This window comes from Ruminiclostridium herbifermentans (assembly GCF_005473905.2).
GTDB classification, from domain to species: Bacteria; Bacillota; Clostridia; order Acetivibrionales; family DSM-1351; genus Ruminiclostridium; species Ruminiclostridium herbifermentans.
Genome location: NZ_CP061336.1, coordinates 3,734,012 through 3,849,354, shown reverse-complemented (window position 1 = coordinate 3,849,354; position 115,343 = coordinate 3,734,012). Strand labels below are relative to the sequence as shown.

Genomic DNA, 115,343 nt, shown 5'->3' with positions numbered 1-115,343 from the left:
GCTTTCTATAATCGCCCTGAAACACTTGAAGATATCATCAACCATCATGTGATGAAAATCCTTGATCAGTTTGGCATAGAAACCTATATTTCAAAAAGATGGAATGGATAACTTATAAAAGAAAAAATAAAACATATTGACAATAACAAAAAATAGGTGTAAAGTAAGTAATAACAAAATAATTTTTGAAAAGTGAATATAGATAAAATCTATGAATGGGAAAAGTATTTAAGATGTTTTTATTACAGCGAGTTGACGATTGGTGAAAGGTTCAACATAATACTCTTAAAGAAATGGGCTCAGGAGATTTAGAACGAATTAATAGTAGTTTGTTACGTGTTTCTCACGTTATAGGGATAGAATATTATAATGTATTCGAAATTTGTAGTTTTTGAGTGGTATAGCGAACTGTTTCGTCTCGAATTGGCGAAGCAGTTTTTTTGTTTATCAGCGCTGAAAGACAATTTCCGTAAATTTCATATTGGAAATATAACTTAAAATAATATAAATATTACTAATTTAGTCAGCTTAATTTCTTATGTATTTTTGCTTTGACTTTAAAGATTAAAGGGTCAAAACTGAAGTGTAGAAGTTGAGGATGATAATTATATGGAGTATTTATTATTTGTAATGAATTTCTGAAAAAAGGATTCTGATATCAACACATTTAGTAAAAATTTAATACAAAGGTATTAGCATTTATAAAATCAATGGAGGGTGATTAAATTGAAAATACTTCTTATAGATAATTATGATTCTTTTACATTTAATGTTTATCAATATTTATTAGAACTTGGAAATGATGTTTATTGTGTAAGAAATGATGCTATATCACTGGAGAAAATACAAGAATTAAGCCCAGATGCAATATTCCTATCTCCAGGTCCAGGAACTCCAAGTGAAGCAGGTATATGCATAGATGTTATAAAAAGGTTCGCAGGGGATATATCAATTTTTGGAATTTGTTTGGGGCATCAGGCAATAGGTGAAGCATTTGGTGGAAAGATAATTCATGCCAATAGTTTATTTCACGGCAAAATGTCTAGGATTACTACTTTTGATAAAGGAATCATGAGCGAGTTTAAAGAAGGGTTTATAGCTACTAGGTATCATTCCTTAGTGGTGGATAGAGATACGTTACCAGAATGTTTTGACATAACCTGTGAGACTGAAGATGGTCAGATAATGGGAATTAAACATAAAAAATATAATATAGAGGGTGTACAATTTCATCCAGAATCCGTAATGACTGAGAAGGGCAAAGATATGCTCAAGACATATTTAGATAGAACAAGAAAGTATATACGAAATTTTGAAAATCTAAATGTTGGTGAGAATTTTTGCATAGAGAAAAAAGAAAAAGCCATTCAAGCTACTGCCTTTAAAGAGGTAATCCAATCTGCAGTAAAGTTAAAAACAGATCAAAATGCCTTTGAAATATTAAAAAAAATACAGTTTAGTTTTGGAGAAAAAAACAGTTGTATTTTAGATTCAGTTGATGGTCCTGTAGAAGACTGCGGAAGTAGTTACATCGGTGTATTTCCTAAATTTGAAATTATTATTAAAGATAAAAAAATGTTAATTGATTCAAAAAATGATGAGATTAAGAATCTGTTTATTAATAATTTTAGTGATATGTATGATTCGGCTAATAATGTTTTTTGCCTTGGGGATAAAAAGTTTTCAGATATATATCCTATTATAAAAAGTATGTTCAAAACAGTTAGAAAACATGATTTTAATTTAAATATTAGTCAAGGATTAATCGGATACTTTTCTTACGATTATTTTCGGTATATAGAGAAAGTTGAAAAGAAAAATATTGATGTTCTAAACTTGCCAGATGTACACTTGTGCTACTTTTCAACTATAATACATGTGCTGAAAGATTCCTCAGATTTAATAATTGTAAGTAATTATTTAGATGACGAGTGCTATGCTAATGAACAGAAATTATTAGATGTATTACCAAGCGAAATTATTTATCCTGATGAAATTCCCAGTGGAGATATTTTGAGTATAACTTCCAATATGAAAAAGGAAGATTTTATTGCAAAAGTTGAAAAAGCCAAAAAATATATCTATGAAGGAGATATATTCCAGGTACAAATTGGGAGAAGACTTTGTATTAATAAAAAAATAGAACCATTAAGACTCTACAAGAAACTTAGAGAGATGAATCCTTCTCCTTATATGTTCTATTGGAATGCTGGTGAATATCAAATAATAAGCAATAGTCCTGAACTACAGCTTAGGGTTGAAGACTTGAATGTCAAAATAAGACCAATAGCAGGCACTTCTAAGGGTAAGGGAGTAAATGAAGAAGAAAAGGAAAAACTGTTGAACGAGCTGGTAAATGATGCAAAAGAGCAGGCGGAACATATAATGTTGGTAGATCTGGCTAGAAATGATATTGGAAGAGTGGCTACGGCAGGGACAGTTAAAGTAAGCAAGTTGATGAGAGCAGAGGAATTCTCTCATGTATTCCACTTGATAAGCAATGTTGAAGGTAATATTTCAAAAGATTCAAATACAATGGAGTTATTTGAAAGTACTTTTCCAGCCGGAACATTATCTGGTGCACCGAAAGTACGTGCTTTAGAAATAATCGAAGAGTTAGAGGATGAACAAAGGGGACCATATGGGGGTGCATTTGGCATATTTGATTTCAATGGAAATGCTATTACTTCAATAATAATTAGATCAGTTTTGAGAAAGGGAGATAATTTATATTTACAAGCATCTGCAGGAATTGTAGCAGATTCTATTCCGGAATCTGAATGGAATGAAATAGAGCATAAAACTGCAGCAATTAAAGAAGCATTAGAGAAACTAGATGTTTAACAATTTACGAAAGGGTGGATAGATTATGCATATTATTAATGAAGAAAATCAAAAATTCTTGAATAGTTACAAAAAGGTAGTTAAAAAGTTTTTTGATGGAGAATTAGTTGATAATGAATTGGAAAACTATCAGAATCAGAAACTTAATGAAATTCTAGAATATGTGTACAATAATTCAAAATACTACAAGAATGCTTTAGAAGCCTATAAGAATAAATTCGGTAGTTATACGTTACAAACAATGAAGGAACTCCCATTTACAACAAAAGAAACTTTAAGGGATGCAGATATTGATATATTATCACAGCCAATACATAAAAATGCTTATTACTATGAAACAACAGGTACAACAGGGAAAGCTACACCTTGTCCAAGAAGTATGATAGATGTTATGTCTAGTAATATTACAATATCTCTTATGTACAAGCAGGTTTTCGAAAGTGTTTTTGGCGATGAAAAACCTGTAGTAGGAGTTTATGGACCAACAGAAATTCATTCATTTGGAGATACTTTGGGTAATGTATGCCATAATCTTGATCTATGCGCTGTTAAAGCATGGCCTTATTCACCTATAATAGGCTTTGAAAAGGCACTGGAACTGATAAAAAAATTAAACATTCAGGTAATTATGTGTACTCCTGGATTATCCATGACATTGTTAAAGGCTGCTAAGGTGCATGGATATGATATCAAAAAGGATTTTAATATCAAAATGTTTATGTTGACAGGAGAAATGTGTACTGAACCTATGATTAATAATATAGAAAAGTTATGGGGGGCTAAGGTATTCAATTTCTTATATGGTTCTCAAGAAGCATTGGTAATGGCTACATGCAATAAAAATGGGAAAATGAATATTTTCCCTCATAACTACATATATGAAGTAATTAATTATGAGACTGAAGAAGTAATAGGTCAGGAGGGTGAAGGAGAATTAGTAGTTACGATGCTTAATCCTGGTGGGAAGCCACTAATAAGATATAGAACTGGAGATATTGTTAAAATCGGCATCAATCCCAATGGACCAATACCTTCCCCAGAAATAGAAATATTGGGCAGAGTTAAGGACAGGATTTTGCTTGGTGGAGTTGAGTACAAAGCATCTGATATTGAAAAGGCAATAATGACTAATATAGCCAACTGTTTAGGCTACCAGATGATTATTGATAATCCTGATGGATTAGATCATGTTGAAATAAAAATAGAAATGCTTGAAAGAGAATATGAAAACTCTGGTATATTACAAGAGATTGAGAAAAGATTCAATGAGTATTTCAATATTAAGAATACAGTTTCATTTTCAGATGAATTGAATCCCGTTATATACACAGGTTCATTGGTCAGTTGGAAAGCAGCAAGGATAATAGATAAAAGGACAAAAAAGGCTGCTTATGATGATCTAGAAAGAATGTCAGCAAAGGATATAATCAGTAAAGAAGTTATTAAAACAAAATAAACTTCCGGGGGTGGCATATGGAATTGATTATGTCTCCATTTATAGAGCAATTTGAAAAGTTCAAATTTGAATTAAGACATAAAAGTAGTTTAAAGATAGTAACTCTTGGGCCAGTTGGGACAAGCAGTAATTGTGCAGCATTATTCCTAGTTGATGAATTATCTAAAGTTAACAGTGCTTGTAATTATAGTATTGATCTGAAGGATAATTTTAATGAAGTTTATGAACAACTGAGGTGTAATAAAACAGATTATGCACTAGTTCCGGCAGCTTATGAAAGAATTACGGATTTTTTCTGGTGCAAGGACTTTTCAAATGTTTTAAGTTTTATTTATGAAACACCCAAATATGGAATTATATCAAAAAATGATTATGTTTTTTCAAAGTCAATAGATGTAAAAATAGCTAGTTGTCCAGCGGTTGAGAAAATTGTAAATTTTATAGGCAAGGATATACAGGAAAACTATAATCTCGAGTTGGTAAGAACATTTTCTACTGCTCAAGCTGCTGAATTTGTAGCCAATGGAATAACAGATATAGGTGTGACCAACGAATCTTCTTATGAAATTTATAAGGGTAAAGGAATAAAGTTCATCACTCCCAGATATAGTGCAAAAATTCTATGGGTTATATTTAAAAATAATAAACTTGATTAATATTGAGGTGCTATATGTATTTATTTAATGATTTTCAAAATGAGATAAAAGAATCGATAGATGACTTTATTCTGAATGTCATAGAAAAGCAGAACAGTAATGATATAAATAAAAAAACATTTTTATATGAAGTTTTGGAACAGCTTGGAAGCCTTGGATATAAAGGACTTATGGTGTCAGAAGAGTTTGGCGGTGTTGGATTGGATGCGGTTTCCGCCTTGCTGATAATAAGCAGAATTGCATATTCAGATCCGTCATTGGCGCATGTACTTGAAACGATTAATTTCGGATTCTGCTATCCCATATATTTGCTTGGCACTCAAGAACAAAAGGAATTGTTCTTAAGTAATACTTTAAGAGAAAATTATATAGGTACACTTGCAGTCAATGAACCGGAAAAAGAAATAAAAACTATTGCACATAAAGATGGTGATTATTATATATTAAATGGAATAAAAAACATGATAACATGTGCAGGTACTGCCCAATATGCCCTTGTTAATGCTCTAGTTGACAATAATAATACATTCTTCATTGTAGATTTAAAGAATACCGATGGCATCGTAATAGGTAAGACAGAAGAAACTATGGGATTAGAGTCTATGGCTGTTTCAGAAATTTATCTAGAGGATGCTAAAGTACATAAAGATAATATCCTATTGGGTATTGGTAAAGGTCTTGAAGTAATTTTGAAAAGTATGGAGTTGATGAGAATCTGTAACAGTGCCGTTGCATTAGGGATTGCTCAAAGAGCCTTCAATGAAGCTGTTGAATATAGTAAAGTCAGAATTATTAATGGGCAGCCTTTATTTGAAATGCAATCGGTAAAATATGATTTAGCAGAAATAAAAGCAAATTTAGAGATGATGGAAACATTGGTATATTACACTGGAAACATATACAGCGAAAATGTTGAGGGTAAGATACTGCATTCTTCAATATCAAAACTAATTGTTACTGAAAAAGCAAAAGAGATATGCGATAAATGCCTGCAATATTTTGGTGGATATGGGTATGTAAAAGGAGTGAAAGTTGAAAAGCTTTATAGGGATATAAGAATAATGACTATTTTAGGTGGTGTTTCAGAGGTAATGAAGTGGTCTATCTCAAGATTTATATAGATAGGAGTGAACTTATATGATTAGGGAAGTTTCAGATGAGAAAATTGTTAAAGAAGGTTTTTATCAAGCGTTTTATAAGGAAGAAAATTTTGAAATATTACTGTCAAAAATAAATAAAGGTGTACTGTTGGATGCACATAAACATGAACATGAGCAATTTGGATTTTGTTTTTGGGGTAAATTCAACTTCATAGTAGAAAACACATCATATGATATAGAGAAGAACACATCCTATCTAATTGATAAGAATTTAGAACATAGTGCCAACTCAGATGAAGATTTTTTCGCATTAGATTTTAAGTACATTGATAAGGATAAAGTAAAGATATCTCCATTAAGCAGTATTATTTCTGGAAAAAAAATAAAGATAAACGATGTAACTCTAGGCAAACATAAGTTGTTCAGGGTTATGAGCCAAGAAGAAGCTGCGTCTATAACAATAGATAAGTCATCAAATTTTGATTTTTTTCTTGTAACAGAAAAACAAATTGCTATATGGAATGCAGGAAAGGAAATAAATCTTTACCCAATGAAAATTTATAAACTTGAAGGCTGTACCAATGAAGATTTTGATTTGAGGATAAATAATCCAGATGAAGAGATGCTAATAATACAAATAAGCAGGAGGGAGACTTAATTATGACTTTCAGTGGTGGAGAACTACTGGTGCAGGCAATTAAAGAGCAAGGAATAGATGTTGCATTTGGACTAGTTGGAAATCAAATATCACCAATATTAGTTCATATGAAAAAATATGGTTTGAAATTTATCGGTGTACGACACGAACAGGCCGCTGTACATATGGCTGACGGATGGGCACAGATCAAAAGACAGTGCGGGATAGCTATGGTTTCTGGCGGACCAGGATTTAGTAACTCGATAAACGGTATAGTTAAAGCATATATGGCTGAAACACCGATTCTGATTATAGTAGGTAGCGTTGTTACTGAGCAAAAAGATAAAGGTGCACTTCAGGACATGGATCAGTTATCAATGGTCAGACAATACTGTAAATGGTGTGCAACGGTGCATGATACAAAAAGAATAAAAGAGTATATAGCAAGAGGAATTGAGGTTGCATACAAAGGTAGGCGTGGCCCTGTGGTACTTGAAATACCAATAAGCATACTAAGAAGAGAGATTGAGTCGCCGGAAAGCATTCAGTGTATTAGAAATTATGAAAATTACTTAGTAAATTATGTTCCGAGTGAAGCATTTGCTGAAGTTGTAGATGTTTTAGCAAATGCAGACAAACCTATTGTTTTGGTTGGGGACGAGGCATACTATTCTAAAGCCGAGGTTTTATTGAATGAATTTGTCGAGATTGCAAAAATACCTGTTTTTACAATAAATAAAGCTAGAGGATTGATATCAGATGACAAAAGCTATTGTTATGGTTTAGGCCGTGTTCTTGAAGCAGGACCGCAAATTTATGCACTTTCACAAGCTGATACGATACTTTGTATTGGTGTCAATAAGGATTATCAGATGTCAAGCTTTGATAAACCAGTGTTTAATGAAAACCAAACATTCATTTTTATCACAGAAAGTAATGATAAGTATACCTATATTAATTGCAAAAAGTTCTTAGAGATAGTGGGAAGTATTAATGTATGTTTAAAGGGGTTAATAGATGCTTATAAAGAAAAAAATATAGCTATGAACAAAAGTCAGTGGGTTAAAGTATTAGACGAAAATACAGAGAAGTTCTGGACAGAACTGTATAAAGAGAATTATAGTGAGACAAGCTTGATTAATCCTATGAAACTAATACAAGGTATACAGGCAGAAATAGAGAAAGATACTATAATAGTATTAGATGGATCTAATGCTATGTTCTGGGGTAGTCTACTCTTTAAAGCAACGGAAATAGGACAGATAATAATAGCACCTGATGGTACACATGGGTCTATGGGATGCGGACTTCCTTTAGCATTAGGTGCAAAAGTAGCAGCACCTGAAAAGAGAGTACTTTTATATACAGGCGATGGTTCAATAGGATTTAATATGATGGAAATAGATACTTCGATTAAATATGAAATACCAATAACTATTGTAATACATAATGATGCTGCATGGGGATTGTGCAAAACAACTCAAGAAGTTTTGTATAATGATGTATATGCTGCTGATATTGGGATGGTATATTATGACAAGGTGACGGAAGCTTTAGGTGGACATGGATTTTTGCTGGAAAAACAAGAAGATATGCTGGAAATACTTAATAAGGCTATGAAGCTAGAGAAGACTGTATGTATAAATGCTATGGTCGATAAGAACTCTTATAGTCCGGGACTTAAATGGTTTAATGAAGTATTGAGGTCTATGAAATAAAATATAGTTGAGGGTTGGGTTAAAATGAATATTGTGGTATGTGTAAAAGCAGTGGTTAATAATAGGCAAATGAGTTCTCAAAGCCTATATAAGTTACCAGGTATATTTATTAATCCTTACGATATTAAGGCAGTTCATACAGCACTTAATTTAAAGGAAAAGCATGGTGGCAGAGTTACTGTGATCTCAATGGCACCATTGGCAGCTAAGAATGTATTAAAAAAGGCAAAATATCTGGGAGTTGATGAGGTAATACTGCTTAGTGACAATGCTTTTGCTGGTTCAGATACTTATGCTACAGCTAAAATAATATCTCATGCTTTAAACAAAAACTTGATATATGATTTAATAATTTGCGGAGAAAAAACTTTAGATGGTGAGACTGGCCAGGTAGGAGGTTCTATTGCTGCAAGTCTCAATCTTCCATATATTCCATATGTTAAAATGATTAAGGATATAAGTAGTAAAAATATAACAGTTATCAAAAAATCAGATTATGGAGATGTTGTACTGGAGGCTCAACTTCCAGTGGTTATTACTGTTAAAAAAGATATTTGTGAACCTAAGTACATATCATTGAGGGAATTGGTAAAATATAAGGACTATGAACCCAAAGTATGGAATAATAAGGATTTAAGTCTTGAAATAGATAGCATAGGGTTATATGGTTCTCCAACACAAGTTGTGGCTACATATAAACCAGTTTATTCATCTAAATGCCAATTCATTACTGAAAGAGAAATCATAGAAATACTTAAATAGGCAAATTAACATAATTTATGTCAGAGAGGTTAAGTATGAGTTTAAATAATTATAAGGATGTTTTTGTATTTATAGAATACCATAATGGCGTGATAAATGAAGATACATATAGGCTTCTAAGTGTTGGAAAAGAATTGGCAATAGCGTCTAAAGAACGACTATGTGCAGTTGTTATACACAATAACCTTAAAGATGAGGATGCACACAGTTTAATTAAATATGGTAGTGACATCGTATATGTTCTTGAGAATAACTTGAGTTTGTTTCAAGAAGATCTACTTGTAGATATGTTAACGGATTTCTGCAAGGATTATAGGCCTAATGTTTTTTTATTTACCGGAAGTTTATTGGGAAAATCAATTGCACCTCAGATTTCTTATAATTTGAAGACTGGCCTTACAGCCGATTGTACGGATTTAAAAATGGATAGTAACGATGTAAAAATACTAATTCAAAAGAGACCTGCTTTCGAAGGAAACCTATATGCAGAAATTAAATGTCAGAATACAAGACCTCAGATGGCAACTGTTAAAAGGGGCATAGCAAAAGAACAAAAAAGGGATGAAAAAAGAATTGGCGATATTATCAGGTTAAGAAGAGAAGGAACTGATAAGTCTTTACTAAGGATTATTGATGTTTTGAATACAGAAAACCTAAATTGTAATTCTATAGAAAAATCAAGTATAGTTATAGGTATTGGAAGAGGTGTAAAAGAGAAGAAGGTATATCTTATTATAAAGGAACTTGCAAAACTGCTAAATGCTGAAATAGGATTTACGAGGCCTGCATCGGAAAACGATTGGGCTGATAAAAACAATTTAATCGGACAAACTGGGATAAGCCTGAACTGTAATGTATATTTGGCTTTCGGAATATCTGGAGCGCTTCAGCATGTTTCTGGGATACTGAATTGCAACACTATAATAGCAGTTAATAATGATAAAAATGCGGGAATATTTAATTATGCAACTTATGGTATTGTTGGAGATAATGAAAGTGTTGCTAAGAATTTAATAAGCATTATAAAAAAACTAACTAATAGATATGGGCATTTCTGCTGTTGACAAACGGGCAATATCATCAATAACGACAATAATCTCAACAAGATTTATGGGTATATAGAATAAAATGATGACACTGAGATTGTGAGGAAGAATGGAAAGGAAATTATGCTTTTGTAAATGGTACCATAAATGGCTTGATAACATACATGAGCTTCGAGACTTTTAGTATATAATACTAATTGGCTTTAAGCTTTATTTTTTATTCTTGTAGAAAAGCTTAGAACGTAAAATATTTGTTAGGATTAAGACTATAGAATTGTTTTCAAGCTAGTTTTGTTTTTATATCATTACTATCATGATAGGGTGTAAATATTATTTAAAGTTATAATGTAATTAAAAATAGGTGTTGCATTTGATTTTTAATGGGCATTTATGAACATTGAAAAATTTAATGGACACACAGAAATAAATAATGAAATTCTTAAATATGAGCAGATACGAATTGAAATAATTATTAGAATTTAGCCACAGGTGCAATAATTTTCGCTTTTGTATTGTATATTATTGTATTGATAATATATAAATTGGAAAACAAGATAAATAGGGGGATATGATAATATGCAGAATACAAATCATCATGGTTAAGATGACAGATTACAAGTACGATTTACACAATTCGTGGTATAAAATACATAATTGTTATGTAGATTGATAAAATAAGTTATAATACATAAATAAGCAATATTATACATATAAACATAAATAATGTACGTTAGTATAATAAAATTGTTGCTTACACTAAAGAAAATATGGTGTATCTAGATTATGATTATTTTATCAAACTATGAACTAGACCCAATTTCAGCTCAACTCTTTTATGTCAGAGGAAAAGAATATGTATCTTGTCCAAGCTGCGGATACGGACTCAGAGTAGTTGGTAGTCGTAAGAGAAAATACATTAACAAAGATGGAGATAAAATTACTTTAGTTATTAGAAGACTCAAGTGCAGTAACTGTAAAAGAATACATCACGAATTACCTGATATTTTAATACCGTATAAGCGCTATGAAAGTTGTAATATAGAAAATGTTCTTACAGATTTGAAGAACAGTACAGTTGCAGCAGAAGAATCAACTTTCTATCGTTGGAAGAAATGGTATGAATATTTATCTATTAGAATACTAAATTATTTTGTGTCAATTTTATCAAGATTAGGAAAGAAATATATTATATTTGTTAACATAAATCTAATGACATATCTTAAGAAATATCCCAAGTGGTTATCTAGAATTGTTACTCAATTAGTAAATTTTAATCTTTGGTGACATACCCGTACTGCATTTTCATTATACTGGATAGGTTGTAGACTTAAGTAAAAATAACATTTTAGGAGTATACAGTATGAATGATATTAAAAAAGTAAGGACAAATAAGAAAATAGAAGCAATTATCATAAACAAGGATAGCCTAGGAGTGGAAAAGCTTTCTAATATTTTAGAAAAATATGAAGAATTAGAGGTCGCGGGTATAATTAATCCTATTAAACAATGTGAACCATGCCATGCTTTTAGAAGAGTGTCAATATCATATGGAAAGAACTTTGTTATATTAGACCCATCAGACATTTTTTATTTAGCAGCTAAAGATAGAAAAGTATCTGTTGTTACAAAAACAGAGAGATATCTGAGCAGCTATTCTTTAAATTACTGGGAGGGAAAGCTTAAGAATTTGTTTTTCTTTAGATGTCATAACAGCTATTTGGTTAACATGGAAAAAATAAAGGAGGTAATGCCATTCTTCGACAATACATGCTTTATTACTTTCGAAGGATTAACGGATAAGGTGTCTGTAAGTAGAAGCCGCATCAAGGAGTTTCGTAAATTTTTAGGAATATAATTGGTTCTTCATATTAATATACATAAAAGCATAATAAAGTACTTTTATTATGCTTAATATGAATGAATTTTGAATTATATGAATTTTATACCTTTATAATTGAATAGTAACCATAAAATACTGAAAAAGGAAATGAAAAAGTATTCTATGAAATATTTTATCGTTATAATTTAGCTATAATAAATCAGCCACATTCATGGTAGGAAATCGTAGTAACATACGATATTTTGACCTATGAAATAAGTTCTTAAATATATAAGATAAGCACATGTTTTGTTGTTAATCGCTGCTGTGTCACGTTAACAATAAACTTGGAATATACAGTGAAGATTATCATAGCTTATTAATAAAAATAAGTGAACGGGCGAAGCTATGCAATTAGCAGAAATGATATTTAGGGGATGTGGAATATGTATTGGTATGTACTTTTTGTCCATACAGGCCGAGAATTTAGAGTAGAGCAGTTGATTAAAAAGCGGTTAGATTCTGAAAAGTTTAGGCCATTTGTACCATTACATGAGAAGATAATTAAAATATCAGGAATTGTTAAAAAAGAAGTATCTCCGTTATTCCCTAGCTATGTTTTTATTGAATCTGAAGTACCAAGCCAAGAATTTATAGAAAAAGTAAGTCCATTAATACATAATTCACTTGATATAGTTCATTTATTGAAATATTCAGATTCAGAGATTGCTATTAGGGAAGCTGAAAGGAAAAAATTATTAAGTCTATATAATGATAATTATTGTATTGAATCATCAAAGGCTATTATAGAAGGGGATAAAATATATATAACCGACGGACCTCTTATAGGACAGGAGAGTATAATAAAAAGGGTGGATAGGCATAAAAGGCGAGCCTGGATTGAGATAGATTTGATGGGTGATACAAAGTTAATAAATGTTGCTATTGAAATTGTTAAGAAAAGCAGTCAAGAGATTTCGTTGGCATATAAGTAACTAAAATTCATATATCAAAAATTAAACGGTTTATTTTTCAGTGGGCTATCCTATGTGAGTAATGCTGAAATGAAGTCACAGTCCAGACATGCTCCAATTTTCCGTATGTATGCCTATGGACTAGCTTTTAACTATTTTTACTGTGCAAAACTTTAAAAAGCTGATTGAAAAATATTTACTATAATAATATAGAGGGGATAATGAAATGAAAAATCTAGACTGCTTATTAATAGGGTATACAGGTAATAATCTAGAGTTAGAAAAAAGTAGAATACTTGCAGTATCCCAAAAACCACTAAATATTGAGAACCCATTTAATCTTGCAATAGCATATTTAGGAACACTTCTTGATAAGCTAAACATTTCATTTCAATATATTGTTTCATTCGAAGATGATCAAAAAGAACTTATTAAAAAAATGCAATCACATAAATTTAAAGCAATAGCTATTTCAACGACATTTTGCATAAATATAGATTGTGTTCGAAATATGGTGAAAATCATACGTAATATTGATTCAAATGTGAAAATTATAATAGGTGGTTATTTTATTGCTGCACGTATAAAACAATTAGATGAACTAGAGAGAAAAATTCTATTCAAAAAGATTGGTGCAGATATCTATATAAACAGCTTTTATGGCGAGAGCACACTTGGTGAAATTATTCTAGCATTAAAATCGGGTGGTGACTTAAATAAAATAGATAATATTTACTATAAAGATAAAAATAAATATCATACAAAAGAAGCAATATCCGATGAATATAATATCAAAAACTATAATATAAACTGGAGTTTGTTTGAGGATAAATTGGGTACTTATGTCCCCATAAGAACAAGTGTATCATGCCCGTTTAGTTGTAATTTCTGTATTTACTCTCAAAATACTGGTAAACATCGACAACTCGATATACTTCAAGTTGAGGATGAACTTAAGCAGCTAAAAAGAATAGGAAAGACAAAAATTATTAATTTTACTGACTCCACATTTAATGTTCCAATGAATCGGTATAAAGAACTGCTAAGGATGTTGATAAGGAATAAATTTGAATTTAAATGGCATTCTTTTGCTCGATGCCAGTATTTAGATGAAGAAGCAGTATCACTTATGAAGGAAAGTGGTTGTCAGGCAGTTCATTTAGGATTTGAGTCTGGAAATCAAGAAATGCTAAATGTTATGAATAAATCTGCCAAGATCCAAGATTATATTAGAGGACATAGTCTTCTTAAAAAATACAATATAATGACAACAGGTCTCTTTTTTATTGGATTTCCTGGAGAAACACTATCTACAGTTAAAGATACTGTTAACTTTATTAATAACATACGTCCTGACTATTATTTTATACAACCTTGGATATACGATCATTCAACATCTATTGCAAATCAAGCTGAAAAATATGAACTAAAGGGTTCAATGTATAATTGGTCTCATAAAACTATGAATTCAGAATTAGCTATAAAGCTTGCTGCTCAACTGCCAAAAATAATTAAATCATCTACTATGCGCAATATGGATACTACCTATTTCTATCAATTGCTAAATGCTGGATTTACTGCTAATGAGCTAAAGGAGATAGAAGAAAAACTAAACGAAATAAAATATAAAGATATAATTGTTGACGAAGATATATTGAATTACTTTAAGTAATCAAATTTTGGAGGTGAATTAAATACGGATAATCAAAGAATTGTATTAATATCTATTATGCAAAAGAACTATTTTAATCTTGGAGTTTCTCAACTAGCAGGTTATCTGCGTCGTCAAGGTATACAAACCGACTTGCTTTTTTTCGATAGCGACCAAAGCGATGATTATATATTTTCACATGCTTTTCATGAATACACTCATTATGGCTTCTCAATAAATCAAGAAAATTTAATTCAGGCAATGCGCATTGCGGAGAGGATTAAATATCATGACAAAGCTGCAAAAATAATCTTTGGAGGACCATTTGCTTCTATATATTTTGAAGAGATTGCTGAGAATTGCTCATTTGTTGATTATATAATACTAGGTGATGGTGAGATTCCCATGGAATATCTTTTGTCAGGTAAGCCATTAAGCGGGTATCCTTATATATACACACCAGGAAATACATCGGCTAGTCATAAGCTGTATAGAAATAATAAAATTGACTGGGAATTCGCTGAAGATTACTATTATTCAAAAAATGGTGATGGTAATATACACTGTATGCTTACAAAGAATAATATTTGCACGGGACACTGTACGTTTTGTACCGAGAGAAGATCTAGTCATATTGAATACAGAGAAATTGATAAAATTGTTTCTGAGATTGTCAGGCTTAATGACTTATATAATACTTCATATTTCTTCTTTGTTGACGATGACCTTTTTGACCCAGGTGATCAGTTTGCAAAACAGAGAATATACGAGTTATGTGAAAAAATCATTGAGTTAAAGAGAAATCTTCACTTTTATTGTTATGCTAAAGCCACGACTTTCAAAGATACCGAAAGCGATAATGCACTTCTTGATATTATGTATAAGGCAGGATTTGATACTGTATTCTTAGGAGTAGAAGCAGCCAATGAACAAGATTTAACTCTGTATAACAAGACAAACTGTGTTAATGATAATTATCTCTCCATGAAGTTGCTGAATGATCATTTTATATATCCGACTATTGGATTTATATGCTTTAATCCATTTTCAACATTAAATACTATAAAAGAAAATTTCCAATTTCTTATTAAATCGAAAGTACATGAACTCAGGCATTATATAAAAGCATTTCTGGAAATATATAAAGGCAGTTCATTATATAACTTGGCAAAAAAACAAAATGCACTTGGAGAAGATTACAATTATTTGAATTTAGACAAATATAAATACATATCAGAAGATTCAGAAAGGCTAACATCCATTGTAAACTTCCTAAATGAAAAGTTTACTAGTAATGAAATGTTTAACACATTCGATGATGGCTGGGCTCAGTTTTCGGTGTATTATTATGGTGTACTCCGATATAATAAAAGCTTAATAGGCTTTAGAGAAGAATATGACATTTTAGAGCAGCAGTATTTTGATATCATATATTGGTATTTTGGTAAACTGTACATCGATAATGATATTGAGTTTTGTAGAAATAATTATGATTTATTTATAAAGAATTTAAACGAAAATATTAAAAAGATGCATAGACTGAAATCTCGAATCGCAAAAAAAGATATTAAAGATAGAATATCGAACGCAAATGTCTAAAGTCTTCGACTTATAGATTAGACCTAGAATATAGAAAATGATATGTAAAATGAAATTATACTGTTGCCACGTGATATGAGGGCAGAGATATCCTTTTCTTCCACTCTAAGGTATGATATAATCCAATTTGGAGATTATATGCAGATAATAATTGGAGTTGGACTAATTATTTGCGTTGAACTAATTATGGTAAGATATTGATTAATAAATATTATATAATTAACTATACTGTCTAGCATAATGGACAATGGAGGAAAGCATTATGAATGAAAAAACTAGATGCCCTTGGGTAGGAGATACAAACATTTACATAGATTATCACGACAATGAATGGGGACGACCAGTACATGATGATTGCAAGTTGTTTGAAATGCTTACTTTAGAAAGTATGCAGGCAGGTCTTTCTTGGTCAACCGTACTAAAAAAAAGAGAGGCGTTTAGGGAGGCTTTTGATGGGTTTGATCCTAAAAAAGTAGCTCTTTACGACGAAGCAAAGATTCAGGAACTATTAGCGAACGAAAAGATAATTAGAAATCGCTTGAAAATTAACGCGGCTGTAAATAATGCTAAAGCTTTTCTGTTAATTCAGGAGAAATATGGGAGTTTTGATAAAATGATATGGGGGTATGTAGATAATACTCCAATTATAAGGCATCCAGAAAATATGGGGGACTTGCCGTCGTCTACTCCGCTCTCTGATAAGATAAGTAAGGATTTAAAAAAAATGGGTTTCAAATTCCTTGGCACAACCACTGTTTATGCGTTTATGCAAGCTACAGGGATGGTTAATGACCACACTACATCTTGTTTTGTTTATGAGGAGATGATGAAGGGTAATCATATCAAAGAATAATTAATTGTTAATTTGTCAGTATAGATTAGAGTACATCAACCTCTAAATATAAATGTAGTAATAAAAAATCATTAATAACTTTATCAAATAAAGGGGAATTATTTATATGCCTAATGTAGTGGAGTTTACACCTTTCAAACTTCAAAATGGAGTATCTGTTTCAGATTTTCTACTTGCATCAGATAAGCTTCAAACTGAATTTATAGCTAAGCAAAAAGGATATATCTCTCGAAAGCTAATTTTTGACGGGGAGAAGTGGGCCGATTTAGTTATTTGGGAGACAATGGATGATGCAAAAAATGCTGCAGCAGCATGGGAAAAAAATGCTGCCGCTGATGAGTATATGACTTTTATAGACGAGAAAAGCTGTACGCTTACACATTTTACTGTTGAAAAGAGTTACTAGTTTGCCAAGTAAATAACCAAGGTGTGCTACTTGTGTGAGATAGCACTTGTAGAGTTGTAAACACAACGAATATAATCTTTAATCTTCAAAAGTTAAGAAAATAATTACTAAATTAAAGAAGCGAGAAAATCGGTTCTTTTTTAGTTATGTCTTTTTATGCGTTTAAGTAATATTGGAATGCATTTTAGGAAGCCAATCGATAAATTCAATTATACATAATGAACTGAAAAATTGTTTGATTATACGTCGGTTAAGCGACTTATGAATTAATATGGTGTGAACAATCAGAACCATGTTGATGCTATTGCATAAAAGATTCTATGTTGTTTGTTAAAGATATACTTAATATACAAATTGATGTTGATACAGATAAGTTATAAGCAATGCTGATGTTATGGGTTTATATAATCTACAATAAATATAAAACATAAATGAGAGGAGCGATTGTTATTAAGGAAATAAGAGATAAAGTCATTAAATTAATTTCTGTTGATATTGGTATTGAAAATGCTAATCAACTTTTGAATTCATACGATAATTTTACTCAGCTCGGAATGAATTCACTTGCTTATATTAAGTTAGCAGTACTTATAGAGAATGAATTTGATATTGAGTTTGAAGACGAAGTTCTTGAGGATAATTATTTTTCATCATTCAGTGAACTTTGTACTTATATAGAAAAAAGAATGCATAAGTCTTCAACACTATCACAAAGTAATAATTAGATATAATATGTTTGTCACTGTGCTTCTGTTTGCAGAAATGATGGTAGGTACTATTTGAAGGAATTATGATTAATCAGATGCAGCAAATGTTTTAAAGGAGGTGTGACTATGCGAACTTCAGAAGATAAAAATTACTGGCTAGATCAAATCGGAAATAATCATATAATTACTACGATTGATTCTTTCTTAGAAGGAAACAAATTGAATAGTAGATTAAAGGAATATACTTTTACTATTAAAAATACTGATGTTGCGTATAAGAAAATGAAAGACTTGTGTGGCAATTCATATAAGAATGAGTTTGCTTATTTAGTGAGTGTATTAACGCTTCTTTTATATTCTTTTACAGGTGATGAATGCGTCACTATTGGTTGTCCTATCCCAGATATAAAGCTTGGATGTGATGCAATTAATGATATCCTAGTACTTAAATATAATCAGCTATATGAGTCGTCTTTTGAAGATACTTTAATAACTACAAAGAGATTGCTTAAGGAAGCTTTAGAGCATGCTAATGCTGCAATTGCAGATATATTTCAAATAACAGAATCATACAATCCGGTATTTGACATTTATGCTTCACTAAATAATTTACAAGGAAGCAATCATTTCAAAGGCTATTATAGTATTGGATTCTATTTTAACGACACAAACTCACATTTAGAATGTAAAATCACTTACCAAGAAAGTTTATATAAAGATAAAGCAATCATGGATATAGCGAAGCACTTTATTTATTTTTTTGAATATGTAGCAAAAAATCAAAGAATAAGTGCAAGTGAAATAGAATTCATTGATTGCCTACCCATCCAAAAAAATGAGAGAAATATTAATTTTATTAAAAATGAGTCTATTAACTCCTTATTTTCTAAAATATGCATTAATTATCCTGCTAAAAAAGCTTTGGTTTATCGTGACACATACATAACATATGATGAGTTAAACAATAAGTCAGAACTAGTAGCTAAATGGTTATTAAAAAAAGATGTTAAAAATGGTGATGTTATCGGTATTATCTGCAAGTCTCCATTAAATATTGCCATTGCTGTGATTGCAATACTTAAAGTAGGAGCAGTACACTTAATAATAGATTCTCAATTGCCTCTAAATAGAGTTGAGAAAATGAGTTCAGATTGCGACGTTGTATTTTCGCTAACTGACGAAGAAGCCTATGAACAAAATATGAAAGCATACAATATTATTGAAACACAAAGGGAAAATGATGACACTGCTCTTCTGCCTAACTTGCCTCATAATAATTGTTGTGATGATGTTTACGTTGTATATACTTCTGGAACAACAGGGACTCCTAAGGGAATTCGTATAAAATGTAAAAGCTTGATTAATTTCATTATATGGAGAAACAGAGAATACTCAATAAATAGTGAAGATTCTATTCTGCAGATGCTTTCCCCTTCTTCTTTCGATGGATATTTGATTAGCTTTTACTCTGCTTTACTATCTGGAGCGACATTGGTGTGCTTAGACAAGAACGAAAGGGCGGATTTTGATAAACTAAATAAAATACTAATAAAGAATGACGTTACTAATATGAGTACAAATCCTACCTTCATAATGAATATTATTGCATGTGGGTATACAAAATTATTTAGTGGATTCAAATCGATAATAATGGGGGGAGGGCATATTGATTCATTAATCGTGACTACCTTAAATAAGCTATATCCGGATATAAAACTATACAACGAATATGGCCCAAGTGAGTGCTGTATGGCGGTAACAAGCCACAGAGTAATGGGTAAGGATGATAGGAACATTATTGGTAGAGCTATAGACAATACTTTCATATTTGTAATTAATAAAAGAGAAAAACATTTACCTCCAGGTTTTATCGGAGAAATATGTATTGGAGGAATATGTTTAGCAGATGGGTATATCAAAGACAGTGAATTAAGTGCTCAAAAATTCGTATATCATCAAAAGCTGGATGAAATGATTTATAAAACTGGCGACTTTGGATATCTTACTGAAAGTGGAGAACTTGTATTTATAAATAGGAAAGATAGACTTGTTAAAATTAATGGTTATCGTATTGATTTATCTGAAATAGAAAATGCCTTAACTATGATGAAACAGATTAAAAAGGCTATTGTAATAGCTGCATCCAACGCACAATTACATGCATATATAATGTTAGACCAAAATGAAACAGAAATGAATCTAGACACAATATATGAACACTTAATGAATCTACTCCCTGCCTACATGATTCCAAGTAAGGTTTTTCAATTTAATGATATATATCTTACTTCTTCGGGAAAACCTGATATTAATAAGATAAAGAAAAGGTCAGTAGAAGTTACTCGACGGATTAATGACAAAGAGATAACTGAATCACAAAAGTATATCATTAGCACTATTATATCTATTTGGAAAGATACTTTAGGTTTAGATAATATCAAGTCTTCAGATAATTTTTTTGAAATTGGTGGTAATTCTCTAAAAGCAATAAAAGCTATAGCTGAATTAGAAAATAGAGGGGTTAGTGTTCCAGATCCAGATGCTATATTTAAATATCAAACTGCCTATGATCTATCTATTTATATAGCTTCACTGAAATAAATCGTGTAATGACTACCATTAAATTTAGTATATAAAGCATCTTAACCCTATATTTATATAGACGTTCATGTGATTTCATTTTGTATTATTTAAGAGTTAATCAGCAAAAGATGTGCTCTATTTGTGGATGAGTATGGAGCAAAATAAAATGCATTATAATACTTGGGATACAGCTTATAAAAGTTTTTAATAACTTGATAATTAAATTGGTAATCATATTCAAATTAAGCATTCATAACCACGTATGATAGAGTGTCTAAAAAGAAAAACGCTGTAATCTTAGGATTTATAAAAAAGTAAGGGAGTTAGGATAGATGTCGAAGGTAATTGAGGGATTAATGCCATTTAATAAGTTTTTCTATAAATCTTGCTTATACAATTCTTTTTTTTCAATATTGGAGTATTATAAAATTAATTTGCTTCATATTTTAGGCTATACTGATGGTTATTACCACTTATCTGAAAAAAATCAATTAGAATTTAACTATATAGATGCTTTGGAATCTTCAAACGAAAAAGAGATGCTTATAAATCTTGCAGTTAAGGCTGGATTGGAAGTAAGGATTTATGATAAGCAACCAGATTTAACATTTATAAATAAGGAAATAGCACTCACACACCCTGTTATTGCTATAATCGATTGTTATTATATGCCATATCGTAATGATACATATAAAAAGAAGCATGTTCTTCACCCTTTTCTGATAAAGGGTTATGATGAACAAGAAAAAGTATATTATGTTATAGACCAGATTAATGATGAATCCTTAACATATTCGGATTTTAAAATTAGTTATGATGATCTTAAATTTGGACTCAAGTCATATGATACATGTGAAGCAGAAGATTTCTTTTACTGTCTATCTTCATATAGTTTCAATAATAATAGTAATGTAGACCTACTCGCGCTTAAAAAATATGCAATTGATATAAAGAAGACTTATCATCAAAAGATTTATCAAGGACTTTGTGAATTTAATACCTATATAGAAGTTTTCAATGTTAAAAGCTTAGTGGATAATATAGATAATGTAATTCTACAATTAAACGATATAGCGAATTTTAAGCTTGTAGAAAAGCACAAATTAGCATTGTTATTTGAACCTCCATATAAAGAACTAAACGAATTAAATGACAAAACTCTGAAGTGTTGGAAAACTTTTAGAAGAGACTTATATATGTTTTATTGTTCAAATAAGAAGAATACTTCTGTATTATATGATAATCTAAAAAACTTATTGTGTGATATATATGTACAAGAAAAGGAATATTATGATTTATTTCTGCAAATTTAATATTTTATTAAAATCTAGTGACCCGATTCTCGGGTCATTTATTATAAGGAGGCGTGCAGCTTGATAAACTACTCTATTGCAACGCAGTGGGACACAGATGCGATGCTTGATATTGTGTGCCTATTCAATGAAAAGCATAAGTTACATGATGTTTATGGAGCACTACCCCATTCCATAATCGGGCATGGAAGATCTCCTTACGCGGTTCCCAATATTAATATACAGGACGCGAAGAATCATATTACTGCTCTGAAGGAGAAAGGAGTACGGTTCAACTATTTGTTTAATGGTGCATTTGATAGTAAAAGGCTACAAGAACATGATTTTTTAAAAGAAACGCTTGCATACATTAAATACGTGATAGAAGACTTGGAAGTTTGCTATGTAACTATTGCAGTACCTGAGTTGGTAGAAATAGTTAATTCTTATTATCCGCATGTAGATGTAAAAATTTCTACAATTTATAATGTAATGACAGTAAATGATTTAAGAAAACTAGAGGGTCTAAAATTCAATAGAGTAGCATTAGGCAACGATGCGCCCCGCAATCCTAGACATTTACAAGAGATGTTAGAGTACTGCAAAGGGCGAAACATTGATTTAGAATTAATGCTTACAGAAACTTGTTTGTATCAGTGTAAAACTAGATATGTTCATTATCAAAGTCAAACTAAAGATGTATTGCCTAACTCAATTGATTGGTATATGAATAATTGTATTCTTAAAAGAATTTTACATCCTGAGGAATTTCTTAAGGCCTGCTGGGTTCGCCCAGAGGATATAAACTATTACTGCAAACTTGGTATATCTAATTTCAAGATATCTGGAAGAAGTAAAAACCCTCAATGGACGAAGAAGTGCCTTTTATCTTATATTAGTGGGAATTATGATGGTAACATTATGGAGATTCTTGGAACGACACCTCCTAATTTTGAGAATAACTGTGAACATCTTTTTTCAATTGATAACAAGTCATTGCAATACTTTTTTGATCACCATCCTATGAATTGTTACGATAAAAGCTGTCAAGAATGTGGCTATTGTGAAGAAATGGCAATTAAGTTGTTCGAGACAGGTAAGTTTACATTAAATAAAATTTGCGGAGAGTATCAGGTTATCGGAGGACATTTAATTTGTGAACCGGGTCCATACACAAAAAAACTAATGAAATCGGTAGAATTACAAGAAGGGCTATAAGTATAAAAAACATAATGTTTTTTTTTTACATATACACAAATATTAAGAAAGGAATGCATTGATGCAGTTAAATTTAAATGCATCATACAAGTAAATCTATGAATTCTAAATTGTATAAAAAGGTATTCCCATTTACACATCACTTTTATCCGTTACACAAGTATACAAAAAGCGATGGTAATTATGTTAAGGAATTTTTTAATGCTCTATCTAGTAAGAAATCAGTGAAAACAGAAAACTTACTTTATATTCATATTCCTTTTTGTTTGCATCATTGCTTATTTTGTCCATTTCATGCAACAACAAATAGGAACTCAGAAGATATGAGAAAATATACAGAAGCCATTGTTAGAGAAATGGATATGTTCTCAAGATTTGAATATATAAAGGACATGACTATTAATGCAATATATTTTGGTGGAGGGTCGCCTTCACTAATGCCAATTGATGAGATTAAAAAAATTATTGATTCTATAAAAAAGTGCTTTAGAATTACTAGCGATTGTGAATGGTCCTTTGAGGGAGAACCTATTACATTAGCTAATGAAGAATTGATGCATTTCTTGAAAGAGCAAAATATAAGCCGTATAAGCTATGGTATTCAGACATTTAATCAAGAATTGAGAGATAAATTAGAAATTGTAGCCCCTCTAGATGATGTGCAGAAATGCTTGGAATTGGCTAAGAAGTATAAATTTGATGATATAAACGTTGATATGCTCTACTACTTACCTGGTCAAACGATAGAAGATTTAAAAACTGATATGGAGAACATTAATAGGCTAGGATTTACAAGTATTGACTATTACTATTTATCTTACTTTGGGTTCCCAGAAAGAGTATTTAAGGGAATGGAAGATGGAAGTTTTCCAAAAAGACCAAGTGAATATGACCGGTATTGCATGCATGAATATGTCACGAATTCAATGATAGAATTGGGCTATAACAAAGTGACAGAAAATATTTTTTCAAAACAAAATGAGCCTTCTGAATTTTACAGGCTATGTTGGGGTGGAGGGTATGGAGAGTATAGTGCAGAGACCATTGCCATTGGTTGTTCCGGTCGAGGCTATATCAACGGTTATAGTTATGCAAATACAACTAATCCTTATAAATTCATTGATGAGGTTATGAATAATGAAATCCCAATATTCAAGGTTTCTGACAGATTGGATGAAGAGGAGAACAGAGGAATTGTATTCTTTCCAAGGTTTCTTAAAATCTCAAAAAGCAAGATTATTGGAACAAGATATTTTGACTTCTTTAAAAAATTAATTGATGATGGGTTAATGGTTGAATCAGATGGTTATTATTGCCTGACAACAAAAGGAACATTTTATAGCCCAAGTATTACAATTGACCTTTTTGAGAGTAAGCAAGTGGAGATATCTGATATATGGTTGAAAGAATATGAGTCGAACTATGACAATAAAACTTGCAGGTAATGTACAATACAACAAAATTAATACGTATAGAACTGGGATGTATGTGAAATATACTGACCGTAGGTAGTAGGTATTCCAATTATTAGCATTATCAAAAGTTATAGAGTTATTTATGCGTATCAAAAAAGATTATTTAGGGGAGGTTTTGATTTGCTAGATCTAGGAAGAAAAAACGTCTTGATCATACATAAAAGTCCAAACATGAAAGACATTACAGACTTAATTGAATATGGTGTTAATGTAATAGTTCTTGGTAGAGAGATGGCAGATAACGATAACTTGTTGGGTATTAAAGTTGATCCTCATAATCATGCTGAGTTAATTTCTACAGTAGATAAGCTTAAGAAGTCTATTTCTATTGACGCTGTAATACCAATTTGGGAGGCCACTGTAATAGAATCTGCAATTGTTTCAGATTATTTAAAATTAAAAGGAAATTCTAAAGACGCAGTGATTAAAGCTAGAAACAAATTTCTTTTGGCTTCTTGTCTGGATTCAAATAATATTTCAACTGCTAAAAGTTATTTAATCAGATGCATTGAAGAGGCAGAAGCGGTACTTGATTCTGAACTAAGCTATCCATGTATCATGAAATTACCGTATTCTGCCAATAGCCAGTCGGTTGTTTTGATAAATAACCATTCAGAACTTGTACGGGCATTTTACCAAACAATCAAAATGCATAGAAGTACTGATAATCCTTATATAATGTCATTTAAATCTGATAAAGATTATAAAAATGCTGTACTTTTACAGGAGTTTATAGAAGGAGTTGAGTTAAATATAGATTTAGCATACTCCAATAATCACTTTGAACTACTAGGAGTTTTTGAAAAGGCACCTATGAAAGGACCATACTTTGCTGAATATAGAAGTACATATCCAATAAACTTATCACAGGAACAATTAACCGAATGTATTGGTATTGCGGAAGCGGCTGTCAAATCTTTAGGAGCAAGTATAGGCTGTGCTCATGTAGAAGTAAAGTATGGAAAAAGAGGACCTACAATAATAGAACTTAGTTTAAGACCAGGTGGGGCATATACTATGCATGCAATTGAACTCATAAGTGGTATAAAGGTAATTTCAGTACTTACTCGATTGTTACTTGACGGCACATTATATATCAATGATAACTATTGTAAAAGTGCATGCTTATATGGAGGAATTGTCTTGGAGAAGTCAGGAGTTATTTCTCAAATATCAAATATAGATATTTTTAAAAATATACCTCAAATTGTTGATTACAATATTTTATTTAAGAACGGAGACAATGTGCAAGCATTACCTGAGGGTTCAAAGATTCATTTAGCACATTATATTATGTCTGGGAATGATATTCATGAGCTTCTTGAACGAGATGCCGAAATTCGTTCTGCGATTAAATATACAATCCAATAGCTACAATTAATTTATTGGGGAGGGATTTTATGATTTTAGCAGATGCTCATTGTGACACAATAACTTATGCTATGGACAAAAGAGAAAGTCTTTTTAACTGCTCTGGACATCTTAACTTAAAAAAGTTGGAGTCAGCCTTTGACGGATGTATGCAATTCATGGCAGTGTGGATTCAGAAGTCTGAAGGTGCGCCTATGAAAAAGCTTGCTATTGATGCGCTGAATTACTTTTATGAGCAGAAAAATTTATATGCGAGTGCTATGCGCTTAATACTAAATAAAAAGGACGCCGAGGTTGGACTGACAAAGCAGGTTGGGATTTTGCTTTCTCTCGAAGGAGGGGAACTTCTAGAAGGGGAACTTGAAAATATTAGCATGTATTACGAAATGGGTGTCCGATCCATATGCCTGACTTGGAACGGGCATAATGAGTTGGGCGACGGTGTTATGGTAAACAATGCTTGTGGACTGACGGAATTTGGGAAGGAGGCTATCCGTGAGATGAATTCTTTGGGGATGATAGTGGATGTGTCCCATGCATCAAAACACACATTTTGGGATGCGGTTGAATTCAGTACTTTTCCAGTGATTGCTAGCCATTCAAACGCCTTTGCCGTCTGTCCTCACATACGTAATTTAGATGACGCACAACTACGGGCAATCGGGGAAAAGAGAGGTTTTGCGGGAATAAATATGTATTCTGACTTTATCGCTGAAGATGGAGCGTCGGAATACTGGATTCTCAAACATATTGAACATATGCTACGGGTAGCGGGGGAGGACTGTGTAGGTCTTGGCTGTGATTTTGACGGCATTGAAAGAACACCAGAGGGGTATAACTCTGTTTCCAATCTTCCTAAGCTTTATAATAGGTTGGAGAATACGTATGGGGTAAAGTTAGCAGATAAAATTTTTTATAAGAATTTGATTAGGGTTGTAAGAACATGCCTGAAATGAGTTAAACATTGAAAGTAATAAATGCAATGTTGTTAAATAGTCCGGGATGTTTAAGGATTTATACTATTTGTTGTTAGAGCAGATGAGTTATAACTTTTGAGGAGGTAGTAAAGTAGTGATAAAAGAAGCAATCAAACGTGTAACAGCGCACGAAAACCTAACAGAAGAAATGGCTGAAGCTGTAATGCACGAGATATTAAGTGGAGAAGCTACGCAATGCTTGAGTGCATCGTTTCTAACAGCTATGGCCACCAAGGGAGAAACCATTGAGGAGATTACTTGGTCAGCACTTGGCATGCGTAAGCACTGCATTCGCTTACTGCAAGAAAATGAAATTGAAACAGATGTATTAGAAATAGCGGGTACTGGTGGAGATAATTCGCAGTCATTCAATATATCATCAACAGTTGCAATTGTCGTTTCCGCTGCAGGCATTCCAGTTGCTAAACCTGGAAGTCGTGCAAACTCAAGTAGAAGTGGAACGGCGGATGTCTTTGAGGCGTTAGGTGTGAACATTGACATGCCGCCTGAGAGAAGTCTAGCATTACTACAATCTATTGGGCTATGCTTTTTGCTTGCACAGAAATATGCTCCTGCAATGAAATATGTTGCGCCTGTACGTAAGGAAATAGGTATTCGTACAATTTTTAATATTCTCGGTCCACTCGTTAGCCCTGCAGGCGCGAAGAAAGTACTGCTGGGTGTGTATGATGGAGGGTTGGTAGAGCCTATTGCGAAGGTTCTTGCAAATTTGGGTGTACAAAATGTGCTCGTTGTTTATGGGCAAGATGGATTAGACGAAGTCTCTATCGGCGCACCAACTAGTGTCTGCGAAGTACGTTCGGGTTTGCTTAAAACGTATGAAATTACACCCGAACAATTTGGCCTGCGCCGCGCAAGCAAACAAGAAATTCTTGGAGGCACACCAGCAGAAAATGCTGAAATAACCCGTGCCATCCTTGCTGGTGAACAGGGAGCTAGACGAGATATAGTACTACTTAACTCTGCTGCCGCTATATATGTGGCTCGGCCAAATTTAACTCTATCACAGTGTATGGAGGTTGCTAGGAATGCTATAGACAGTGGCAAAGCCGCCCAACAACTCGACCGTTTTATCAAGTTATCAAGAATGGTGTAATGAATAAAAGGAGTTTGCATGGATATTTTAAATGAAATTGCTCAAAGCGTTTATGCACGTATAGAGTATGCTAAGGAAAAAATGTCATTAAAAGAAATTCGTGAGCAGGCTCTTATGCTTTCTAAAGGTGATTTTGAATTTGAGAGAGCCCTGTCAGAGCCAGGTATTTCTTTTATTTGTGAAGTGAAGAAGGCGTCTCCATCGAAAGGAGTAATCTCGCACCGCTTTCCTTATATTACCATAGCACAGGAGTACGAATGTGCAGGTGCAGCAGCCATTTCTGTAATAACTGAACCTCATTTCTTCCTTGGTAGTGATACATATTTACAGGAAATTTCGAAAGCTGTGAACATTCCTATCTTACGCAAAGATATTACGCTTGATGTGTACCAAATTTACGAGGCAAAGCTTATAGGTGCATCAGCAGTACTACTTATTTGTTCATTGCTAGATGAAAAGGAACTAATTCATTTTATTAATGTTACTCATACTCTTGGTCTTAGTGCTCTTATTGAGGTACATACTGAAGACGAAGTATTAAAAGCAGTCAAAGCTGGAGCGCGTATTATTGGCGTCAATAATAGAAATTTAAAAGATTTTTCTGTTGATATTTCTACTAGTATAAGATTAAGGAAACTAGTACCACCAGATATATTGTTTGTGGCTGAGAGTGGTATACGCACAAAAAATGATGTATGTTGCCTGAAGGCTGTAGGTGTAGATGCGGTGCTAGTGGGTGAAAAGCTTATGCTTGCAAAAGATAAAACTAAATGTTTAAGCGAATTGCGAGGGTGAAGAGTATGTCAAAAATTAAAATTTGTGGCTTATTTCGCATGGAAGATGTATCCTATGTCAATGAGGCCATGCCAGATTATGTGGGTTTTATCTTTGCAAAGAGCCGTCGCCAAATTTCACCTGACATGGCTATGCAGTTAAGTAAACAATTAGATAAGTGCATTGTACCCATTGGTGTGTTTGCAAACGCAGAATTAAATTATGTAGCAGACTTACTTCAAACAGGTGTAATCCGCATTGCACAGTTGCATGGCTGCGAAGATGAAGAATACATTCATAAACTAAGATTACGTTGTAGAGCACCGATTATAAAGGCAGTTAATGTTATGAATGCATGCGATATTGAGCGAGTTCAAGAAAGTGCTGCAGATTATTTGCTGCTGGATAGTGGTGGCGGGACCGGTCGAATATTTGATTGGACACTTATTGGACAGATTAGAAAGCCATTCTTTCTTGCAGGAGGTGTTAAAATGAGCAACATTGAACGTGCTCTTGCATTTCATCCATATGGCATAGATATCTGCAGTGGTGTGGAAACGAATGGGCTAAAGGATAGAGAAAAAATAATTACGTTGGTAAGAAAAGTGAGGTGTTTAGGATGAAAGCAGGAAGATTTGGCGCCTATGGTGGTCAATATATACCTGAGACACTGATGAATGAACTTATCGCACTTGAAGAAGCGTACAATTGGTACAAAAACAACTCCGACTTTAAAACAGAGTTAAATGAGCTTTTAATAAATTATGCTGGAAGACCATCACTTCTCTATTATGCAAAAAGAATAACACAAGCATTGGGTGGTGCGAAGATTTATCTCAAACGTGAAGATCTAAATCATACTGGCTCACACAAGATCAATAATGTGCTTGGACAAGTACTGCTTGCCAAAAAGATGGGTAAAACACGTGTCATAGCGGAAACAGGTGCAGGTCAACACGGTGTTGCCACTGCTACAGTTGCTGCATTGATGGGTATGGAATGTGAAATATTCATGGGGAAAGAAGATACTGAACGTCAGGCTTTGAATGTATTCCGCATGGAGTTACTCGGTGCTAAAGTGCATGCGGTAACAAGTGGCACTATGACTCTTAAGGATGCAGTAAGTGAGACGATGCGTGAATGGGCTAGCCGCGTAAATGACACGCATTATGTATTAGGTTCGGCGGTAGGTCCTCATCCATTTCCGACAATTGTGCGCGACTTTCAAAGTGTTATTAGTAGAGAGGCTCGTGAACAAATTTTGGAACAAGAAGGCAAATTGCCAAAGGCAGTTATTGCATGTGTGGGAGGTGGCAGCAATGCAATTGGTATGTTTCATTACTTTATTGACGACGAGTCAGTCCAGTTAATCGGATGTGAGGCCTCCGGACAGGGATTGAATACAGGGAAACATGCTGCAGCATTATCTAAGGGTGAAGTTGGTATTTTTCATGGCATGAAGTCATATTTTTGTCAAGATAACGATCAGATTGCTCAAGCATATTCTATCTCCGCTGGGTTAGACTATCCTGGAGTTGGACCAGAGCATGCATATCTTTATGATATTGGACGTGCAGAGTATGTTGCAGTTACTGACGATGAGGCAATTGATGCATGTGAGTTTTTGGCTAGAACAGAGGGTATTATTTGTGCAATTGAGAGTGCTCATGCTGTAGCATATGCATGCAAGCTAGCTGGAACGCTGTCCACAAATGATAGCATTATAGTCTGTCTATCTGGTAGAGGAGATAAAGATGTTGCTACTATTGCAAAGTTCAGAGGAGTGAAAATATGAGTAGAATTAATAATGCGTTCGTAAAAGATAAAGCGTTTATCGGATTTGTTACTGGAGGTGATCCATCTATCAGAAAGAGTGAGGACTTTATCATGCGCATGATTGAGGCTGGAGCTGATTTGATTGAAATAGGCATCCCGTTTTCTGACCCAATTGCAGAAGGATTAGTTATCCAGAGGGCAAATACACGTGCCCTCGCTGCTGGCACTACAATGGATAAACTTTTTGCTTTAGTCATGCGCTTGCGACGTAAAACAGATGTACCGCTTGTATTTTTAACATATATTAATCCTGTTTTCAGATATGGCTATGACGCATTCTTTAATGAATGTCAGCGAACTGGCATAGATGGTGTTATAATTCCTGATTTGCCATTTGAGGAGCAAGCTGAGGTATGTGAGGTTGCTTATAAACATGGAGTTGATATTATTTCTCTCATAGCTCCAACAAGCGAAGAACGTATTGATTCCATTGCAAAAAGTGCTAGAGGATTTATTTATATTGTCTCATCTATGGGTGTTACTGGCGTACGTGAAAAGATTACTACTGACTTGGCTGCAATGGTCAAGCGAATCAAGCGTGTAAAGAATATTCCCACCGCTGTTGGCTTTGGCATCAGTACACCTACACAGGCAGAAGAAATTGCTCAATTAGCGGATGGAGTCATTGTTGGAAGCGCAATCGTAAAGTTGATTGAATTATATGGAGAAAATGCTGATGACAAAATTTTTGAATATGTTAAAGAGATGAAGGAAGCCATCAAAGGAGTTACATCGTGATAAGTCATAATAATTGGTATGATGATACAGTTGTGCAAATTACTGATATATGTTAATATTTTCAATAGATTGCACAATGGTCACCATGTTGCTTTCTGAATCAAAAGATATCTCGTGATTTTGTTGAATACTTCTTAATATTTAGTAAGAGATATAAAAAATTATACGGTAGGATATGAATAATGACACTTTCAAAAAGAACTTATAAAGTCATCGATTTACTGAGGTTGATTGCTCAAGCATCGCCTATTTGTATGATGCTGAATATAATTCTATCTATTATACACACTATTATGTCAACAGCGATAATGGCCTTGGCTACTGCAAATTTTGTGGACACTGCTACTGTAATTTTAAAGGGTGAGCGTCCGCATGATGATATTTATATACCGCTATTTCTGTTGTTGCTAGTACTGGGCGTAAACACCACCATTGGTGCAGTTGTCCAGTTAGTGGGTTCACGCATCAATCTAAATCTTCAACGCAAATTGAAACCTGTGATGGTTCGAATTCATGCGGCGCTAGAGTTCAAGCACATCGAAAATGCTGAGAGTTGGGAACTGATTTCACGCGTCTCCCGCGACCCAATCAAGTCCATAATGGATGGATTTGGTGCACTGATCCAGTTTATGCAGATAATGATCAGTGTTGTTTCGATTTTGATTTTAATTGTTGCGCATGTATGGTGGGCTGCGATTACTATCATTGCATTTTCAACCCCCATGTTTATACTTTCAACGTGGGCAGGCAAAAAGAATTATCAAGCAGGACGGGAGGCTGAGAAGTTTAATCGTCGTACTGAATACTTAAACGAGGTGTTGACTGGACGTGATGCTGTGGACGAGCGTACCTTATTTGGATATGGAAATAATGTCAGTAAACGCTGGCAGGAACAATATGAAGCTGGACGCATACTCCAGTTGAAGGTAATGGCAAAGACGTTTATAATTTTAAAATGCTCAAGTTTGCTCCTTGCCTTGATTGCCCTACTGATAGCTTTGACGTTAATTAGTCCCGTTGTGTCAGGTGAATTAAGTGCAGGTATGTACATGGGTATCGTAAGTGTGGTATTTAGTTTAATTAACCAGTTGGGTTGGCAAATGTCTTGGGCGCTTGAACATATATCAAAAGCTGGTGAATATATGAGAGATTTGAGTGCGTTCATTATGTTGAACGACGATGAGGGCGCGTTAAGTGAACCTGACATCGAGCCAATTTCATTAAATATGTTGGAATTTCGTAATGTTCGCTTTCGGTATCCAAGTAGCGAACGCTATATATTGGATGGGTTATCCTTTAGCCTTCAAGCTGGGCGACACTATGCTTTTGTGGGTAAAAATGGGGCTGGCAAAACTACCATTACAAAACTTATTACTGGTCTTTACAAAGATTATGAGGGTGAGATATTAATAAACGGAAAAGAATTAAGACAGTACCCGGCAAGTACGCTGAAGGCAATGTTTTCAGTTGTATATCAGGATTTTGCCAAATACTACATATCTCTTAGGGACAATATCGCGATAGGTAACTTGGCAGATATGACAGCACCGTGCCTAACCGATGTAATTAAATTTGCAGGATTAGATGAAACTATTGCCGAACTGAAAGACGGAATTGATACCCCGTTGGGGAAAATATTAGAGGGTGGACAGGATATATCGGGTGGTCAGTGGCAGCGTATTGCGATTGCACGCTCGTTGAACAGTCGTGCTCCTGTCAAAATGCTGGACGAGCCCACTTCTGCCCTTGACCCAATTAGTGAGAGTCAAATATATAGTGAGTTTGAGAAGTTAATGGAGGGTAAGACAACAGTACTTATCAGCCACCGTCTCGGCTCCACAAAGTTAGCAGACGAGATATTAGTCATAGACGACGGAAAAGTTATTGAACGGGGGACTCATGATGAACTAATGGGGCAAAATGGACAATATGCTAATATGTTTGAGGCACAGCGGGGGTGGTATCAATGAATATAGAGGAAAAGAAATACTCATATGTAAAAACTATACTTCGCGGAATGCCTTTGCAATTTAAGTCAGCACCTTGGAACTTTTTAATTGATAATCTTCTATCAGTTACTAATGGTATATTGCTTACATTAATAGTCGTTGCAACACAAAATCTGTTTGATGCGATAACAAATGCAGCATCCGGACAAGCAGGTTTTGGAGATTGTTTGATTCCATTGCTTGTATTGGCAGGATTAACTTTTGGACAGCAAATTGTTGACGGTATATATAATTTTCACGGCGTAGGTGTCCTTTGGACGAAATCAACAGGAAGACTTATGAACTTACTTCACCGTAAACTTCAGCGCATTGATCCCTCAAAATTTGAAGATACAATCTTTTTAGACGACCTCAACAAAGCTATGGAGGGTGCTAAAGCAACAACTATGTTTTGCATGACTATAGTTATTGGAGTTTGTTATTACAGTGTTTTCTTTGCATCTGTAGGCATGTATTTGTTTTGGCTGGAGCCTATGCTAATGTTTACACTTTTAATGGCTTTTGTTCCTGCATTAATTTCGCAAATAGTTCGAGCAAAAGTGTTTACAAAGCTGGAGGAGCAGAGTGCGCCGTTGCGCAGAAAATATGAATACTATCAGAAGACCTTGTGTGACAGAGAATATTTCAAAGAAACACGAATACTTGGAGCATTTAAGTTTTTTCATAATCTGTTTATTGATACTCTGCTTCTTTTGACATGCAAAATATGGCAGGCTGAGAGAAAAACCGCTTTGTTACAACTTTTGTTGAATGCTACATCTTTTGCGGGTATGGCAGTCGCTTCATATATCTTGTTTACCGCGACTATGGCAGGGAAGATTACAGTGGGAGCATTCGCAGCAGTGTTCAGTGCACTAGGTATGATATTCTACTATATGCAGGAAATTATAAATACACACCTCGGCAGCATGAGCAGGGATATTGGAAAAGTCGCAAACTTTATCCATATGCTTGATATGCCTGAATATATAGGTTCGGATGGGAACCCCGACTTTTCTAAAGGTATTGTATTAGAAAATGTCAGTTTTACCTATCCCGGCAAGGATACGCCTGCTGTTAAGAACGTATCTTTAGCGATAGCAGATAGAGAAACTATTGCCATTGTCGGTGAAAATGGAGCGGGAAAGAGTACATTAGTACGCCTGATGACTGGTATATACCGCCCGTCAGAAGGCAAGGTGTTGATTGGCGGAATGGACACTGCCAAGATAGCTCCAAAGTCGGTGTATAAAAGTATATCGGGAGTTTTCCAAAAGTACCAGAGGTATAAAATGACCCTTTGTGAAAATGTAGCCATCAGCGACACTGAGGTAGAAGAGGAGACAGAGGTTTATGCCACAAAGATTGAAGATATACTACGCGAAGTCAATGCGGAATTATCATGTGTCAAGTTGGATACTATGCTTTCCCCAGAGTTTGATGGTATTGACCTATCAGGCGGACAATGGCAACAGGTGGCAATTGCTCGTGGACTGTATCGGACGAACGAGTTTATTATACTGGATGAACCTACTGCCGCAATTGACCCAATTGAGGAAACAAAGGTCTACACACAGTTTCAGAGTTTGACTGAGGGAAAATGTGCTGTTGTGGTGACGCACCGACTCGGCTCAGCTAAACTTGCACACCGTATTGTCGTGATGAATGACGGGAAGATAGTAGATATGGGGACGCATGAGGAGTTGATAGCTCGTCCAGGTAAGTACGCCGATATGTGGAAAGCGCAAGCGCAGTGGTACGAAAGGTAGCGCTGTAATAAATAATATCTAAAAGGCTAGGAGTTTCCACTAAGTATGCGCTTTTATTTACATATTTTAATAGAAAGGAACTAATAATGAAATTATTATTGTTAAGGCCTTATTATGGGATTAATATTAACAGTGATTTTCATGGTGATCTTGGCATAGCCGAAATATCACCGAGCATTCAGCCTGATTTGTCTTTGGTATATGCTGCATCCATAGCGAAAGAAAATAACTCAGTAAAGCTAGATGTTATTGATGCAAATACAGAAAAGTTACTTCCAGCTGATGTTATGAGGAGAATAAATAAAGAATATGATTACATTCTTTTAAAAGCTGCTGCTCCAACAATAAAGCCGGATATAGAATTTGCAAGATACATAAAAAGATGTTTTCCTTCGGCGAAAGTAATAATATCTGGGCATGTTGCGAAAATTCTTAAAGAATGGATAAAAAGAAATACACAAATAGATGATGTTTCTGAAATACCGACTGAGAACTATGTTTACAAATTAATTAACAATTCTATTGACAATATTAAACTTAATGAATTTCCAACCCTTGATTATAAACTTTTTCCTTATAGAAATTTCGTTGATTCAGATGGTAGATGTAGAGCTACCATATATATGAGCAGAGGTTGTAATATGACATGTACTTATTGCCCATATAAAGCATTTTATGGAGATAGCCTTGAATTCAGGGGAACCGAAAATACTATTAATGATATTAAGCATATCTTAGAATTAGGTATATCTAATATTCAATTTAGAGATCAACATTTCACTTCGAATAGGAAAAGCGTTATAGACCTATGTCATAATATACAAAAACAGAATCTAAAGTTTAATTGGACATGTGAAACGAGACTAGAAACATTAGATATTGATTTAATTGACTTAATGACCGATTGTGGACTAAATATGATTTGCTTTGGTGTTGAATCTGCTTCTGATGAAACATTACGTCGTTATAACAGAATAAAATGTGATAATAATAAAATGGTTGAATTAATTAAGTATCTTAAAAAGAAACATGTGAAAACATTAGCATTTTATATAATTGGATTTCCAAATGATACTTGGGAGTCAATTAAAGCAACTTATGATTTATCTATTTATTTAAGAAGTGATTATGCAAGGTTTTCGATTTATGTTCCTCCTTTGTGCAATTATTCAAATGAAATTAATCCTGATTTATTTATACCATTTGAAAATGTCTTATCAGTTAATCCATCTAAGTATTTAAGTCGTGAACAATTAAAATTTCTTCAAGAACAATTAACTCTAATGTATTATGCAGATATAGAAGGACTTAATAGCTCCTATGAATATCACTACATAAATCAAAAAGCCTTTAATAGATATGCCAAAAAATTAAGAGATCGAGTTGAAAATAATTCATTAATTGAGTTATATATGCTTCTGTAAATAATGTGTCAAACATTCAATTCTACATATTTTTACTGAGAATAGATTACATTTCGCTAAGTAAATTATATTATTGTTAATCAATAAATCAAAGAATTCAATTATATTTCTTATAAAAACATTAGACGTGGGGGAAATGGTATGGGCTATGATATAAGAGATTTCTTAGTTGATTTTACGTCTGAGGAAGAAATAATTAATAATCTAAGAAAAAAGCTTTGTGAATACTTTAATTGTCAACATTCAATATTAGTAACTAATGGAACATCAGCTATAGAAATTGTTTTAAAATCATTACAGTTACCACGAGGCGCGGGCGTTATTGTTCCTGATATTTCATTCATAGCGACTGCAACTTCTGTTGCTAATTGTGGTTTATTACCGGTATACTGCGATATTGATACAAATCACTTTGGAATGTCAATTAATTCACTAAAGCAAATATATAATGATCAAATTAAAGCTGTAATTTTAGTTCACTTTGGAGGATTTGTAAACAGAGATATTTTTGAAATTAAGGAATTCTGTAAAGAGAAGGGTATTTTTTTGATTGAGGATTGTGCACAAGCTTTTGGATGCACTATTGATAACAAAAGAGTTGGAACTATAGGTGATGCTGGCACTTTTAGTTTTCAGTCATCGAAAATTGTTAATTCTGGTGAAGGTGGACTAATAGTTACAAATTCTGCCGACTTAGCAGGAATGTGTGAGGCAATTTCTAATTGGGGAATAAGCTTTAATAGATCAAAAAGAAACGTTAATATTCCTAGTAGTAACTATAGGATGAGTTCAATTCAATGTTATTTCATTATGAAACAAATGAATATAATAAGTGAAATTATGGAAGAAAGGTTAAGTAAATATCATAAAATGTCAAAAGACTTTCAGAGTCACGGAATTAATGTTGTAGTGCCAAAAGAAGAAAAAGATATATTTGAGTATCCTTTCTTTTTGCCTATTGAAAGTACAAATAAAATTAATACAATTGAACCTAGAATGGAAACTCCTATGAGAAAATCTAGCATTGTTAAGTCAATTTTAAAAACATTCTATCCAGATCTATTTTGTAAGTATAAAGAATTAAATGCAAAACAGAGATATATATCATTTAATAGTGACTTGGTTATTAATAAAATTGATTTTATCAATATTTCCAATGTTAACGAAGATGATATAAGCTGTGTGATTAAACAATATATAGGTTAGAATTCTCAATAATCATAACTTATAATTACTGATTTAAAAGGAGAAATACTAATAAGATGTACAATTTGTCATATGATATGCACTGCTTAGAAATAGATATCACATATTTGTGCACACTTAATTGTTATAATTGTGATAGGATGCTTTCAATTGCTCCTGGCTCAAAGAATGAGAACATGAGAATTGAGCAAATTGAAAAGCTTGTAGAGCAATCTGTGGATTACAATTATATATGGAAACGTATTAGAATAATGGGTGGAGAACCTACAATACATCCTCAATTTAGGAATATTTTAAAAATTTTAATAAATTACAAAAATAATTATAATAAAAATTTGAGACTTGAAGTTGCAACAAATGGGTATGGCAAATTAACTAATAATGAAATTGTTTGGATTAAAAATAACTTTCCGCAAATTCATATCGAAAATACTAATAAAAAAGATAATTATCAGAAAGATTTTACATTAGTAAATATGGCACCTTGTGACAATTACAAGGGAAATAGAAAATGTACTTTAGGGAATTGTTTAGATAAAAAGCTGAACTGTGGCTTAGGGTTAAACTATTCAGGTTTTTATTGTTGTGCAGTCGGAGGTGCTATTGATAGAATATTTGGATACAATATAGGAATAAAAAGCATTGCAAATATAACAGTTGAAAGAATACAGCAGATGCATTTATTACTTTGTCCTAAATGTGGACACTGCTTACCTGTTAAATTTAGCGGCACCGAAATTAAGAATGTTCTTTCGCCGACTTGGGAAAAAGCTCTCAAAAGTTATAAAGAAAGAAGTACCTATCTTGATTTTTTTTAACGTGGCTTTTAAATTTAGAAGGTTTTACTTTAATGGAATGTGCTTTATTATATATTCATGTATCAGTAGCTATCCTTAAAAACTTAATGCATATAAGATGTCTTATGCAAAAATTCTTATTACCCATCGATTGGAGAAACTAAAATGAACGATAAACAGTTAAGAATTTTTACTACAGTACCAGTTACAGGGCGCTTAGATGTAACATATTTACATGAAGTTATATTAAATCATACTGATTGCTGGAATTGGATTAATAATTATTACATTCAACTAAAAGCAAAGAAAGATATTTCTCCTGAGAGTTACTTTGATGTTGACTTTAATTTTGCACATAGGTGGGATGTTCCAATTATTGAACAGGTATATTTTGAACCTGAAAAAAATCAAAATATACCTAATTTAATAATTAGATATTTAGATAATGGTTTCTATGTTATGCCTCATCTGGATGATTATTATATACCGTGCAAATCAGTATATAATAATGAACATTTCGTTCATGTAAACTTTATTTATGGATATAATTTGATAACTAATCAATTTTACTCATTAGGGTTTGATGATAAACAAACATTTAGAACTATAAACATAGACTTTGTATCTATAAATAATGGTTTTATTAATAGTGATCATAAATGTATGCATTTTTTCCGTCCGAATAATGAGGTAAGGTATTTCTTTAATATTGAAGATTTTGAGAATCAAATTATTGACTTTGTGAATTCTGAAATTACAATTGAACCTGAACGTACATTGTTTACAAATAGCAACTACCTTTATGGATTTAATGCTCAAAATCAATTAATTGAGTATATAAGAACAATTCCAAATAGGAAAATACATGTTGTAGGAATGGGAAAACATTTGCACTTGTTATGGGAACATAAAAAATTAATGGGTATAAAAATGCAATATTTATTTGATAACAATTACCTACATACATCCAAGTTTGTTGAAGAATATGGAGAATTAGAGCGGATTACTTATAAATTAAGGAATGCTCTATATAAAATTTTAATAAAGCAGGACTTTAGTAGGCTAGATTATATAATATCAAGCTTACATGAAGTCTTTAACAAAGAACATACTCTTCTATGTAGTCTGATTAATGAACTTTAAATCATTGTAAAAACTTGAAAGTTAAAAGCTAATGGCATTTAAATAAAATTCATATCATGTGGAGGGGTTCAACTCCAGCGATAATAGAACAGGCAGATAATTTATATTTCACACAAAATTTTTAAGTTATTTATTATGGAGCCAGAATACAATGTCAAAAATGAATGATTTAGAACAAGTATTAAAAATGTACATTAAAAAAGACACGCTTTCAACAAGAATAAATTTTCACGATAAATATAGCGTTAATAAATATGGGTGGGGAAACTGGGTATTTGACCAATACGAGTTTTGTGATAACGCTACTATTTTAGAGTTGGCTTGTGGCACAGCAAGAATATGGCTTGGTAGAGAAGATAGGTTGCCCAAAAACTACAAAATAATTCTTTCTGATCTTTCTTCATTAATGGTTGAGCAAGCAGAAGCATTATTTAGTGATAATCCAAATTTTTCATTTAAGCAAATTGATATACAGGATATACCTTACGAGAATGATTGCTTTGATATAGTCATTGCAAATCATATGCTATATCATGTACCTAATAAGGAAAAAGCCTTATCGGAAGTGTTTAGGGTTTTAAAACCGGGAGGGTGTTTTTATGCAACAACACTTGGAAGAAACACTCTAAAGGAACTGCAAGATATATACCGCAAACTTGAAGATAAAGCTTGCTTTTCATTTTCAGAAAATATATCATTTACTCTTGAAAATGGAGCAGACTTATTAAGTAAAATCTTCTCTAAAGTCGAACAACGACAGTACATAGACTCACTTGATGTAACTGACATTGATGACTTAATGGCCTATATAAATTCATATAATGAGATACCTGACTCTGTAAATGATGAATTATATTCACTTGTTAAAAATAGTTTTTCTTCAAATGGTATCTTTCATATTAGTAAAGAACAAGGAATATTTATTTGTAAGAAATAGCCGGGGGAAATACATATCGAGGTGAAAACTATCTCTACAAAGGAGCTGTTATAAAGAATCCTCGTAAGAAAGTTAAAAAGATAGAAAGTTAATTTGACTGAATTATTGGACACTTTGAAAATTTTTTAAATACGAGAGGGCAGGTGTGAAAATGGCAAGTCATTTTTCACATAATCTATTTTCATGTTGTTGTCCGCACCCCCGTGTGTGAAGTTTTTATGTAAATAGCTTTCTATGATATTAAAATTAAAGGTATGGAGGCCGAAAGATTGGATCTCATACCTTGCTTACAATATAAACAAAAATTATTTGCTCAATCTATGTTGATAATAACCAATACTCTTTCCAATAACACAAATATTCCTTACCATACGAAATATATCAATGGAAAATAGAAATCCAAGTTGCCATGCAGAGTTGTTTCTGCTTATTGTGAAGTAATCCTTAAATTATAAGTACTTCTAATGTAATAAACAAGGTATATGCTAGCAGAGAACTATTGCTTTCCTTATTTTGAGTAAAAAAACAGATTTTAAATAGGCAATATATGTGGTAGACTTTATGCATATAAATTTGAAATGATCGGAGGAAATAGAGATGGACTTTTTACAATTGGCCGAGAATCGTTATTCGGTAAGGAACTTTGCAGATAAAGAGATTGAACAGGAAAAGATTGATGCGATATTGCGAGCAGGTCAGGTGGCTCCTACTGCTTGCAATTTTCAACCACAGAAAATACTAGTAATTAAGAGTAAGGAGGCTTTGGAGAAATTTAGAAGATGTACAGTTTGTCATTTCAATGCTCCTCTTGCTATACTCACATGCTATGATAAGTCACTTTGCTGGTCAAGAGAATATGACGGAAAAACAAGCGGAGATATCGATGCTGCAATTATCACAACTCATATGATGCTTGAAGCAGCGAATCTAGGAATCGGTTCAACATGGGTTATGCACTTTATTCCGGAGGCTATTCGTGAAGAGTTTAAATTGCCGGATAATTTTGAACCGGTCAGTATTCTTGTTATGGGATATCCAGCAGAGGGTGCAAGCCCAAATCCGAGCCATTTCAATATTAAACCATTGTCTGATACGGTTTTTTATAATGAATATTGATAGATAGAGAATATTTATATTTTTTGATATTCGAACCATATTTAGTATTTAAACGGACGCAGACATCAATAATAATCACTCAATCTACATTGAAACGGTGGTTCTTTTATCCATAAAAACTAATAAGTTAGAAATTTTGCTTCGAATTGGAGACTAAGCTCCAAAATACTAAAAAATAAAAGGAAGGGAACGTATGATTTCATCACAATATAAGATAATATTACCCAGCAATTATGATATGAATATCATTAAAAATAGAGTCAAGGACAATGGATATAAAACAGATGGATTTTATGGTCTAAAGTTTAAATTTTATTTAATAACAGAAAAGGGAGTAAATAATAATATTCAAAACAGTTATTCTCCATTATATTTTTGGAATGATTATGAAGGATTAAATAAATTTTTATTTGAAGGATTTTATGACAATATTTTAGATTCATTTGGATGGCAGAGTGTAAATATCGGAGTTCCGTTAGTTGATGAGACGACGGAAAAAGTGAAAGATACAAGCTTCGTATTTGAAGTTGTAGGAGAGATAGAGCCAAAAGAGAGTTTGAAAAATTTTAAAAATAATATAAAAGACAAAATTCCGAAAATTGATACAGAGTATATAATTACTTATAATCCAGAGAAGTGGAGATATCATGTTTATTATTTTTTGAATGACTTAGAAAAAGTAAAAAAAGAAAAAGGTGTGATATACACCATTCTTCATATATCACACTAAAAACAATGTTATAGATATTAAGATAAGCGGAAGAACTTATATTGAGGACGATATAACTACGAAATGCTAATTGAAGAGGATACATTCAAAGCTATAATAAATGCTATTTTGATTTCTAAAATGGAGCAGATATGTTTCAAGTAATTTGATAATAAGAACTGATTTTATAAATGAGATGTTTGTTTTTCATCTTCAAGAATAAAAGAAGTTCTTTTTTTATGTCATGAATTAAGAAATGGAAGAATGAGAACAGTGTGAATGTGGAGTTATTACATGAGAGTGAGGTAAGTTAGGAACATATCAAAAAATAGTTATATGTTATATATGAAATATTTTGATATAATTGTATAAAAATGTAAAATATGGTTGAAAATTTAATTATATCATGGTAATATAAAAAACAAAAAATGTAATATATGAATTAATAAACAATATGAAGAAAATAGAACATTTATGGTGAAAGAATGGACTATATGGATTATAAAATTAAGCATTATAAAAGACCCAAACAAGAGTTAGTAAAACAGATTGTAGATACTGCAAAGTGCTTAACTACAGAATGGTTTACACCAGATGTTCTTGATGAAATAAAAAGAGACTTATTATTTCATGATGTAATATGTATAGATGTAAGAGGCGAGGTTTTATCATTTCTTATTTTTACAAGTTGGGAAGGAGCCATTCAGATTACATTAATGGGAACCAAACTAGATTATCGTGGAAAAGGTCTGGGGTCTAAACTTATAGAGTATTTATTTGTATATGTAAAAAAGTTGGGCTTTAACAGAGTATCACTGCTTACAGTAGACTAATGCTGATGAGATTATATGGTTGACCAATACAGTTTTGGAAAGCGCAAATGCGTGGAAAAGTGGCGGTTGGGCTTATATTGCAGACTGTTCCAAGATGGTACCGATTGGTACGGGAGAGATCGGGGAACTTGTTAATATGACAAAAGCATTTGTTGATGCTGGATGCAAAGCATTTGCATTTATTGAAGGCGATTCTGTTTTGTTAAAGATTCAAACAAAAAAGAATACTGAACTCTCAAAGACAGGTGTTTTAGAAGGGCATTTTGCTAAGCTTGAAGAAGCATTAGAATGGTTGCAAAAGGAAGTCAATATTTGATTTTCATAAAGACGAAGAATGAGTTGTATTAGGTTTTATAATTTATAATCAAACTAATTATAATGGTACTATATGAAGATATATAGTACTATTCTTTTGTGATAAAATGTGAATATCTGAACTTATGTCAATACTGTGTTACATCAAAAATATAACATTAACTTGGTAAGCTTATTAGTAGCTTGCAGACTCTAAGATAGAATTATGAACGGAAATATTGAGACCTTAGAAAGAAAGAACACCAGATTAAAATTCGAGGATATCATATAGAATTCATTTAAAGAAGTGTTCAGAACACATACTATTAAAGAAATGGCAGGATACAGAGGGATAGGGTTCATTAGTCAGGCAAAGAGTGAGAAAAGATATCAACAAAAGGGCATGTAAGCCAAAATCTTGCTTACATGCCCCAAAAATTATATGTAAATCAAATTCTCTTTGATTAGAAACTTCAATCTTATTTACTTAAAGAAAAATGATGATTTCAAATAACTGGCTAGCAAGAACTTCTCCTTGCTTTTTGAACTAAATTTCGCTAGCATTGTCTCAAACATTTTTTCTAAATTCATTTTCGATAATTTTATAACGGATTCTTTGCTCTATCAAATACCATCATTTTGTTTCCATTGGTCAGAAGAGGGGGGTATACCCGTCGTTGGGTTATAGTAATCCTCATAATCAAAAATATGAGGATCATAGCCGTCAAAGTGGTAATAAATTACAAGAGGTATTCCTTTTTCCTTTCCCCAAAAAACTCCATTATAACCATAATCCGGGTTACCGTATAAATCATATCTTGGTACTATCAATTTAATATGATATGTACCCGGACCACCTTCTTTTATAGATGCCTGTATTTGACTAGATTCAAATTTCCATGGAACAGATGATGTAAAGTCTACATAAAAGTAGTTTGTCTGATATTGTAACCAATATGCATTATAGGTTCCAGGGATAACACCACTTATATTTATGTCATAAAATTCCTCTATTTTGGTCTGCGTGATATTAATATCAATAGAAACATTGTACATATTCGATGACAAAGTTATTTTTGCTTTTCTATCTGTAAATCCATTGTTTTTCGCTATTTTGATAACAACTGACTGTTCATTAGGTGACCCTGAGCCCGATGTTTTTGAAAAGGTTACAAATGAATTGTCGCTTTTTATCTTCCAAGATTCGGTGGACCTAAATTTTAGTGTGACACTCTGTTCCCGGAAATCATATGTTGTCTTAATCGTATTAGTAAGCTTAAGCACGCTATCGATTCCTTTTTGTGTAATTGATATGGTCTGAGTTTCATTAGTCTTCGTATTGTAAACTATAAATAATCCGGTACGTGAGGTGGTGCTTGTATTTTTATCCATCGTAAACCAGAGTGTGGAAGAACCAGTTCCAGTTTTACTTCCGCCATAACCCTGTCCCTCAAATCGTAACCAACCACTTACTGATGTTACCGCCAACCAAGGATCGTTAGTATAAATATAAAAATACCCACTTGTTTGATCCCAATTAAATGTTAAACTCGATGAAGATAATCTTATGCTGGACTCAGCACTACTTACAGATGTGAAAAGCATACATAAAATGAAAACCACTATAAGACTGGAAAAGATTTTTTTCACTGTAAACCCTCCTTTGAATTATTTAGTTATTGAAAAAGTCATATTACAACAAATTATACCATATTATACATGAATATACAAGTATTTAAAGTTCTGATTGGAGATGAATGGATTTAAGCAGGACTATTAATTTTATGGCCATGTATGGTTTTTTCAGAGGCAAAAGATGAATTCTGTATCATTATTTTTTAAATTGACTATTTATATCTCTTATTCCTTCTTTCCAAATGGATGTGTTGTAAGCGCCTAATGTTGAGGCATTTCAGTCTAAGATATAATTAAAATTTAAAAAGGAATCATAAAAATCAAGCTAGTAGGCAGCTAGTACTGACGCAACCAAACATAACATAATGCATATAAATTTGTTATATGTAGTTGGTTGAAATATATGCAACCGAAAGTTACAATATTCATATAAATTGAATTTATGGAGGATGGTTTATGAGTATTGTAATGGTTCGAAACTTAGTCAAAGAATATCCTTCTTTTCGATTAAACAGTGTTACCTTTACCTTAGATAGAGGAAAGATTACAGGCTTTATTGGAAGAAACAGTGCAGGTAAAACTACGACAATAAAATCTATGCTGAACCTTGTCCATCCGGACAGTGGCGAGATTTTCTTTTTTAATAAGTCTCTGAATGAACATGAAGCGGAAATCAAGAAGCAAATAGGATACTCTACAGGAACGGTAAACTGGTATCCAAGAAAGAAAATCCGAGATATTGTTGAAGTCACAAAAGACTTTTATGACACTTGGGATGAGACAGCATATCACAAGTATCTGAGAATGTTTAAGCTGGATGAAAATAAGACTCCACTGGAGTTGTCAGAAGGTATGAAGGTGAAATGCAACTTGTTGTTGGCGCTTTCTCATAGAGCCGAGATATTGATTTTGGATGAGCCTACTAGTGGACTGGATCCGTTTTCAAGAGATGAACTTTTAGAACTATTTGGAGAGCTGAAGAAAAACGGTGTTGCAATTTTCTTCTCTACCCATATTATTTCCGATATAGAAAAATGCGCTGATGATATTATATATATATCAGAGGGAAATATTGTTGCTGCAACATCAAAAGAGGATTTTGTGACACGATTTTCAATGTCAGGGGAAAATCTTGAGCAGACATTTTTAAGACTGGAAAGGGGTGCGGTAAATGAGTAATATATTAAGAAAAGAAATGAGGCTCAGTGCATCTGTGCTTTCCTATTTTTTTATTGCCTTTGGTTTTATGTTTTTTATTCCTGGTTATCCAATACTCTGTGGGGTGTTTTTTGTTACCCTTGGCATATTCCAAAGCTTTCAAAATGCACGAGAAGCGAATGATATTATTTTTTCAGCTTTACTTCCCATAGCAAAAAAGGATGTTGTAAAAGGCAAGTTTCTATTCTCATGCTTTATTGAATTATGCAGCTTTGCCGTGATGGCTGCTATAGTCATACTGCGAATGACAATATTTTCGGAATCAACCGTATACAGAAGCAATGCTTTGATGAATGCAAACCCATTTGCTCTTGGTATGGCTCTTCTGATTTTTGGTCTATTTAATTTTATCTTTATCGGTGGATTTTTTAAGACTGCATATAAATTTGGAAAGTCTTTTTTGATGTATATTTTAGTAACCTTCCTGGCCATTGGAATTGGAGAGGCACTGCATCATTTTCCCGGACTTGAAATGCTAAATGCATTTGGTTTTAAGAATCTGATACTACAGCTTGGATTATTGGGTATAGGAGCGCTGTGCTATGTTCTTATAACATGGCTTTCGTACAAGCGTGCCTGTGAGCATTTTGAATTAATTGATTTGTAAAGGAGTTCTGTATATGCTGAAAGATAATTTAGTTATGCTTCGCAATATGCACGGTTATTCTCAGGAAGAAATTGCGGAGAAGATTGGTATCTCCCGGCAGGCTTATGCTAAATGGGAAAGAGGAGTTACCATTCCGGATATTGAAAAATGCAGCCACCTTGCGCAGATGTATGGTATTACCATTGACAGCTTAATTAAGACCGAAACGGCAGACGGTATCGGTATGATTCCTCCTGCGCCGAAGGGAAAAAACATCTGGGGCTCTGTTACAATTAACGAGCGAGGACAGATTGTCATTCCGAAAGCAACAAGGGCTAGGTTTGGACTTACTGGTGGACAGCGTCTGATTGTACTAAGTGACGAGGAGGGGATTGCTCTTGTACCCTCAGATATATTTGAGGCCAAAATGAAGGCTATTATGGAGGCTGCAACTATGAAGAACGATGGGATATAACGTCTCCAGCTATATTTTGTAACAAATATATGGCTATTGTTTCTTGTGAAAAAATACCTGAAATAGTACAATAAGTATAATAATGTGTTAATACTTTTGCCCTGTTGGTACAAGAAAATGTCTGATTTAAATGAATTACTCCTTTGCGCTTTTTACCTAATTATACAAAATTATAAAATGTTGGAATTAGAACCATCAAAAAGACTTTATTGTACTCTAAACCTAAAAGCTTCGAAGATTTATTTAAAACTATTATCAAATGTAAATATTTTTGTATATACTGTAATTTTGAATAGTAGATTAAATAGTGATTTACTTTTAATAAAAGGTAAAGAATTGGCTATGACTATATAATTTGAGGAGTGATTGTAAATGAAACATGTACTTTTTTTTAAGAGAACATTTGCTATCCTGTTATCGTTCGTGCTTCTGCTTATTTTTAGTGCATGTTCACAAAATGAGCGTGTTTCTAGTGAATTTGCAAGTTCAGCAGTGTCCTCAGACAAATCGGCTTCTTCATCTGCCGGAATTCCGCTAACTACGCAATCAGGTACATCATCGACTACAACGAAAGTTGACGTTATAGCAGATACTAGTGAAACGTCGTCTGATACCATGCTGTCAAGTACATCACCGCTTAGCACATATTTGTCGGTGTTACAAAACAAGGCCGAGTTTTTCAGTACTGATGCCAAAAAAAATTTGAATATAAATCAACTAAACCAAGCTGTTAGCAGTGATAGCAGTGTTTCTGCAAAAGCGACAAAGCTTGCAATCGTTGATCTGGAAGACGACGGAACGCCAGAAGTTATCCTTTGGCTGGAGGTGAATGACAACGATTATTATGGGTTTGAAGTTTTACGTTATCAGGATGGAGTGGTATATGGCTACACTTTGTCGTATAGAACTTTTATGGACTTAAAAGCTGATGGAACATTTTCTTTTTCCAGCGGCGCTTCAGATTATGGATTCGGCAGGGTGAAATTCACAGAAAAAGCTTACTCGGTCGATAAGATAAGTTATTGTGAATCTAATTATGATTCCAGCAATAATCAGAGTATTTCATATTTTGTAGATCACAAGAGTGCTACGGAAGAGGAGTTTATGTCGGCTATTAATAAGCAAAGCGAGAAGATAGGGGCTGAATGGTATGATTTTACAGATGACAATATAAATACTTTGTTTTTTGATTCTAAATAAGCTACATGAGTTTGTCTCGAATCAAGCCCAAAATTAGGATAAAACTTTTGATTAATCATAAGTATAGTGCTTGTCATAAAAAGCAAAGACAGATTCTGGTATATCACCAGAATCTGTTTTTGCTTACAGTGTAGGTTTAGAGGGTATTATACCAATTGGTCGCATAGGAGGCTCTGGTATTTAAGCCGCTAGTACCATCAGCTGATCTTTCATAATGGTCATGAAATACTTTTGCTAAAGTGCCTGCATCAAGAGTTGATGCTTTAAAGCTGGTAAAAGTCATTCTATAACCCGTATGATCCATACTTCCACCTGCTGTTGGTGCAAAAAAGTCGCCTCTCGATGTGCAACACCAAATCAAGCAGTCCAATTCTGCATCCATGAGTTTCTTGGGATCACTGTTTGTTAGAGCATTAACTGTTGCCGCAGTTGCAGCAGTTAACACATCTGTTGCAACTGCCCTATTAAGAAAAGTTGTGGCGGGTGTCCACTGAACTAAACCATAACCATAACTTGTATTGTTTGATACCTGCCAAATTCCAGGGTTAATACCGCTTTCACGCTGCATATTTCCAAGGACACCACAAGCAGATTGTTTTGTGAAACCTTGGCCTATTAGATAGTTATAAACGTATATGGCATTTGCATTCATTTGTGCTGTACTTAGTGTGGAAGTACCAGTACAAACTGAAGCGTATACAGTGCCAGAAGAAGGCGGTGTACTAGGATAAGAACTATAACCGAAAAGGTACTGCCAGGTGGTCATACCAACAATGCAATCGGGCTGAATATCCATTTTTTGCTGAAAAGTTTTCGTGGTGTTGGTTGAGTTGCTTCCGAAAATGCCGTCTATGGTAATAGTTTCGAACTTACTTAACAGATACTGCGCTGCTCTGGCTGCGTAGCTGCTGCTTCCATTAAGAACCGTGACAACAAGTGCCGTAAGTGTGTTTTGCCCTGCTATGCCATCTGGCGAAAGATTTCTACTGCTTTGGAAGTTGATTAGAGCGGTTCGAGTGCCTGAACCAAAACTTCCGTCTATTGTGAGAGAATACCCATGGAAAGTCAGCAAGCATTGTAAAGCACTCACGTTTTTCCCTGAACTTCCTACCTGTAAAACAGGCCAAGCTGGAACTGATGCCATAATTATTACCTTCTTTCATAATGTATTAAAGAACTCCTAAAATTCCGCGCGTCGTCTCAGAAGCATCTTCCGTAAGATAAAGAGAAAAAATCTATTTACCTATATAATGAGAAAATAGGTACTTTTTAACAACTACAAATTATTATTCAGTCTCAGATGGTGGCTATTTGTCGGATGAATATTATTTTTTATCTTATTCAGAATCGCTAGAGGCGACTCAAGTTTATACTATTGAAATAGAAAAAGAAGAATTGCTTACAAACAAATATGCAGGAATAGTGATTGCTAAGTGCGCAGACAGCGATAAGGTTATCACTTGCACTGATGGCTGAGTAAAGCGTATTAGCCATGATACAATGGATGTATGTGAAAGCTGGGACACTGTTGCATAATACTTTTTCGAATCCTTGGCTGACTCATAATTAGTCTGTTAATCTATTTAATAAGAATAATCCGTGGTAAAGTTAATCTGCTATTTTTATGCTATGATAGTTATGGAGAAGTAAATTAACTATTTAGTAAAAAGAATCTCCCAGTTGCTCTACATAAGTAAAGAAACTATGCGATATTACTTTTTAGAGCGTTATTAATTTTAAGCTATGCTGAAAAATAAGCTATAATAAAACTCAGGAAAGGGGATACGGTATGAGCGTATTTGATATAATTGATAGAATACAAGAACTATCACCTTGTGCTGCCGTTAGATATAGAATAAAAAGAATGCTCAAGCAAGAGATAGGCTTGGAGTTATTTAACGAATTCTATAATAGCAAATGGGTTGAATTGCTGAAAGCAAACCAGCATAATGACGGAGGGTATGGGAGGTTTCATTCCCGAAACTCAAAAATAAGGCAGAAATTTCCTACTACAGAATTAGCTATTGATTCAATGAAAATGTTAGATATCCAACGTGGGAATTTTTTAGTAGATAATTTATGTGACCATATGGAAAAAATATTAAAGCATGAAATTGAGTGGCCGGACGGTTTTGAAAGAAATAAATGGTACAGGTCTGCTCAACCTCTTTTTGTCGTATCCAAACTCTCAATATTTGGCTCAAGTTGTAAGGAGTTTATTGAAATATTCAATTGCTGGCATACTATTTTAAAAGAAGCATTTTCAGATGGTGAATATAACAAGGACAGGACAAATAAGATATCAAAAGAATTATTGGGTTGCGATATTGATGGAAGTTATATTGGACTCAACTCAATCTATCTCATTGAGTTATTCTGCAATATGCAAGCAGCAATAAGTGATGAATTGAAACAAATTTACCTTAAATGGCTGCATCATAATGAAAAAGTCATTTGTTATACACAGGTTATTTTAAATCGAGGCTTCAATAACAATTTTTCTGAACTGTATTATGTATATTTTCTTCTTTCAAAATTTCCTTGCTTCAAAATAGAATTTGAAGATGAATTGAGAAGTCTTATGGATAAAAGGAATCAAAATGGTTTTTGGAATTTTGGTAAGGATTTTTCATGTCAGAAATTATCCGATGATTGGAGAAGTCAAGATAAAATGAATATAGATCATACTATTATGGCACTTCTCTTATTTGACAATAATTAAGTAACTACATAATAATTTTTGAATTGGATTGACTACTCAAACTTGATAGGGAGTATCAGCAACTGGTGCTTAGAGAAACTAATTTAGACATAAATGAAGGCAAGATATTCTTTGCCTTATGAACAAACATATTACCGAAAACCCCTCTTTTAGAAAGGAAGGTATCAGATGAAAAAGGTTGAGTTTCAGCATATAGGTGATTATTTTTCTGATCCTGAAGGCAGCCAGATAAGGATTACAATTAAAAGAGACTTAAAAGATGCATTGCTCAAATTAGACCATTTTAGTCATTGCGTTATATTTACGAAGGGAAATCAAGGCTTTCACTGTTATATAGCAAAGATAGTAGATATAAGGCAAAAAACTGGTGAATTAATCATTGAATCCTATAACCAACTGAAAGGTGAACTGGTGGACATTAAGCCCTATTTTCCTTGCGAAGAGAAAGTGGATAAATACAACAAGGAGATAGTAGTGAGGGAAGAAGACTTTGACCCATTGTTTTTCAGGGGGGAACCAATTGGAAAGTATTTCAGCGCTCATGATGGTGGCATTATTCAGTTTCAAGAATCAGAAAATCTCTCAGCCGAGGCAATTGAAAGAGTTATTAAGCATATAAAAGAAGGAACTTTTCTGAGAGTGATATGGTGGTTTGACCGTTTTGATGATAAACGGTATCGAAGCTGTTTGGTATGTAATCCTCCCTATGACAATGCTCCTAAGTGCGGTGTATTTGCTACAAGGTCACCTGTAAGGCCAAATCCTATTGCTTCTACTGTTGTCAAAGTTAAATCTACAGATCAGTATAATAAGAGTATTACGGTTTTGGGCTTTGATGGTTTTTCAGACACTATGATTTTGCAAGTTATCCCATATCAGGAGACAGATATAAGCGGTATAAAGGTTCCAAAGTGGGTTGAACACTGGACCGATTGTAAAGTGTTTTACGATATTAATAAGATAGAACTATGTAGCGATGACCATAGCAATGCGGTTTATAATAAAGCTACAGAATATTTTGAGGAACTGGAATGTAATGAAATTGGACAGGAAACTGAAGATTTAAATGAAATTGTCGTTGAAGGTGCCTCAATTCACAATCTGCATAATATAAATGTTAGGATACCAAAAGAGAAAATTACGGTTATAACAGGCGTTAGCGGAAGCGGAAAGTCAAGCCTTGCTTTTGACACTATCTATTACGAAAGTCAGAAACAGTTTTTGGATTTAATTTCATCTAATACATTAACAGGGACTGAGTTGAAAGATTCCAGAGTTAAGAAAATTACCGGACTTCAGTCTTCTATAGCTATTGAACAGAAAAGCTTGGGAGCAAATCCGAGATCAACCGTTGCCACTGTTACAGGAATAGGAGAGTTTCTAAGGCTTTTGTTTGCTACCATTGGGGATAGGATTTGCCCTAATTGTCTTAAAGCTGTTCCGGAGAATAATGTATGCAATTTCTGCGGTGCAATTTTTCTAACACTTACTCCAGCTGTATTCAATTATAATAATCCTGACTACATGTGCCCTGTCTGTAAAGGCCTTGGAGAGGAACTTCAGGCAGATATTAATCTTATTGTAACAAACCCTGAATTGTCTATTTTGGATGGCGCTTCTCCATGGTGGGGAAATTTGAGAAAACACAGAGAAAAGCCTAACGCAAACTGGATGAAGGGAGAGGTTCTGGCACTGGCAGAAGATATGAACGAGGATCTGGAAGTTCCTTTTAAGGATTTATCAGAAGAATTCAAAAATCAAATTTTCTATGGCAGTAATGGACGAATGGTGACTTGGAGTTATGTGAATCCTAATGGAAGAAGCGGAACCATAACCAGACCGGTGGAAGGGGTTGTCAATATACTTAAACGCTTATTGGCTGAAAATCGTACATCGGGCTCTATTGAACACATTAAAAGATTTTTTGTAAATAAAAAATGCAGCAGATGTAAAGGCGAAAGGCTGCTTGAAGAAGGCCGACTGGTAAAGATAGGGGATACAAGATATCCTGAAGCAGTCAGCATGAGTATAACCACTCTGAGAAATTGGTGCCATTTCATATATGGAAATCTAAATGAAATCAACCGTGAAAAGTGCAGAGATATTTTACGGAAGATAGTCACAAGACTCAAAAAGCTTGAAGAGGTTGGACTTGGATATATCACTCTAGACAGAAGTATACCGTCCCTTTCTGGTGGTGAGGCACAAAGAGTAAAGCTTGCAAATCAATTGGGAACAGGTCTTTCCAATATTCTGTATATCATGGATGAGCCTTCAAAAGGTTTGCATCCTAAAGATTTTCAATTCCTGATTCCAGCTATTCGCCACCTAAAAAGGTTGAGAAACACAGTTATTGTTGTTGAACATAGAAAAGAATTTATTCAGATGGCGGACTATCTAATTGAAATAGGACCTGGTGCAGGGAATTATGGCGGACAGTTATTATACTCAGGTATGGGTGAACAGCAAATGTTTTATGATGCTAAGAATTATGAATACTCTGTTAAAAGTGCTGCCGTTGAAGAAGATGAAAAAATACTGTTGAAAGGTGCAAGAACAAATAATCTAAAAAGTATTGATATTTCTATACCTCTCAAGAAAATGGTATGTGTCATAGGAGTGAGCGGGTCCGGAAAAAGCAGTCTTGTATCTAAGACATTATATCCAGCTATATTAAAGGCTCTTGGTATGAGTGTGGAGGTTGTTGGAGAGTATGACAGTATTTCAGGGATTGATGGTATATCTAATTTATATTATGTTAGCCAAAAGCCTATTGGGAAAAATTCCAGATCTACCCCAGGAACATATACAGGAGTATTTGACTTAATCAGAAATTATTATGCTGAACTAAGTGAGGCAAAAAAAGCAAAACTGACAAAAGAATACTTTAGCTTTAACAGTCAGAAGGGACAGTGCGAAGCATGCAAAGGAGCTGGCGAAATAGCCATTCCAATGCATTTTATGCAAGATATTTATGTTCCCTGTCATAAATGCAAAGGTAAGAGATATAAAGAGTCTGTATTGAAAATAAAGTATAAAGGGTATTCAATTGGAGACTTACTTGATTTAGAGATAAGAGAAGTCGGAGAAATATTCAAGAACCAACCAGCTATATATCGAGTATTGGATATGCTCTGTAAGGTTGGGCTTTCATATATCAAATTCGGACAAAGTGCTGCAACATTATCAGGTGGTGAAGCCCAAAGAATAAAGTTGGCGAAAGAATTATGCGATGGAAAAACAGAAGGTGCAATTTATATACTGGATGAACCCACTTCAGGGCTCCATGACAATGATATCGATAAGCTGTGCTATATTATTCGTGAACTTACCTCCAAGGGAGCAACAGTTGTTATCATTGAACACAATCCTAGAATTATCAATCAAGCAGATTATATAATCGAATTGGGACCCGGAGGCGGAGAAAATGGAGGGTTTTTATTAAAGGAAGGATGGATATAATTTTCAGTATTTAAAAGTCAAAGTTCATTTGATGCACCTAATTCAATTATATTAATAGATAATGATTAAAGAAATGTTATTTTAAAGTCCTGCATTAAATAGAAAAGAGGATGGATTCAGAAGAATTTAATCAGTAGATTTATAGATCGCGCCTTATAAATATGGGCGCTTTTTTATGTATAAGATATTATAAATTTTAGCAATGCCTCTTATACGTTATGATATTGGTGATATTGGACGTATACGAGAGAACGATTGCTCTTGTGGTAAGGATGGTAGAATTATTGAGTTGAAGTCTGGAAGGATATGTGATTATTTTATTGACGGAGACAGAAAAATCACAGCTGATCTCTTTCGAAAAGTATTAACAGATTATTTTAAACTTAAAAATGATGATGCTAATTTTATACAGTTTTCTTTAAAAGAAATTGAAAAAAATATCTTGCTGTATAACTTAATTGTAAAAAAAGAAATAGATATTGAAGAAATAACAGATTATTTAACAAAGAAAATAAATTCATATACAAATAATCCAGTAAAGGTAATAGTTCGTATGGATTTAAACATGATGATAAAGACTGGTGTCAAGTTTAAGATGTATGATATAATTAAGCAACAAATGTAATATTTGTGAATAATATGTTTTTTGTTTGTTATAAAAGGAGGTGAAATAGTTGTTTGTGACTAAATGTGATGAAATTGTTCATTATATTGATGGAAAGCTTTATATTGATGAGGTTAATTGTGAGGAACTAATAAAAAAATATGATGGTCCAATGCTTATATACTCTGAAAATCGAATTGTTGATAATATAGTAGCCCTTAAAAAGGCTTTTTTAAACAGATATCCAAACTGCGGTTTCTTTTTTGCCTACAAAGCCTGTTATTTTCCAAAGATATTAAATATTATTAAAGAAAATGGTTTTGGAGCAGAAGTAAGCTCATCTTATGAATTTGCAATGGCAAAGAAAAATAAGATTGGCAATTCAATTATGTGGAATAGTCCTGGTAAGAGTGAGCAAGAGTTGAATTATTTGATAAATAATAAAATTTACTGGAATGTCGATTCTCTAGAGGAGACAATTCTCATAAATGAACTTGCTAAGAAGAATAATACCTGTATTAATATAGGAATGAGAATAAACCCTGATGTAAAGATTAAATCTTCGTACATTGAAAGAGGAGGGAAATTAGGTATTGATGTAGAGTCAGGACAAGCACTCGAGTTTTGTGAACAACTTCAAAATCTATCTAATGTAAGATTAATAGGATTACATAGTCACCTTTCTGTGGAAAATACTAATCCATCTAATCATGTTCTATCTGCTAAGGCATTAAAAGATTTTGCAAAAACGTTACAGCAGAAATTTGATATTAAATTAGAGTATCTATCTCTTGGGGGAGGTTTTGCTGCACGTAATCATATAGAAGAAGCTGGATACAGTATAGATGATTTTGCAATTGAAATATGTCCATTACTTTATGAGTTAGATTACAGACCAAAACTTATATTGGAACCTGGAAGATATGTTGTTGATGATGCTGCTATATGTATAGGGAAAATCCTGTGCAAGAAGAAATGTTGGGACAATAGTTGGTGGATAACTGATATGGGAACAAATTTACTACCTTCTTTTTATGGAAGGGATTATAATATTGTGCCTGTAATAAAAAATAATCGGGACAAAATATGTGTAAACATAGGGGACAGAACTTCTTCATTTTCTGGTGTAATTAAAGAAAAAATTCTAATACAAGATCAGGATGCAAATGACTATATTGCAGCATTGAATTGTGGAAGTTATACATTTTCATGTGCTCAGAATTATTTTTATCCAATATCGTACCATTTTTACATCGTAAGTAATGATAAATTACAAGTATTATATAAATATAAAAGTGAAGAGCAATACATTAAAGAACTTTACGAACAAAGTTATGATAACTAGGTTAAAGGTATACGATTGATAGTGCTAGCAATAAATAAACCATTAATAACTCTAGCGCCTAGTGGGAGTTTTATGTGTGAAAATTGACTAAAATTATTAAAGTGAAGAATTTTTACATTCATTAAATATATAGAAAGGGAAAGTATGATGAGTAAAACAATAGCATCATACAGTATAGTAATGTGTGTTATAAAAAAATTTTTTAAAGGTCTTAATGTCTTATTTTTAACTTTTAAAATATCACCATTATATTCAAGCATATATGTAATATTAACTATTATAAAAGCGGTAACATCTACGCTTATAACTACCTTAGTAACAGCTGAGTTTGTAGATACAGCTACTAAAATACTGCAAACTAGAGAGTCACAGAATAGTATTTGGAAACCACTTATTATGCTTTTGCTTATTTTATTAATCGTTAATGTGATTAATACTGTTTTATCTTTAGTAAAAACTCTTCTCTCATTTTGCATTGAAAAAAAATACAAGCCACTTATAGTAAAGATGCAGGCTGAAATTGATTTTAAACATCTTGAAAATAAAGATAGTTGGGAACTTATTTCACGTGTATCAGCAAAATCAGAAGAATCTATATTAAATGGCTTTACTGCTTTTATGACTATATTGACAATAATTATTTACATTATTTCTGTTCTGGGTCTAATATTAATGCAAGTATGGTGGGCTGCTGTTTTAATTTTAGTATTTTCAGCTCCTATGTTATGGCTTTCTGTACGTACAGGAAGAAAGAGTTATCAGGCAACTCGTGAAACAGAAGAATTTCGTCGTCGTACAGAATATTTTGGAGATGTATTAATTGGTAATAATAATATTGAAGAAAGAACATTGTTCGGTTATGGAGATAAAGTAAGTAATAATTGGTGGGAATTACATGAAAAGAGCCGAAGGCTGCGCTTAAAAGTACGGTTACGATATATGGTTTTAACAAAGGGATCAACGATGGGACTTAGTTTTATTGCAATTTTAGTTGCAGTGACGCTAATTTCTCCTGTTATTTCTAGACAATTGTCAGCAGGAATGTACATGGCTTTAATCGGAACTGTGTTAGGCATTACTCATCAAATGGGATGGGACATGTCATGGGCTGTTGAAACCATTGTTAATACTGAAGAATATCTAAAAGACTTTGAGAGATTTCAAAACTTAAGCAAAACTAGTAATGCGTTAAGCAAACCTGATAGTGAACCAATTGAATTTTCAACGCTCGAATTTTGTGATGTTAAATTTAAATACCCAAGTAGCACTGAATACATATTAAAAGGTTTGTCATTTAAAATTGAACGAGGTAGGCATTATGCTTTTGTTGGCGGTAATGGTGTTGGGAAAACCACTATAACTAAGTTATTAACAGGACTTTATACAGATTATGAAGGTAGTATTTTAATAAATGGAAAAGAACTACGCCAATATTCACAAGGTGCCATTAAAGCTTTATTCACAGCTGTGTATCAGGATTTTTCTAAATATTATATATCTTTGAAAGAAAATATAGCACTTGGAGATGTAGCAGGTAATCATTCAGATGAACAGTTTTTGCAAATAGCTAAATCTGCAGGATTAGATGACGTATTGAAGGATTTAAAAAATGGTATGGAAACTCCACTGGGTAGAATACAAAATAATGGTCAGGAAATATCGGGTGGGCAATGGCAACGTGTTGCAATTGCTAGATCGCTTATTAGTTGTTCTCCGATTAAAATTTTAGATGAGCCAACATCTGCATTAGATCCTATATCTGAAAGTCAGCTCTATTATGAATTTGAAAAACTAATGAGAGGAAAAACAACGATTTTTATTAGTCATCGTCTCAGTTCAACAAAATTGGCAGATGAAATAATGGTAATAGATAATGGACGTATTGTTGAGCAAGGAACACATGAGGAATTAATGAGTATGAATGGTAAATACACAAAAATGTTCATGGCGCAAAGGAAGTGGTATCAGTGAGTAAAAAACAAAATCAGTCTGCTGTCAAGCTTATATTACGAACTATGATTATTCAGTTTACGACTACACCTATACATATAACAGTATTTATATTTGTCGTTCTGCTTGAAGCATTAGGATTAACTGCAAGAGCTATTACAACGAAGCAGCTTTTTGATACAGTTGCAGAAGCTTCCCTTGGAAATATAGAATTTATGAATTGTTTAGTTTCAGTATTGATTATGGGAATGGTAACAATAGTTCAGCAATTTATTAATGGAGTTAAGTTTTTTTATTGGCCTGTAATTACAGATAAGGCAAGTGGAATAAATAAGCAAAAGTTGTTTAAAAAAGTTCAGTGTTTAAGTCCAGAAGTATTTGAAGATACCAACTTTTTGGATGATTTGAATAAGGCTCAAAATGGTGTCGAGCCATTAACAACTGTTTCACTTTTTATTCTAAATATTATCTTTTTTGATGTTACCTATGCTATTTCTATGGGAGGATATTTGTTTTATTTAAATCCTATATTGATAATAACGTTAGCTTTAGCTTTTATACCAGCACTGATATCACAGATTGTAAATATGAAAATTTTTACGAAACTTGAGAAAGATAGCGCACCATTACGCCGTCAATGTGATTATTACAAAAAAGCAATTTGCGATCGCGAATATTATAAAGAAACTCGTGTTCTTGGTGCTTTTCATTATTTTTATGATTTGTTTCAGAATACGTTATCTCTATTATTACGAAAGCAGAGGAATATAGAAAAAAAGACTACAGTTATAAAAGTTTTATTAAACATAGTTACATTTATGGGTATGGGTTTATCAACGTATTTACTATTTATCTCAACAATGAATGGTTATATTTCGATAGGTGCATTTGCAGCAGTTTTTACAACACTAGGTGTGGTTTTTGATGTTATGCAGAGCATGATGGCATGGGATGTAAGTGGAATAAGCAGAGATATGGGTAAAGTTTATAACTTTATGAACATAATGGATTACCCTGAACGTAAAGGAAAAACAGGAATACATGATTTCTCTACTGGAGTTGTAGCAGATAATATTAATTTTAGATATCCTAATAAAAGCCAATTAGCAATTAACGAAGTATCATTGACTATTAGTGAAGGCGAAACAATTGCCATTGTTGGAGAAAATGGCTCTGGAAAAAGCACATTGGTACGCTTACTTACTGGATTGTATCAACCATGTCAGGGAAAGGTAACAATTGGTGGATTAGACACTAAGGATATTACACCTGAATGTATATTTAAAGATATCTCAGGTGTATTTCAAAATTATCAAAAATATAAAATGACTTTATTAGATAATGTGGTTATTAGTGATGTAGGAAAAGATATTGACGAGAAATATGTTTACAATGTGTTACAACAAGCAGGATTCAATTACAATAAGGATGATATTAAACTTGATACATTACTCTCTCCAGAGTTTGGAGGTGTAGACTTGTCTGGTGGACAATGGCAGCGGTTAGCATTAGCACGTGGATTGTATCGTCAAAATAATTTTATTGTATTGGACGAACCTACAGCTGCAATAGATCCAATAGAAGAGGATAAACTATTTGCACAGTTTAAAGAAATGATTAAAGGCAAAAGTGCTATCATAGTGACTCATCGTCTGGGTTCAACTAAGCTGGCTGACCGCATTATTGTAATGGATAAGGGAAGAATAAATGATATGGGTGAACATGAACAGCTACTTTCTAAATCGGGTAAATATGCTGAGATGTGGAATGCTCAGGCTGAGTGGTATCAAAGAGATAAAGCAATTAATATCATTAATTAAGATTATTTATTTAGCAATTCAATTTTGTAATCTCAGCAGTTGAAGCAGTTTTAAGAGAAGCTAATCAATAGATTTATAGAGCGCGCCTTATAAATATGGGCGCTTTTTTAATTGTCAAAAAACATAAAAATCAATTGATAAATAATATGTGATATGGTCACAGATATTAATAAGAAAATTCATTATAATTATAACCATGATAAATAAAAAATGAACAGAAAATATTACCTTAAAATTCAGGAGGAAGATATATGTTTGATTTTTTTAAGAGAGATGATAGTAAAATAATTAATATAAATGATATGGACGACCTTATTGGTAAGGTGGAACTAATTGATATAAGAGAACCATATGAATATAAACGTGGAAGTTTAAGGACCGCTAAAAACATACCTATGGGCAATTTGCTAGCAAGTCCCGAAAAATATTTGGCAAAAGATAAGACATACTATATTATGTGTCAGTCAGGTGGTAGGAGTGGAAGAACTGCAAGAGCACTTACAAAACAAGGATTCAAAGTTATAGATGTTGTTGGTGGTATGGGGTCCTATGTTGGAACAAAAAGAAATTAAGCATAAACAAAGGAGGATTTTTTCATGGGACGAAAGATATTAATTATAGGTGGAGTAGCTGGTGGAGCATCTGCAGCAGCGAGATTAAGAAGAAATAGCGAAGAAGATCAGATTATTATGTTTGAAAGAGGCCCTCATGTTTCATTTTCTAATTGCTCGCTCCCTTATCATTTAAGTGGAGTGGTAAAGGAAATAGATGATTTGGTTTTAATGAATCCAGAGCGCTTTTTAAAACAATATAATATAGATGCACGTATAAATAGTGAAGTAACTGCAATCGATAGGAAAAACAAAACTGTAACTGTAAAAAGAATAGATTTAGGAGAAGAGTATACTGAAACTTATGATAAATTGATCTTATCACCAGGAGCTTCACCGATTGTTCCAAGTCTTCCAGGCATTGAAAATGTTAATGTATTCACAGTACGAAATGTGGTTAATATTGATGAGTTGAATCAATTTGTAAAGCAGATGAATACAAAAGATATAACGGTAATTGGGGGTGGATATGTCGGTGTTGAAGTTGCTGAGAACTTAAATGAAGCGGGATATAATGTATCACTTATAGAAGCAACCAATCAGATACTAAGACCATTTGACTACGACATGGTTCAGATATTCCATAAAGTACTAATTGATCATAATGTAAATTTAATTGTTGGAGATAAAGTGGAGAGATTTGAAAAAGATAAAGTTGTCTTAGCTTCTGGGAAAACGATAAATGCAGGTGCTGTAGTAATGGCAATCGGCGTATCACCTGAAACGTATCTTGCAAAAGAAGCTGGTCTTGAAATAGGAGAAACAGGTGCAATTAAAGTAGATAAAAACTATCTTACAAATGACCCAGATATCTATGCAATTGGTGATGCAATCGAAGTATATCATGCATTAACTCATACCATGACAAAATTATCATTAGCTGGTCCTGCATTAAAGCAGGCAAGAATTGTTGCGGATCATATTAATAATAAGAGGACATCGAACCATGGATATATTGGCTCTTCTGCAATTAAAGTATTTGAATATAATGGGGCATCAACAGGATTAAACGAATCATTAATCAAAGCACTTAATATGAAAATCAATTATGATATTGTACGTATAATTCTATCTGATAAAGTAGGGATTATGCCGAATGCGGCACCGATGCATTTTAAGTTGCTGTTTGAGGTGCCTACTGGAAAGATCCTTGGAGCTCAAGCAATTGGTAAAGGAGATGTTACAAAGCGCATTGATGTTGTTGCTGCTGCCATTAAGTTTGGTGGAACGGTAGAAGATCTAAAGGATTTGGAATTCAGTTATGCACCTCCGTTTACCACTGCAAAGGATATTGTAAATTACGCAGGATATGTAGGCTCAAATCTTTTAAACGGTGACTTTAAACAAGTAAATGTTGATAAGGTAAGAGAGCTGGTTGAAAATAATAATATTATTATAGATGTAAGGGAAATCAATGAATTTAAACGTGGACATATAAAAGGAGCAATCAATATTCCATTAAGTGAACTCAGGGAAAGAATAGACGAAATTCCAAAAGACAGGCCAGTGTATCTACACTGCCGAACTGGTCAACGTAGTTATAATGCAGCTTTAGCTCTTCAAAATATGGGCTTCAATAACGTTATCAATATAACTGGAAGCTTTTTGGGAGTTTCCTTCTATGAATATTATAATGACAAATTTTATGATAGAGAAAGCATTGTAACAGAATATAATTTCATTTAAGTTAACAACCGTATATGTGACCTTGTCACAGTATTAAATTGAAAATATTTGTATAATGAAACTATAAGAAATAGAAAAAAATAGATATTATATTAAGGAGAATTCATATGAGTGTATTAACAATAACAAAGCATAATTTTCAACAAGAGGTTATCAATTCAGATAAACCAGTATTAATCGACTTTTGGGCCCCTTGGTGCGGACCTTGCAGAATGGTAGGACCTACAGTTGAGCAGGTTGCAGAAGAGACAATAGGTAAAGCTAAAGTAGGTAAAATCAACGTGGATGAACAACCTGAACTTGCACAAGCTTTTGGTGTTATGAGTATACCAACCCTTGTTGTAATTAAAAATGGAAAAGTAGCAAACAGTGTTGTAGGTGTTCAATCAAAGAGTGCTATTCTATCAATGCTCCAATAAGATATGAATATATTGAGTTCACGTTTCGTAGATGAGATTATGTTAAGATACTGCCATTAGATATGATAATAAGAGTAGAGTACCATAATGTACCCTACTTTTATTTTGAAAAAAATAGCAACTGACCTAACCAGTAGATTTATGGAGCAAGGTGTTCTACGATTCAATCACTGAAGATATTGAAAATATGTATTTAATTATTCGAACTTGTCAATTAGTTGAGCTAATAATATGAATTTAATTATTGTAATGATTATAAAAAAGAAAAGACATGGGAGAAAGCGTAATGAAAAAATTATTAACATTATGGAAAAAGTATTCGTTCTTAGCATTAATAGCGTTTGTAATCTTGGGCTTATTAGATTCAAGAATTGCAATTGCAGCAGTTGTCTGTATGGTGGCACCTATTATTGTTTCTATATTTAAAGGTAGATTTTGGTGTGGCAATTTGTGCCCTAGAGGAAGTTTTTACGATAATCTTATTATTAAATTTAGCAATAACAAGAAAGCACCGAGATTTTTAAAATCCAATTTATTTAGAGCTGCTATGGTTATATTTATGATGACAATGTTTGCCTTTGGGATTTATAAAAACTGGGGTGATTTGTTTGGGATAGGAATGGTATTTTACAGAATCATTGTTGTTACAACTATAATAGGTGTTATATTATCTTTATTCTATAATCAAAGAACCTGGTGTCATTTTTGCCCAATGGGAACACTTGCTTCATTGATATCGAAATTTAGAAAGAGTAAAAACGTCTTACAGATATCGGCAGACTGTGTATCCTGTAAAATTTGTGAAAAGAAATGTTCCATAGGAATCGTACCTTATGAATATAAAGAAAATATATTAAGTCATCCGGATTGTATACAATGCGGTGAATGTGTAAATGTATGTCCTAAAAATGCAATAGGATATAATATGATTGATTTAGCTGAATTTTCTGTTCAAAAAGATAAGGATGAAAAAGATAAGGATGAAAAAGCAAGTTAAGAAAAAAGGGAAATACGAGACTATGTGTCTCAGCCTTTCCCTTTTTATTATTATAGTCATACGAGTTTTCGTAACTTTTCTTTATCCATGATTTGAATTATACCTCTTTTTTGCTCAAGAATTCCATCTGACTGAAATACCTTCAACATGCGAGAAACAACTTCTCTGGCGCTACCGATATATTTTGCAATTTGTTCTTGTGTAATATGCAGTTCAGTTGAATTTGCTTTAGATATTTCATCTATTAGAAAGATAGCAAGTCTTTTGTCAAAACTCATAAAAAGAATCTGTTCCATTGCCCACATAACATCGGAAAATCGTTCAACAGTGTTTTTATATGCAAAATTTTCAACATATACATTTGTACTGCTTAGTTTACTAAATGCTCCGATATTAATTAGATAAGCATCAGTATCCATTTCAGCGTCAATATGCACGTCAAAGGTAATTGTGTTTAAAATACAAGAGGCAGAAAGTATACATACATCATTTGGTGAAAGTCGATATAAGGTTATTTCACGTCCATCCTCGGATAAAATATAGACACGAAATCCGCCACTTTTTATTAGAAAGACACCAAGGCATTCGCTACCTGTACTTTTAAGATTAGAGCCTTTGCTGTAGGACACCATTGAGATGTTTTTTTCAATCAAATCTATTTCAGATTCATTTAATTTCTCCCAAAAAGTTAATTGAGATCTGATATATTCCAATTCCTTTTTATTTATCACAACATCCCCTCCAATCACAGTTATATTATAGCAGATTTAAAAGTTAAAAGTGAATAAACAAAAATAAAGCAATACTGAGGTAGGTATTACTTTATTTCATACGATGGGATACGAATTTTATTGGCATATGTCAATTATTAAGATTAATTAATTTTTGTAGCGTTATCATAACAAGCGTGGATGTTAGAAGATAATAATTTTATGGATTCACCTTGAAATGATTTCGCCCAAAAGTCAATTGGGAAAATTGATATTTTCTTTGCAAATGCAGGTTTTGCATATTATGAAAAAATTGCTAAGCCTGATTATCAGCATATTGAAGATATATATAAGGTTAATGTTTTTGCACCATTATATATATGTGAAAAGATGTATGAACTAAATAAAGATAGGGATTATAAAGTTGTTATAACATCCTCAGCAATGGGTATGCTTTCACTGCTTGGATATGCTTTGTATTTATCTACCAAAGCTGCAATGAAGCTGTTGTCAGAACTATTAGCAAGGATGGAGAAGTTTGTTGATATAGTCAATTAAGTGAAAATGCTAATATATCAAATAGAGAAGTAGCATGCAGTTGTGATGCTTGTAAACGGCTCAAGAACAATAGTATTGGTGTTCATTTGCTCCGCGGCAAAGTAACACGAATATTTGGACATACGCACCGTAAAACCATAAATTATAACAAAGCCAACATTGGTATTGGAGACGCTTCAATGATATTAGAAAAAGTAAAAATCTATATTGGCAACAACGAATAATCGTTTTAATTCCACGTTTGATTGCATACAAATAAAATCTACATCCTTATTTTGGAAGTTATTCTGATATATAAAGTGTATTAACATTAAAAAAATCTTTATGTTGCAATATGTGTTGGACTTTATATATTCAAGAGATTGTTAGAATGATTTAATATTGCAGTGAAAAATATAAAATTAAAGAGAATTTTCAAATTCCATACACGAAATTTCTTGCAACGTATGGCTATATTTTTCCAGAAATATTTCAAAGCAGACCTTAAACCAGAATGTAAAGTCGTCAGGGTTCTCTTGAATCATTATCTCTATTTCATCTAAACTTTTCCATGACCAATCCTCCACTTCGTATATATTTGGTGAAAAGGTTCCGTCAAATTTACCTATAAATACATGGTCATATTCATATTCCATTAACTCATTATTGAACTGTACCTTATAAATAAAGCTAAAGGCTTCGTATATATTACAGGTAAATCCCATTTCTTCCGTTAGTCTTCTGTTTGCTGCAGTCTTAGTGGATTCTCCTGGACGTGGATGGCTACAACATGTGTTTGTCCACAATCCACCAGAGTGATATTTTGACTTTGCTCTTTTTTGAAGAAGTAATTGTCCTCTAGAATTGAAAATCAATATTGAGAATGCTCTGTGCAATTTTCCCTTTCTATGGGCATCCATTTTTTCTAATGCTCCAATTTCTTCATCATTATTGTTTACTAAAATAACATTATCAATTGTATCCATACTAATACTCCTAAAGTTTGTAGTTATTTACTTCTTTTTCTATTACCCCATCTTTTATATGAATAATACGGGAGGCAAATTCGGCGGTTTTTACATCATGAGTCACCATAACTATTGTTTTTCCATACTTTTCACAAAGTTCTTTAAGCAACTTCATTATATCGTTAGAGGTTTTTGTATCAAGATTACCTGTTGGCTCATCTGCCAAAATGATTTTGGGGTTGTTAATAAGCGCACGTGCAATGGCTACTCTTTGTTGCTGACCTCCTGAAAGCTGTGAAGGACGATGCTTTCTCCTATCTGTGAGTCCAACAATTTCAATTACTTTATCGAGTTGTTCTTTATAATCGCTAAATTTTCCACCGTCAAGAGTTATTGGCATCATGATATTTTCTTCTACATTTAAAACAGGTATGAGATTATAGAATTGAAATATAAATCCTATTTCTCTTCTTCTGATTTTACTGATTTCATTATCGTTAAGGGTGCTAATGTCTTTATCGGCTAAAATAATCTTTCCACTACTGGGATGTTCCAAACTACCAAGAAGATATAAAAGAGTACTTTTCCCTGAACCTGAGGGACCCATAATTGAAACAAATTCCCCGCTTTCAATATGTAAATTAATTCCTTTTAATGCTTGTATATTAAAGCCTTCCATGGTATAGTCTTTGATTAAATTCTCTACTCTTAGAATGCACATCTGCTTTCCTCCATAATTTATCGTCACTTTTCTTCAATGACATTTGCCGATAAGCCTTCCCTTAAGTCATCAGAACTATAATAAATTATCTTACTGTTTTCACGGAGGCTATCCTCAACTTCTTTTATACCATAGTACATACCTGATTCAGCCTCAATTTGGATAAAAATTTTGCGTATCTTTCCATTGTCAACGAGATATACATATTTATTCCCATTTTCATCCTCCCTTACTGCATTTGTAATAATAGAAAGAACATTATTTATGGTTTTAGTGGTTATCTGAAGGTCGACGTTATATCCAGGTTTCAGTACAGTATTTTTACTTGTAATCAAAATCTGGGCATTTATTACTGTTCTTTCTGTATTGTCGATGGTCTCTTTTATAGCACATGGAGCTATACTTTGGACTATCCCTTCATACTCGTTGCCGGCAGCCGAGTCTCCTGAAATTATTACTTTATTACCCTCCTTAACAGAATTAGCATCAATTTCAGAAATTTTTGCAAGGACAATCAGGTTATTCAAACTGATAATGTTGAATGCACTGTCTTCAACATTTGTGTACTCTCCCTCTTTTATTCCAATTGACGCTACACATCCATCAATCGGAGAGATGACTTTGCCGCTATCAATATCAATACCATTGACACTTTCAAGTAATTCATCAATTTTTAATTTTGCAAGAGTTACCTTTTGAAATTGGATATCTATCTGGGATTGATTATTTTTTTCATTTTCTTTATTTTCAAGTATTATACTATCATACTTCTTTTTAGAGTTTTCCATTTCAATTTTTGCCATATCATAGCTTTTTTGAATGTCATTAAGTTCATTCTCTGAAATTGCACCAATAGAATACAGATCCTTACTTTTATATAAATCCTTCTCTAAACTTTCAAAAGATAAGCTTTTTTGCTCGAAGTTATTTTTAGCGTCAATTATTTGAGTATCTAGCAGTAAAGTATTTTTCTTGAATTGATTATTTGTTAATTCAAGATTCTTTTTCTCAATATCATAGTTCAATCTTAATTGTTCCAGTTGAAGCTTAATTGGCTTGGTATCTAAGATTGCTATAATATCACCTTTTTTTACATTGTCTCCTTCGCTAACATTTACTTTTAAAACCTTTAGAGAACTTTTAAAAGAAATGTTGATTCCACTCTCTTCTTTTACAGTTCCTTTTGCAGATATCGTAGACGTAATATTTGATTTTTTGACATTAAAAACCTTAACATTAACTTCATTTTGTCTACTTTTATATGTAATATACAAAACAGTGCTTATAGTAGCAAATATCAGAATTAAAATTAATGTCAGTAATTTTTTTTTCATAACTTTATATCTCCTCGAATACTTATAGTTGTTAGATAAATTTATATTTATAGTGAAATTTCATTAATCGCTTATCGCTATTCTAGTTTTTTAAAAGCTACCAAATAAGTTTCACTCTTTTATAATACACTCGACACTTTATTGTGCTCCTCAAATTAATTATATAGTTTATCAATTAACATATTATTAATTTTGAGATATTTAATCATATCATTCTCCTTTTATTGCATCAATAATTCCAACTTTTACTGCCATACGAAATGGAAATATAGAAGCTACAAATGAACCCAAAAGTGTTAATATCAGTAACGTATATATGCTCTTGTATGGTAAGTAAAGAGATAAACTAACATTTGATATGTTTTCCATGCATGTTTTCAACTCCATTACAAATGATATTCCAGCGATAAAACCAATTACAGTCCCTAAAACTCCTATTAGCATACTTTCACCGAGAATAGTATTTTTAATCTGTTTCTTTGATGAACCAATAGACCTGAGTATCCCTATTTCATGCTTTCTTTCCAGTACTCCCATAAGTAGAGTATTAACTAATCCGAATAATGCAATTATGATAATGATTATGTTTATACTGCTGAATATTGTAGTAGCTTTTAGAGTTTCATTTCTTACCATTTCCTTATATTCATGGGCTGTGCTTACAATAATAGAAGAGTCTTTTATTATTGTTTTGTCGATTTTTTCTCTTAAAGCACTTATATCAGTATCTGCATTAGCCTTAACACCGATGAAATCACAATGTTTTTGACTATAGATGCTGTCTAATATATCTCGGTCAATATAGACAATATTTCCATTTTGAACGGAAGTGTTTACAATTGTTGTTATGACAAATGGATATTCTTTGCTGATGCCTTTTATATTCAGTATATCTCCAGTCTTATAACCTAGGTTTTTTGAATAGTATTGACCGACGATTGCTACTTTTTCACGTTCATTCATTTTAATATATGTTTCATTAAGGTCTCCGCTTAAAATATCGAAGTAGCCCATTTTTATTTGGTCTGGAACTTTTATTCCAGTTATCAATTGTGAATCATTATTTTTATCTTTTGACCATGCTGACCCGGTATAGTAGACATAATTTACCCCCTGAGTTTTTTTAATCAAGTTGATTTTATTTTCAAAATCTTCAATTGAACTACCCTGTGAGGTTCTAATTATGATATCTGATTTGAACGATTTTTCAACTTCTTTTGCACTAGATTCCTTAATACTATTAAATAATCCGTTTAAGCCGATGGACATAGCAATACCTATAATAATTACTGAGGTTGTGATAGCGGTTCTATTGATATTTCTGGTAATATTTCTTACAGATAAGATTTGATTTATTTTAAAACATTTTTTCATTATAATTTCAAAAGCAGTTGAAATATTTCCTATGATTAAGGGTGATAATATTATAAAGCCCATAAACATGAATAAAATCATTAAAGGCATAATAACAGTGCTTATCTTACTGTCTAAAAACTTTGTAAGTACTTCACTTCCTAAAAAGAAAGTAAGAATAAAAATTAAACCAATAAAGAATTTCTTTTTTTCATTTTTACTATTATAATTTAAATTTGTGTATGTAGTATTATTCTTAAGAGCCTGAATTGGCGAATATTTACTTGCTTTATATGCTGGGAGCAGACAGGATATCAATGGAGTAATCAAGCCTATAGCTACGGAAGTTATTACACTCTTAGGAGAGATAATAAAATATTCGACATCAATACTTCCCAACCTACTGATTTTACTTACTAATGGTATTAGAATTTTACCGATGCCTAAGCCCAATAACACCCCAAAAAATGTTCCCACTAGACCTAAAACAATACCTTCACAAAGTATCATCTTAATTGTTTGGTACTTCCCCATTCCTATGGCTTTTAACATGCCAATCAATTGAATTCTTTCATTGATTATGAGGCAAAATGTGTTATATATTAGCATACAACCTGCAAAGATTATTACCGATAATACAACATTGAACCCCATACGTATATTTGACATAGTTCTATTAGCCATTTGTTGTCTTTCTACAAGAGTTTGTGTTTCTATATCAGTGTCTGTGAAATGTTTCTTTATTTCTTCAGATATAGACATTGCCATTTCTTCATCATCTAATGCTATATCAATTCTATTAAAACAGTTTGCAAAACCAGAATCAGCAGTTATTGTTTCCAATGGGGCATACATCTCAATTATCCATGATGGAAGGCCAGCACCACGAGGTTCGATTATACCTATAACTTTATATATTTTATCTCCAGTTCTAGTTGAGAGTCTAACATTATCATAGCATGAAACTCCTATTTTAGAAGCAGTAGTCTTGTCTATTATAAGTTCCCTTTTGTATTTAGAAGAAAACCATCCTCCCTCTAAAAAATAGTAATCTCGCATTTTCTGATCTGTTTTTATATCGATACCTTTAACTCCTGCATCAACTTTACTCATCAATGGGGAATCTAATTTGACTAAACAAGCGGATAATGGTGCTAAAAGTGAGACATTTGGAATTCCTTTAATATACTTTATATCATTACTGGTAAAGTCTCCTGATTTTATGGCAATAATATCAGTTTTATGACCGCTACCCATGTAGATATCTTGTAATGTACCTAGCATTGAACGATTGAGAATATCTACACCAAGGACAAGTGCCACAGCTAACACTATTCCAATTCCAGTGAGAAAAGTACGAACTTTATGTTCAAATAAATTTCTGAACGCTAATTTTACCATATGATTATCCTATCATAGAATTTATAAATATATTACATGTTATGAGATATAATACCAAAAAAAATAAAAAATTACAATATAAAGTTACAAGACTTATAAATCACACAACATTAGAAAAACTAAACAACTTATATTAATTATGACAAGAGAGAAGTATACGCATACAGGCTTTTAGCTATTGCTTTTATTTTTATGTGGAAACTATATTAGAAAAGTAAAACTATAGAAGTCACATAAATTGTTTATAACTTTTTTTGAGGACAAAAAGTACAAAAATAGAAAATATATACAAAAAGGAGTGAACAAACATGGAATCATAAGTTATAATTTTACAATAAAAGTAAAAAAACACATAAAATACCTTGGTAAGGTTCAAAATTAAATATTTAATTAGTTATACTTGAAAACTTAATTACATTTCAAAATAAAAGTGAAAAGTGCATACATTTTTAATGTAGAGTATATAAAATCAGAGTTTTGGGCTTTTAAGAAAATTTAAACAAAATAGGGAGGCGTATACCATGAAGAAACTAAATGCATTAATTACTAAAGCTATTATGGATGAAGAATTCAGAAATGAGTTTTTAAAAAATCCATTAGATGCTGCAGAAAGTTTTGAACTTTCTGAAGAAGAGATTGCAGAACTACGAAATATCAACTTTGAAGAGTTAAAGCAGGTTAATGCGGAATTAGAAGAGCGTCTTTCCAAATCTTTTATAGATTTGCCTACATTAGATGAAGGTGCGGCATCTGACGGCTATCATTCAAATGACAGCTATCATTCAAATGACAGCCATCACAACAGCTATGGTAACCATAATAGCTTTAAAGAACCTGGTAAACTATACATAGATTGGTAATCTGTTGCATTTTCTATAGGAAGATGCCTGTAGAGCAAGTGCTAAAGCAGCTGTATATTAAAATATAATACAGACATATTTTTGAGAGAGAGGGGGGGAAATATGAAAAAGCTTAATGAAATAATCACTAAGGCGATTATGGATGAAGATTTCCGTAAGGAATTCTTGACAAATCCAGTAAAGGCTTCAGAGGGGTTTGGTCTTTCTGATGAGGAAATTGCAGAATTGCAAAATGTTGACCTATCCGAACTTGAGCAAGTTAATGCTGAGTTGGAAGAGCGTCTATCTAAGTCCTTCATCAATTTGCCTGAATTAGGTGAAGATGAGGCTGCTGATCATCGTAGCTACAGTACGCATGGTTCTGCTAGTTATGGCGATTGGTAATAGTTGAGTATTTCTTAAGGTAGAATACTCCTATAAGAGGGTGTATTCTACCTTAAAATTAATGGAGTAATTCAAAGGAGTTAATTCAGAACTTTCTTAGAATAGATACAGAAAAAAGAATGTATTTCAAAATCCTTTATCAGCATACTAGAGCAGGAAAATGATGAGACTTCAAGTCACTGCTCCAGAGGAAATTGAGGGACTCTTGGTCGTTACAGTGATAGGTGATAGTGTATATTGCGATAGAAATATTGATATATTAAATTACCTATGTCAAATGTATTACTATTACTAACGATACATGAATGGAAATTTAATAGAATGGAACGTATTAAAACTATTAGTCTTTGTATGATTGTAAAAAATGAAGGTGACATTATTGGGACAACTTTAGATCGAGTTTATGATTATGTACAGGAGATTATTGTTGTCGATACTGGCTCAACTGATGATACAGTGAGGATTGTCAATCGGTATACGGATAAGATATTTAGTTTCGAGTGGTGCAATGATTTCAGTAAAGCACGTAATTATGCAAACTCATTTGCATCTTGTGATTACATTATGAACATAGATGCTGATGAACTGGTTGTGAATCTGGATTTTTTCGAAAAAGTACATAGGTATGATAATACATGTTTTAGTGCTAATATAGAAAGCTGTGTATGTGAACGTAGTCAAAGCAATGACTATGATTTCTATATAAAAAACAGAGTTATAGGGAAGGAAAATACAAGGGTTGTTTTGTTCAAAAACCATGAAGGATTTTATTACAATGGGATTATTCATGAATATTTGTGTGATAAGTTTGGGCGAAGAGTTGGTAAAACAGGTCAGCCATTCTTAAATCTTCTAAATGTAAATTCACCGGGGAGATTAAGAGAAAAGGATATATATTATAATGCTCTTGCAGAGATACAATTAGAGAGAGAAAATAATTCAAAGCGGTCAAGTAATTCCGCAAATTTATATATGAATCTGCTTCATTATTACAGTAATAAAAACGATTATGAAAAATTTGATAAAATTTTTGAGAGATACTCTGAATGTGTTTTTGATAACTATATCAGTAAAAACTTTGTAGAACTGGTGAATAAGCTAATTATAAGAAAACAGTATATTCGTGCAAAATCTATACTTCAGTGGTATCGTAAAAGGTTTGTACAAGATATATGTCTATTGAATAATGAAATCTCAGAGGATACCATTTGGAATACCTGCTATATATATAACGTGATTGAGAAGTATAGGAATTTACAGGAGTGGGAGGAAAAGCTTAAGGGTTTTAGAATACAGGCTAAATCGTATTATTTATGCGGATTGATTTTAAGAAATGCAAATTTCAATAGGGTTAATTTTCTGATTGAATCAATTCCAATTGCTTTTAAATATGGATTTGACTTTTTTGAATTAAGTTGTACATATGAAAGTATTGTTTATAATGATTCTATTATTAAAATACTGTCAGAATATCCTGTTACATTTATTTTAGATATTTATTCTAAGGATATAGGAAATAAAACTTATAAAAAAAATCTTGTAAAGATAACACATACTATAGGAAAGTTTTTCATTCGTATCCACAGTATGAATTTGGATGTAGATTTAATTGAAAGTTATATTGAACAGAGTTTAGCTTTCACTCGTAATTTTATTGTTAACCTTGGTGATGCACTTGAACAGCTGGGACAATCCTCTGTTTATATTGATAATAATTATTTATTCCATCAAATAGAATTAATCTTTAATAAGTTAATAGAATTTTCTATAGCAAAAAAGTTCTATTTGCTGTTTGAGGGAGTTCCTTTGTGTTTAGCTTATAAATGCATAGGGCGGTTTAAGGGGTATATAAAAGAGATAAACACGATTAATGATTATTCACTATATGCAGGGATAAATACACCTGAAGTCTCAGAATGTCATGGGTGTCTAATAAGTAAATGGTGCCTTCCTACATGTCATAATGCGGTTGGTATACTCTCAGGAAAAAATGTACTGACTAAGATTGGATTGATTGATTTAATAAGGGTTAAAAGTATTAGCTGATAATAATCTTTTTGAAGAATTGGAGGAGATATTATGCTGAAGGAATACGAAATACTTGAGCCATATCTTGAGGAAATGTTTTATGGTGACTTAATAACGAATCCTGTTTTAGTTTTATTTTTGGATTTAATAAAAAAAATAGATAATTTTAAACTTGAGTTTACAAATAAGGTTAGCAACGGAATAACCCACCCAGCGAGACTTAACCTAGTCTTTTCACAGGAGTTAATTAGTAAATATAAGGAATGCATGAAGTTTCTCTATAATGTTAATCTTCTAAGAGGTATAAAACTTGATTTGGAAAAGGCATTAAGTCTAATTGAAGGTGCCGACTTTAATAAATTGAAACTAATAAATTTAGGATTAGATTTACATCAGAATCAATCGAAATCAAGAGTCAAGGTATGGTTTGAATTTTTTAACTCACCAAACCTTATTTTCGATGCACTAACAGCCCAAGGCTATAATACTGAAATCTTAAATCTTATTACAAATGAAGATATCCTTTTGGGTATTGACTTCTTTTTTGATGGAAGGTACAATCTGAAAATTCATTTTAGGTATCAAGATTACCAGACAAATAAAATTGTTCAAGCAAAACTGGCAAATTATTTCTGTCAACGTGTTCTTAATGTAATGTCAAAAAGCAGAGGCTTTTATATATCTTTTAGACAGGAAGATTTTAAAAAGTTTCTATATTTCCCATTTGATCATGGGGTACACAGTTTCGTAAACGATCTGGAATTAAGCAATTTGAATCCTGACACAATGAGGTTTCATGAATATAACCCTCATGGTATAGGCTTATACTATGATGATATTCTATCAAAAAGTGTTTCTGAATATAACCTTTATTACTATATTAATAACATGGAGAAATGACATTTCTGTTGTTATATATACAAATAGTAATGGTATTTTTTTAACAATGAGTATAAGGAAGAGAGATCGATTCTATGCAAAAAAATAGTTTTCACTAAGCTTTATAGTACAGAGATAACGGGTCTATATAAAGAATTACTAAGAAATAAGGAGTTTGACATGATAAACTTCTACAAAATCAAAGTAGGGAGCAAAATATTTTATGGTGATGATTTGCGTACTATAATTTTCAAGTGAGGATTTAAAATGTATGTATCTAAGGATTTGAGTTTAAAGTTAAAAAGAATTGATAATTTTGAGATACGGATATTTGATAACAAAAAAAAGGAAAATGTTGAATACATATTAAAAAATTCAAAATATGATATTTATATGGTAATAAACGAATATGACTATTTTATTTGGAATTGCCTTGATGGGACTATGACAATTCAAGATATTCATTATACATTTTATGAAAGGTTTAATCGTGTAAGCGTAAGTTATGTAGAAAATATTATTAATAACTTTTGTGAAAAAGGGCTTATAGAAAATTACGAATGTGATCCAAAAAAGTTCTTGCCAAAGAAAAAGGTACTGGAAATTAGATTTCCTATAAAGCATATAGCAAACTTTTTTGAAATTGTTTACTACAAAGTTGCACACCTTTTTTTTAATAAGATTTGGATGCTTATTGCTATACTTATATCTGTTACAGGATTATTGCTTTACTTTTATATTAAGGACAAACCGCCACTTGTAGATAAAAAATTGACAAGCATAGTCATACTTTACTTTGCTGTAATGATACCGGTATTTTTCCATGAACTGTCGCATGCCTTGTTTTGCTATCATTATAACCGTAAAGTGAAAGAAGCTGGAATTATGATATACATGTTCATGCCAGTGCTTTATGTGAATACTAGTGATATATGGATGGCTGATAGGAAACATAGAATCATTGTCAGTTTGGTAGGACCATTATGTGATTTTTTAACTGGTTCAGTATGTTCGATATTATTTTTTTTCTTTTACGCGCAGTCTTATAGTATAGTTTTTTATCAGGCGGCTGTGACCTCTTATATGAGGATGGTGTTTAATTTAAACCCATTGATGAAATGGGATGGGTATTATTGCCTAATGGACTTAATGGGAATATATAACCTCAAGGAACGGTCCAGCAAGTTTATATTCCATGATATAGTTCCTAAACTTAAAAGGGGGATAAAGTTTACACGTGAAGAATATTATATGCTCATATATGGGACTTTATCTTTGGTATATGTAATGTACTTTTTAGGACAACTCATTATATTGGATTTACAGTTTTTTATCAAGTTTGATATTTCGCATCTTAACCAGAGGGCGATATTGAATTTGCTTTTCCTATTACCAATAATCTTTATGCCTATCAAAAGAATGGCTAAAATTATTAGAAATAGATCAAATGTTGATTCAAAGTTAAATATCAAAAAAACATAGGGGGAATTAATAAAATGCAAAAACTGAATCATATAGGTAATTTTCTTAAGGTATCAGAAAACTCAGCTATTCTAAAGTATAGATCAGACCTTTACAGTATAGATGTATTAAATGGGGTAGCACAATTCATGATTGGTATTTGCAACACTGTTATAACTAAAGACAATGAAGAGAGCGATATAATTACTGTTGAAATTAGTTGTAACCAAAAGAATATAGAAGATCTTGTGTATGAGTTTAACGAGGAGGTAATAAATTACAGCTTTTACAATCAAATGATGATAGAAAAACGAAAAATCAGAGAAACAATTCTAGAACGAGTTTTGGTATGCGCGAAAACCAATTCAGTTTGTAAAAATGAAGATTGCAGCCAAGAAAGGATGGATTGACCATTGGATTATATAGAAAAAGAACTTGAACATAAGAAATATTTGATAAATTTTTATAGAAGTAGGGACATAGGAAATAAAAAGTTGCTTACTACAGATCATGGTACGTGGATGATTTTTAGTGACGAGGAGTACAGACATTTTACAGAGGAAAATATGGACGAAACTCTATATAATGAAGCGGAACAGAGAGGGCTTCTGATTACTTCATCAAATTATGGTAGCATTATTAACCAATACCATAGAAGATATGAGAGTATAGAAAAGGGAGCAGCTTTACACATTATTGTACCTACAATACGTTGTAATCTTAGGTGTTCATACTGCCATTCAGAGGCTGCTTCTATAACTGATGGCAACTATTATGATATGAAAGAAGATACACTGAAGAGAACTCTTGAATTTATTTTTCAGTCTCCAAATCATACTATAACTATTGAATTTCAGGGCGGAGAACCTCTCTTGAATAAACCATTGATTAAGAAAACTTGCGAATATGCTGCCGTATTGAACCAGAAATATAGAAAAAAATATAAGATTGCCCTTATTTCCAACTTTATAGCAATGGACGAAGACTTTCTTCAATTTATTTATGAGAACAAGGACGTCATTCATTTGTGTACATCTTTGGACGGACCAGAATATGTTCATGACCAAAACAGAAAGTATGTGCACCGTGATGTAGGAACATACAAGCAGGTTACATATTGGATTAAGAGGTGTTTTGAGAAAGGTATAAAGGTTGGGATGTTGATGGTGACAACGAGACAATCCTTACCATATTGGAAGGAAATTATTGATGAATATGTGAGATGGGGGCAAACAGAGATACAAATAAAACCATTGGATTATCTAGGCTATGCCGTAGAAGTGTGGGATACTATTGGATACACCATGGAAGAGTTTATTGATTTTTGGAAGAAATGTGTTGATTACACATTCGAATTGCTGGGCAAGGGGGTTTATATTGCTGAGAGATATGTGGTTTTAGCTTTTAAAAAAATTCTTACGAATAAAAATGTTGATTTTCTAGATTTAACAAATCCATGTGGAGCTATTAGGGGACAGGTTGTTTACAACTATAATGGTGACATATATTGCTGCGATGAAGCTAGGGTTATGGACGATTTCATAATTGGTAATGTATTTGAGGATAACTACAATGGCTTGATACAAAAAAGAAAATCTAAGGAGATAATAATGGCTTCGATTGCAGAAGGATATTATTGTGACTCCTGTGTATACAAGCCGTTTTGTGGCGTTTGCCCTGTTTTAGGGTATGCACAACAGAGAAGTTATAACATTAAGCTTAATAAAACTAACAGGTGTAAAAAGAATAGAACTGTGTTTGATTATGTTTTTAATAAGATAATATATGAACAGGCAAGTGTAAAACAATTCATTATGGGATATATGTTGCAAAGCAGGTTAGATAGACAAAGTTAATAAATAAAAGGAGTGTTGAAAATGTTTGTTTTTGATTTAAAGGTCGGTTATAGTTGCAATAACCAGTGTGCTCACTGTATTATCGAGTTGAACAAAAATCAGCTAAAGCAAATAAAAAAACCGCTAGATAGGACAACTTCCGAATGCATGCAGGAAATAGATGAATCATACAAAATGTTTGAAAACTCTGCTGAGAAATACCATGAGATAGTTATAACTGGGGGAGAGGCTACTATTCGCCCAGACTTTATAAATTTGTGTGATTACATAATGAACAAGGGAATAAATAGAATTCAACTGCAAACGAATGGAAGAAAGCTTTCTGATATGAATTTTGCTAAAAAATTGGTTTCATGTTATCCCATTTTTTTCACAATTGCTCTTCATGGTCCCAATTCCGATATACATGATAAAGTGACGAGAAAAGCTGGTAGTTTTGATGAGACTGTAAAAGGCATTGAGAACATAGTCAGTTTAGGTGGAAACATTATTGGGAAAATTGTATTGTCTAAAATTAATTTTTCTTATCTGAAAGAAACAGTAATGCTGTTTGAAAGTTTAGGAGTTAAAAGGATTAATATTGCTTTTCCACATTCGGGTATAAGAGATGAGAGATTTTTTAATTATGTTCCCACGTACAAGAGTATAAGGGATAGCGTGGTGGAAACTCTTAATTATGCAAAGGAACATTTCATGGACGTTGATACTGAAACTGTGCCATTTTGCTTTTTGGAGGGATATGAGGAATTTGTTGCAGAACTAAGAGCTAAAAATTATAAGATGATAGGGGATCCTGTAAACCAACCAAAATTTGACTGGAAGAAACTGCGAATCGAAATTAAATCAAAAGCAGATATATGTAAGGAATGTTTAATGAATATGTTGTGTGAAGGGGTATGGGAGGAATATATCTCCAACTATGGACAGGAAGAATTTGTTCCTTTAACTGATCTAAAAAAGTTCATGAGTGCCTTAACTAAAATACAAACCCTTCAGGAGGCAAGACAGTGCAGAAAATAAACTCCGACGCACAGGGGAATGTTTTATTATCGCCTGACACAATTAAAGTAAAAAAATTATGGATTTCTGTAGTATTTGGGTTGGTTCTTATTGGGTATTATCTACTGGGGAATATCCATACCTCAATGGATACCTATATTCCCAAACTTAACAAATACAATTTTGAAAATGGTCTAAGTGTAGTAGAGGTAGATGGAGGAAAGTCTAACATAATTACTTTTGTTGGTGCAATTAAATGTGGTTCATTGTACCAGAATAATGATAATAGGGGATTGTTTCATTACTTAGAGCATATGCTAATTTTAGAACCAGGGATACAGAAGCAGCTGCAGGAAAATGGGGCTGTGGCAAATGCTTATACTTCACAAGACTATATGATATTTAAAATAAGCGTTCAAAAAAGGTTTTGGAAGCAAGGTTTGGGCATTCTAAAAAAAATGATGATAAATCCAAAATTGGATAATGATGTATTTGAGAAGGAACGCAAAGTTATATTATATGAAGCACAACATCGTACAGCAGAAATAACAGATACCATTTTCAGTGATATTTTAAGCAAAAGTTGGGGGGAAGATTCGTATAAATTGGATATAATTGGAGATAGTGATATAATAAATAATGTAGAAATTAAGGATTTATATACTATCTGTGAGCATTACTTTGTACCATCACGTGCACTTGTTGTGGCTTCTGGCGATATTGCCGGATTTGACATTAGGAGAGAAATAGAGAATGAATTCGGGGAATGGGCTGGTGAAAACAAGATTATTGAGCCAGAAGGTGTGACAAAAAAATTGACTGATGAAGGACAAGTATTGTTGCCTGTAGATTCTGAAGGCATATATACTACACTGCTTATGGTATGGAATGGACCTGGACTTTCAGATGATGAAAAAGATGCATGTATAGCAGACGTTTTTTGTGCTGCTGCATCCGATTCGAATTCAGCCTTTTATAATGAAATTATGAAGAATGGATATGTTAAAAGGTTTTATGTATATTATAAATCTGAAAAGCATGATGGACCTATTGTAATATATGCTACTGTAAAAAAAGAGGATATTTTAAAAGCGAAGGAACATATAAAAAGTGTTGTTCAAAATAAGACAAACTACTACTTCATAACTAAAGAGCTCCTCCAGCGTACAAAGAATAAAATAGTATATGATTGGATAAACGCATTTGAGTGCCCATCTGAAGTAGCGAAATTAATTGCAATAGTATGGGCGTCAAAAGATTTGGAGCATGTAGAGAAATACTTGAAAATTGTTAAAAAAGTCAGCAGAAACGATATTGAGAATTTTGGGGAGAAATACCTTATATCTAGTGGATATATTTGGGGTTCATATGCAAATCCCCAGTATTTGCATACACTAAAGGAGGAGAAATAAGTACAATGAATCGTATAATTTCAGTGCTAGCATCCCTTGTGTGTATATGTATATGGTTTACTGGCTGTAATACTTCTCAGAGTAGTGTGTATGAAGAATTTAGTTACAAAAACATAGATATAATACAAATTAAAAATGATTTGAGCAGAAATATAGTAATGAGTTTTTACTATAAATGTGGGTATGATCAGGAAATTTATCCAGAAGAAGCCAACTGGTATATAACTAATATAATGTTAGGTTCAGATACAAAAAAGTACTCCGCAAAGGAGATTAAGACCATTATGCAGGAAAATGGGATTAGTATCACAAGCGGGTACAACCAGAACTATGGTTCTATAACAAGTAAGTTCCTATTGAAGGACTACGATTTGGCAAGTGATTTGCTTAAGGAATTGGTATTCGAATGCAGTATTACAGATAACGCGTTTAAAGAATGTCAGAATAATTACTTAACACAAGCTTCAAAGACTTTAACGAGCGAAAAAGTTTTGGAAAGGATAAAAAATATTTATTTCGGAAATGAAGAACAAAAAAGTTCGAATATTGATATAAAAGAGAGTAGCAGTCAATTGGAATTAAGCTTGGATTCATTAAAAAAGTATTATGAACAAAATATAAAGAGGGGTAAGCTTAGTCTGGTCGTTGCAGGAAATATTCCTAAGAGCCGAATTTTAAAAACTCTAAAAGGTATTTCTCTTTCACAGAACAAAGAAAATGAATACATTAGCGAGCCACCTATTTCTCAAGAAAGTAAAAAAGTATATTTTATTGCTGAAGGTGAAAAATCAATAATTACATTAAGCAAATATGAAGCGGTTAACAGCCGTGACATAATCGATTTGTACTTTATCAGGGGTTTATTGGAAAAAAGGTTGAATGATAATATCAGACGGAAGATGGGGGAAGCATATATTGTTAATGTCTCTGTAGAAATAGGAAAGCCAAGTACTCTGATTATTAGGATTGTCAGTAATGAACCTGAGGTAGTAGGCAGAACTTTGAAAGATGAACTTGACCGATTTGAGGCAAAAGATATTAGTCAACAGGAACTAAAAATTGCATATGAAAAGTTTATCACAGAATTTTACCTTTCTCTTGAGAAAAAAGAAAGACTAGCTACTTTCCTAGGCTCAACACATATACTAGGCTTGAATTTTAAAGAACTGTTTTCAAATCCCGATGAAAAGGTCAGTATTGATCCTAATAATTTGAATGATATAATTTGTGAATTGAAATCAAATATGTGTTATTTTGGAGTTGGGAATTATAGTGAAGTTGAAAAAAGCAGGTTTGAAGGTGTTTTTGAGGAGAAATGACAATATGGGGATGAAGGTATATAAAAATATATTATCTAATAAAGTTAGGACAATATTGACTGTTAGGCCGCAAACAGATATTGTAGCTATTAAAATTTTTATTAAGGTTGGCAGCATTAATGATGGCAATATTTATGGCATAACCCATTTTTTGGAGCATATATTGTTTGGCAGCTCAGAGGTATATAAAGATGTTTTCTATGAGATGGAGCGTTACGGTGGAGTAATTAACGCAAATACTACACGGGAGTATTTAACATTGTATACAGTTATAGGACAAAAAAATGTATACAAAGTCTTACCACTTATTTTAAAACTTATTTTTGATTTTAAACCTACTGAAGATGATATTGAAAAAGAAAAAAAAATAATCCTTCAGGAAATTATGATTTACCAGAATTCAAGTGATGCAATGTGGGATTTGTTTGCATTGAATTACTGGCAGCATAACCCTTTACGAAACCCTATAAGAGGATACAAAGATTGTATAAAAAATATTGACCAAGAGCAAATAATTTCTCATTATCGTGATTATTTTTATCCGCAGAATATAGTTTTTTCATTTGCAGGGGATTTGGATTTTGATGAACTTAACTACTTCTTGGAAGTTAACATGGCAAAATATGAATTAAGAAAAGGAAATATACAGTGTAATGCGATGAAAGAAATAATTAAACCTGGGAGAGTGTATGTAAAAAGGGATCTTATGCTAACTCATGTATTCACTGCATTTCCTATACCAGGTTTTTTATTTCCGAAACGTCATTATTTTAAGGCTCTCGCCAAGCTACTTGGGGAAGGTAGCTTTTCAAGGTTATATAAAAACTTAAGGGGAAAAAATGGATTGGTTTACTCTGTTGAGGCAAATGTACTTACTTTCAAAGAAGAGGGAGTGTTCTTGATTTATACAAAGTGTAAGTCAGAAGATTCAAAAAAGGTAATAGAAATAATAGATAAAGAAATAGAAATTATAAAGGAAGAAGTTGTAACAGATATGGAACTTGACTTTCTAAAAAGCAGTTATTCTGGAGGAATAGCAAGGAATTTTGAAACAGCTTTATCAGTTTGCAGTATTTACGGAATTGAAGAGATACTTACGGGGGAGATAGTAATTTTTGAAGAGGCTGATAAAAGGTTTAGCAGCATTACGGTTGAAGACCTTCGTTCTACTGCTAAAAATTATTTTTCAAATCCAAGAAGAATAGTAATTGGGAATGTTTTAGAGGGGGAAGAAGTGAATGGGGGTTAGTTATGTTACTTATAAAGTGACTTTGAAGTGTAACTATAATTGCGATTTTTGCTACCAGAGCAGAGACTTTGATGATGATCTGGCGATTGATGAAGTAAAAAAGGCTATTTCAAAGATAAGACGGGAAGGCTGTGATATGCTTCTGCTTTCTGGTGGAGAGCCACTAATGCGTCCGGATATAGAAGAAATTATCAGCTACGCTACAAAAGAGGGACTAAATACAAAAATGGCAACTAATGGGGTATTATTAAGTAAATCCAAACTTGCTAGTCTAGCAGATGCTGGTCTTGATGATATATATATCAGTGTTGGTGATATGACTGACACTAATAGGCTTGAAATTTTGAGAAGAACAAAAGAAATGTTCAAAGATTGTGGAATTATTAAGCCCATTTTAGGTGTAAATGTCATTACCAGTAAGAGTTTTGTGATAAATATTGATAAGTATATGGAATGGCTAGAAAAGCTTGGAATAAAAGTTGTCTTTCTGTTGCTTCCTAAGCCAGGTTTGGATAACTCTTGGTTTGAAAGAGAGAGATTAACGTTGCCTCTCTATCTCAAACTGTGTAAGGACATATTCACATGGAAAGAAAAATTCATAATTCACACAGATTGCTCTTTTTTGCTCTTTAGAAGAGCCATTTCTTCAGGAAGTAAATCAGATTCTGAAGATGAGTATAAGTGCCCTGGTGGTAAGAATGGTTTTTTGTTAGACAATGAGGGCTATGTGTATCCGTGTTCACGATTTGATGAAGGGCAATTTTGTGCTGGAAGCATACTTCATAAAGACATCGAATCTTTTATGCAATCGGATGGGTTTGAAAGATTTTACAATGTGTTAAAAAAAGAAAGTTCTTTATTTCCACCTTGCTTACAAAAAGTAAGAAAGCATTAATGGTATAATACCAAATAATTTTAAAGGGAGAGTAAAGAAATGAGGAAAATATTATTCTTAATGTTGGCAATGTCTATATTGATTTGTGTGGGTGGATGTAGCAATAAGAAAGTGGAAAGTGTAAAGGCTAAAGTGACAGACAATAAGTTGAATGTTAATCTTGACTTCAACAGAGTAAGTTCTGTAGACGATTATGTCCTTACTGTAATTGAAGAGGATGGAAAGCTAAAAACTACTTTCTCCAATCCTTATGACTTGAATGTTTTAGGTATGCCCAATTTAGAACCCCCATCATTAGAAAATCTAAATGAAGGTGGAACCATACAGCTATCAATAAGTATTAAGAAGCTGAAAGGAACTGTTGAACTAAGCATATTGGAAAATGATGAGGTGATTCAAAATATGTTGGTTGAAGATGAAAAGAATATTGTAAATGATTTAAAGGTAACTCCAGGGAAATATACAATAAGGCTAAAATTGAATGAAGCTCAGCTTCAAGGGAAATTTTTGTTTGTGCCCATAAAATAATTAGGAAATTGATATTATGGTTTATTTTTCAAAGTTTGACCGATTTATATGTATTCGCTTTAGTAAAGGGAATAGTTAATTAGGCATTTTATAAAATTATTATGTTCTTTATATATATTGAAAATAGAGAAAAGAAGGAAGATAAAAGTGAGTAAATACTCTGATGAAATAACGGTAATTATTAAACCTACAAACATGTGCAATTTGAGGTGTAAGTACTGCTACCATGCAGAAAGAGGGTATAGTGCTGACGTTATAAGTGATACAATACTAGAAAAATGCTTTTCCACTATACTACCCAATTACAGGGTTGTTACCTATATGTGGCATGGGGGAGAACCACTGATGCTGCCTTTGAGTTTCTATGATAAAGTACTAGAATTACAACATAAATACAGAACAGATAATGAGCAAGAAATTAGAAATTTGATGCAGAGCAATGGAACATTAATTACAGATGACGTTTCGCATTACTTAAAAAAATATAATATAGGTATACAGGTTTCATTTGATGGACCATCGAACAATGAGATAAGGGGACACACGGAAGATACTTTAAGAGGGATTGAAAATTTGATGAAGCAAGGACTAAATGTAAATGTTATCTCAGTAGTAGGTTCGCACAATGTAAATCGTCTGCAAGAAATATATAATTACAGCAAGGAGAAAAATTTTACCTTAAGGCTTAACCCTATGTTCGCATCAGGCAATGCTATGAATAACAGAGATATTCTTTTGAATGAAAAAGAATATGTTGAGGGGATGTGCTCTCTTTTTGATTTTTGGAGTAGAGATGAAATGTGCAATATAAGTATACCTTCATTTGAGGAATATGTTCAGACAGTTATGTTTAATAAAGGTAAATCATGCTCAAATTCTATGTGTTTATACAGGTGGATAAGTATCGATCATAATGGAGACATTTATCCTTGTGGTAGGGCATATACCATTGAATACAACATGGGAAATATTGAGAAGTTCTCAAATATTCGTGAGGTGTTTGAAACAGAATTATATAAGGAATATGTACGTAGGGTAGATATTCGCCATTCTAAATGCAAAGAGAACTGTGAACTGTATAAATTTTGTAGGGCTAATTGTAATAATAGCGCTATTATTGAAAATGGCTTGGAGAACATTCCAGAATTCAGCTGTAATACATACAAAAGAATATTCTACCATGTAAGGTCTAGATTGTTAGAGATTCGAAATGATATATTTTTAGCCAGAAAAGTAAGGATCAATAGTTTTATTAAGGAACAGTTTGGATTGGTATTATCATCAGTTGAAAGGCTGTGATATAAAAATGTTGATGAAGCCTAAAAATGGCATCTCAGTTTACAAAGACATTTTCTGCAGCTTTGTCGCTTGGAATGACTGTGGAAGAATATATGGCTATAATTGATGAGTGAATCCCAAGATAGCTAGTAAGTACGGTTTAGGAAGAATGGAATAAAATAAGCATATATAAAGCGAGGAATTTGATATGGCTAACATAATGATAACAGAGTACTGCAATCTTCGATGCCCATATTGTTTTGCAAATGAATTTGTTGGTGGAAAGAGCAGCAACAATATGACAATAGAGAAATTTAGGAAAGCTATGGATTTCGTTTTGACAGATAACAATAATAAGGTGGGTATTATTGGAGGTGAACCAACTGTACATCCTCAATTTAAAGAAATATTGGAAATTTTGACATCAGATGAACGAGTAGAAAAAGTATTACTTTTCACAAACAACATATTTATTGACAGGTATATAAAGCAATTGACTAACAGCAAATTTAGTATATTGATTAATTGTAATGCACCAGAGGACATAGGAGAACATAATTTCAAAAAAATGGTAGATAATTTGGATATTATGATTCATGAATACTATATGTCCTCTAAGATTACCCTTGGTATAAACATGTACAAGCCTTGTTTTAGCTATGATTATATAATAGAATTACTTAGAAAGTATAAAATGAAATGTGTAAGGACATCCATTGTAGTTCCAAACACCTTGGAACTACGCGGAAAAAACGCCTTAGAATACTTTAGAAGAATGAAAGAATCAGTATTTGAGTTTTTTCAGGAATTGCAAAAGTATTTTATTATACCTAAATTTGATTGTAATGCTATGCCGTTATGTTTACTGAGTGAGGATGAAATTGAATTGTTCAAAAGTTTTAAAAAGATAGCAAAGGGCCACCACTGCAACTTGACAGAAGGCAGTATTTGTAGACCTGTGATTGATATTGCTCCTGATCTTTCTGCTGTAAGATGTTTTGGATTGTCTGACCATCATAAAGTTTCTATAGAAAAGTTTAAGAACATGAAAGAGTTAATTGATTATTTTTATAACTATTTTGACGTATTTGCTTACAATACTGCATCAGCGAAGGAGTGCAATAACTGTAATAGGCGGAAAAATATGGAATGTACAGGTGGATGTTTGGCTTTCAAGGGAGAAAAAATTGAGAGTGTACGCGAATACTGTAGTTCATTGATGCAATAATATATAAAAAATAGAAAATAAGTCATTATATTAGAATAAGGTTATACTCTATTAATCCATAATTAGTATATTTTATAGAAAAATATGAGAATTTAGACATATAGTACAGGGCAAATAATTTGAACAAATTTTATCTAAATACATATTTCTAGGAACAATCATGAATGAGTTAATAGTTTAAGAGTTTTGTAACACGTTATGAACTTAAGACAATAATTGTCCACAATGATGAATATTGTTTACCTTCTAAAAACAATATGCAAATTTAAGTGACAAATTTATTGAAGTAAACACAGTATTGATATTTGTAATCTTATTTGAGCAGACTGGAGTGAGAATATGAATAACAAATTGGGAAATTATCAAGCACTAATTAGTATAAAAAAGGCATTGGACTATATCTTTATGAAACAACAACAAAATGGCTCGTGGACGGATTTTAGGCTTGTTGTCGGTGAAAGTAATGAATGGGTTACAGGTTTTATTGGTTTTAATGTTGCTCGTGCTTTGAAATTTCTTGGAGCAGACCCAAATGAAAATGAAAGCATTATGAAAGCACATATATTTATAAAGAATAGTTTTCGTGATGGATGGGGTTATTCTGAAAAAATTATTACTGATGCTGATAGTACTGCAAATGTTTCGCTTTTTTTGACATCACTTAATGATTACTCCTATAAGGAGCAAATAATTAGGTTTATCAAAGCACACAAAATGGAGGATGGTGGTTATTGCACCTATAGATACAAGTCGATTAATGAAAATCATGGTTTGTTTTTAAACGAAAAACGTAGTAGCCAGGATTTTCTCAAATCTAAATCGTTTGAAGGTTGGTGTTCATCTCATTATACTGTTACATGTAACTGCCTGAATGCACTTAAAGAGTATAAATATTTGATAGAAGAAGAAAATATACGTTATTTATCAAATGTAATAGAAAATGATATATCTGATTATTGGTGGAAGGATAAAAATTATTTAAGAATGCTTTTGGTACAATGTTTAAGTGACTGTTCACAGAAGAGAAGTGTGATTAAACATATTTTAAATGAGTTTAAAGATGAAAATGCCTTTATGAGAAACAGATTAAACGCATTTAATTCCGCTGCCGGATTAGCTTCTTTATTGAGTGTGGATGATTGCCAGGATTATGCAGATGTCATTAGCATAGGAATCATGAATCTTATAAAATTACAGAATGCTAATGGTTCGTGGATGCCTTCAGCATATATGCAAGTGCCTGAAAGAAATATAACATACGATAAGTTAAGTAATAATACTGAACAAATAACATATGCTGAGGATATTAATTCTTTATTTACCACCAGTCTATGTCTATACACAATTGCGAAATATGTTAGGATTTTTGGATGAATTTAGTGAAATGAAAACTAATTCTTAAGTATATGAAATGAGTCCAAATCATATTGATACCTAGATTTAATAAAACTTGTATTAAACGTTAGAATTAAGGAAGAGCCAGGGTTGCCCTTGGCTCAATTATTTATAGCCTTTATCAACATTTATAGGTTTAGCCATCAAGAAAATTAAAACACCTCCAACAACAATCAGAATAAGCGAACCAGCACTCATTCCAACATCTTTTTTCATTGAGTTGAAATACGGAAAGCTCGGCAAATATCGAATATGCACTGTTGACGTGCTGTCAACCTTCTGATATATTCCATCACCAATTTGCTTTGTCAATCCATTTATTTCTTTGACGTTGGGCAGTGTAAAGATGTAACTTATGCTGTAAGTGTATCGGCTGGATTTGATATCGGTTCGTTCTCCTCCTTCGCGTCGGATATGGGTTATAACGGCTTTCTCTGGCTCACCGATGATACCCAGCGCAATTTTGCCAGTTCCCCATAGGATGAGTGCTGCACCCAATAAATAATGAAAATCCGTAGCAAAAGTTTTCTCTTCATCTGTTGGCTCCCTTCATAGGAAGAGATATATTACTCCGTACAAAAGCTTCAGCCTGCTTGTAATTTTTCAAATAAATTCCCCCTTAACACGCAGCTTTTTCTTCATTTTACAAAATTAGAGCCATGTTTTCGTCATCAAGTTGGGTGATTTTTACGCAAAAAGCCCCTTACCTTTTCGGGTGAGGGGGCTCAAAAACCGCTGTTTATAAGGGAATATAGGATTATTTGGACGGAATGCGTATATCCAGAAGGAGATTCATTAGTTCAGTCCTGTTTTGAACTCCGACTTTGGAGTAAATGTTTCTACATGTATTTTTACGGTGTTTTCACTTACATACAGTTCAGTTGCTATCATCCGATAGGTTTTGCCTTAACAAGAAGAACTGCGATTTCGCGCTCACGCTCGGTGAGTTTCTCTGTGATACTGAACTCATAAATTAGGCGAGTTTGTTCATGAACTGGCATTTCAGTAATTGTGGTCAAGAAGGCATGATTTTTTAGAAGGGTAGTCAGCCGTGTATGTAAGGGTGGAAGTAGGATAAGGGTAACCATACAATGCCCAGAGCAAGTAGAGTAGGATTATAGCTTTGTTCGCCTAAGATACCGTTTCCGATAAGTCCGCCCAACAGAACCCCTAGGACATTGGCAGAGAGACCGACGCCCATAATTTTATCGGGGTTTTTGCCCAGTTCAAACATTTCACCCAGTATGCTCCACCAAAACAGGTCGTACACGCCACAGGCTCCTAGCATAAGAGTATTAACCACAATATAATCCGTCCAAGAGCGACCAAGAGCAATAAAAGTGATGAAGCCACATAGAGGATATATGACTGGTTTGCTTTTCTGGGCAGATTCCGCATAATAAACAGAGCCGTGATATACGGAACGGCCCAATACCAACTTGTTAGCCATTCTAGATGGGCGAATGCGGGACCCTGTACCTGATACATAAGTCCAGAATTAATGGTGATGACCACAATGAACAGGCACAGAAAAGCGAGAGGACCTACTTTGCAGACAGAAATTTTTTCATGACAAGAAATTGTAGATTCTGATGCGTCCTCTTTGGGAAACTTAAGTGCGAAAAGAAAGCCACTATTAGTTAGTCTAGAAGTTTGACAGTTGAATGTTGAATAAGGAGTAATCTCTGAAAGTCTTGAGTGCTATAATATAATGTAATCTCATCAGCGGACTTAATATTTTATGAATATTATAGATTTAACTCATAATATCTATTTGAATGAAACCTAATCATTTTTATTTATCATCTTTTTTCTATACTAATCAAAAATTGCTGATAAAGCATCTTCTGTTCTTTGATTTATAAGAAATTTATATCTTTCAAATGATTGATTTACTGCTACTTCATGATATAATTCAAACATAAGCCGATTTCACAATATAAATAATTGAAGCAAATATATGTAATAAATTTTAAGAAGACTCAATTAAACTGTAAAGTATGAGCAATTATTCAAGAATCATTCTGTTTAAATGTAGTATTTGATAAGATATAATAAAATATAAGAAAGTTCCGCTAGGTAGATAGTTACTTAAAGTTGTAAGTATTGTATCCATGGAACTTCTAGCGTGTAAATATATTTTTATTGAGGTGAAAGTATGAATAATATAAATGTACTAATTACTGGAGCAGACAAAGGACTAGGACTAGCACTAACAGAAAAATTCCTCGTTGACGGGTGTAATGTATTTGCTTGCTTATATCAAGAACCATCCAAAACAATTATGAATCTTAAAGAAACTTACGCCAAGCAGCTAAATATTACAAGAATGGATGTGGCAAGTGATCAATCAGTTGAAATAGTAAAGCAAGAGTTAAAGGATGAAACTATTGACATACTAATTAACAATGCGGGAGTTCACTTTGAAAATTCATATTTGCCACTTGAACAGGTTGATTTTAATGTGGCACTACAAACCTTAAATATAAACTCATTAGGACCTTTACGCGTGATTAAGGCTTTCCTGCCAAATGTTGAAAAAGGAAGTACTAAAGTCATTGTAAATATTTCTTCAGAGGCAGGCAGCATTTCAGACAATTTTAGGGATAGAGAATTTGATTATTGTATGTCAAAAACAGCTATTAATATGGCTAGTGTTATTTTACAGAAATACGTAAAGCCTAAAGGAATAAAAGTACTAGCAATTCATCCTGGCTGGATGAAGACAGATATGGGAGGACAAAATGCAGATATTGATGCGGCAATAGCAGCAGAGTCCATTATTGGATTAATAGACAAATATAAAAAGGATATAGACGGACCATTATATATGGATTACAAGGGTAATAAGTTAAATTGGTAATCATATATACGGTGGAAAACAAAAACATAAATTCTTATGTGACTGTTTCTGTATTGATACCACTAGAGTACGGGGATACATCAGATGTAGAATAAAAAACAGAATAAACATATTCAGAAAGATTTAATATGTAGAAGAAGGAGCAATATAAATTACAAGAATTGTATTCAAAGGGTACACATATTAAGTAAACATTACAAAAGAAACTTATTAAGTTTTCTTAGTTGAAAAATACCTGTATCAATATTGAGCAAAATGGTTTACGAAGAATATTCATATTTATGAGGTATTTGTGTGAAGAATTTATTAATAATAAATGGCACAATGGGTGTTGGCAAAACAGCTACGTGCCGAGAACTGCAAAAAATATTACCGCAAAATGTTTTTCTTGACGGTGACTGGTGTTGGGATATGAATCCGTTTACGGTTAATGATGAAACGAAAGCAATGGTAATGGATAATATCTGCTATTTACTCAGCAATTTTATTCGCTGTTCAGAATATAAAAACATTATTTTTTGCTGGGTAATGCACGAGCAATGGATTATTGATGAGTTGCTTTCAAGACTTGATACAGGAAACTGCTTAGTTAAACTCTTTTCTTTGACAGCAGATCGTAAAGCATTGGAAGATAGATTGATAAAAGATGTTGAGAACGGAAAAAGAACACAAGATTGTATTCAAAGAAGTGTAAACAGAATTAAAATGTATGATTGCCTAAATACAGAGAGAATCGATGTTAGTAGAATATCTGCTAAGCAAGCGGCAGAGATTATTTTAGCAAGAATATTAAAATGATATGAAGCTGTGAAAAATTTAAGTAATTATCCCCATTTGAAATAGAGGCAATACTTGAAGTTTTCAGCTTTTGCGTTTTAATATTATTTGTACCAGAACTATAATATAAATTGCTGTCTTACTATTTGTAATTAGCATGCTATATAATGGTCATAAAGTTAGCTATGAAATGAAACTCAATCTACTACCAGGGGGAAGATACCGACTGGAAGGATATAGCTGGTGTTCTCTGCCTTAATGCCTGATCAAATGGATTTATCAAGGACTATATCCGCTATTGTAATAAATCACTGTAAGGAATGGTATCCAAATTTTTCTCGTTCTCTCTCGAGTGATCTGAATAGATGTCTTTTCGGATTTTTTGAGGTTCTTTTATCTTGTTTTTGACTTTTGTTAATTTGATATCTTCAATTAGAACCTTCATATCAGAAGACAGAATTTTATGTATTAATTTAGTTGAAAATAGTAATTATAGATATATAATTGAAAGTACATGGAAGGTTTTTCTACGTAAAACTTTTTTTGGATGAGGTTTTATTAATGAAAAGTAAAAAGCAAAAAATGATAGATGTTCTTCTAAAAAATGCGAACCCCTCTATCAAACGTCGTATAAAAAGTGAAATTCTACATAACCTTACAGCCGAAGAAGCTGCGCTATATCAAGAACAAATTATACAAGAAGAAATGGTGCAGCGTGTTATTGCCTGTCAACAGGATAATGGATGGATTGGAAAAAGCCTTCACGGAGGTCTTGACACACAAGAGGGTGGAACAAAATACCTTGCAGAAAAAGCCTTAGATAAGGAAACACCTGTACTCAAACGAGCTATGGACGCTTTTGCTTCAATTCCTCTGAATGATTTTTGCTATGATACAAGGGGAAAAATAATTGATGAGTTCAAGGTGACTGGACATGGGCATAACTTGATTCGTTGTGCTTGCATTGCCCGTGCAGGATACGACGATGTTATTGACATATCACCGCAAATTCAATTATCACTTGATTGTTTTAGACGTGTTCTTGAGGTTGATTCGGTGCTGGACATTACTCACCCAATTCGTGGCGGGAAGCAGCTTGTTTTTAACGATTATGAGAAATGGCCTTGCCGCTATCATTTGGATATATTAGCTCATACAAGTTCATGGAAAAACCAGCAGAATATAAAGATGATTTCAGATGCTATTACTAAGCTGATGAAAAGAGACCGTCCGGAACTTGTAAATTTAGTTCCTTCATCGTGGGTTGGATATCCTTTAGGCCCCCTTGGAGCATTCCCGGCACAAGGTTTGACTGTTAAAGTAACCTGTCTTTCTCCAAGTCTTATGTCAATACCTTATCGTAACAGACCAGAAGTATATCAATTGGAGTATATTGAATGGTTTTCTCGTTGCGGTGTTGTAAAGCATATTCCTGCACTGAGAGAAGTGGTTGATGATATTATGAGAACTGTTGATGATGAAGGTATTTGTCATGCTCCGATACTGGAGTTAAAGGATTGGGGACCATACTGTGGTTTTCGGCTGGAGAAAGATTGGAAATCAAAAACACGCAAGGCTTGCGATATTACCTTTAGGGCATTGCTGATACAACATTATGCTAATGAAGAGGGATAAAATCCTTTCTTTTCAGCTTAATCATTTAGGCACCTACTAGTATAAGAATTAAATTCTTAAAAAGACTAATCAAAAGGTAGATTATATTAAAATACGTAATCTGCCTTTTTTTTGCGAACTTAAAATATGATTAATCTATATATAAAGCATATACGTTTTGATTTTTCCTTTTTCAGAGTTTGAGTGGGAAATGCTAAAAACTTGAATCAATTAAGACCTTTCTTTTTGTATGAAACACTGTTACTTTATGTATCTTTTTCATTCTCTTGGTATTTTTTGATATGTGGTATTAAAACATCCCAAGAGATTTTTCTTTTTTTTCTCTAGTTTGAGTATAACAAGCATTATTCTTTGCTCACGACTGTATTGCCTAAATGTATTATTTCATAAAGCAAGGCAGAAAATGGCAAAAATCTACCAAAAATTTAAAATGGATATTTAATTAATGATTGGGTTATGATACAATATATCAATAAAATCTACATAATTCGACTAATAAATGTTATAGTTTCTAATTGTACTAATTAAATATAAAATAAGGAAGAAGGGGCGCGTATGAATGAGTTCATTTTTCGAAGCGTTATTGAATCTTGGGCGAATTGTGAGCAATATGGTATATCGAAGGATATCAAAGAGCCTCAAAAACTAATTACAGAAGATGAATTGCATAAACAGACACAAAAAAAAGAGTATTTGACGAATTTTAGAGATTTTATGCATAAATATATTGATGCCATTAAAGTGGAAAGAGGATATTATTGTTTCCTAGTTTTAAATGAGGAGTTAACGGCTTTAGACGTTTTCTTTCCAAGATGGATAAATATAAGCGGATATTGTACACACAAAAAATATCTAAAAATAGGAGTTTCGTTTTGCGCTAACAGTATTGGGACTAATGCTGTATGTATTGCGAAGCAGAGTAATACACCTGTATATCTAGAACCACAATTACATTATTGTAATGTATTAAAAGAATGGCACGAATACTGTGTACCTATTTGGGATGGTTATGAAAAAGCATATGTGTCTTTAATACGTGTAGGACATCCGATATCAAATGCATTAAGAGGATTTGTAGATTTATTAGCAAAAAATATGTGCTGTGCAAACCACACTCAAGCAATTAAGAATGATTTGCCTAAGAAATTAACAAAACAGCATAAGTTAATTTTAAAAAGAATGGCACAAGGAATGACTGATGAACAGATTGCTCATGAATTAGAAATATCGTTATCTACTGTTAGATTTCATACTCAAAATATTTTTAAAATCTTTAATGTAGGGACGAGAATTGAAGCAGTTATGAAAGCAATTATTCAAAATGAGATTTATATAACAGATTTATATAACTGATTTTATTAAGCGGTTTACCGCGGACTCATGCGAAATTGAAGATATTTGCAGCATTATATTAGAACTGAATATATTTATAGGAAGGTCTTATAGGTGAAGCCTAGAGGAGCTGATTATATTAACTCTGGGGTGATTATTTAATTTACATTAATGGAATAGCTTCATTTTAATCATATAACAGAGCAAGTAAATTACCCTACTTTTATTAGTGGCAGGTACAGTTTTGGTTTAGTGAGAATATCTTCCTCATCTTTGAAACACTTCTAATGCATTGATATTTTCTACTATAAAAATTAAATATTAGAGTTATAATAAGTAGCTTTCGTGGTGTCATCGAAGGCTTTTCAGAGTTAGCTACTTTTGGAAAGCTGCAATATTACAAGGGGAGGTAGTTATGGCATTTATTGAAGTTAACAATTTGGTTAAGGATTATAAGATTAATGTAAGAAAGAAAGGAATCTTAGGCGCAGTACAAGGGCTTCTTGTACCTGAATATAAGATAAAACGGGCAGTAGATAATATCAGCTTTGAAATTGAAAAAGGAGATATGGTTGGTTTTATTGGTCCAAACGGCGCTGGAAAGTCCACAACTATTAAAATGCTTACAGGTATTCTGTCACCTTCTTCAGGGACAATAAAAATAGGAGACCTGTCACCTTATAAAGACAGGAAAAAGAACGCTTCAAGAATTGGAGCAGTTTTTGGACAGCGTACACAACTGTGGTGGGATTTACCTGTTATAGACACTTTTGAATTATTAAAGTACATATACAAAATTCCGGAAAAAAGATACGAAGAGAACATGGATATGTTTAACAGTATGCTGGGACTAAATGAATTTATATCCCAGCCAGTAAGGCAGCTTAGTCTTGGTCAAAGGATGAGGGCGGATATAGCAGCATCGTTATTGCATGACCCTGAAATAGTCTTTTTTGACGAACCTACAATTGGCCTTGATGTTGTTGCAAAGGAAAAGATAAGAGAATTTATAAAATGTGTTAATAAAGAAAAGAATATCACAATGATTTTCACAACCCACGATATGCTGGATATAGAAAAGACCTGTAAGCGAATGTTAATAATCGATATGGGAGTAATAATCTATGATGGTACTACTGACCAGATAAAGAACCAGTATGGAAAGGACAGAACCTTGATTGTGGAGTTTGATCAATTATATAAGGATATTGAACTGCCTTCAGGTGTAGAACTTGCAGATGAACAAGGAAATAAGAAATGGCTCAGGTTTAATAAGGAAGAGGTGCAAGTTTCCAGTTTAATCCCAGAGTTGACATCTAAGTATGGGATACTTGACCTAACCATCAAAGAACCAGAAATAGAGTCTATAATAAGAGAAATTTATGAGGGAGGTATCAATATCGGTGAGAAAGTATCTGGAGATTGCAAAGAAGTCGTTTCAGAATAATATAGTGTATCGAGTTGATTACTTTGCCAGCGTAATTAATACACTATTAATGATATTTGTCAATATAGCTATCTGGAAAGCAATATATGAAGAAGAAGAAGTTCTCGGCGGTGTCCAATTTAAGGTTGTTATGACCTATATTATACTGGGATTTCTTATGCAGAGCATATTCATGATGGAAGAATATCTTATAGAAAGTAAAGTAACCAGTGGTTTGATATCATCCGATCTATTAAAGCCTTTAAGTTTTAGACTGAATATATTTTCATATAATATAGGAACTCTTATTTTCAGGATAATTATGCAGCTTACTCCGGCTTTAATACTCTCAATTGTACTATTTAGGATGCTGCCGCCGTTTAATCTCGAGTCAGGAATTTTATTTTTTATAAGTGCATTACTTGGATATCTTGTTTTATACAGTATCAATTTTATTGTATGGTTAAGTTCTTTTTGGTTTTATTGGACCTTTAGCATAATAACTATAAAGGATGCAGTAATAGCAGTATTGTCAGGAGCACTTTTCCCACTATGGTTTTTACCAGAAAAACTTCATGCGTTTGTTGAACTTACTCCATTTGAATCAATTTATTATGTTCCAATATCAATTTATTTAGGGTTACTGCCTTATGATGAGATAATATTTGCCATAACGAAGCAGGTAATATGGTTAGCTTTCCTTGTGATAGTCGGCCACATAGTTTGGAAAATGGCTACAAAGAAACTAGTTGTACAAGGAGGTTGATTATTATGCAGCAAAAAAACTCTTTCGGTTCAATGATGGCATTATTTTTCCGGTTCTCCAAGTTAAATCTGAAATCAACTTTGGAGTACAAGTTTGACAGATTTTTTCTAGCATTTGCAGTATTCTGCAGGGAAATGGTGAGCATTGTAGTCATGTATCTTATCCTCACCAGAATGGTAAGAATAAAGGGTTGGGAAATGAATGAAATGTTTTTCCTTTACAGCTTCTTATTCCTATCTTATAGCATCTTTATTTTTCTTTTCACCGGCATACGAGACTTTGACAATATGGTTTATTCCGGAGAACTTGATAGGTATCTAATAAGGCCTTTGGGGTTGATGTACCAGATAGTTGCCTCAAAAGTTGATTATTGTGCAACAGTAGGGCACGGTGTAGTAGGAATAATATTATTTACCAAGACAGCTACCAATGTTGGCATAGACTGGAACTTAAAAAATATATCATATTATATAGCGGCATTGCTCGGAGGTGCTATTATACAGGCTTCACTATTTATGATTTCATCCTGTTTCAGCTTCTGGGCAGTAAAGACAATAAACTTAAGAAATCTTATATTCTTTAATTCTAGAAGGTTTGCAGGATATCCAATAAGCTTTTATCCTGGATTCATACAGAAAATGCTTATTTTTATAGTGCCATTTGCATTTGTAAGCTATTTCCCAGCACAATATTTCCTTAGGAAACCTGATTTGTCAATGTTCTGGAGCGGATATCTCTATTTGACTCCAGTTGTAGGAATTATTATGTTCTTACTTGTATATAGATTCTGGCTATTTGGACTTAAACACTATTCAAGCACTGGAAATTCTATGTTCTGACAATTAAATCTAAAGTTTTATTATTATAGATTTAAATTATTGATAATTCAAACAACAATAGAATCTGTGTGAAGCTTGAATTATAGAGAATAAGCATTAAAAATCTTAATATTTTGAGGTAAAACATTATGAAAAAGAAATATACTAACCTAATAATACTTGGACTAATTCTTATTGCAGCAGCAGTATATCTAGTAATCAAGTTTGTAAACTTCAACCAGATACTTCTAACTCTCGGATACTACGACAGTAAAATTAAAATAGCTAATACTGCGGATGTCCATGGACACATGGTTTATGACGATGAAACTGGTACATATTATACCTTAGATGAGGTAAGTACAATTATGGGACTTCCTCTTTTAAACTCATTTGTAAAGGAAGAACGTGCAAAGGATGAAAATACATTGCTTTTGGACTGCGGAGACTTGTTCCATGGTTCAAACGAAGCCAATATAAATGATGGAGAAGGCGTTGTAGAATGTGTTAATCTAATGGGCTATGATGCGATGGTTCCAGGAAACCATGATTTTAACTTTGGTTTTGATAGATTGCTCGAAATAAGATCAGAGATTAATTTCCCTATTCTTTCAGCCAACGTATATAAAGATGGAAAACAGGTATTTGATGAATATAAAATTTTTGAAGTTAATGGTAAGAAAATAGGTGTATTTGGACTTACAACTCCTTTTTCTACAAATTTCGTTCATGATAATACAATTACATTTGATGATCCTGCTAAATGCGCAAAGAGAGTTGTTTCAGAATTAAAAGGCAAGGTTGATGCAATTGTTTTACTCTCACATTTAGGTGACGATAACGACGAAAGACTTATCCAGGAAGTTGACGGAATAGATTTGCTTTTATGTGGACATTACCACTATTTGTATGAATCAGTAAAGAAGATTAATAACACATACATGGCTGAAGCAGGCAGCTTTACAACCCATCTTGGAGTAGCTGATATGTATTTCAAGGATGGGAAAGTTGCAAAAGTTGATTGGAAAGTTAAGACTACAACTGACCGCTCTAAGGAAGATGCGGAACTAAAAAAGGTTGCTGATATATATCATGAAAAAGCTTTAGAAAGTGCAAAAATTAAAGTGGGCAGCTCAGATGTGGTTTTAAACGGTATAAGAACCCAAGTAAGGTCTAAGGAAACAAACCTTGCGAATTTATTGGCTGATTCAATGAGAGAAAAAGCAGGTGCGGATTTGACACTGATGAACGGAGGCGGAATAAGAGAGAGTCTGCCACAAGGTGAATTAAATATGTATCAAATCGGAAAAATGCTGCCTTTTGTAAACTCTCTTGTGGTTGTTGAAATGAAGGGAGACATGATATATAAGGCACTTGAAAGAGGACTAAGAGGATATCCTACAGTCTTTAACGGTGGATTCCTTCAGGTATCAGGAATAAGTTATGTAATAGATGCATCAAAGATAGCAGGGGAAAGACTTGTAAGTGTAACAAAGGACGGAGCTCCATTAGATAAAGAAAAAACATACAAGGTTGCCACAAATGATTATCTGTTTTATGGAGGAGACGGATATGAGGAAATTCAAAACTCCAAGCTGTTAAGTACATATGGGTTACTGAAGGATGTATTAGCAGATTACATAAAAAGTAAAGGAACAGTATCGCCTGTAGAGGATGGAAGAATAAAAATTATTAATGAGCGCTACAAATAATTGAAGATAGTGAGTATATAGCAATTCAATTTTTAAGGGGGATTCTTAAATGAATGATATTAAGGAAAGAGTAATGAAAGCGATTGCTAAAAATGCATTAATTAATGCAGACAAGGTTACAGAAGAATCATGGATTGGAAGGGATCATGGTATTGATTCAATAAAGCTAGTTGAGTTGATTATAGATCTCGAAGACGAATTTGATATTGAGGTGGACACCGGTTCACTCAGTCATCAGAATTTTGCCAACGTTGACTTAATTACAGAGTATATCACAAGTAAGCTGGAATCGAGGTGACTGTAATGAACATTTATGATACTCTAGTTAATTCTGAGTCTAAATATGGAATGAAGGCAGCTGTAACAGATCCGACCGGAGTTACATATAATTATTCCGAGGTATTAAACTATTCAAAGAAAATAGCAGGAAAGCTTCTTGAAATTGGGCTTAAGCCGCGTAGCAAGGTTATTATATACCTGCAGGATTCTATGGACTTTGTTGCAGCAATATATGGAGTTAATATGGCAGGAATGGTATTTGTACCAGTATCGCCACAAGCAAAGGATTTAAAGCTACAGGAAATTATCAGTCACTGCAGTGCAGAAGCTATAATTACTAAGGGTGAATTAAGTGAATATATAGTTGGAATAGATTCTAATACAATACCATCTGTAAAAAGTATCCTGCTTTGTGATGACAATGTGGAAGCGTCTAATAATGTCTTTAGTCAAGCTGCATATTTTGTGAAAGATTACGACCTGCCTGGAAATTTTACAGCCTCAATATGGCTTGATGACGAAATGACTTCTATTTTCTATATGTCGGACAAGCATGGAAGACCAAAGGGTATTATGCTTTCCACAAAAAATATCCTTTCAAATATGGAAGCCATTATCGAATACCTTAAAATGTCTGAAACAGACAATATTCTTATTTTAAAGTCAATGGCTTTAGTGGGCACTGTAACAGGTGAGATAATTGCCTCAATTGCAGTTGGTGCTAAGATTGTAATACTAAATGGTATCATTCATGCAGGCATTATACTTAAAGCAATACAGGATAATCAGATTACAGGCTTTTTTGCTGTACCAGTAATGCTTCATCAGATTGTTGAATATAGAAGGAAAGAAAAATATTCTACAAGCAGCCTAAGGTATATCCAGACTGGAGCAGCGAAGCTGATAAAAGAAGATGTACAGCTGCTCATGGATATGTATAAGGGAGTAGAATTCTATTATATTTACGGTCTTTCTGAGGCATCACCGAGGGTACTTCATTTAAAGCCCGAGGATATGTTGAGAAAGGCAGGTTCAGTAGGCAAACCGGTTAAATTCTGTACGGTACAGCTTCTTGATGCAAATGGAAATGAAGTCAAAGCTGGAGAAATAGGTGAAATTTATGTACAAGGTCCTAATGTTATGCTTGGTTATTACAACTCGCCTGAATTAACCAGTGAAGTTATTACTGCTCATGGATTAAAAACTGGCGACTTGGCATACATGGATGATGAGGGATACATATATTGGGCTGGTAGGGCTGACAACATGATAAATCAGGGAGGCTTCCATGTTTATCCGGCTGAAATTGAAAAGGTTATTTTGAAGAACGAAAAATTACAGTCCGTTAAAGTAGACGGAGTTCAGGATGATATATTAGGACAAAAAATAAGGGCTACTGTTACACCCAAAGATGGTATTAGCATAAGCGAAGCAGAAATTTACGAATTTTGTTATATGCATATGGAAGGAGTAAAAATACCTAAGGTTATTGAGATAGCTAAGGGTTAATAAGGGTGAGGACAATGGGCAAATCGTATTTGATAATTGCGGTAAATACTGGTCAGATGTTACTGGTTGATAAAATAATGCGTGATAACGGAATAAAGACCGAGATTGTTCCGGCACCGCCAAGACCCGGAATGGCATGCACAAAAGCTGTAAAAATCAGTGATTCTGATTTAGCTTTGGGAAAGCAACTTTTATCTGATAAGAAAGTTGAAGTGAACAGCATAGTGGCTGAAGAGGAACTGGTGCTAGGACAATTTATTAATAGTAAATTGAAATAACTATAGCTATACATTTTTATTTAGAGAGTAGGAGGTGTGGCTCGAAATGGAGTTTAGAAGGAGTGAAGTTATAAACATATTATCGAAGGCATTGGATGTGGATATTAATGTATTATCACAAATAGGTGATGATGAGGATATCCGTCCGTATGGACTTGACTCTATAAAAGGAATTCAAGCAGTAGTTATGCTTGAAGGAGAATTTAATATTGAGATTGTTGATGAGGATTTGTTGTTGGAAAATTTTAATACTATCAATAAAATAAAAAAAACAATTGAGAAATATAGTTAAAATTTAATGTATTGAAGGTGACAAATGGATGAAATCTTATCATCACATGGACTATTCCGAAGTGGTTGATATACTAAATAATAATAAAAATAATGTACTGCCAACACTAAATATTTCTGTGCTTAGGAATATTACTTTAGAGCCAATATTAGATACCTTTCTAAGGTACTTTATGTTGGAAATAGGATATAAAGCTAATGTGATGTTTGGAGATTTTGACAATATACTCCAAGAGGCGGTGGGCAAAAGACCGGACTTACTAAATAATAATGTTGATTGCGTATTAGTATTTTTACAATTAGAAACGCTTTCAAATATTATAAGTAGAAATTACTTACAATGCAGTCAAAGCGAAATTGAAAATGAGAAAGAGCGCATTGTAAATTACATAACGCAAACCCTGAACGGAATTAGAGAACAAACTCAAGCATTAATTTTATGGTGTGGATTCGAAGTTCCCATGTACCCATTAGCAGGAATTATAGATAACCAAAATAATATGTATCAAATAGGCACAATAAATTGGCTGAATAGTCAACTAAATCAGATTCTTTTATCTACTAATAATGCCTACTATATTGACATGAATTTATGCTTGGCTAGAGTGGGTGGAAGAAGTTTCTATGATAGAAGATATTGGTATGCTGCACATGCACCATACAGTAAAGAAGCGTGCAGAGAAATTAGCTTTGAAATATTTAAATATATAAAAACTTCGAAAAGTAAAATTAAGAAATGTATTGTATTAGACTGTGATAATGTTCTTTGGGGCGGTATAGTCGGAGAAGACAGCCTGCTAGGTATAAAATTGGGGAATGACAGTCCAGGCTCAGCCTATTATGAGTTTCAGCAGGAAATTTTAAATCTCTATAATAGAGGCACGATTCTTGCTATATGCAGCAAAAATAATGAAGAAGATGTTTGGGAAGTATTTGAAAAGCATCCTTTTATGGTATTGAAACGAGAGCATATTTCAGCAAGTAGAATCAATTGGGATGATAAAGTAAAAAATATTATCTCCATATCGCAAGAGTTAAATATTGGATTAGATAGTATTGTATTTGTTGATGATAGCCAATACGAAATTGAGATGGTTAATTATGCATTACCACAGGTTGAGACAATTCACTTTGAAAAAAATAGAGCATTTGAGTATAGGGATATAATTGCCTCTTGCGGACTGTTTGATGTTATAAGCATTACGAATGAGGACAAGCTTAGGGGACAAATGTATAGAACAGAAGCACAGAGAAACAAATTTGCACAAAAATTCACAGATATGGAGAGTTATTATAACTCTTTAGAAATGGAAGTATCCATTTATTTTTCTAACAATTCTTATATACCACGTATTGCACAGCTTACTCAAAGGACTAACCAATTTAATTTAACGACAAAAAGATATAGTGAAGATGACATTAAGATGTTTACTGAGAGTGAAGACCATGATGTGATATGTATTGAATTAAAGGACCGTTTTGGAAATCTGGGGATTGTTGGTGCTAGCATTCTAAAATATGAGAATGACCAAGCTTTAATTGACACATTTTTACTTTCATGCAGAGCTTTAGGAAGAAAAGTTGAAGATGTTTTATTAATGGAGTGTATGAAATTATCCAAACTAAGATGTAAAAAAGCTATTGTTGGACAGTACATTTCATCAAATAAAAATATGCAAGTAAAAGATTTCTATAAAAACAAGGGATTTTTAATGATACGAAATAGTGAAGTATCTATTTACACATATGATTTAGACTCTTACACATATGAGATACCCAGTTTTTTCAAAGATATTAAAACAGAAGTAGATTTAATACGGTTGAAAAAAATTAAGACAGGCAAGAGTGAATATAAGTGTATTGTTATAAATGAAGTATGTTAAAGGAGGTTGTGTTCAAATGATATACCTAGACAATGCTGCTACTACTTATCCTAAGCCCGACATAGTGTATAAAGAAATAGACAGATGTATGCGTGAATATTGCGCAAATCCCGGTCGTGGCGGGCACTCAATGTCGATACAGTCAGGGCAGGCTGTAATGGAAGCTCGTGAGAAAATAAGCAGATTCTTTAATATCAGTAATCCTATGCAATTATGTTTTACCAAAAATGCTACTGAGGCTTTGAACATAGCTATTAAGGGAAGCCTGAAAGCTGGAGACCATGTAATAACAACAAGCCTTGAACACAACTCTGTTATGAGACCACTTAAGCTGCTTGAAAGGGAACTTGGTATAGAAATTACAATTGTCAGGGGGAATGAATTTGGAGAAATTGACCCTGATGATATACAAAAAAGTATCAAAAATAATACAAAGCTAATAGTAGCTACTCTTTCGTCAAATGTAAACGGTATACTTCTACCTGCTAAAGATATTGGGAAAATAGCTTTTGAAAATGGGATAATGTACCTGCTTGACGGCTCTCAGGGAGCAGGAACAATAAACATTGATGTTGAGGATATGAATATAAGTATGTTGGCTTTTCCTGGGCATAAAAGCCTGATGGGACCTGTTGGAATAGGTGGCCTGTATATCAGAGAAGGACTTAAGGTTAAATCTATCCTGCAAGGTGGAACTGGAAGTAATTCTGAGGAACTCACACAGCCTGAATTCATGCCTGACCTTATGGAAAGCGGAACATTGAATACCCCTGGAATAGTGGGCTTGGGCTGTGGTATTGATTTTATAAATAGCCAAGGAATTGAAAATATAAGAGAGCATAAGCACCAACTTGTAAAAATGTTCTTTGAAGGTGTCCAAGAACTTAAAAATGTAAAAGTGTACAGTAAAAATGATATAGAAAAAAATTCTGGTATTGTAGCACTTAATTTCAAAGGAGTACCATCTAGTGAAATAAGCTATGTTTTGGACAAGGTCTATAATATAGGGACTAGAGCCGGTATGCACTGTGCTCCTATAGCACATGATACATTGGGTACTTCAATTACAGGAGCAGTAAGATTCAGTGTTGGTGTATTCAATACAACTTCTGAAATAGAAACAACAATAAACGCACTTAAAGAAATATCATTAAACGTAGGCAATATTTGAAATGCATTAAAAAATCAGTAGTATGGTCAATTTAAAGTTGCTAAAAAATGGCTACGAATTTCTAAAATTTAACACATAAATTACAATGATAATTTTTTTAAAAGTTATTTTTAAGAATTTATTTTAAACAATTAATCATTGTAGAATGATTTCATCACATCAGCAACTAGAAGCGGGGTGGGAGACAATCTCACAGCCTAAAAGCAAAATCGGCAACCGTTACTGCGGATGTTGGGGACATTACTTATCTAATTATTTTAACTCAATAAAGTGATATCTCGTTAAAGCATGATATATTCTCTTGTTTTCTGTGGTTTTCAAACCTATCCCAGCTTAAGGCAAGCGTAATTTAAGTTCGGAATACATGCCTAAAGATTACAACTTTTGATATGGGATAAGAAATACTGATTGCATGTAATATTAATGGGATACCTGAAACGTAGATAAATTAATTAATGAGGTTTTAAAAATAGATGAAATAGTGTTAAGTTTTGAAATATAGCAAATGGAGGCTCTCTGAGTTTTCATTAGTGTACTGAATTATATAGAGGGGGAATCTAATATGCCGCAAAGTGTAAAAGAATTGACAAAGGAAAGACAATTGATATTACTGTGCTCAAGGGGCGTGCTAAAGGAAGAGCACATAGAAGAAATTAAAACTATTATGGATGGAAATCTTGATTGGAAAGAGATATTGTACCAAGGAATAACCCACAGAACATTAAATATCATGTATTACCATTTAAAGAATCTCGGACTTACAGATAAAGTAGAAGAAGAAGTACTAAAAGCTATGAAGACACAGAGTAAGGTATATGCAATAAGAAATAAATCATACTTTGAAGAGATAAAGGTTATATTTGACAAACTGAATGAAAATGGTATTCGTGTTGCAATTCTAAAAGGAAACTTCCTAGCGTCAAAGGTTTATCCTTCAGTTGAAACTAGAACATTTAATGATCTTGACTTCCTGATTGATGTAAGGGATGGAGACAAAATAGTAAAGATTTTAGAAGACTTAGGTTATGTGCAGGGTGAAGTAAATGAAAATGGAGATATAATACCAAGTACAAGAAAGCAAAAGATGCTTCAACAACTAGCCTCAAATGAACTTCAAGAATGTCTTAAAAAGACAGATAATCCTTTCACACCAATGTTCCAAGTGGATTTAAATTTTGATGTGCTCTGGAAAGGAAATTGTCCTTGTAAAATAGATACACCTGAATTGCTTGAAAGAGCTATAGAAGTTGATATTGACGGTGCAAAGACACTTATTCTTGACTATGAAGATTTCTTAATACAATTAGCGTGCCATTTATATAAAGAAGCAGCTTTGCTGCACTGGATAAGTGACCTGAGAGATCTTAAAATATATAAGTTTGCAGACATATTAATGTTCGTTGAAAAATTCTCAGACAAAATCAATTGGGACAAGCTAGTATCCTTTAGTAAAAGGGTAGGATGTGAAAGTATAGTTTACTATGCGTTCTATTACGTAAACCTAATGTATGGAGAAGTAATTCCAGAGAATGTTATGAAAGAATTAGAACCTGAAAACAAGGATTACCTTGATGAGTACGGTATTGAGAATGAAAAGCCGTCTAAATGGCAGTTTGACTTCTTTACCAGAATGTTTGAGACAAGCAGAGTATTAGATGTAAGTGAGGAGATGCTTTCAAACACAAAAAGATTCTGGGATACAAAGAAACAGTCAACCTAATTTTTTATTGAGGGAGGATTATGTATGGATTATAGACAGATTTTGAGAGATTTGATTTTTAGAATTTCATATGAAGTTTCAGATGATTGTCGTTGCCTTTTAGACAAAGCAGTTGAGACAGAAACAGATGAATCATCGAAAATGATACTTGAAACTATTGTAGAAAATGTAAATATCGCAAGGGAATGTAAACAAGCTTTATGTCAATCCCCAGGGTACCTAACTACATATGTAACTTTTGGAGATGATTTCTTTATTCCGGATTTGGAAGAAATATTAAGGGAAGCTGTAATAGATGCAACTAAGGCAGGTTACTTGCGTCCTAGTATGGTTGACCCGCTTACACGTGTAAACAGTGGCGACAACAGCGGTCGTGGAGTGCCAAACATGGAGTATGAGCATAAGAAGGGTATCGATTATATTGAAATAATCCCAAGTATAAAGGGTTGTGGTATAGAACTATACAACAAAGTTAAAGTATTCACTATTGCTGAAATGGGTGAGAATTTTGAAGGTATCAAGAAATTCGTACTCGAATGTGTTGTTGAAGCTGGTGGTACAGCATGTCTGCCATCTGCAATTGGTATAGGTATAGGTGGTCAATTGGACGTTGCTGCAAAGCTTAGCAGAAGAGCAATGAGCCTAAGAGGGTGGATGCAGAGAAATGAGGACGAGCGCTTGGCACAACTGGAAGAGGAACTGCTTGAGGCAATAAATTCGCTTAACATTGGCTCGGGTGGTACAGGCGGTAAAGTAACCACACTCGGAGTTAATATTGAAATTGCGGCTACCCATACAACACTCTGTCCTGTCGCTATCAACTTTCACTGTTGGGTGGCTCGAAGAGCGGGCATAAGGATTTATAAGGATGGAAGAGTGGAAGAATTAAGCTTTATGTAATAAAGGAGGGATTTACATGAAAACCTACTATTTGAATACTCCTCTAAAGGATGAGGATATTGCAAAGCTTGAAGCGGGAGACACAGTTTACCTGAGTGGAAAACTGTATACGGCAAGGGACATGGCTCATTATAAACTTAAAAAACTCAATGACAGTAATGAAAAGTTTGATGAAGACCTTAATGGACAAGCTATATTTCATGCAGGCCCAATTATTAATGTAAATAAGGAAAGTGGGGAATATAAAGTAATTTCTATTGGCCCTACCAGCAGCATAAGAATGGATCCATACACTGACATGGTTGGTAAAATGGGTGTAAAAGTACTTATTGGGAAAGGCGGTATGAGCAATTCGACTACTGAAGCCATGAAAAAGCACACAATGGTATATCTTCTTGCTGCCCACGGCTGTGCTGCTGTGCACACTAAAAGGATTACCAAGGTTACCAATCAGTATTGGATGGATGAAATAGGTATGCCTGAAGCCATGTGGGTTTTGGAATGCGATAATTTTGGTCCATTGATTGTAGGTATTGACTCCAAAGGCAGAAATCTATTTGAGGAAACAAGAAAAAATTCCAAAGATATGATTGAAGCTATTAGTAAACAAACAAATTGTAAAAATAAGTAGTTCCGCTATGAATAAGTATATATATAAAACCAATACTCAAAAAGGTGTTTTAATAGCCTTTGAAGGAATTAGCGGTTCAGGAAAAAGTGAAAGTATTACAAAGATATACAATCACCTAAGCAAGCAAAACAATGTGCAGATAGTTGAGTGGAATTCAAATGAAAAAATCAGAAGCTTTATTAAAGTACTCTGCAATTATAAAGTACTGACATCAACTATATACAGTATATTGCAGTGGATTAGTTTTTTCATTGACTATTTTACAAGGATATTACCTGCTCTTAACAAAGGGAATATAGTTATAGCAGACAGGTATGTATACACGGCATTAACCCGTGATATTGTTAACGGTGCAAAGGTTGTTCCTAGCAAGTACCTTTGTTCCCTTGTAAGAAAGCCAGATATACTATTCTTTTATGATACAAATTGTGAATTGTGTTATGAAAGAATACTTACGAGAGGTAAGGCTTTATTTCATACAAATAAGTACATAAAATGCAGCAAGCTTCTGAAAAACAAGAATTTGTATTACCTAAAGAAGCTGCGAGGTGAATATATCAAGCTTTTGCAAAAAAGTAGCATTATTGGTCAGACAAATGTTGTTATTGTAAAAAACGATGAGCTTAATGTGATTAAAATACTGGACCAATATTTAAAGTTAAAATACGGAGAGAACTTTAAAAGTCAGGAACAGTTTATTAATTAAGTATTTGTCGGTGGTAAAGGTTGAATATAACGAGGCAAAAAATGTCCGGTGCTTCTATAAGTGTTGAACACCACTTTGCTTTTTTGGTCGGTGGAAGTATCTTTTGCCTCGTTTATATACCGCTGATTTTATGGAAATTTAGCAGTAGAAAAACTTCTTATAAAAATTCGTTTTCATTTAGATGCAATAAAAAAGATACAAATTTTACAGTAAGGGGGAGTCGTAGTGTATAAAGTTTTAAAACCATGTGCAGAAACATATAAATTAGCCGGTGAGGCTATAAAAATGGGAAAGGTTATTGTTGTTCCTACAGATGCAGTTTATGCAGTAGTGTGTGATGCTTTCAACAAAGAAGCTGTTGAGAGACTTAGAGAGATCCGTCAGAGCCCTCAAGATAAGCCATTATCATTAATTATAGATAAAAAGGATATAGATAAATATTGTCATATAAAAAATGAGTACTATAAAAATATTATCGATGCATTACTCCCAGGTAAAGTTAGTTTCCTCATGCATAAAAAAGGTGATATTTTTACAGATGCAGTTCCAAATAGCGATGCTATATGTGTTTTTTGGCAGAATAACGAGACTAAAGGAGTTTATGAGGAAAGCGGTACTGTGCTTGCAATTTCATCTGCAAACAAGGCAGGACTTCCTGAAGCTACCACTCTTGAACAGGCCATAGAGTTTTTTAAAGATGAAGTTGAACTATTTATTGACAGTGGAGAGGAACGAGGCAATAAAGGTACAACGCAGTTAGATATAAGGAATGACGACATCAGTATTATGAGAGAGTCACCAATGTTCCCGCTGGTTGAAATAAACAAGGTTTTGGAAGCAAAAGGGATACCAGCCTTAAGGAAGGTATAATATGAGTTTCTTTAAATATAATGACATAAATATTTTTTACGAAGTTACTGGAAATGGTGGAGAATGTATGATACTTATCCACGGCTTAGGTTCATCCAGCAAGGTTTATAGCAATATAACAAAATATGATTTCTTTACAAAGAATTTTAAGTGTTTGTTTATAGACCTTGTTGGATATGGTAACTCAGACAAACCGATGGAATTTGATTATTCTCTTAAATCCCAAGCCGTAGCATGTCTTCAGTTAATTGAATACTTGGGTATAAATAGCACTCATATAATTGCTCATTCAATGGGAGGGGTTATAGCCCAGTATATATGCGAAAACATGAAAGTAAAATCATTTATTAACTGTGAAGGAAACCTTACCTTGGACGACTGCAAGCTGTCAGCCTCTATTTATAATGTGGGGGGAGAAGCATTTAGACGGGGTGGCTTCAAATTCTTAAAAAATAATTACCGAGAACTCCCATTTTATGAGAGTCTTTGCATGACAAATGCTTATGTTATGTATGAGTCTTCAAGAAATTTAGTTGAAGCATGTAAAACCGATAATATCCTTGAGCGGTATATCAAGCTTGATACTGAAAAAATGTATATCTACGGTGAGCGAAACCTTGGGAAAAGGCGGTCTCAAGAGTATCTGCAAGACAAGGGCATAGTTATAAAATATATCAAAGACAGTGGACATAATATGATAGAAGAAAACCCATATGATTTTTATGAAACTATTATTGAGTATTTCTCTAACTCAAATATTTTTAAACCATTATAAAGAAGAGAAATGCTTTATTTGTTAATGCAAAAAATCATAAATTTTAATATGACTGACACCTTTGCTTTCTAGGCCAATACGTACTTTCAAGAATTTTATTTTAAGTTTCGACTTAAATTTCAATTTAAGTTTCAAATGTTTGGATTTTGATATTTATAATTTTTTAGCAATAAGGGGGTTATTATGAAACATATAATACCTGGTTTGGAAACGCGCGCAAAAGATGGTGTGTTTTGTTTGTTTTCAGCGATAGAAGACACATTAAGGTATCAAAAATATGACTTATCATGTGTCGATATATTTATGCTGTGCAACGGATTTAATGTGGAATACCAATCAGACTTGAATTATGTAGGATACAGTGGTCTTGATAATGTTATAGAAAATATAGCAAAAGAAAACCTCTTTAAAGTAAATATGTGTTACAAGCTGCAGGATAAGGATGAACTTTTTCAAAAGGCTTGCAATGCGGTACTTGATAACCATGTTGTCATCCTGTTTGTAGGAACTGAGAACTTAAATTACAGTGATGCCTTTAGGGAGATAAGCGATGAAAACAGAGGACATTGTATTCTTATGTATGGTATAGACTCTGAAGAAGGCATGGTGTATGTTGCAGACTCATATTTCAAAGATTCCTCTGGAAGGATGAAAGAATACCAAGGTCCTGCTTCAATTGAAGACATTAGAAAAAGTATTTTTGGATTTGTGTGGTTTGATACTGATAAAGCATCAAAACTTATAAATAAGAAGATGGTTCTTGATATTACTATTAATAATTTGAGAACTTTTTTGGAAGGGGTTACAACTGAAAATAAGTTTTTCGGAAATCTTGCGTTTAAAAAGTATGCTTTTGATTTGTATAAATTGGAAAACCTTGATGAAGATTCATTTGCAAAGGCATGTATAGATATAAATTTCAATATTAAAGTTCGGAGTGCAATAGTAATTATTGATAATATGATAAGCTTCATCCGTAATAATGAGGATTTCCAAATAGAAGGCTATGATACCATTTTGGAAGAACTTCAAATTTTAAGACGTGAATGGGAAAAGGTTGCCCTTAATGCAACTAAGGCTGGCTTGACCAAGAGAAAAAGAATGATACCTGCTATATGCGAAATGGCAAATAATACGATACAGATACAGGATAAGACATTTGGTAGCTACTTACAGTATCTTGAGAAAATTAAGATAATGTAAGTTTGGTTATGTTCTACTATCTTCGATGTATATGGCTGCTTAGAAAAGCACCAAAATCAAAATTGGAGGTATAAAATGAGAAAATCACTGGACATTGATATGTATAAAAATGGCTTTGGTGCTCAGCATATTAGCTGTGTATACGGACCTATTGCTGCTAGCGCAGGGCACTTCAACTATAATAATTATTTTTATTTTTGCTATTTACATGCTATTTTGAATAATACTGAAGAACGGAGAGATTTAGGTCTCAAAGGTAATGCAAACAGAATATTGAGTTATATGGGGCTAGAATTGCAGAGTATAGATTGTTCTGGATACACTCCTGAAGAAACTGTGAACAGAATTTCAGAGGAGATACTTGGAGGGTGGCCTGTTATTCTAGTGGTAAAATACAACTCGCTTTTCTACAACAAATACTATAAAGACAGCACATTTACTCTGAATCATGCCATTATTGTAAATGAGTACGGAGAAAATAATAGGACATTTGGTATAAAAGAAGCATCCTTATTGAGAGATACAGTTAATGCTTATGAAAATTCAGATGTATTTTTCCCACTACAAGTAACCTTTGATATGTTAAAAGATATATATGATGAATCAAACAAGCAATTTATTAAGGGAAACCAGATATTTGCCAACAATATATATTCTATGCGAAAGATTGATGAAATCAATATTGATACAAATGATGTAATCAATATTTCATTGTCGCTTTTTCAGGACTATAAGAATGACTTGATAAATATCATTAATTCCTACAATGAACGAATTAAAGAATTTGCCATATACATAGAAAATACAAGGCGCCGGTTTTGCGGTTGTATAAGGCCAATATTCCACCTTTTATATGAACATTGCAAACAAAGAAATCTTGATACTGATTTGACAAAAAATGCTGAAAAAAGCATAGAAGAAATTAGAAAAAACGTACTTAATATATTGTATAAAGCCAGCATTACAGGCACAAAAATTACCAAGGAGAAACAGGACACCTTATGCAGTATGGTTTTAGACAGTGATGAAAAGCTTATTAATTTGATTAAGAGTTTATATGTCAATGAAATAAAGAAAAATCAGATAAACTATTATGTAGATTTGACAAAGTATTATAATAATCAGGCATTTGAAGAAACCCTGAATGACAATTCTACTGCTGATATCACCGGTCAGGGAACGCATTACATAATGCAGGATGTTGTGATAAATGAGGAATGGAAGAAAGGTGGATATAGTTTTATATACCGATATTCTGCTGGAAAAATGGACAATATCAGCTGTGAAAGCCAGATAATTTGGATTCCCAATATTAATGCCAGATATATTAGTATATTGGGATGCGCTGAATTTGGAAATTATAGGGAAGAGATAGAGATTGAGTTCTCAGATGGAACAAAGCAAAGTATTACAGCAGATTTTACTGATTTTTATCAATCAGCTATTTATGAAGAAGAAATATATTGGATTGGAGCAGCTGCTGAGAGAAAAAACGGTAAGACAAATTATCAAAATTTTAATGCAAGGCTTTTTGCAAAACGATATCCTATTAAATCTGGCCGTGTTGCAAAGCTGACTTTACCCCGAAGAAGAAATGTTCATATATTTGCATTGACACTTACTGACGAGGTGTAAGCATAAAATATGAATGCTATTTAACAGATAATATTATGAATGATATTAATACTGCTAGAAATTTTTGAATTAAATATTTGAGTCATTAATTTAAAAGTTTATTAATTATTCATTTAAAGGGGGGCAACATGACCTTCCCTGACAGTCCATCACTGCAGAATAGTATATTAAATTACGTACATATATGAATGACTAGAAAAGAGACGATATGAAGGGAGTTTTGCATATGAAAAATGAAAGTTGTATTTTACCTGTGGTTTACCCACCAATAAACGGCTATCCACATAAAGGGGCTTTATTTTCAATGCTTATGGCAAGAGAAGAGTGTAAACCATGGGTGTTTAATAACTTTATACAGGTGTATACATTAAAAGATCTTTGTAATAAAGGAGTTAGAACAGGAACTGTTGATTTCTTTTATAATTTATATGGTGACTGGACTCACTTTTATTTAAAATCAAATCCATGGATTAAATTCAGTTCAATGCCATACGATTTTTTAAAACTAATAAAAACAGATATTATTGACTTTATTAAAACTTGTATTAATAAAAACTTATACCTCTTTTTTGACATTGATATGTATTATATATCTGCCTATAAGATGCATTATAATAAGACCCATTTTCTACATGAAATTTTCATATATGGATATGATGATGATAAAAAAATATTTTACATGGGGGATAATACAACTGGCAAATATACTCTCGATCAGGTAACATATGATGAGATTATAACAAGTACTAACGTAATTTTGGATTTGTATCGAGATGATAACGAAGATGCAGAGTTATATAAATATAAAGAGAA

At 32.9% G+C, this 115,343-nt stretch carries 101 protein-coding genes, 1 pseudogene and 1 other annotated feature (2 of these 103 running past the window's edge); of the genes and pseudogenes, 94 read left to right on the top strand and 8 right to left on the bottom strand.

Features of this window, described 5'->3' with window-relative positions; translation table 11 throughout:
- The 39 genes from EHE19_RS15415 to EHE19_RS15225 all read left to right on the top strand — a co-directional run.
- Nucleotides 1-111, top strand: the 3' end of a protein-coding gene (locus tag EHE19_RS15415; RefSeq protein WP_137696999.1) for a UbiX family flavin prenyltransferase. It extends 447 nt beyond the left edge of the window; the window shows 111 of its 558 coding nt (coding positions 448-558); its start codon lies off the left edge, out of view; its stop codon occupies nucleotides 109-111.
- Between the two features lie 91 nt (nucleotides 112-202).
- Nucleotides 203-424 (top strand) — a binding site (T-box leader).
- A 302-nt stretch (nucleotides 425-726) separates the two neighbouring features.
- Nucleotides 727-2,844: a chorismate-binding protein gene (locus EHE19_RS15410; protein ID WP_171003537.1), complete on the top strand. Its 2,118-nt coding sequence runs from the start codon at nucleotides 727-729 to the stop codon at nucleotides 2,842-2,844.
- 25 nt (nucleotides 2,845-2,869) lie between these two features.
- Nucleotides 2,870-4,300, top strand: a complete 1,431-nt coding sequence (locus EHE19_RS15405) for a phenylacetate--CoA ligase family protein (protein WP_137696997.1) — start codon at nucleotides 2,870-2,872, stop codon at nucleotides 4,298-4,300.
- Between the two features lie 17 nt (nucleotides 4,301-4,317).
- Entirely contained in the window at nucleotides 4,318-4,956 is a 639-nt protein-coding gene (locus EHE19_RS15400) for a type 2 periplasmic-binding domain-containing protein (protein WP_137696996.1), read from the top strand.
- Nucleotides 4,957-4,970: 14 nt separating this feature from the next.
- Nucleotides 4,971-6,077 (top strand): acyl-CoA dehydrogenase family protein, encoded by a 1,107-nt coding sequence (locus tag EHE19_RS15395; RefSeq protein ID WP_137696995.1) that lies wholly within the window; start codon nucleotides 4,971-4,973, stop codon nucleotides 6,075-6,077.
- Nucleotides 6,078-6,093: 16 nt separating this feature from the next.
- Nucleotides 6,094-6,714 (top strand): cupin domain-containing protein, encoded by a 621-nt coding sequence (locus EHE19_RS15390; protein WP_137696994.1) that lies wholly within the window; start codon nucleotides 6,094-6,096, stop codon nucleotides 6,712-6,714.
- A 2-nt stretch (nucleotides 6,715-6,716) separates the two neighbouring features.
- Complete coding sequence (locus EHE19_RS15385) at nucleotides 6,717-8,411, top strand: thiamine pyrophosphate-binding protein (RefSeq protein WP_137696993.1); 1,695 nt, start codon at nucleotides 6,717-6,719, stop codon at nucleotides 8,409-8,411.
- 24 nt (nucleotides 8,412-8,435) lie between these two features.
- The gene (locus EHE19_RS15380) at nucleotides 8,436-9,173 is read left to right on the top strand and encodes an electron transfer flavoprotein subunit beta/FixA family protein (RefSeq protein ID WP_137696992.1); all 738 of its coding nucleotides are present in this window, start codon (nucleotides 8,436-8,438) and stop codon (nucleotides 9,171-9,173) included.
- A 35-nt stretch (nucleotides 9,174-9,208) separates the two neighbouring features.
- The gene (locus EHE19_RS15375; protein WP_171003536.1) at nucleotides 9,209-10,237 is read left to right on the top strand and encodes an electron transfer flavoprotein subunit alpha/FixB family protein; all 1,029 of its coding nucleotides are present in this window, start codon (nucleotides 9,209-9,211) and stop codon (nucleotides 10,235-10,237) included.
- A 765-nt stretch (nucleotides 10,238-11,002) separates the two neighbouring features.
- Nucleotides 11,003-11,503 carry a DUF6431 domain-containing protein gene (locus tag EHE19_RS15370; RefSeq protein WP_137696990.1) on the top strand — a complete coding sequence of 167 codons (501 nt, stop codon included), beginning with the start codon at nucleotides 11,003-11,005 and terminating at the stop codon, nucleotides 11,501-11,503.
- Between the two features lie 76 nt (nucleotides 11,504-11,579).
- Entirely contained in the window at nucleotides 11,580-12,074 is a 495-nt protein-coding gene (locus EHE19_RS15365) for a LytTR family DNA-binding domain-containing protein (RefSeq protein ID WP_137696989.1), read from the top strand.
- Between the two features lie 410 nt (nucleotides 12,075-12,484).
- A complete protein-coding gene (gene loaP, locus EHE19_RS15360; protein WP_137696988.1) occupies nucleotides 12,485-13,033 on the top strand; it encodes an antiterminator LoaP in 549 nt (182 codons plus the stop codon).
- Between the two features lie 205 nt (nucleotides 13,034-13,238).
- On the top strand, nucleotides 13,239-14,684 hold the full coding sequence (locus tag EHE19_RS15355) for a B12-binding domain-containing radical SAM protein (RefSeq protein ID WP_137696987.1): 1,446 nt from the start codon (nucleotides 13,239-13,241) through the stop codon (nucleotides 14,682-14,684).
- A 57-nt stretch (nucleotides 14,685-14,741) separates the two neighbouring features.
- A complete protein-coding gene (locus EHE19_RS15350; RefSeq protein WP_137696986.1) occupies nucleotides 14,742-16,262 on the top strand; it encodes a B12-binding domain-containing radical SAM protein in 1,521 nt (506 codons plus the stop codon).
- Nucleotides 16,263-16,524: 262 nt separating this feature from the next.
- Complete coding sequence (locus tag EHE19_RS15345) at nucleotides 16,525-17,115, top strand: DNA-3-methyladenine glycosylase I (protein WP_137696985.1); 591 nt, start codon at nucleotides 16,525-16,527, stop codon at nucleotides 17,113-17,115.
- A 106-nt stretch (nucleotides 17,116-17,221) separates the two neighbouring features.
- Nucleotides 17,222-17,521, top strand: a complete 300-nt coding sequence (locus tag EHE19_RS15340) for a hypothetical protein (RefSeq protein WP_137696984.1) — start codon at nucleotides 17,222-17,224, stop codon at nucleotides 17,519-17,521.
- Nucleotides 17,522-17,952: 431 nt separating this feature from the next.
- Nucleotides 17,953-18,246, top strand: a complete 294-nt coding sequence (locus EHE19_RS15335) for an acyl carrier protein (RefSeq protein WP_137696983.1) — start codon at nucleotides 17,953-17,955, stop codon at nucleotides 18,244-18,246.
- 108 nt (nucleotides 18,247-18,354) lie between these two features.
- Complete coding sequence (locus tag EHE19_RS15330; RefSeq protein WP_137696982.1) at nucleotides 18,355-20,829, top strand: AMP-binding protein; 2,475 nt, start codon at nucleotides 18,355-18,357, stop codon at nucleotides 20,827-20,829.
- Nucleotides 20,830-21,143: 314 nt separating this feature from the next.
- The gene (locus EHE19_RS15325) at nucleotides 21,144-22,124 is read left to right on the top strand and encodes a BtrH N-terminal domain-containing protein (RefSeq protein ID WP_137696981.1); all 981 of its coding nucleotides are present in this window, start codon (nucleotides 21,144-21,146) and stop codon (nucleotides 22,122-22,124) included.
- 60 nt (nucleotides 22,125-22,184) lie between these two features.
- The gene (locus tag EHE19_RS15320) at nucleotides 22,185-23,321 is read left to right on the top strand and encodes a U32 family peptidase (protein WP_137696980.1); all 1,137 of its coding nucleotides are present in this window, start codon (nucleotides 22,185-22,187) and stop codon (nucleotides 23,319-23,321) included.
- Between the two features lie 77 nt (nucleotides 23,322-23,398).
- Nucleotides 23,399-24,766: a radical SAM protein gene (locus EHE19_RS15315; protein ID WP_137696979.1), complete on the top strand. Its 1,368-nt coding sequence runs from the start codon at nucleotides 23,399-23,401 to the stop codon at nucleotides 24,764-24,766.
- Nucleotides 24,767-24,916: 150 nt separating this feature from the next.
- Complete coding sequence (locus EHE19_RS15310) at nucleotides 24,917-26,167, top strand: ATP-grasp domain-containing protein (RefSeq protein ID WP_137696978.1); 1,251 nt, start codon at nucleotides 24,917-24,919, stop codon at nucleotides 26,165-26,167.
- A 14-nt stretch (nucleotides 26,168-26,181) separates the two neighbouring features.
- Nucleotides 26,182-27,123: a dipeptidase gene (locus tag EHE19_RS15305; RefSeq protein ID WP_190530347.1), complete on the top strand. Its 942-nt coding sequence runs from the start codon at nucleotides 26,182-26,184 to the stop codon at nucleotides 27,121-27,123.
- A gap of 115 nt (nucleotides 27,124-27,238) precedes the next feature.
- Nucleotides 27,239-28,261 (top strand): anthranilate phosphoribosyltransferase, encoded by a 1,023-nt coding sequence (gene trpD / locus EHE19_RS15300; protein WP_137696976.1) that lies wholly within the window; start codon nucleotides 27,239-27,241, stop codon nucleotides 28,259-28,261.
- An 18-nt stretch (nucleotides 28,262-28,279) separates the two neighbouring features.
- A complete protein-coding gene (gene trpC, locus EHE19_RS15295) occupies nucleotides 28,280-29,056 on the top strand; it encodes an indole-3-glycerol phosphate synthase TrpC (protein WP_137696975.1) in 777 nt (258 codons plus the stop codon).
- A gap of 5 nt (nucleotides 29,057-29,061) precedes the next feature.
- Nucleotides 29,062-29,658 carry a phosphoribosylanthranilate isomerase gene (locus tag EHE19_RS15290; RefSeq protein ID WP_137696974.1) on the top strand — a complete coding sequence of 199 codons (597 nt, stop codon included), beginning with the start codon at nucleotides 29,062-29,064 and terminating at the stop codon, nucleotides 29,656-29,658.
- Nucleotides 29,655-30,830, top strand: a complete 1,176-nt coding sequence (trpB, locus tag EHE19_RS15285; RefSeq protein WP_137696973.1) for a tryptophan synthase subunit beta — start codon at nucleotides 29,655-29,657, stop codon at nucleotides 30,828-30,830. Before EHE19_RS15290 ends, trpB begins: the two co-directional genes overlap by 4 nt.
- Nucleotides 30,827-31,609 (top strand): tryptophan synthase subunit alpha, encoded by a 783-nt coding sequence (gene trpA / locus EHE19_RS15280; protein ID WP_137696972.1) that lies wholly within the window; start codon nucleotides 30,827-30,829, stop codon nucleotides 31,607-31,609. The genes trpB and trpA overlap by 4 nt, the downstream gene beginning before the upstream one ends.
- Nucleotides 31,610-31,791: 182 nt before the next feature.
- Entirely contained in the window at nucleotides 31,792-33,579 is a 1,788-nt protein-coding gene (locus tag EHE19_RS15275; RefSeq protein WP_137696971.1) for an ABC transporter ATP-binding protein, read from the top strand.
- A complete protein-coding gene (locus tag EHE19_RS15270; protein WP_137696970.1) occupies nucleotides 33,576-35,366 on the top strand; it encodes an ABC transporter ATP-binding protein in 1,791 nt (596 codons plus the stop codon). Before EHE19_RS15275 ends, EHE19_RS15270 begins: the two co-directional genes overlap by 4 nt.
- A gap of 86 nt (nucleotides 35,367-35,452) precedes the next feature.
- Entirely contained in the window at nucleotides 35,453-36,790 is a 1,338-nt protein-coding gene (locus tag EHE19_RS15265; RefSeq protein WP_137696969.1) for a B12-binding domain-containing radical SAM protein, read from the top strand.
- A gap of 141 nt (nucleotides 36,791-36,931) precedes the next feature.
- The gene (locus EHE19_RS15260; protein WP_137696968.1) at nucleotides 36,932-37,996 is read left to right on the top strand and encodes a DegT/DnrJ/EryC1/StrS family aminotransferase; all 1,065 of its coding nucleotides are present in this window, start codon (nucleotides 36,932-36,934) and stop codon (nucleotides 37,994-37,996) included.
- Between the two features lie 56 nt (nucleotides 37,997-38,052).
- On the top strand, nucleotides 38,053-38,814 hold the full coding sequence (locus EHE19_RS15255; RefSeq protein WP_137696967.1) for a radical SAM family protein: 762 nt from the start codon (nucleotides 38,053-38,055) through the stop codon (nucleotides 38,812-38,814).
- A 144-nt stretch (nucleotides 38,815-38,958) separates the two neighbouring features.
- Nucleotides 38,959-39,936 (top strand): hypothetical protein, encoded by a 978-nt coding sequence (locus EHE19_RS15250; RefSeq protein ID WP_137696966.1) that lies wholly within the window; start codon nucleotides 38,959-38,961, stop codon nucleotides 39,934-39,936.
- A gap of 151 nt (nucleotides 39,937-40,087) precedes the next feature.
- Nucleotides 40,088-40,873: a class I SAM-dependent methyltransferase gene (locus EHE19_RS15245; RefSeq protein WP_137696965.1), complete on the top strand. Its 786-nt coding sequence runs from the start codon at nucleotides 40,088-40,090 to the stop codon at nucleotides 40,871-40,873.
- A gap of 597 nt (nucleotides 40,874-41,470) precedes the next feature.
- Nucleotides 41,471-41,989 carry a nitroreductase family protein gene (locus EHE19_RS15240; protein WP_137696964.1) on the top strand — a complete coding sequence of 173 codons (519 nt, stop codon included), beginning with the start codon at nucleotides 41,471-41,473 and terminating at the stop codon, nucleotides 41,987-41,989.
- Between the two features lie 193 nt (nucleotides 41,990-42,182).
- The gene (locus tag EHE19_RS15235; RefSeq protein WP_137696963.1) at nucleotides 42,183-42,719 is read left to right on the top strand and encodes a DUF4865 family protein; all 537 of its coding nucleotides are present in this window, start codon (nucleotides 42,183-42,185) and stop codon (nucleotides 42,717-42,719) included.
- A 473-nt stretch (nucleotides 42,720-43,192) separates the two neighbouring features.
- Nucleotides 43,193-43,531 carry a GNAT family N-acetyltransferase gene (locus EHE19_RS15230; protein ID WP_171003535.1) on the top strand — a complete coding sequence of 113 codons (339 nt, stop codon included), beginning with the start codon at nucleotides 43,193-43,195 and terminating at the stop codon, nucleotides 43,529-43,531.
- 19 nt (nucleotides 43,532-43,550) lie between these two features.
- A complete protein-coding gene (locus EHE19_RS15225) occupies nucleotides 43,551-43,847 on the top strand; it encodes a hypothetical protein (RefSeq protein ID WP_137696961.1) in 297 nt (98 codons plus the stop codon).
- A 602-nt stretch (nucleotides 43,848-44,449) separates the two neighbouring features.
- Here the strand turns inward: EHE19_RS15225 and EHE19_RS15220 are convergent.
- Nucleotides 44,450-45,475, bottom strand: a complete 1,026-nt coding sequence (locus EHE19_RS15220; protein WP_137696960.1) for a BACON domain-containing protein — start codon at nucleotides 45,473-45,475, stop codon at nucleotides 44,450-44,452.
- Nucleotides 45,476-45,916: 441 nt separating this feature from the next.
- Here EHE19_RS15220 and EHE19_RS15215 point away from each other — a divergent pair, with 441 nt between their 5' ends.
- The 4 genes from EHE19_RS15215 (at nucleotide 45,917) to EHE19_RS15200 (ending at nucleotide 48,939) form a co-directional block, all read left to right on the top strand.
- A complete protein-coding gene (locus EHE19_RS15215; protein WP_137696959.1) occupies nucleotides 45,917-46,639 on the top strand; it encodes an ABC transporter ATP-binding protein in 723 nt (240 codons plus the stop codon).
- On the top strand, nucleotides 46,632-47,285 hold the full coding sequence (locus EHE19_RS15210; protein ID WP_137696958.1) for an ABC-2 transporter permease: 654 nt from the start codon (nucleotides 46,632-46,634) through the stop codon (nucleotides 47,283-47,285). The genes EHE19_RS15215 and EHE19_RS15210 overlap by 8 nt, the downstream gene beginning before the upstream one ends.
- Nucleotides 47,286-47,298: 13 nt before the next feature.
- The gene (locus tag EHE19_RS15205; RefSeq protein ID WP_137696957.1) at nucleotides 47,299-47,739 is read left to right on the top strand and encodes a helix-turn-helix domain-containing protein; all 441 of its coding nucleotides are present in this window, start codon (nucleotides 47,299-47,301) and stop codon (nucleotides 47,737-47,739) included.
- A 372-nt stretch (nucleotides 47,740-48,111) separates the two neighbouring features.
- Nucleotides 48,112-48,939, top strand: a complete 828-nt coding sequence (locus EHE19_RS15200) for a hypothetical protein (RefSeq protein ID WP_137696956.1) — start codon at nucleotides 48,112-48,114, stop codon at nucleotides 48,937-48,939.
- Nucleotides 48,940-49,075: 136 nt separating this feature from the next.
- Here the strand turns inward: EHE19_RS15200 and EHE19_RS15195 are convergent, their stop codons facing one another.
- A complete protein-coding gene (locus tag EHE19_RS15195) occupies nucleotides 49,076-50,083 on the bottom strand; it encodes a phage tail tip lysozyme (protein ID WP_137696955.1) in 1,008 nt (335 codons plus the stop codon).
- A gap of 167 nt (nucleotides 50,084-50,250) precedes the next feature.
- On the opposite strand from EHE19_RS15195, the gene EHE19_RS15190 reads away from it, so the two are divergent.
- From EHE19_RS15190 to EHE19_RS15140, 11 genes are all read left to right on the top strand, one after another.
- Nucleotides 50,251-50,415, top strand: a complete 165-nt coding sequence (locus tag EHE19_RS15190) for a hypothetical protein (RefSeq protein WP_171003534.1) — start codon at nucleotides 50,251-50,253, stop codon at nucleotides 50,413-50,415.
- Nucleotides 50,416-50,728: 313 nt separating this feature from the next.
- Entirely contained in the window at nucleotides 50,729-51,661 is a 933-nt protein-coding gene (locus EHE19_RS15185) for a hypothetical protein (RefSeq protein WP_137696954.1), read from the top strand.
- A gap of 168 nt (nucleotides 51,662-51,829) precedes the next feature.
- The gene (locus EHE19_RS15180) at nucleotides 51,830-55,123 is read left to right on the top strand and encodes a TrmO family methyltransferase domain-containing protein (protein ID WP_137696953.1); all 3,294 of its coding nucleotides are present in this window, start codon (nucleotides 51,830-51,832) and stop codon (nucleotides 55,121-55,123) included.
- Nucleotides 55,124-55,325: 202 nt separating this feature from the next.
- Entirely contained in the window at nucleotides 55,326-55,748 is a 423-nt protein-coding gene (locus tag EHE19_RS15175; protein ID WP_137696952.1) for a hypothetical protein, read from the top strand.
- Nucleotides 55,749-55,803: 55 nt separating this feature from the next.
- On the top strand, nucleotides 55,804-57,072 hold the full coding sequence (locus EHE19_RS15170; RefSeq protein ID WP_244648400.1) for a diaminopimelate decarboxylase family protein: 1,269 nt from the start codon (nucleotides 55,804-55,806) through the stop codon (nucleotides 57,070-57,072).
- Nucleotides 57,073-57,219: 147 nt separating this feature from the next.
- Nucleotides 57,220-59,043, top strand: coding sequence for an ABC transporter ATP-binding protein (locus EHE19_RS15165; RefSeq protein ID WP_244648254.1), 1,824 nt, complete (start codon nucleotides 57,220-57,222; stop codon nucleotides 59,041-59,043).
- Nucleotides 59,040-60,842 (top strand): ABC transporter ATP-binding protein, encoded by a 1,803-nt coding sequence (locus tag EHE19_RS15160; protein ID WP_137696950.1) that lies wholly within the window; start codon nucleotides 59,040-59,042, stop codon nucleotides 60,840-60,842. Before EHE19_RS15165 ends, EHE19_RS15160 begins: the two co-directional genes overlap by 4 nt.
- 251 nt (nucleotides 60,843-61,093) lie before the next feature.
- A complete protein-coding gene (locus EHE19_RS15155) occupies nucleotides 61,094-61,414 on the top strand; it encodes a rhodanese-like domain-containing protein (protein ID WP_137696949.1) in 321 nt (106 codons plus the stop codon).
- Nucleotides 61,415-61,438: 24 nt separating this feature from the next.
- Nucleotides 61,439-63,139 carry an FAD-dependent oxidoreductase gene (locus EHE19_RS15150; RefSeq protein ID WP_137696948.1) on the top strand — a complete coding sequence of 567 codons (1,701 nt, stop codon included), beginning with the start codon at nucleotides 61,439-61,441 and terminating at the stop codon, nucleotides 63,137-63,139.
- Nucleotides 63,140-63,246: 107 nt separating this feature from the next.
- Nucleotides 63,247-63,558 carry a thioredoxin gene (gene trxA, locus EHE19_RS15145; protein ID WP_137696947.1) on the top strand — a complete coding sequence of 104 codons (312 nt, stop codon included), beginning with the start codon at nucleotides 63,247-63,249 and terminating at the stop codon, nucleotides 63,556-63,558.
- 286 nt (nucleotides 63,559-63,844) lie between these two features.
- Nucleotides 63,845-64,555 (top strand): 4Fe-4S binding protein, encoded by a 711-nt coding sequence (locus EHE19_RS15140; protein ID WP_137696946.1) that lies wholly within the window; start codon nucleotides 63,845-63,847, stop codon nucleotides 64,553-64,555.
- 56 nt (nucleotides 64,556-64,611) lie between these two features.
- Here EHE19_RS15140 and EHE19_RS15135 read toward each other — a convergent pair whose 3' ends face one another.
- Nucleotides 64,612-65,286 (bottom strand): Crp/Fnr family transcriptional regulator, encoded by a 675-nt coding sequence (locus EHE19_RS15135; RefSeq protein ID WP_137696945.1) that lies wholly within the window; start codon nucleotides 65,284-65,286, stop codon nucleotides 64,612-64,614.
- 234 nt (nucleotides 65,287-65,520) lie between these two features.
- Between EHE19_RS15135 and EHE19_RS15130 the strand changes: the two are divergent.
- A pseudogene (locus tag EHE19_RS15130) lies at nucleotides 65,521-65,823 on the top strand (SDR family NAD(P)-dependent oxidoreductase); the annotation flags it as partial.
- Nucleotides 65,824-66,224: 401 nt separating this feature from the next.
- Here EHE19_RS15130 and idi read toward each other — a convergent pair.
- The 4 genes from idi to EHE19_RS15110 form a co-directional block, all read right to left on the bottom strand.
- Nucleotides 66,225-66,788, bottom strand: coding sequence for an isopentenyl-diphosphate Delta-isomerase (gene idi, locus EHE19_RS15125; RefSeq protein ID WP_137696943.1), 564 nt, complete (start codon nucleotides 66,786-66,788; stop codon nucleotides 66,225-66,227).
- Nucleotides 66,789-66,798: 10 nt separating this feature from the next.
- Nucleotides 66,799-67,491 (bottom strand): ABC transporter ATP-binding protein, encoded by a 693-nt coding sequence (locus EHE19_RS15120; protein ID WP_137696942.1) that lies wholly within the window; start codon nucleotides 67,489-67,491, stop codon nucleotides 66,799-66,801.
- Nucleotides 67,492-67,514: 23 nt separating this feature from the next.
- Nucleotides 67,515-68,825 carry an efflux RND transporter periplasmic adaptor subunit gene (locus EHE19_RS15115; protein ID WP_137696941.1) on the bottom strand — a complete coding sequence of 437 codons (1,311 nt, stop codon included), beginning with the start codon at nucleotides 68,823-68,825 and terminating at the stop codon, nucleotides 67,515-67,517.
- 210 nt (nucleotides 68,826-69,035) lie between these two features.
- Complete coding sequence (locus EHE19_RS15110; RefSeq protein WP_137696940.1) at nucleotides 69,036-71,579, bottom strand: ABC transporter permease; 2,544 nt, start codon at nucleotides 71,577-71,579, stop codon at nucleotides 69,036-69,038.
- 521 nt (nucleotides 71,580-72,100) lie between these two features.
- On the opposite strand from EHE19_RS15110, the gene EHE19_RS15105 reads away from it, so the two are divergent.
- From EHE19_RS15105 to EHE19_RS15030, 16 genes are all read left to right on the top strand, one after another.
- Nucleotides 72,101-72,439, top strand: coding sequence for an Os1348 family NHLP clan protein (locus EHE19_RS15105; protein WP_137696939.1), 339 nt, complete (start codon nucleotides 72,101-72,103; stop codon nucleotides 72,437-72,439).
- Between the two features lie 81 nt (nucleotides 72,440-72,520).
- Entirely contained in the window at nucleotides 72,521-72,823 is a 303-nt protein-coding gene (locus EHE19_RS15100; RefSeq protein ID WP_137696938.1) for an Os1348 family NHLP clan protein, read from the top strand.
- A gap of 321 nt (nucleotides 72,824-73,144) precedes the next feature.
- Nucleotides 73,145-74,869 carry a glycosyltransferase gene (locus tag EHE19_RS15095; RefSeq protein ID WP_171003533.1) on the top strand — a complete coding sequence of 575 codons (1,725 nt, stop codon included), beginning with the start codon at nucleotides 73,145-73,147 and terminating at the stop codon, nucleotides 74,867-74,869.
- 33 nt (nucleotides 74,870-74,902) lie between these two features.
- Complete coding sequence (locus EHE19_RS15090; protein ID WP_137696936.1) at nucleotides 74,903-75,751, top strand: DUF5838 family protein; 849 nt, start codon at nucleotides 74,903-74,905, stop codon at nucleotides 75,749-75,751.
- 246 nt (nucleotides 75,752-75,997) lie between these two features.
- Nucleotides 75,998-77,212 carry a site-2 protease family protein gene (locus EHE19_RS15085; protein WP_137696935.1) on the top strand — a complete coding sequence of 405 codons (1,215 nt, stop codon included), beginning with the start codon at nucleotides 75,998-76,000 and terminating at the stop codon, nucleotides 77,210-77,212.
- A gap of 14 nt (nucleotides 77,213-77,226) precedes the next feature.
- Nucleotides 77,227-77,601, top strand: coding sequence for a hypothetical protein (locus tag EHE19_RS15080; RefSeq protein ID WP_137696934.1), 375 nt, complete (start codon nucleotides 77,227-77,229; stop codon nucleotides 77,599-77,601).
- A 3-nt stretch (nucleotides 77,602-77,604) separates the two neighbouring features.
- A complete protein-coding gene (hxsB, locus tag EHE19_RS15075; protein WP_137696933.1) occupies nucleotides 77,605-79,047 on the top strand; it encodes a His-Xaa-Ser system radical SAM maturase HxsB in 1,443 nt (480 codons plus the stop codon).
- Nucleotides 79,048-79,068: 21 nt separating this feature from the next.
- The gene (locus EHE19_RS15070) at nucleotides 79,069-80,067 is read left to right on the top strand and encodes a radical SAM protein (RefSeq protein WP_137696932.1); all 999 of its coding nucleotides are present in this window, start codon (nucleotides 79,069-79,071) and stop codon (nucleotides 80,065-80,067) included.
- Complete coding sequence (locus EHE19_RS15065; RefSeq protein WP_137696931.1) at nucleotides 80,055-81,458, top strand: M16 family metallopeptidase; 1,404 nt, start codon at nucleotides 80,055-80,057, stop codon at nucleotides 81,456-81,458. The genes EHE19_RS15070 and EHE19_RS15065 overlap by 13 nt, the downstream gene beginning before the upstream one ends.
- Before the next feature lie 5 nt (nucleotides 81,459-81,463).
- Entirely contained in the window at nucleotides 81,464-82,777 is a 1,314-nt protein-coding gene (locus tag EHE19_RS15060) for a M16 family metallopeptidase (RefSeq protein WP_137696930.1), read from the top strand.
- Nucleotides 82,731-84,026, top strand: coding sequence for a M16 family metallopeptidase (locus tag EHE19_RS15055; RefSeq protein WP_137696929.1), 1,296 nt, complete (start codon nucleotides 82,731-82,733; stop codon nucleotides 84,024-84,026). Before EHE19_RS15060 ends, EHE19_RS15055 begins: the two co-directional genes overlap by 47 nt.
- Nucleotides 84,016-84,921, top strand: a complete 906-nt coding sequence (locus EHE19_RS15050; RefSeq protein WP_137696928.1) for a radical SAM protein — start codon at nucleotides 84,016-84,018, stop codon at nucleotides 84,919-84,921. The genes EHE19_RS15055 and EHE19_RS15050 overlap by 11 nt, the downstream gene beginning before the upstream one ends.
- A gap of 39 nt (nucleotides 84,922-84,960) precedes the next feature.
- On the top strand, nucleotides 84,961-85,449 hold the full coding sequence (locus tag EHE19_RS15045; RefSeq protein WP_137696927.1) for a hypothetical protein: 489 nt from the start codon (nucleotides 84,961-84,963) through the stop codon (nucleotides 85,447-85,449).
- Between the two features lie 147 nt (nucleotides 85,450-85,596).
- Nucleotides 85,597-86,748, top strand: a complete 1,152-nt coding sequence (locus tag EHE19_RS15040; protein WP_137696926.1) for a radical SAM/SPASM domain-containing protein — start codon at nucleotides 85,597-85,599, stop codon at nucleotides 86,746-86,748.
- A gap of 187 nt (nucleotides 86,749-86,935) precedes the next feature.
- On the top strand, nucleotides 86,936-87,955 hold the full coding sequence (locus EHE19_RS15035; RefSeq protein ID WP_137696925.1) for a radical SAM protein: 1,020 nt from the start codon (nucleotides 86,936-86,938) through the stop codon (nucleotides 87,953-87,955).
- A 339-nt stretch (nucleotides 87,956-88,294) separates the two neighbouring features.
- Nucleotides 88,295-89,329, top strand: coding sequence for a prenyltransferase/squalene oxidase repeat-containing protein (locus EHE19_RS15030; RefSeq protein WP_137696924.1), 1,035 nt, complete (start codon nucleotides 88,295-88,297; stop codon nucleotides 89,327-89,329).
- A 126-nt stretch (nucleotides 89,330-89,455) separates the two neighbouring features.
- Here EHE19_RS15030 and EHE19_RS15025 read toward each other — a convergent pair whose 3' ends face one another.
- On the bottom strand, nucleotides 89,456-89,848 hold the full coding sequence (locus EHE19_RS15025; RefSeq protein WP_137696923.1) for a hypothetical protein: 393 nt from the start codon (nucleotides 89,846-89,848) through the stop codon (nucleotides 89,456-89,458).
- A 1,660-nt stretch (nucleotides 89,849-91,508) separates the two neighbouring features.
- On the opposite strand from EHE19_RS15025, the gene EHE19_RS15015 reads away from it, so the two are divergent.
- From EHE19_RS15015 to EHE19_RS14905, 23 genes are all read left to right on the top strand, one after another.
- Nucleotides 91,509-92,213 (top strand): SDR family oxidoreductase, encoded by a 705-nt coding sequence (locus EHE19_RS15015; protein ID WP_137696922.1) that lies wholly within the window; start codon nucleotides 91,509-91,511, stop codon nucleotides 92,211-92,213.
- A gap of 294 nt (nucleotides 92,214-92,507) precedes the next feature.
- Nucleotides 92,508-93,011 (top strand): AAA family ATPase, encoded by a 504-nt coding sequence (locus tag EHE19_RS15010; protein WP_137696921.1) that lies wholly within the window; start codon nucleotides 92,508-92,510, stop codon nucleotides 93,009-93,011.
- 540 nt (nucleotides 93,012-93,551) lie between these two features.
- Complete coding sequence (locus EHE19_RS15005; protein ID WP_137696920.1) at nucleotides 93,552-94,625, top strand: hypothetical protein; 1,074 nt, start codon at nucleotides 93,552-93,554, stop codon at nucleotides 94,623-94,625.
- Between the two features lie 555 nt (nucleotides 94,626-95,180).
- A complete protein-coding gene (locus tag EHE19_RS15000) occupies nucleotides 95,181-95,978 on the top strand; it encodes a LuxR C-terminal-related transcriptional regulator (RefSeq protein ID WP_137696919.1) in 798 nt (265 codons plus the stop codon).
- 394 nt (nucleotides 95,979-96,372) lie between these two features.
- Nucleotides 96,373-97,404: an ABC transporter ATP-binding protein gene (locus EHE19_RS14995; RefSeq protein WP_137696918.1), complete on the top strand. Its 1,032-nt coding sequence runs from the start codon at nucleotides 96,373-96,375 to the stop codon at nucleotides 97,402-97,404.
- Nucleotides 97,361-98,149, top strand: a complete 789-nt coding sequence (locus tag EHE19_RS14990) for an ABC transporter permease (RefSeq protein WP_137696917.1) — start codon at nucleotides 97,361-97,363, stop codon at nucleotides 98,147-98,149. The genes EHE19_RS14995 and EHE19_RS14990 overlap by 44 nt, the downstream gene beginning before the upstream one ends.
- 5 nt (nucleotides 98,150-98,154) lie before the next feature.
- Entirely contained in the window at nucleotides 98,155-98,988 is an 834-nt protein-coding gene (locus EHE19_RS14985) for an ABC transporter permease (protein WP_137696916.1), read from the top strand.
- Between the two features lie 128 nt (nucleotides 98,989-99,116).
- Entirely contained in the window at nucleotides 99,117-100,679 is a 1,563-nt protein-coding gene (locus EHE19_RS14980; protein ID WP_137696915.1) for a bifunctional metallophosphatase/5'-nucleotidase, read from the top strand.
- Between the two features lie 49 nt (nucleotides 100,680-100,728).
- Entirely contained in the window at nucleotides 100,729-100,977 is a 249-nt protein-coding gene (locus EHE19_RS14975) for an acyl carrier protein (protein WP_137696914.1), read from the top strand.
- Between the two features lie 5 nt (nucleotides 100,978-100,982).
- Nucleotides 100,983-102,467, top strand: coding sequence for a class I adenylate-forming enzyme family protein (locus tag EHE19_RS14970; RefSeq protein WP_137696913.1), 1,485 nt, complete (start codon nucleotides 100,983-100,985; stop codon nucleotides 102,465-102,467).
- A 14-nt stretch (nucleotides 102,468-102,481) separates the two neighbouring features.
- On the top strand, nucleotides 102,482-102,745 hold the full coding sequence (locus tag EHE19_RS14965) for a putative Se/S carrier protein (protein WP_137696912.1): 264 nt from the start codon (nucleotides 102,482-102,484) through the stop codon (nucleotides 102,743-102,745).
- Between the two features lie 46 nt (nucleotides 102,746-102,791).
- Entirely contained in the window at nucleotides 102,792-103,037 is a 246-nt protein-coding gene (locus tag EHE19_RS14960; protein ID WP_137696911.1) for a phosphopantetheine-binding protein, read from the top strand.
- 28 nt (nucleotides 103,038-103,065) lie between these two features.
- On the top strand, nucleotides 103,066-104,919 hold the full coding sequence (locus EHE19_RS14955) for an HAD-IIIC family phosphatase (RefSeq protein WP_137696910.1): 1,854 nt from the start codon (nucleotides 103,066-103,068) through the stop codon (nucleotides 104,917-104,919).
- A gap of 16 nt (nucleotides 104,920-104,935) precedes the next feature.
- The gene (locus EHE19_RS14950) at nucleotides 104,936-106,090 is read left to right on the top strand and encodes an aminotransferase class V-fold PLP-dependent enzyme (RefSeq protein WP_137696909.1); all 1,155 of its coding nucleotides are present in this window, start codon (nucleotides 104,936-104,938) and stop codon (nucleotides 106,088-106,090) included.
- 562 nt (nucleotides 106,091-106,652) lie between these two features.
- Nucleotides 106,653-107,810 carry a nucleotidyltransferase domain-containing protein gene (locus tag EHE19_RS14945; protein WP_137696908.1) on the top strand — a complete coding sequence of 386 codons (1,158 nt, stop codon included), beginning with the start codon at nucleotides 106,653-106,655 and terminating at the stop codon, nucleotides 107,808-107,810.
- Between the two features lie 24 nt (nucleotides 107,811-107,834).
- Nucleotides 107,835-108,710, top strand: coding sequence for a fumarate hydratase (locus EHE19_RS14940; protein WP_137696907.1), 876 nt, complete (start codon nucleotides 107,835-107,837; stop codon nucleotides 108,708-108,710).
- A 16-nt stretch (nucleotides 108,711-108,726) separates the two neighbouring features.
- A complete protein-coding gene (locus EHE19_RS14935; protein ID WP_137696906.1) occupies nucleotides 108,727-109,341 on the top strand; it encodes a FumA C-terminus/TtdB family hydratase beta subunit in 615 nt (204 codons plus the stop codon).
- A gap of 7 nt (nucleotides 109,342-109,348) precedes the next feature.
- Nucleotides 109,349-110,047, top strand: coding sequence for a dTMP kinase (locus tag EHE19_RS14930; protein WP_137696905.1), 699 nt, complete (start codon nucleotides 109,349-109,351; stop codon nucleotides 110,045-110,047).
- A gap of 225 nt (nucleotides 110,048-110,272) precedes the next feature.
- Entirely contained in the window at nucleotides 110,273-110,917 is a 645-nt protein-coding gene (locus EHE19_RS14925) for an L-threonylcarbamoyladenylate synthase (RefSeq protein WP_137696904.1), read from the top strand.
- A 1-nt stretch (nucleotide 110,918) separates the two neighbouring features.
- Entirely contained in the window at nucleotides 110,919-111,692 is a 774-nt protein-coding gene (locus EHE19_RS14920; RefSeq protein ID WP_137696903.1) for an alpha/beta fold hydrolase, read from the top strand.
- 183 nt (nucleotides 111,693-111,875) lie between these two features.
- Nucleotides 111,876-112,895 (top strand): BtrH N-terminal domain-containing protein, encoded by a 1,020-nt coding sequence (locus EHE19_RS14915; protein WP_137696902.1) that lies wholly within the window; start codon nucleotides 111,876-111,878, stop codon nucleotides 112,893-112,895.
- Between the two features lie 75 nt (nucleotides 112,896-112,970).
- Nucleotides 112,971-114,530 carry a hypothetical protein gene (locus EHE19_RS14910; RefSeq protein WP_137696901.1) on the top strand — a complete coding sequence of 520 codons (1,560 nt, stop codon included), beginning with the start codon at nucleotides 112,971-112,973 and terminating at the stop codon, nucleotides 114,528-114,530.
- A gap of 226 nt (nucleotides 114,531-114,756) precedes the next feature.
- On the top strand, nucleotides 114,757-115,343 hold the 5' portion of the coding sequence (locus tag EHE19_RS14905) for a hypothetical protein (protein ID WP_137696900.1). Its footprint extends 529 nt past the window's final position; 587 of the gene's 1,116 nt are visible here — the first part of the coding sequence; the start codon lies at nucleotides 114,757-114,759; the stop codon falls past the right edge of the window.

Excerpts from the sequence above, each read along its gene's own strand:
- EHE19_RS14985 (WP_137696916.1), top strand. The coding sequence starts at position 98,155 with ATGCAGCAAAAAAACTCTTTCGGTTCAATGATGGCATTATTTTTCCGG.
- EHE19_RS15275 (WP_137696971.1), top strand. The coding sequence starts at position 31,792 with ATGACACTTTCAAAAAGAACTTATAAAGTCATCGATTTACTGAGGTTG.
- EHE19_RS14915 (WP_137696902.1), top strand. The coding sequence starts at position 111,876 with ATGAAACATATAATACCTGGTTTGGAAACGCGCGCAAAAGATGGTGTG.
- EHE19_RS15195 (WP_137696955.1), bottom strand. The coding sequence starts at position 50,083 with ATGGCATCAGTTCCAGCTTGGCCTGTTTTACAGGTAGGAAGTTCAGGG.
- EHE19_RS15005 (WP_137696920.1), top strand. The coding sequence starts at position 93,552 with ATGAAAAGTAAAAAGCAAAAAATGATAGATGTTCTTCTAAAAAATGCG.
- EHE19_RS15345 (WP_137696985.1), top strand. The coding sequence starts at position 16,525 with ATGAATGAAAAAACTAGATGCCCTTGGGTAGGAGATACAAACATTTAC.
- trpC (WP_137696975.1), top strand. The coding sequence starts at position 28,280 with ATGGATATTTTAAATGAAATTGCTCAAAGCGTTTATGCACGTATAGAG.
- EHE19_RS15335 (WP_137696983.1), top strand. The coding sequence starts at position 17,953 with ATGAGAGGAGCGATTGTTATTAAGGAAATAAGAGATAAAGTCATTAAA.
- EHE19_RS15035 (WP_137696925.1), top strand. The coding sequence starts at position 86,936 with ATGGCTAACATAATGATAACAGAGTACTGCAATCTTCGATGCCCATAT.
- EHE19_RS14975 (WP_137696914.1), top strand. The coding sequence starts at position 100,729 with ATGAATGATATTAAGGAAAGAGTAATGAAAGCGATTGCTAAAAATGCA.
- EHE19_RS14910 (WP_137696901.1), top strand. The coding sequence starts at position 112,971 with ATGAGAAAATCACTGGACATTGATATGTATAAAAATGGCTTTGGTGCT.
- EHE19_RS15180 (WP_137696953.1), top strand. The coding sequence starts at position 51,830 with ATGAAAAAGGTTGAGTTTCAGCATATAGGTGATTATTTTTCTGATCCT.
- EHE19_RS15250 (WP_137696966.1), top strand. The coding sequence starts at position 38,959 with ATGAACGATAAACAGTTAAGAATTTTTACTACAGTACCAGTTACAGGG.
- EHE19_RS15030 (WP_137696924.1), top strand. The coding sequence starts at position 88,295 with ATGAATAACAAATTGGGAAATTATCAAGCACTAATTAGTATAAAAAAG.
- EHE19_RS15315 (WP_137696979.1), top strand. The coding sequence starts at position 23,399 with ATGCATCATACAAGTAAATCTATGAATTCTAAATTGTATAAAAAGGTA.
- EHE19_RS15260 (WP_137696968.1), top strand. The coding sequence starts at position 36,932 with ATGGGCTATGATATAAGAGATTTCTTAGTTGATTTTACGTCTGAGGAA.
- EHE19_RS15165 (WP_244648254.1), top strand. The coding sequence starts at position 57,220 with ATGAGTAAAACAATAGCATCATACAGTATAGTAATGTGTGTTATAAAA.
- EHE19_RS15235 (WP_137696963.1), top strand. The coding sequence starts at position 42,183 with ATGATTTCATCACAATATAAGATAATATTACCCAGCAATTATGATATG.
- EHE19_RS14950 (WP_137696909.1), top strand. The coding sequence starts at position 104,936 with ATGATATACCTAGACAATGCTGCTACTACTTATCCTAAGCCCGACATA.
- trxA (WP_137696947.1), top strand. The coding sequence starts at position 63,247 with ATGAGTGTATTAACAATAACAAAGCATAATTTTCAACAAGAGGTTATC.
- EHE19_RS15290 (WP_137696974.1), top strand. The coding sequence starts at position 29,062 with ATGTCAAAAATTAAAATTTGTGGCTTATTTCGCATGGAAGATGTATCC.
- EHE19_RS15080 (WP_137696934.1), top strand. The coding sequence starts at position 77,227 with ATGCAAAAACTGAATCATATAGGTAATTTTCTTAAGGTATCAGAAAAC.
- EHE19_RS15390 (WP_137696994.1), top strand. The coding sequence starts at position 6,094 with ATGATTAGGGAAGTTTCAGATGAGAAAATTGTTAAAGAAGGTTTTTAT.
- EHE19_RS15400 (WP_137696996.1), top strand. The coding sequence starts at position 4,318 with ATGGAATTGATTATGTCTCCATTTATAGAGCAATTTGAAAAGTTCAAA.
- EHE19_RS15325 (WP_137696981.1), top strand. The coding sequence starts at position 21,144 with ATGTCGAAGGTAATTGAGGGATTAATGCCATTTAATAAGTTTTTCTAT.
- EHE19_RS14980 (WP_137696915.1), top strand. The coding sequence starts at position 99,117 with ATGAAAAAGAAATATACTAACCTAATAATACTTGGACTAATTCTTATT.
- EHE19_RS15240 (WP_137696964.1), top strand. The coding sequence starts at position 41,471 with ATGGACTTTTTACAATTGGCCGAGAATCGTTATTCGGTAAGGAACTTT.
- EHE19_RS15365 (WP_137696989.1), top strand. The coding sequence starts at position 11,580 with ATGAATGATATTAAAAAAGTAAGGACAAATAAGAAAATAGAAGCAATT.
- EHE19_RS15210 (WP_137696958.1), top strand. The coding sequence starts at position 46,632 with ATGAGTAATATATTAAGAAAAGAAATGAGGCTCAGTGCATCTGTGCTT.
- EHE19_RS15105 (WP_137696939.1), top strand. The coding sequence starts at position 72,101 with ATGAAGAAACTAAATGCATTAATTACTAAAGCTATTATGGATGAAGAA.
- EHE19_RS15095 (WP_171003533.1), top strand. The coding sequence starts at position 73,145 with ATGGAACGTATTAAAACTATTAGTCTTTGTATGATTGTAAAAAATGAA.
- EHE19_RS14945 (WP_137696908.1), top strand. The coding sequence starts at position 106,653 with ATGCCGCAAAGTGTAAAAGAATTGACAAAGGAAAGACAATTGATATTA.
- EHE19_RS14970 (WP_137696913.1), top strand. The coding sequence starts at position 100,983 with ATGAACATTTATGATACTCTAGTTAATTCTGAGTCTAAATATGGAATG.
- EHE19_RS15270 (WP_137696970.1), top strand. The coding sequence starts at position 33,576 with ATGAATATAGAGGAAAAGAAATACTCATATGTAAAAACTATACTTCGC.
- trpA (WP_137696972.1), top strand. The coding sequence starts at position 30,827 with ATGAGTAGAATTAATAATGCGTTCGTAAAAGATAAAGCGTTTATCGGA.
- EHE19_RS15140 (WP_137696946.1), top strand. The coding sequence starts at position 63,845 with ATGAAAAAATTATTAACATTATGGAAAAAGTATTCGTTCTTAGCATTA.
- EHE19_RS15000 (WP_137696919.1), top strand. The coding sequence starts at position 95,181 with ATGAATGAGTTCATTTTTCGAAGCGTTATTGAATCTTGGGCGAATTGT.
- EHE19_RS15205 (WP_137696957.1), top strand. The coding sequence starts at position 47,299 with ATGCTGAAAGATAATTTAGTTATGCTTCGCAATATGCACGGTTATTCT.
- EHE19_RS15090 (WP_137696936.1), top strand. The coding sequence starts at position 74,903 with ATGCTGAAGGAATACGAAATACTTGAGCCATATCTTGAGGAAATGTTT.
- EHE19_RS15060 (WP_137696930.1), top strand. The coding sequence starts at position 81,464 with ATGAATCGTATAATTTCAGTGCTAGCATCCCTTGTGTGTATATGTATA.
- EHE19_RS15045 (WP_137696927.1), top strand. The coding sequence starts at position 84,961 with ATGAGGAAAATATTATTCTTAATGTTGGCAATGTCTATATTGATTTGT.
- EHE19_RS15245 (WP_137696965.1), top strand. The coding sequence starts at position 40,088 with ATGTCAAAAATGAATGATTTAGAACAAGTATTAAAAATGTACATTAAA.
- EHE19_RS14940 (WP_137696907.1), top strand. The coding sequence starts at position 107,835 with ATGGATTATAGACAGATTTTGAGAGATTTGATTTTTAGAATTTCATAT.
- EHE19_RS15255 (WP_137696967.1), top strand. The coding sequence starts at position 38,053 with ATGTACAATTTGTCATATGATATGCACTGCTTAGAAATAGATATCACA.
- EHE19_RS15265 (WP_137696969.1), top strand. The coding sequence starts at position 35,453 with ATGAAATTATTATTGTTAAGGCCTTATTATGGGATTAATATTAACAGT.
- EHE19_RS15115 (WP_137696941.1), bottom strand. The coding sequence starts at position 68,825 with ATGAAAAAAAAATTACTGACATTAATTTTAATTCTGATATTTGCTACT.
- EHE19_RS15375 (WP_171003536.1), top strand. The coding sequence starts at position 9,209 with ATGAGTTTAAATAATTATAAGGATGTTTTTGTATTTATAGAATACCAT.
- EHE19_RS15355 (WP_137696987.1), top strand. The coding sequence starts at position 13,239 with ATGAAAAATCTAGACTGCTTATTAATAGGGTATACAGGTAATAATCTA.
- EHE19_RS15015 (WP_137696922.1), top strand. The coding sequence starts at position 91,509 with ATGAATAATATAAATGTACTAATTACTGGAGCAGACAAAGGACTAGGA.
- EHE19_RS15150 (WP_137696948.1), top strand. The coding sequence starts at position 61,439 with ATGGGACGAAAGATATTAATTATAGGTGGAGTAGCTGGTGGAGCATCT.
- EHE19_RS15110 (WP_137696940.1), bottom strand. The coding sequence starts at position 71,579 with ATGGTAAAATTAGCGTTCAGAAATTTATTTGAACATAAAGTTCGTACT.
- EHE19_RS15370 (WP_137696990.1), top strand. The coding sequence starts at position 11,003 with ATGATTATTTTATCAAACTATGAACTAGACCCAATTTCAGCTCAACTC.
- EHE19_RS15200 (WP_137696956.1), top strand. The coding sequence starts at position 48,112 with ATGAAACATGTACTTTTTTTTAAGAGAACATTTGCTATCCTGTTATCG.
- EHE19_RS15230 (WP_171003535.1), top strand. The coding sequence starts at position 43,193 with ATGGATTATAAAATTAAGCATTATAAAAGACCCAAACAAGAGTTAGTA.
- EHE19_RS14955 (WP_137696910.1), top strand. The coding sequence starts at position 103,066 with ATGAAATCTTATCATCACATGGACTATTCCGAAGTGGTTGATATACTA.
- EHE19_RS15330 (WP_137696982.1), top strand. The coding sequence starts at position 18,355 with ATGCGAACTTCAGAAGATAAAAATTACTGGCTAGATCAAATCGGAAAT.
- idi (WP_137696943.1), bottom strand. The coding sequence starts at position 66,788 with ATGGATACAATTGATAATGTTATTTTAGTAAACAATAATGATGAAGAA.
- EHE19_RS14965 (WP_137696912.1), top strand. The coding sequence starts at position 102,482 with ATGGGCAAATCGTATTTGATAATTGCGGTAAATACTGGTCAGATGTTA.
- EHE19_RS14935 (WP_137696906.1), top strand. The coding sequence starts at position 108,727 with ATGAAAACCTACTATTTGAATACTCCTCTAAAGGATGAGGATATTGCA.
- EHE19_RS15385 (WP_137696993.1), top strand. The coding sequence starts at position 6,717 with ATGACTTTCAGTGGTGGAGAACTACTGGTGCAGGCAATTAAAGAGCAA.
- EHE19_RS14920 (WP_137696903.1), top strand. The coding sequence starts at position 110,919 with ATGAGTTTCTTTAAATATAATGACATAAATATTTTTTACGAAGTTACT.
- EHE19_RS15155 (WP_137696949.1), top strand. The coding sequence starts at position 61,094 with ATGTTTGATTTTTTTAAGAGAGATGATAGTAAAATAATTAATATAAAT.
- EHE19_RS15405 (WP_137696997.1), top strand. The coding sequence starts at position 2,870 with ATGCATATTATTAATGAAGAAAATCAAAAATTCTTGAATAGTTACAAA.
- trpB (WP_137696973.1), top strand. The coding sequence starts at position 29,655 with ATGAAAGCAGGAAGATTTGGCGCCTATGGTGGTCAATATATACCTGAG.
- EHE19_RS14930 (WP_137696905.1), top strand. The coding sequence starts at position 109,349 with ATGAATAAGTATATATATAAAACCAATACTCAAAAAGGTGTTTTAATA.
- EHE19_RS14995 (WP_137696918.1), top strand. The coding sequence starts at position 96,373 with ATGGCATTTATTGAAGTTAACAATTTGGTTAAGGATTATAAGATTAAT.
- EHE19_RS15175 (WP_137696952.1), top strand. The coding sequence starts at position 55,326 with ATGCCTCTTATACGTTATGATATTGGTGATATTGGACGTATACGAGAG.
- EHE19_RS15070 (WP_137696932.1), top strand. The coding sequence starts at position 79,069 with ATGTTTGTTTTTGATTTAAAGGTCGGTTATAGTTGCAATAACCAGTGT.
- EHE19_RS15050 (WP_137696928.1), top strand. The coding sequence starts at position 84,016 with ATGGGGGTTAGTTATGTTACTTATAAAGTGACTTTGAAGTGTAACTAT.
- EHE19_RS15380 (WP_137696992.1), top strand. The coding sequence starts at position 8,436 with ATGAATATTGTGGTATGTGTAAAAGCAGTGGTTAATAATAGGCAAATG.
- EHE19_RS15350 (WP_137696986.1), top strand. The coding sequence starts at position 14,742 with ATGCAAAAGAACTATTTTAATCTTGGAGTTTCTCAACTAGCAGGTTAT.
- EHE19_RS15120 (WP_137696942.1), bottom strand. The coding sequence starts at position 67,491 with ATGTGCATTCTAAGAGTAGAGAATTTAATCAAAGACTATACCATGGAA.
- EHE19_RS14960 (WP_137696911.1), top strand. The coding sequence starts at position 102,792 with ATGGAGTTTAGAAGGAGTGAAGTTATAAACATATTATCGAAGGCATTG.
- loaP (WP_137696988.1), top strand. The coding sequence starts at position 12,485 with ATGTATTGGTATGTACTTTTTGTCCATACAGGCCGAGAATTTAGAGTA.
- EHE19_RS15085 (WP_137696935.1), top strand. The coding sequence starts at position 75,998 with ATGTATGTATCTAAGGATTTGAGTTTAAAGTTAAAAAGAATTGATAAT.
- EHE19_RS15395 (WP_137696995.1), top strand. The coding sequence starts at position 4,971 with ATGTATTTATTTAATGATTTTCAAAATGAGATAAAAGAATCGATAGAT.
- EHE19_RS15215 (WP_137696959.1), top strand. The coding sequence starts at position 45,917 with ATGAGTATTGTAATGGTTCGAAACTTAGTCAAAGAATATCCTTCTTTT.
- EHE19_RS15340 (WP_137696984.1), top strand. The coding sequence starts at position 17,222 with ATGCCTAATGTAGTGGAGTTTACACCTTTCAAACTTCAAAATGGAGTA.
- EHE19_RS15185 (WP_137696954.1), top strand. The coding sequence starts at position 50,729 with ATGAGCGTATTTGATATAATTGATAGAATACAAGAACTATCACCTTGT.